The sequence below is a fragment of the Streptomyces sp. CAI-85 genome (assembly GCF_013363615.1).
GTDB classification, from domain to species: Bacteria; Actinomycetota; Actinomycetes; order Streptomycetales; family Streptomycetaceae; genus Streptomyces; species Streptomyces antibioticus_B.
On the sequence record NZ_JAANNX010000016.1, the window covers coordinates 1 to 112,575 of the forward strand.

The following is a 112,575-nucleotide window of genomic DNA, read 5'->3' on the forward strand; positions in this document are numbered from 1 at the left end:
GGTGAGGGTGCGGTAGGTCTGGACGGCTTCGGTGATGGAGGTGAGTGCTGCGTCGCGGTCCCCGGTGTTGCTCTGGCGGTTGGAGAGGTTGTTGAGGGCTCCGGCGAGGTCGGGGAGGAAGGCTGCGGGGTTGGTCTGGGCGAGGGTGCGGTAGGTCTGGACGGCTTCGGTGATGGAGGTGAGTGCTGCGTCGCGGTCCCCGGTGTTGCTCTGGCGGTTGGAGAGGTTGTTGAGGGCTCCGGCGAGGTCGGGGAGGAAGGCTGCGGGGTTGGTCTGGGCGAGGGTGCGGTAGGTCTGGACGGCTTCGGTGATGGAGGTGAGTGCTGCGTCGTGGTCCCCGGTGTTGCTCTGGTGGTTGGAGAGGTTGTTGAGGGCTCCGGCGAGGTCGGGGAGGAAGGCTGCGGGGTTGGTCTGGGCGAGGGTGCGGTAGGTCTGGACGGCTTCGGTGATGGAGGTGAGTGCTGCGTCGCGGTCCCCGGTGTCGCTCCGGCGGACGGAGAGGTTGTTGAGCCACGAGGCCCGAGCGGCTCGTGTTTCCTCGGACATGTCGTCGGCGTCGTCGGGCCCAGAGAGTCTGGTGGCGATCAGCGCGAGGTCGCGCAGGGTGCTGTGTCCGACCGGTAACGTCGCCGCCAGCTCGGCCAGTGGCAGTGGCGTTCCCTCGGCTTCGGCGTACCGCTCCAGAGCCTTGGCGAAGACGCCGCCCTGGGTCGCGGCCACCGAGAGTGCCGGCTTCCACAGGCCGGGGGCGGCGTCCAAGGCGGCCTGGGCGATGTCCGCCATGGTGGATTCGTCGCTCGATGACGCGAACCGTGAGACGCCCACACACGCGTTCAGCTGCTCGTTTTCGTCTGCTCCCCTCAGGCACTCGCGGAGCAATGCGCGATCCGTGTTGAACACGCTGGACGCGAGATGGGTGCCGAGCGGGTCCGGCCGGACCGCCAGGGTGCCGTCTTCGGGAGCGGCGGGCAGGAGGTCCGCGAGCAGGGCGGCGATCTCATCGCGGCGCGTGCCGTCAGTGGCCAGTTCTTTGATGGCCTTGAGGGCGTGGTCGAGCCGTTCCTCCTGTGGCGCCAAGAGGCTGAGGCAGGCTCCTGCCTCGCGCAACATCCGTCTCGTTCGCTTCGACGGCATGCCGATACGGGACTTGTACGCCCGCACCCAGTAGCCCAGTTCGTGGTCGAGGATCTTCTCGTACAGATCTTTCTCCGACGTTGGTGTTCCGTCGGTGGCGTCCGCGCGGGCGGCGAGCCAGGCCAGCATGACCAGATCCAGGGTGGTCCACCTGCCGGAGGCGGGGTCGGGAGGGGGACTGCTGCCCATGGCGACGAGTTCCGACGCGCCGAAGGAACGCACTGCCGCCCGGTAGACGCCTGTCTGGCGGGGGTGACGAGCGGCCAGAGCACTGTCGTGCAGAGCGTAGGGATGGCCGTCCTCCCTGAGCGCCACCGCGATCTCCTCCTCCCACCAGCCGCTGACTGTTCGTGCGGTCAACAGCAGACAGGTGGGTGCTTCGCGCTCCCGCAGGGTGCGCAGGAGATTGATGACGTCCCCGGACTTGCGGTCCTCGGTGTAGTCGACGACGACCAGCAGCGGGGAGGCGACGTTGCTCAGCCAGGCCCGGTCCTGGGGGTCGGGGTCGCGGACGAGAAAACCGGTATACCAGCCGGTGGCGGAAAGACGGTGGGCGAGTTCTGCCGCCAGGCGTGTCTTTCCCGCTCCTCCGACACCGTGCAGCAGGGCGATCCGAGTGCGCGGCCTCAGGGGATCAGGGGCCTGGAACCAGTCCTGGAGGAAGTCGAGTTCGTCCCTGGGATGGAAGCGGATGGCGTCATACCGGGCCCACAGGTACGTGAGCGGGCCGCTGCCGGTGTCACCGTCCTCCTCCACCGGCACCGGCACCGGTAGATAGGGCGGTGCGAGGACGTCGGTCGTGGGCCGGTAGGGGAGGGGATGCGGCTCACATTGCTCGTAGCCGAGACCGATGTCGATCGTCGCCCTCCAACGGTCCTCGGCGGCTTCCCGTAGGAGCGCGGCGCCGTAGGCGACCGACTGAGCCCAGGACTGCTGTTCCCGGCGTCGGGGGTCGGCCGCATCGCTACGGGAGGCGACGCCGGTGATGTCGAGGGCGAGGAATGTGCCGGGAGAGTCCTCGGTCTCGGCCAGCTGGTCGACGAAGTCCGTTGGTAGTGTGCGCCAGTCGGGATCCTGTTCGTCCTCGCGGTAGTCCCGGTGAGCGTGGTTCGACCAGTTGCCGGCAAGCCAGATCGCGACAAGCGCGTGTGCCGGATCACCTGGTCCGGCACCGGCCAGGACGATGAGCAGTGGATGCAGCCCGGCGTCCAGGCACGCGCCGGCGAAGGTGACCGCGAGGTCCAGGCAGGTGCCGTGCCGCGGTCGGTGGAGCACCTGGTCCGGCGGCCGGACGGTCTGGCGGCCGGGATCACTGGTGGTCGGCTCGTCGGCGTACTGGATACCCAGGGTGGCGAAGGCGTCGTACAAGGCGCGTGCGCGAGCCGCGGGGGGACCGTCCCCGGGGGCGGGCATCAAGGTGCCGAGGAGGTCGGCCGGTGTGCCGGATGTACGTTTGCCCGGACGCTCGCACTGGACGTACTCGATCAGGGCCCCGGGATCATTGCTCGCCCACCGGCGCCACGACGTACTCACGCGCCCGCTCCCTCGAACTCCGCGTCCACCACACCCAGTACGTCCCCGGCCGAAAGGCGGTCCACCGCCGGCACACCGGTGGCCGCGATCTCCACCGAGTACGTTCCCGCGCCCGGCGGCAACAGTTCCGCCTGCCACCGGTCGTCACCGGACCTGGTGCACGGCAGCCACGGCGTGGTGCCCTTCTGCTGCCCGTCTCGTGCTCGGAGTCGGCTACGCACCTGCGTCCGTTCGTCCGCCTGCGCGCCGTGAAGGGTCACACCGACCGTGACCGGGTCGCCGGACAGGGCGGTGTCGTCCAGGTCGAGCCCGAGCCAGGGGCGGTCGGGCTTGTCGCCGCGTACGGAATCGAGCGGTTCACCGGCGTACTCCGCCAGTATGTCGACCACCACCGACGAGGAGCCGAGCGCCATATGGCGCTCCGGTACTCCCCTGCGTATGCGTATGTCCTGCTGTTCGATGGGGATGGCCGAGATCGCGGGGACCGTGCCGTCGCCGAGCCAGTCGGGGTTGGGCAGCCAGCCCGGTGCGTTCTTCGACACCGACAGGCCGGTGGACGAGAGCAGGGCCTGCTGGAGGGTGGCGTGGCCCCGGCCGAACACGGCGGTGACCTCGGGGAGGTCGGGGCCGGCGAGCAGCCCGGTCCAAGCCGACTCGATGTCTTGGTGGACGCCGAAGGCGGCCTTCGCCTGCCGGACGAACGATTCGCCGACAGCAGCACCCGTTCCGGTCCCTTCCTCCAACTCGTAAGGCCTGAGTGGTTGTGCGCCGTCGGGCCGTGCCACCGCCGGATAACGGGGCAGGAGTTCGTAGGCCGACGGCCACTGACGCAGCACTTCGGTGAGTCCGGCCAGCCGTTTGGGGCCCACCTTCAGCCCGTTCGCCAAGACGTCCAGCGCCTTGGGGGCGCCGCGGTGCGGGGTGCCGAGGGTGATCAGCGCCGCGCATTCGGCCGCGCCACCCAGGGGGCCCAGCCAGTAGCGGGCCACCAGGCCGCCCATGGAGTGCGCGACCACGATCACGCGCCGCCGACGGGCTCCGGAGCGCTCGCCGTTCAGACGCGCAGCGACATCGGCGGCGAGGCGCTCGGCCGCGTGCCGGATGCTGTGCCGGAAGTCGTACGGGAAGAGGACCAGGTCAGCACGGTTGTCCGGGGTGTGCCCAGGTCGCGAGACATCCACCTGTACGTCGTCGAAACGGTTGCGGATCTTACGTATCAGGCCGTCATAGCCCGGGACGACGAAGGGGCCGATGAGGCTGATGTCCGGCATCAGACCGACCGGAACCAGGTCCGGATGCACATCCAGACCCAGCCTGTGCGGTCGAGTGGCCGCGGCGACGAACCGCCGTCGGTGCTCGTCCCAGTGGGCAGCCCCCTCGGGCGTCTCCAGGACACTGCCGCCGATTCCGGGCACCACGACGACGAGATGTTTGAGCGAAGCCACCGGCTGTTCCCCCGTTCACACTCGTCACCCAGTGTCGGATCGGGGTGACGGACAATCAGAGGTACGAAGATAGCGCCGAATCACACACGTTCGGCAGGGTTTCCTCACGTAGGTAGCAGGTCCGGAGATCGATCATGCGTACGGGCTGGCCGGTCGTGCGGGCGATCGTCTCGAAGTCGCGGTCGTGGTGGAGCAATGTCAGCCCCGCCTCTTCCGCGGCTGCTGCCACCAGAAGGTCGACGGGGCCCGCGCTGCGGTGTTCGCCCTTGGCGGTGAGCAACTCCTGGACGACGCGTGCGCGTCGGAAGACGCCGTCGGGCATGGGGCACCAGGTGTAGTGAGCGTCGAGCGCGCGCTTCACGCGTTCCCGGTCCGCCGCCGAGCGCGCGGAGGAGAGGACTTCCAGTTCGGTGATGTCGCACAGGGCGACGAGTCCCGCGCCGATCCTGTCGTCCCACTCGGCCGTGGTCCGGCCGAGGAGGACGCGGGCGAGGGCGGAGGTGTCGATCAGGTAGTCGGCGACGGTCACTCGCCGTCTCCCGCGTCGCGGACGTCGCCCGGCTCGCCGACCGGGCGGTACTTGCCCTTGTCGAGAAGCAGGCTGATGTCCAGGGCGCCTTCGGCGGTCAGTTCGCGTGCCTGTTCCAGGGCGCGCAGCCGCCGGTAGCGGGCGGTGACCTCCCGCAGGGCGGTGTTGATGGTGTCGCGCTTGGTCGTGGTGCCGAGCTCCTTGGCGGCGGCCTCCAGGGCCTCGTCGTCGAGATCGATCACGGTGCGGCTCATCGCGCCCCCTTATATACAGAGTCTTATATCAAGATACATGGCTCCGTATGTATCGGGCGCGAAGGCCGTCACGCGGCGTTCGTGCAGATGATTTCGTCACGCGGTGTGTAGTGCGTGTGGAACGGTTCCCGCTTTACTTCCTTGCCGTTCTGGTGGAAGACGCGGTCCACCTCGACGTCGAAGCCCTCCAGGGGGGTTTGCGGGACGCAGGCCGGGGTGTTGTTCACCTTGTGGGCCGGCTGGTGGATGTTCGTGCGGGGGCCCGTCACCGAGGTGATCGCGTCGTACTTCTTCGTGCCGAGGAAGTTGATCGTCACCGAGTGGTCCGTCGACTCGGCCTGGATGTAGAGGGTGTGGCCCGTGTCGTTGGTGAAGCGGAGGTCGAGGCTGCCCCAGGCGACCGTCGCCTCGCGGCCCTCGGGGTAGCGCTCGATGTAGAAGGAGTGGGCGCCGTGTTCGACGGGCTTGACGCCGGCGAAGAACATCGCGTTGTAGACGGTCGTGGCGACCGCGGAGACGCCGCCGCCCGGGGCCTTCGTGAACTGGTCGTCGAGGATCATGATGCCCTCGACGAAACCGTTGCTCTCCGTGCGCTGGCCGACCGTGCGGTTGAAGCTCCAGGTCTCGCCCGGGGCGACGACGGAGCCGTTGATGAGTTCGACGGCCCGGCCGATGTTCTTCGTGCGGTACGGGGCCGGCTCGAAGTTGACCGTGAAGGAGGAGAGCTTTTCCTTCACGCCCAGGCGGGCGGCGTTCGCGCCGGTCAGTTTCGGCTCGGTGCGGATCGCCGCGACCTCGCCGGTGCGGGCCGCCGTGCCCGTCTTGGTGAGCAGGGGGAGGACCGCCTTGCCCAGCGCCTTGTCGGTGACGCGGATGCCGGTGCGGCCCTTGTCCGTCACCACGGCGCGGTCGCCGTTCAGGGCGAATGTGGCGTTCGCGGGTGTCGTCGTGACGCCGGCCAGGGCGCGCTGTACCGCGGGGGCCGCGTACAGGCCCTTGGCGTCCAGGTGCGGGGTCAGGCTGCCGGACGCGTCCGGGCGCAGGGTCAGGTGCGCGGCCAGGTCGGCGGGGGCGATCGTGACGCGTCTGCCCTCCGTGGTGAGGGTGACGGGAGCGGAGACCGCCGGTTCCGCGATGTCGCGTACCGCCCGGCGTACCTCCTGCGCGTTCACCTTCGGCTCGGTCTCGTGGACCGGGAGGGCCGTCACCGCGTTCGCCGTGTCGCGCAGGAACGCGCTCCGGAGCGTGTCCACCGCCGCGTCCACGTCCAGGGCCGCCCCGCGCTGCGGCGTGACCTGCCGGACCTTGGTGCCGGAGAAGGAGACGGCGCCGTCCCGGACCTTCTGGTCGAGGGTCTTCGCGAGCTTGCCGAGGGTCGCGCGCGCCTTGTCCTCGTCCACGTCCACGACCGGCTCGACGGACCCGCCGCCGCCCGAGCTGAACAGGCCGCCGATCACGCTGACCGGGTCGGACGCCGTACGTGACGCACGGTCCACGGTCCGCTCGGCGTCGTAGCCGATCCCCGCCTGCCGCGCGTCGACGGTTCCGCTGCGGTCGCCGACCGTCACGGACAGTTCCCGCGGGGCCGCCGCCGTCAGGCGGGCGTCCAGCTTGTGGACGGCCTCAGCGCGGCTGAGGCCCCCGATGTCGATGCCGCGCACCGTCGTGCCCGCCTCGATGTCACCGCCCGTGAGCAGCAGCCCGGCCAGATACACACCTCCGACGCCGACGGTCAGCGCACCGCCCACGAGGGCGAGGGGCGGCACGGAGGCTATTCGGGGGCGGGGGCGCATGGATCTCCTGGAACGGACGGAACGGACGGAACGGACGGAACGGATGGGGCTACGGATGAGCAGCGGCCCAATGTACCCATTCGTCGATATAGGTGCATATGTCATGTGACACCTTGTGGGTCGGGTCACACCGGTCAGAAGCGCAGCGGCACCACCGACGGCAGCTCCGGGTACACATGGCGCCACTGGCCCGTCACGCAGTCCACGACCTTCGTCTCGTCCTCGGCGGAGGCCGCGAAGTCGGCGAGGTTGCGTTCCCTGGTCGTCACGTGCCCGCCCTGGCGTTGCACGCACGCGCTGACCGCCGCCCTCAGGGGGCGGTCCATGACCTGGGTGTGGGCCTCCACGAAGGCCGGTTCGACCATGGAGAGGTGCGCGAGGTTGCAGCGCTGGACGGCCTCGTTGTACGTGGCCGGGTCGCCGCTGGGCGTGATGTCGTAGATCAGCGTGAGATTGTCCGCGGGGCTGCGCACCGGGTCGCCGACCGGGTATCCGGCGTCCCGTACGCAGGAGACGAACCGGTTCACCGCCGTACGGTATTCCGCGGCCGTGACCTTTCCGTCGCCCAGGGCCCATTCCTGGCCGGGGAGCGGTATGTCGCCGGAGTGCTCCCGGCCGCCGTCGCCGGCCGGGGCACAGCCCACGGCGACGGCGGCCAGGATCCCCGCGACGGCGATCGTCGCTCGGCGCACGGGTCAGGACCTGGTGACGTTGCAGGAGTCGCAGCCCCAGTGCAGGCCGTAGCGGTCGGCCACCGGGTTGGTCGTGTCGGTGGCGTAGGCGCGGCTGCTGGTGCCGTACACACGGGGCGTCCAGTAGCCGTTGTTGCGCTCCAGGGCGGAGCTCAGCCGGCCGGCGCAGTCGCCCGACGCCTTCACGGTCAGCGCCCAGTTGTAGCTTCCGGTCCAGCCGCTGGAGACCCGGTTGGTGCCACAACTGCGCGACACCTCACGGTTGTTGCCCAGGGCGTGGGCGTCGGTCGCGGCGATCACCGGCGCGACGACCATCATCGCCGTCACGGCGGCCGCCGCGGCGGACCTCCGCGGGGAGAAGGAGAATCTGCCTGCCATCGTCCTCACGCTTCCTTCCAGGAAAGGGAGTTGTGCGGTCGGAGGGAACGCTACGGACGCCGTCGGCGCGGGCGTATCTATTGCGTGTTCAGGCAAAGGCCGAGCAACCGGGCCTGAGACGTGCCCTGTTCACGCGCCGTGCACCAGATCCGTCCCCAGGCGGGTGCGGGTGTGCAGGACGGACGCGCCCAGCCGCTCCGTCGCCACCAGGCCCGCCCGGCGCAGCGCGGCCGCGTGCCGGCTGGCCGTCGACGCGGAGACACACAGCCTGCCCGCCAGCGCGGTGGTGCTGTGGCCCGTGTCCAGGAAGCGCAGCGCGGCCGCGCGGGTCGGGCCGATCAGCTCCTCCAGACCCTGTCCGGAGCCCCGTTCGGCCGACGGCGTCCGTGGGATCCACAGTGCGGTGCGGGCGACCGGATAGATCAGCACCGGGGGCAGCTCGGGGTCGGCGAAGCCGATCGGATGGTTGTGGCAGAAGAAGCTGGGGACCAGGTGGAGGCCGCGCCCGGCGAGCCGGACGTTCCGGGCCACCGGATAGCTGACCTCCAGCACGGGAGGGCGCCAACGCAGGCCGGGGCAGAGGTCGTTGAGCATGGCCTCGCTGCCCTGCTCCAGGAGCACCGCGGCCCGGCGCGCCATGTCACGGCGGGCCCAGACGAGCGGACCGGGGGTGTACGGGGCGAGCGCGACGGCGTGATAGCGGCGCAGGGCCGCGCCGAGCCGGTGCAGCGCGGGAGGCCGCCCGGCACCGATGCCGTCGAGTCGCCCCGACGGACAGGACCGCGCCTCCAGCAACCGGTCGATCTCGGCGCGCAGCCGGCATCTGGCCGTGGAGAGTACGACGTCGATCCCGGCCTCCAGGGCCGTGGTGTGTCCTGGCGGGGTCAGGAAGTCGGGAAAGTAGGAGCTGATGGGCGCGATCGCGGTGAGCAGCCGGACGTCCGGGCCGAGCCCGGCGTCGGCCAGCGCCCGGCAGGCGGTGCGCCGCCACGGCGCGAAGAACGGGTCAGGACTGGCGAGTTGATGCAGACTCAGGACGGTCTCCCACATGACGTCCGGCTGTGCGGCCAGCCGTAAACGGCCGAGATCTGCACTGCTGAAGTGGATGCGAAGCACGGGTCCCCCTCCGGTCGCACGGCAGAGCTGAAGACTCCCCGACTCCATGAGAAGCGAGCGGAGTAAACGTCCCCTAGGCGATTCCTTGCCGTCGTCGGACGGGTCCCGCTGCATAGGGTGGGCTCATGTCCACCACAACACCCGGTCAGACACCGTCCGTTGACACCGAGGAGCTGCTCGCCGACCCCTACGCGGTGTACGCGCGGCTCCGGGAGGCGGGGCCCGTCCACCGCTTCACCGGGACGGACGGTCTGCCCGCCTGGCTGGTCACCCGCTACGACGACGTGCGCCACGCCCTCGCCGATCCGCGGCTCTCCCTCGACAAGAGCCGTGCGAAACCCGGCGGTTACCGCGGACTCGCGCTGCCCCCGGCGCTCGACGCCAACCTGCTGAACATGGACCCGCCGGACCACACCCGCATCCGCCGTCTGGTGGTGAAGGCGTTCACCCCGCGCCGCATCGCCGCACTGCGCGAACCCGTCCGCAGGACCGCGCACACGCTCCTCGACGCCGTCGAACCGCTGGGCCGCGCCGACCTGATCGCCGCGTACGCCGCCCCGCTGCCGATCATCGTGATCTGCGACCTGCTGGGTGTGGCCGAGGCCGACCGGCCGGACTTCCGGACCTGGACCGACGCCATCGTGATCCCCGACCCCGCCCGGCCGGAGCGGGCCAAGGACGCCGTCCGCGCACTGATCGGCTTCCTCGCCCGTCTCCTCGCCGCCAAGCGGGCCGACCCCGCCGACGATCTGCTCTCCGACCTGGTCGCCGTACGCGACGACGAAGACCGGCTCAGCGAAGACGAGTTGATGTCGCTGGCCTTCCTCATCCTGTTCGCCGGGTACGAGAACACCGTCCATCTGATCGCGAACGCCACCCTCGCCCTGCTCACCCACCCCGAGCAGCTCGCCGAGGTCCGCGCCGAACCCGGGCGGCTCGGCGACGCGGTGTGGGAACTCGCCCGCTACGACGGTCCCGTGCCGCTCGCCATCCGGCGCTTCCCCGTCGAGGACGTCACCATCGGCGGGGTCACCGTCCCGGCGGGGGAGACCGTGCTGCTGTCCCTGGCCGCCGCGCACCGGGACCCGCGCCGGTTCGCCGACCCCGACACGCTCGACCTCGGCCGTGACGTCACCGGCCATCTCGCGCTCGGGCACGGCATCCACTACTGCCTCGGCGCGCCGCTCGCCCGGCTGGAGGCCGAGACCGCGCTGTCCGTCCTCCTGGAACGCTTCCCCCGGCTGGCGCTCGACGGCTCACCGGACGAGGTGGAGTGGCGGCCTTCGATGCGGTCGCGGGGGCTGCGGGCGCTGCCGGTGCGGTTCTAGCACCCCCTCTCGCACCCCCTCACACCCCCGCCCCGACCTCCTCCCTCTCCGCCCGCGCCAGCGCCCTGTTCCGCCGTACCGACGACACGAACGACGCCGCGATCAGCAGCACGCCGATCAGCCCGGTGACGATCTCGTTCACCTCGTACCGGACGGTGACCAGCAGGATCCCCGCCAGCGCGCCGATCGCGTAGTGGGCGCCGTGCTCCAGGTAGACGTAGTCGTCCAGGGTGCCCTGGCGGACCAGGTGGACGGTGAGCGAGCGCACGTACATCGCGCCGATGCCGAGCCCGAGGGCCATCCAGAAGATGTGGTTGGTGACGGCGAACGCGCCGATCACGCCGTCGAAGGAGAAGGAGGCGTCCAGGACCTCCAGATAGAGGAAGAGGAAGAACGCGGCCTTCCCGGCGAGGGCGACGGCGGACACGGGCCGGTCTCCCACCGGCCGGTCGCCGGACGACGACTCCTCGTCCTCCAGCCGGCTCTCGAAATAGCCCGAGAGGCCGCCGACCACGAGATACGTCACCAGCCCGGCCACCCCGGCGAGCAGCACGGTCGCCGACTTGTCGGTGTGCCCCGTGCTGATGTGCGCGTGCGTCGCGAAGGCCGTCGCGGTGATCAGCAGCGCGCCCAGCGCGACACAGACGGACAGCATGTCGACCTTGCCGAGCCTGGCCAGCGGGCGTTCCAGCCGGGCCAGCCACTTGACGTCCCGGTCCTCCAGGACGAAGTCCAGGAAGATCATCAGCAGGAACATGCCGCCGAAGGCCGCGATCGCCGGGTGGGCGTCGGTGACCAGGGCCTCGTAGCGCGCCGGTTCGTCGAGGGCGAGCCGGACCGCCTCCACCGGGCCGACCTCGGCGCTGACCGCCACGATCAGCACCGGGAAGACCAGCCGCATCCCGAAGACGGCGACCAGGATGCCCACGGTGAGGAAGATCTTCTGCCAGAAGGCGTTCATCTTCCTCAGGACCCCGGCGTTGACCACCGCGTTGTCGAAGGACAGCGATATCTCCAGCACGGAGAGGATCAGGACGATCCCGAACGCCTCCCAGCCCCACTGCCAGGCCGCGAAGGCGAGCCCGAGCGCCGTGACGGCGAACGACCAGCCGAACGTCTTGAGGATCACGCGTCCACCGCCGCCTTCACCGCGAGGACCGGGCAGTCGGCGCCCAGCAGGATCCGCTGGGCCGTCGAGCCCAGGAGCAGCTTGCCGACCGGACTGCGCCGCCGCAGCCCGATCACCACCAGGGACACACCGGGGCCCTCGGCGAGGTGCAGGATCTCCTTGGCCGGGTCGCCGCCGCCGAGCACCTGCCGCAGGTCGAAGTCGATGCCGAGCGCGCCCAGGTCGGCGCGGACATGGTCCAGATCCGGTTCCTGCGCGAACCCGGGATCCACCGTCGCGTCCGCCCGCGAGGTGTTCACCACCAGCAGTCCCTCCCCGCGCCGCCGCGCCTCGTCGATCCCCGCGCGCAGGGCGGCCTCCCCCTCGGGCGAGGGGACGTATCCCACCAGGACGGTCATGCGTGCACTCACTTTCGAGAGGTTCGGGAAGCTCGAGAGGTTCGAGATATGAGGGACAGGGGGCGGCCAGAGGCGAACCGCCGCAGCAGCGGCCAGACCAGCACCAGGCCGATCACCGTGTAGACCGTGTACGACACCGGCCCGCCCACCAGCCCCGACAGTTCGCCGCCGGAGAGTTGGAGGGAGCGCCGGCCCTGGAGTTCGGCGCGCGGGCCGAGGATCACGCCGATGATCAGCGGCAGCACGGGCAGTCCGAAGCGGCGCATCGCGAAGCCGAGGAGTCCGAGGATCAGCAGCAGGAACAGGTCCAGGGGCTGGGCGTTGACGGCGTAGGCGCCCATCGACGCGAAGAACAGGATGCCCGCGTAGAGGTAGGGGCGCGGGATCCGCAGCAGTCCGGCCCAGGCGGGCGCGAGCGGCAGGTTGAGCAGGAGCAGCAGCAGATTGCCGACGAACAGGCTGGCGATCAGCACCCACACCAGGCTCGCCTCGCGCTCGAACAGCAGGGGGCCGGGCTGGATGCCGTACGACTGGAAGGCGGCGAGCATCACGGCGGCGGTGGCGTTGGTGGGCAGGCCGATGGCCAGCATGGGGACCAATGTGCCCGCCGCGGAGGCGTTGTTGGCGGCCTCCGGTCCGGCGACGCCCTCGATGGCGCCCTTGCCGAACTCCTCCGGGTGCCGGCTGAGCCGTTTCTCCGTGGCGTAGGACAGGAAGGTGGGGATCTCGGCGCCGCCGGCCGGCAGCGCGCCGAAGGGGAAGCCGTACGCGGTGCCGCGCAGCCAGGGTTTCCAGGACCGTTTCCAGTCGTCGCGGCCCATCCACGGCCGGCCGACCGGGACGATCTCGGCGGGTCTGCGGCGCAGATGCGCGGCCACCCACAGCGCCTCGCCGACGGCGAAGATGCCGACGGCGACCACCACCACGTCGATGCCGTCGGCGAGTTGGGGGATGCCGAGGGTCAGCCGCTGCTGTCCGGACACCGCGTCGATGCCGACCAGGCCGATGGTCAGGCCGAGGAGGAGCGAGGCCAGGCCGCGCAGCCGGGAGGCGCCGAGGACGGAGGTGACCGCGACGAACGACAGCAGCATCAGGGCGAAGTAGTCGGGGGCGCCGAGGGAGACCGCGAAGTCGACCACGAACGGGGTGACCAGGACCAGCAGCAGGGTGCCGATGGTGCCCGCCACGAACGAGCCGATCGCGGCGGTGGCCAGGGCCTGCGCGGCCCGGCCCGCCTTCGCCATCTTGTTGCCCTCGACGGCCGTCACCACCGACGACGACTCGCCGGGCGTGTTCAGCAGGATGGAGGTGGTCGAGCCGCCGTACATGCCGCCGTAGAAGATGCCGGCGAACATGATGAACGCCTGGACCGGTTCCATGCCGTAGGTGACGGGCAGCAGCAGGGCGACGGTCATCGCCGGGCCGATGCCGGGCAGGACGCCGACGGCGGTGCCGATGACGACGCCGATCAGGGCGAGCAGCAGGTTCATCGGGGCGAGGACGTCCGCGAAGCCCTGCATGAGGTTGTCGAGATTGTCGAGGGTGTTCATCACTCGTCCGTCACAGGATTCCTTGCAGGACACCGGCCGGGAGGTTCACACCGAGGCCGATGGCGAAGGCGTAGAACGTGCCGAGGGACAGTGCCGCCGCGATCGCCAGATTGCGCAGGTGGTGCCGGTTGCCGAGGGCGAAGGCGCTGCCCCAGAAGAGCAGGGCGCCGCTGATCACCCAGCCGAGCCGTTCGATCAGCACCGCGTTCACCACGAACGCGCCGGTCAGCAGGGCGACCGTGCGCCAGTCGCCGCCCTGGGTCAGGTCGACGTCCTCGCCGGACTCCGGCTCGCCGCGGCCGCCGCGCGCCACGTCGACGGCGTACAGGACGGCGACGATCACCAGCGCGACGCCGAGGGCCAGCGGGACCGCGCGCGGGCCGACCGGGTCGGTGCCGCTGGTGAGGTGCGGGATGCCGAGGCCGTCCACGACCACCGCCGTGCCCAGCAGGGCGAGCAAGGCGCACACGCCGTACTGCGCGCGGTCCCCGCCCCGGGGCGGATGAGTCCGGCTGCGGGTCGGCTCGTCCGTGTCGGTGCTCATGCCAGGCCGAGCTCGGTGAGCAGGCTGGCGACGGACTTGTCCTGGTTCTTCAGATAGACGCCGAAGTCGTCACCGGTGACGAAGGCGTCGGTCCAGCCGCGCTTGGTCAGCTCCGTGCGCCACTGCTTCGAGTCGTGCATCCGCGTGACGCTGTCGACCCACGTCTTCTTCTCGGCCTCGCTGATGCCCGGAGGGGCCACGATCCCGCGCCAGTTGGTGAACACCAGGTCGATCCCGGAGTCCTTGAGGGTGGGGGCCTCGGCGACCGCGTCGATCGGCTCCTCGCTGGTCACCGCGAGGATCCTGACCTGCCCTGCCTCGATCTGGTCGAGGAACTCGCCGAACCCGCTGGCCCCGAAGGCGATCTTGTTGCCGAGGACGGCCGGCAGCAGCTCGCCGCCGCCGTCGTAGGAGACGTAGTTGACGTCCCTGGGCTTGATGCCGACCGCCCGCGCGAGCTGCATCGGCAGCAGGTGGTCGGGGCCGCCGGGCGAGGAACCGCCGCCCACGGCAACCGACTTGGGGTCGTTCTTCCACGCGGTGACCAGATCGCCGATCGTCTTGTACGGCGAGTCCTTCGCGACGACGATCGCCCCGGCCTCCTCGATCAGCTTGGCGATCGGGGTGGTGTGCGTCAGCTTGGCCGACGACTTCGAGGTGTACGCCGCCCCGACGACACCCAGGCCCATCTGCATGGCCAGCTTGCCGTTGCCGTCCTCGTTCACCAGCCGCTGGAGCCCGACCGTGCCGCCGGCGCCGGGCAGGTTGTACACCTGCATCCCGGTCGCCACGTCGGCGTCCTGCATCACCTGCGCGACGGTGCGGGCGGTGACGTCGTAGCCGCTGCCCGGGGTGTTGGGCACCATCAGCCGCAGCCCGCCGACGGGCTTGCCGCTCCCGTCCGCGCTCCCGGAGTCCTTGTCCGCGGTGGCCCCGCAGGCACTGACGGCGAGCAGCGACACCGTGACGAGGACCGGGGCGAGGACGCGGGCGGGAAGACGGGGGGAGCGGGGGGAACGGTCGGCGGCAGCAGGGGCGGGAGCGGAGAGAAACGCGGCTCTGCGAGATCTCATGGCTCATCTCTTTCGCTTGGGCGGGTCCGGCGCCATGATTGTGCGATCCCTCGGACACCCCGTCTGCCTTGTGTGACCATTGAAGGTTGAGTTCATTGTGGTCGTGACCGCCCGCCGCCCCACGCTCGCCGGTGAGCTGCTGGTCCTCCAGCTCGCCATCGTGGTGGTCGTGCTCGTCGCGGTCGCCGCGGTGTCGCTGGCGCAGTCCAAGGCGACCTTCGACCGGGTCGAGGGCCGCCGGGTCACCGCCCTCGCCGAGGAACTGGCCGGAAACCCCCTGCTGCGCAGCCAGCTCGTCAGCCCCGCGCCCGCCGAGACCCTGGCGCCGCTGCTCCAGACCCGGCGCACCCAGTCGAACGTCTCCTCCGTCACCGTCGCCGACGCGTCCGGCGAGATCGTCGCCGCCACCGACCCCACCCTGATCGGCACCCCGCTGCCGGTCGCCGGCCCCGAACCTGCCCAAGCACGCGGCTGGTCGGGGGAGTTGGAGGTGGACGGGGTGCGTGAACTGGTGGCCCAGGTGCCGGTGCTCGGCGACGACCGGGACCGTCTCGGCGACCATCTCGGCACGGTCATGATCGGCCGGGTCTCCCCGACCGCCTGGCAGCGGCTGAGCGGCGCCTCCTCCTATCTGCTCGCCTACCTCGGCATCGCGAGCGTCCTCGGAGTGGCCGGATCCTGGCTGCTGGCCCGGCGGATCAAACGCCAGACCCTCGGCCTGGAACCGCGCGAGATCGCCGGCCTCGCCGAACACCGCGAGGCCATGCTGTTCGGCCTCGCCGAGGGCGTCGTCGCGCTCGATCCGCAGCTACGGCTCACCCTGGTCAACGAGGTCGGCCGCGACCTCCTCGACCTGCCCGCGGACTGCGTCGGCAGCAGCCTGGCCGACCTGGGCATCGAGGGCCGCCTCCATGACGTCCTGGCGGGCGGCACGGCAGGGGAGCGGCGGGACGAGGTGGTGCTGCGCCGGGGCCGGGTGCTGGTGATGAACCGGATGGACGTCACCAAGGACGGCCGCCGTCTCGGCTCGGTCACCACCCTCCGCGACCGCACCGAACTCGCCCAGTTGGAGCGCGAGTTGGGGTCCTTCCGGAGCAGCACCGAACTGCTGCGGGCGCAGGCCCACGAGTTCTCCAACCAGTTGCACACCATCTCCGGGCTGATCCAGATCGGCGAGCACGACGAGGTCGTACGGTACGTCCGCGCCCTGCGCCGGCACCGGGACTCGCTCGACCTGACCCTCACCAGCCGGGTCCGGGACCGGGCCGTCGCCGCGCTGCTGATGGCGAAGTCCGCACTCGCCGCCGAACGCAAGGTGCGGCTGCGGATCTCCGAACGCACCGCCCTCGACAAGCTGGACCCGGCCGACTCGGCGGACGTGGCGACCGTGCTCGGCAACCTCGTCGACAACGCCCTCGACGCCGCCGCCACGCCGGCCGGTGACCAGGACGACGACGCCTGGGTGGAGGTCGAACTGCGCCAGGACACCTCCAGCGTGGAGATCGTCGTCCGCGACTCGGGCCCCGGCATCGCCCCCGAACTCGCGCAGGAGGTGTTCCTGCACGGCTTCACCACCAAGGCCGCGCGCGGCGGCGACCGGGGGATCGGCCTGGCGCTCACCCGGCTGGTGTGCACCCGCCGGGGCGGCGAGGTGTCGGTGTCCAACACACAGGAAGGCGCGATGTTCGTCGCCTGGATGTCCGTGGGCCGGACGGCCGGCCCCCAGCCGGAGGGAGTCCGATGATCGACGTGCTCGTGGTGGAGGACGACTTCATGGTGGCGCGGATCCACCGCGGATTCGTGGACGGCGTCGACGGTTTCCGGGTGGTCGGCACCGCCGACTGCGGCGAACAGGCGCTCACCGCCGCCGCCGAACTCCAGCCCGACCTGGTCCTCCTCGACCTCTACCTGCCGGACATGTTCGGCCTGGACGTCGTCCCCCGGCTGCGCACCGCAGGACACGACTGCGACGTCATGGTGATCAGCGCCGCCCGGGAGGCGGAGGCGGTCCGCGCCGCCGTCCGCCAGGGCGTCGTCGACTATCTGCTGAAACCCTTCGACGCCGAGGACCTCAGGGAACGGCTGGCGCGCTACCGCTCCCGGCGCGGCGACCTGGCCGCCGGGACGGTCCGCGGACAGGCCGACGTCGACCGGGCGCTCGGCCGGGTCGCGGCACCGGTGGCGGCGCCCACGCTCCCCAAGGGCATGAGCGTCGAGACGTCCGAACTCGTCGAACGCGCCCTGCGCGCGGCCGACGGCACCCTGTCCGCGGCCGAGTGCGCCACCCGGGTCGGCGTCTCCCGGGTGAGCGCCCGCCGCTATCTGGAACACCTCACCGTCACCGGCCGCGCGGAGGTCACCCTGCGGTACGGACAGGCGGGCCGGCCGGAGCGGCGCTACCACTGGCGGGTGCCGTAGGGGTGGACTCGGGGCGGCGTCGGCGGTCCCCGGCGTGCGGAGGGGCGCGGGCACCGCAGACTGGCCGTCGGCGTTTCCACCGATCAAGCAGACCGCCCGGAGGGCTGACCGCATGCACTATCTGATCCTGGGCCTCGTGAGCCTGTACGCCGGGCTGCGGGTGCTCGCGCTACGGCGCCGGATGCTCTCCGCGGTCACGGCCGGCGGGCCCGCCCCGAAGCCGATCCTGCGCCCGCCGGTGCTCGCCGCGATCGCCGCGGTCGTCGTCGTGGGCGGCGCCTTCCTGGTGGCCGGCGGGGCGCTCACGCTCGCCCAGGGAGGCTGAGCGCGGCGCCCGGGACCGCATGGCCCGCCCGGCATATTCACTGACGTGGGCATGTCTCGGGGGTGAGGTGGGTAAGGGACCGTCGGGAGGGGCGTCCTCCCGAACCGAGGCTCCGACGACGAGTCCCGATGCACCCAGGAGGGCGTCATGAACCGACAGACCCGCGTGCGTGTCATCCGCCGGCCGGCCACCCCTCGCGACATGCCGATCGACCGGCGCACCCCTTCGGGACGCCTGCTGCCGTACTGAGCCGCCGGCTGCGGGCTACCGCGCCAACGCCCCTAGCACGGACTCCAGTTGGCGCAGCGGCTCCGCCCCCACGATCCGCAGGACGACCGTGTCCGCGCCGGACGCCGCCAGGTCGGCGACGCGGTCCGCGGCCTGGGCCGGAGTGCCGGAGACGGTGAAGACCTCCTCCGGGGGCCGGCCCAGCCAGGCACCGTGACCCTCGACGTGCGGGCGCAGCGTCCGGGACACCTCGGCCGGGTCGTCCCCGGCGTGGGCGAAGGCGAACACCGTCAGGGAGTGCCCGGGGCCCGCGCCGCCCTTGGCGGTCAGCGCCCGGATCTCCGTCAGGTCCCGCGGACCGTGCCCCTCGGCGACCAGCGTGCCGTCGGCGACCCGCCCGGACAGTTCCAGCGACCGGGGGCGCACCACACCGGCGACGACGGGCGGGACTTCGGCGGGCGGATGCACCAACCGGACCCCGTCCAGGCGGACTTCACGCCCGGCAAGCTCCACCCGCTCGCCGCGCAGCAGCGACCGTACCGACGTGATCGTCTCCTCCAGGAGCGCCAGCGGGGAGCGGGGCGCGACGCCGACCTGGGCCATCCACTCCCGCACCCCGTGCCCGATGCCCGCCACCAGCCGGCCCGGGAACACCCGTGCGAGGGTGGCCAGTTCCATCGCCAGCAGCGCCGGGCTGCGCAGCGGGGCGGGCGCGATCCCGAGCCCCACCCGCAGCCGTTCCGTCGCGCCCAGGGCCACGGCCGCCGCCGACACCCCGCCGTTCCAGCCGAGGTCCTCCACCACCCACAGGTCGTCCACCCCGAGCGCCTCGGCCGCCCGCGCGAACGCGGGCAGCCCGGCCGGGTCCCGGTCGCGGTCGTACATCACGCCGATCCGTACGTTCGTCATACGGCGGAACCTAGCGGAACCGGCGGAACCTGTGCGGTCGCGTGGCGGGTCAGGTCGCCAGGGGGTCCAGGGCGAGGGCGGCGATCCGGCCCTCCAGCATGGCGCCCAGGCCCTGGGCGGCGCAGATGTCGGGGCGTTCGGCGATGTGCACCGGCATGCCGGTGGCCTGGCGGAGCATGTGGTCGAAGCCGGGCAGCAGCGCGGAGCCGCCGACCATCATGATGCCCCGGTCCGCGAGGTCGGCGACCAGGTCCGGCGGGCAGTCCCGCAGCACCCGGCCGATCCCGTCGAGGACCGCCGTCAGCGGGGTCTCGATGGCGTCCCGCACGGCCGCCGTGTCGACCTTGACCGAACGGGCCAGGCCCGTCGCCACGTCCCGGCCGTGGATCTCCGTGATCTGGGGGCCGTAGGGGCTCAGGCCGTTGCCGGACAGGGCGAGCTGGAGCGGCCGTACGGACTGGCTGGGGAGCATCAGCTCGTGCTCGTGCCGCAGGTGCTGCACGATCGCGTGGTCCACCGCCTCGCCGCCGACCGGGACGCGCTCGGCGGTCACGATCGAGCCCAGGGAGAGCACGGCGACCTGCGTCGCGGCCGCCCCGCACACCATGATCATGGTGGCTTCGGGCCGTTCCACGGGCAGTCCGCAGCCGACGGCGGCGGCGATCAGCGTGTCGACGAGTTCCACGCGCCGGGCGCCCAGGCCGACCAGCGTCTCGATCGCCGCGCGCTGCGCGAGCGGGTCGGCGTCGTGCGGGGTGCAGGCGGCGCCCCGCAGGAACGGCTTGCGGCGCAACTGGCGGCGGACCTTGTCGCCGAGCAGATGCCGCAGCATGCGCTGCGCCATGTCGATGTCGACGACCGTGCCGCCGGAGACCGGGCGCATCACCCGGATGTAGTGCGGGGTGCGGCCCGTCATCCGCTCCGCGAACTCGCCGACGGCGATCAGCGCGCCGGTGCGGGTGTTCACGGCGGCGACGGACGGCTGGTCCACGACCAGCCCGGCCCCCTTCACATACACCCGGGTCCGCGCCGCACCGAGGTCGACGGCGAAGTGGCAGCGGCGTAGCTGCTCCAGACTGGCGGTCATGGCAGGTCCTCCCGAGAGCGCAGACCGTGGGGGCCGCCGGGCGGGCGGGCCTCGTGTGCGTGGGGCCGCCTTGCGAGCGGCCTCCCTCGCATCGTGCGCGGGCGCGGTGCGGGCCGCCTTTTCAGGTGGGCCGGGCGGGGCGCGGCCGAACGGGGGTTCCTCCCACCGGGCCACCCGTCACAGGGCCGCCCGTGCTGCGCAGGCCACCCCTCACAGGGCCCGGGCCGCCTCCAACACAGGGGTGAGGGAGGGCACCGTCAGCTCGCAGCCCGCCTCGCGCAGCCGTTGCTCGATCGTGGGGTTGCGGGCCAGGCCCACGAACCGCAGGCCCACCTGCTGGGCGGCGGTCAGCTCGGCGACCGTGGAGCCGATCAGCACGGCGGTGCGGGCGGCCCCGCCCCCCGGCGGCAGCGCCCGCCGCAGACAGTCGGGGTGCGGCATCAGCCGGGTCAGGTCGGCGGCGCGGCCGTGCACCCCGGCCCGCAGCGGCATCAGGATCCCCTCCAGATACCGGTGGACGGCCGGTGCGCAGACGTCCGTGACGACACCGACCCGCCGTCCCGAGTGGTGCAGGGCGCGGACCAGCGCGGCGGAGCGGTGCGTGACCGGCGCGTCCGGTACGGCGAGCAGCTCCAGCTCGTCCAGCCGGTCCCGCAGCAGCGGGCCGAGCCGGTCGTGCGCGAAGGCCCGCAGCACGTCCAGCGGATGCACGAACAGCTCCCGCGCCGCACGCCGGTCGCCCGCCGCACGCCCGGCCAGGGCGTCCTCGGGGTTGCGGTGCTCGACCACGAGCGCCATCAGGTCCCGGGCCGCGTCCCGGGCGGCCGCCGCCGGGAACAGCCTGGTCAACGGCCCGTCGAAGCCGAGCAGTACGGTCTCGGCGTCGGCCAGCAGCTCCGACAGCGGGACGGCGGCGGGGCCGGGCCCCGGCCCGGGGACCTCGGGCGGCGGGGCGTGTTCCGGGGCGAGGGTGGCCGTGCAGATCACCTCGACGCCCGGCACCGGCCAGCGGCCGAGCTGGGAGTTCAGGGCCCGTTGCGCACCGGCGGGACGGCGCGGGGAGTGGTGCCGGGTGATCCGCGGACCGGACGCCGCCAGATGGTCCAGCAGCCGCGCCCGTACGTCGGTGACCTCGGCCCGTACGAACGCCACCGGGTCGGTGACCCGCCAGGTCAGCGCCACGGCCGCGGTGAACGTGCCCTTGCCCGAACTGGGCAGCGGCAGATGGTGCAGCGTGTGCCGGGGGGTGAGGTCGACCTCGTAGTAGCTGGCGGGGCGGCGCGGGCCCCCGCCGTACGGCGCCGCCGGGTCGAGGAGCGCCGGCGGGACACCCGGCCGGGTGTGCACGACCGCCGTCCGGCCGGGCGCGGGGACGCCGAGCTGCCGCAGATCACGGGTGATGAGCGGGCCCCGGACCAGGTCACGGGGCTCCTCGGCCGGGGGCAGCGGGCAGTACCAGGCGACGGGCGGGGCGTCCGGGCCGTCGCCGTACACGGGATGGAAGCGGTGCGGCCCGGCGGCGGCGGAACTCCCGGCGAACTCCTCGAAGAGGGCGGGCGGGACGGTGAGGACGACGGGGGCGGGGTGGTCCGGCGGGGCGGCGCCGGTCGTCTCCCCGTCCCGGAACGTCACCCGCAGCCGAGGGGGGTCGGCCAGCTCGGCGAGCGGGCCGGGCAGCCAGCGCAGGGCCGCCGCGAGGAGCGGGAGGAGGTAGGCGTCGGGCGCGAACTCGACGGCGTACCCGTCCGGGCGGACCCGCATCTCGTACTGCTGCGCCGTCAGGGCACCCCGGGTGAGCACCTCGTGCACGGCGTATTCGAGGGTGATCCGGGACTCGGGGCGGGCGGTGAGGCCGTCGGTGGTCTCGATGAGGAGGGTGGGGGCCGCCGCGGGCGGGTGGTCGGCGGCGTGCCGCGCCTGGAGCCGGTCCCGGAGGTCCCGCAGCCGGGTGCGGGTCGCCTCGGCGGCGGGTCCGGGGACGCCGTCCAGGGGGTCGCCGTGGAAGAGGGCGAGGGCGTCGGCGGGGTCGGCCTCCTCGCAGGTGACGGCGTCGACGTCGATGCCGGGGGCGTGCAGGGCGTGGCCGTCGGACGGGGAGGCCAGGGTGCCGGGGCCGAGCAGCTCGGCCAGCTCCCTTGCCAGCAGGTCGACGCGGGCGGAGGACCCGGCCCCCGGCTTCTCCCAGAGGCCGTTGGCCAGTTGGGCGTAGGACATACGGCGGCCGGGGCGCTGGACCAGCATGCACAGCAGCGCCTGGGCCTCCGGGGAGGGGAGGGGCAGGGGCTGGTCGTCGCGTGTGATGCGCAGGGGGCCGAGCATGCGGATCACCAGGGGGCCGTGGTCGAGGCCCGTCAGCTCCGAGGTGCGTACGTCGCCGCGGTGGACCAGGGCACGCCGGGTCTCCGCGGGGACCCCGGGCAGGGTCCCGGCCAGCCGGTTCAGCAGACGGCGCAGGGCGTCCCGGTCGGCCTCGGGGGTCAGGTGCTCGGGCTTCTCGCCCAGGGCGAACCGGCTGAGGACGACGGTGCCGTCCGGGCGCAGCAGCAGGCCGTCACGGTCCTCCTGGCCGCGCACCAGCCCGTGCCGGTGCAGGGCGCGCAACCCGGCGTCGACACCGTCGGCCAGCCGGACGAACACCCCCACGGACACGCCCGGCCCGCTCCCGCCGAGCAGTTCGGTCAGGGTCACCCCGTGCACGAACTCCGCCACCAGGTAAGGGGTTTCGTTCTCGACGCCGTGGTCCAGGATCCGCACCACGTGCGGATCGTCGATGCCGGCCAGGGTCTCCGCCTCGCGCAGGAAACGCTCCTGCGGTGCCGGTTGGGCCGGGTACCGGTGGACGACCACTTGCTGACCGGTACGCACGTCCACCGCCCACCACATCCGCTGCCCCGGCCCCCGCCGCCCCAGCAGCCGGTACCGTCCCGCCACCAGCCCCGCGTCCGGTGCCGGTGTGCCGCCCAGGCGGCGGACCGTCTCCTCGCTCACCGTCGCGAACGCCGGGCCGGAGTGCGCGGTGCCCGTGCCGCCGCCGGGGGTCGCGCGGAACTCGCCCGCCGTCAGACCCGCGCGGGCGTCGATCAAGTGGCCCATGCGGTCAAGGAGTTCACGGGTGCGGCCGCGTGCCGTGCGGGGCAGGGTGCGCAGCAGGAGGTCGCGGACGCCGGGGCGGAAGTCGTAGGAGCCGGGCGGGCCCGGGACCGCCGTGAGCATGCCGCTCAGGATGACCTCGGCGAGATGCTGCGGACGCGGATCGCGTTCCACGGCCCGCTGCACGAGCCGCATCACCGGCACCGACGGCACGGCCAGCGCCAGATGCCCGGCGAGCCGGAACGCCTCCGGGGACGCCGTCGCCCGGAACCGCAGGACGAGGTCCTGGGCCGGCGGTACGACGGACGCCTCGGGCGGCACCGGCGCGGGCGTCACCGGCAGCCAGGCCGCCGCGCCCGGCACCTGACCGCCGCCCGGACTCGCCACCAGGGACGCCCAGTTGGCGAGCCACGGCGCCCCCGGCTCCAGGACGGGCAGCGGGACCGCGCCCCGGGGCGGCGGTGCCGTGTCGGTGTCGTAGGGGGTGAACGCCAGGGCGGACAGCGGGGCCGCCGCGCCGGGGGACAGCAGCAGGCCCGGTTCCGCGGGCAACGCCGTGGTGTCCCACAGATGTTCGGGCAGCGGCTGGACGACGGCCAGCGGCATCCGGGACGCCCAGTGCCGCAGGGTGCGGTACCAGCGGGCGCCCGCCGGGCCCGCGTGCCACTGCGGGCCCGTGCAGTCGCTGACGACGAGGGTGACGGTACGGCCGTCTCCCGGGTCGGGGACGTGCCGGGCGAGGCCGTCGGGGGTCGCGGTGTGCAGGGTGACCGTGCGGAAGACGCCCGACTGGGCCAGCACGGTGTGCAGTTCGCGCACCAGGGGCCGCCAGACCGGCATGGTCGGGCCGGTGTCGTGCACCAGGCTGAGCCGCAGCCAGCGGTCCCGGGCGGGGCGGAACACCGGTAGCCAGACGTCCGGGTGGGCGTCGAGGCGGGCGATGCGGTCGGCGGTGGCCCGGTCGTCCAGCAGCCGGGTGCGCGGCGCGGGCACCGTGCGCTTGAGGGGGCGCAGGGCCCGCTGGAGGGCGAGCGGGCGGGGGAGCATCGGGGGTGCGGGCGCGAGGAGGGGGGAGGGGGAGCCCTGGTCGCCGCCCGTCCCCTGCGCCGTTCCGGGATGTCCGGTGGGCGGGGTGGGGAGGTGGAGGGGGACGCGGTCGCCGGGGGTGGGGTCGGCGGCGGGGTCGGCGGGCGTCGGCGTCGGGTTCCGGGGTGCCGGGGGCGGGGTCGGGGCAGGGGCCGCCGGTAATGCCTCCGCCGTCGCCGCCGCACGGGTCTGCGGAGGGACCGCCGCCCCGGTGTCCAACCGCCCCGCCAGCCACAGCAGTTCGGCCAGTTCGCGGGCCGTCGGCGCGGTGTCCGTCGCGGCGGTCAGGAGTGCCGTCAGCCGTTCGAGGGCGGCGCTGTCGCCGTCCCGTCTCCCCTCCGTCGTCATCAGAAGCCGTCGCCGTCCGCCGTCGCGCTGAGGTACGGCATGAGCTGCTCGGCCAGCGCGTCGCGCGAGTCCGCGTCGAGGCCGGCCACACCGGTGAGGTAGAGGGCGTTGAGGAGCTGGTCGGTGGCGAGTTCGCCGTCGGCGGCACGGGCCAGGAAGCGGTTGATCAGGTGCTCCGCCTCGCCCGCCGGGGTGTCGAGGTGGGCGCGCACGATGTCGGTGAGCTGCTCGCGGTCCGGGCGGCGCAGCTTCAGCCGGACGCAGCGGCGCAGGAAGGCGGGCGGGAACTCGCGCTCGCCGTTGCTGGTGAGGACGACGAACGGGAAGGCGCGGCAGCGGACCCGGCCCCGGGTGACGGTGACCGGGGCGTCGGTGCCGTCGGCGAGCACCTCGGCGGTGGTGCCGTCGGCCGAGTGGCGGGCGGCGCGCATCAGTTCGGGGATCTCGTACTGGCCCTCCTCCAGCACGTTCAGCAGGTCGTTGGGCAGGTCGAGGTCGCTCTTGTCGATCTCGTCGACGAGGAGGACGCGCGGGCGTTCGTAGGGGAGCAGGGCGGTGCCGAGCGGGCCGAGGTGCAGATGGTCCTCGACGCCGTCGCCGCCCCGTACGCCCGCGCCGCCCCTGCCCGCGCCCGTGCCGGGGGCCGCCGCGCCGGTCCGGGCGCTCTGCCGGGCCGCGTAGAGCCGGGACAGCGGGTCGTACTGGTAGAGCCCGTCGGCCAGGGCGGAGCGGCTGGTGATGTTCCAGCGCAGGACCGGGCCGAGCCGCAGCTCGCGGGCGACCGCGTAGGCGAGGGAGGACTTGCCGGTGCCGGGCGGGCCGGTGACCAGCAGCGGGCGGCGCAGCACCAGCGCCGCGTTGACCAACTGCACGCTCTCCGGGGTCGCCACATAGGTCCGGGCGCGGTGGACGCGGTCGGGGGAGACGGCGGCCTCGTCGTCGGTGTCCCCGGGCGGCGGCAGCACGGGCTCGCCGTCGAACGCCCGCCAGGGCGGCGGCGGGGGCAGTCGGTCGATGCCGTCGTGGGGCTCGCTGTCGCTGTTGCCGGTGTAGACGGACCAGTCGGGCATGGTTCTCCGGGGTCGGGGGCGGTCGTGTGCGGGGCGGAGCGGGCGGATCAGGTCACCGGCGAGCGGGGCAGGGCGCCGTCGCGGCCGTGGGGGTCGGTGAAGACGCGCGGGTCGTCCCACAGGAGCTGGATGTCCCGCGCCCAGTGGCCCTCCTCCGCGTCGGCCTCCTCGCGCAACGCCAGGACGGCGCGCGGGAGTTCGGCGGGCGGGACACCGGACACGCAGGCGTCCAGCTCGTCCAGGAACGACTTGCCCGCACAGCCGTCCCCGCCCGCGCACGCCTCCTCGGCACCGGCGGCGCAGCCGCCCCGGGACCAGACGACCAGCGGCGCGGGCGCGGTGAGCGTGGTGTCGAAGTGCGGCCGGGTGCGCGGCGCGGCCGGGGCGGTGGCGAACCCCGCGAGACACGCCTCGGCCCGCCGCAGCCGCATCCGCAGCCGGGGCGGTTCCTCGGCGCTGCCGCACTCGACGCGCAGGATCCGGGCGCCCGGCACCGCGTCCAGTTGCCGCCAGGCGCGGGTCAGTTGATGCCGTGCACCGGCCCGGCGCCGCGCCTGGTCGGTGACGACGAGCGGGTAGACCGAGCCGAGCGGTGTGTCATCGTCGGGCGCGCTGGCCCAGCGGTCGACGGGCAGGTCGATCCAGTCGCGGGGCAGCGCGAAGGCGATCAACTCGTCGGATCCCGGCGTCAGATAGCGGAAGGCGGCCTCGATCCGGTCCTGGACGTAGGCGCGCAGCCGGGAGCGGGGCACGGTGTCGGAGCCGACCGGATGGCGGCGGCCGCCGCTGTACGCCGACACCTCGACGCGGACCTGTTCGTCGCCCGCGCCGCTGTGCTGGAGGTCGACGAGGATCGGCGACCAGTCCGGTGCCCCCGCGGGCTCCTCGGCCGGGCCCGGCCCCTCGGCGGCCGCCCGGACCAGCTCCTCCAGCCGGTCCGCGAACCTCGCGACGGTGGCCGCCGCGTCCGCCCCGTCGATCTCGCAGAGCACGAACAGCGCCGCCGACCACAGCGAGTCGAAGCCCTCCTCGGGCGCGGGCGGGTCCAGCGGCGCGGCGGCGGCGCCGTAGAGCCGTACGGGGTCGCAGTCCAGGCCGGCGCGGACCGCGCGTTCGACCAGGCCGCGCAGCCGGGCGCGGTCGGCCGAGCGGTGGTCGGAGGTGGGTACCAGGCCCTCCAGACCGGGCCAGTGCCGGGCCATGACCTCGGTCGGCATCATCCGCCCGTCGGCCACCCCGGGGTCACCGGCCGCCGCCGTCACCATGCCGACCACCTCGCCGGTGTCGACCAGGGTCACGGCGGCGCCGCTGAACCCCGGCGCGAGGGTGCGGCCGCCGGGCTGCCACGCCTCCAACTGGATCCACTCGCGGTTGAGCAACTGCGTGGCGGTGATGCGGTATTCGGCGAGCGTGCCCTCGTCGAAGCCGACCGGGAAGCCGTACACCAGGAGTTTGCGGGGCCGGTCGTGCCGGTCGGTGTGCGCCGCGTCGACGGGCGCGAGCGCGGCCGGGGCGATCGGCAGGTCGTGGTCCAGCTCCAGGACGGCGAGGTCGCCCGGGTCGGTGACCCCGCCGCGCCAGCCGCCGTCGGCGACCACCCGGGCGGGCACGGCGGCGCAGTCCGGGCGCTCGGGGAAGGTGACCGTCAGCGCGCCGGGCGGGCCCTCGCTCACCACATGGGCGCAGGTCAGCACCTTGCGCGGGGTCACCAGGAAGCCGGCTCCGACGACCCGTCCCGCGGACTCGATCCGGGCGTGCCACTCGGCGCTCCTCATGACGCGACGACGGCGTCCGGCCCCTGATCGGCGGGTGGCGCGGCCGGGCCGCCGGGCGGCGACCAGGTCAGCCGTACGACGAGGTGCCCCTCGGCCGTTCCCTTGGCGATGACCGCGCCCGTCTCCGCCGTGAGCTTCACCCCGAACTCGATCTCCACGCCGTCGGGCCGCAGCGAGCCGTCGCGGAACACCCGCAGCGCGGACTCGGCGGCCGTGCGCACACCTTCGAGGGCGCCCTCGAAGGTGCGGGTCGCCCGGACCGTGCCGTCGCGGGAGACCAGCCGGGAGCCGGGACGGCCCTCCGGGGCCGCCTCCACGGACACCACGGCCCCGCTGTCGGTCGTGAACTCCACCAGTCCTTCCACCGTTCCCCCGTCGTCCTCTCCGTGCGGTGCCGCGACTCACCGTGCACCGGTCCTGCGGCTCTGTGCATCCCCATTGTTACGGGGTCCGCCCGTCCCGTGTCCTGATCAGCCCCAGTTCGGCCACGTCCTGTGGCCGGATCCGCAGTTGACCGGCGGTCTCCGGCACCCGCGCCGGGGGGCGTTTGAGGATGGCGGTGGCGAGTTCGGGGGCGATGACGGAGAAGTAGCTGTCCGGCACCGCCCAGGTGCGGCCGGGCGCGGCGAGCGCCAGTGCGCCCCCGGAGCCGCCCTCGCCGATCACCAGGGTGGTCAGCGGGGTCCGGGCGGTGGCGACCGCGCCGAACAGCTCCGCGATGGCCGCGCCCGCCCCCTGCCGTTCGGCCGCCGCGTCGTTGGCGGCGCCCGGGGTGTCCACCAGGGTCAGCACCGGGATGCCCAGCCGGTCCGCGAGCCGGATCAGCCGGGTGGCCGTGCGGTATCCGGCGGGCCGGGTCGCGGCCCCGGTCTGCGCGGCGAACGCGACGGTACGGCCCCGGTGTTCGCCGAATCCGCACAGCATCCCGTCGGGGTCGGTGCCCCCGCACCGGTCCCCGGAGATCGCCAGCCGGTACGTGAAGTAGGCGTCCAGATACCGCGCGGCCCGCGGCCGGTCGGCCGCCCGAGCCCGCCGCACGGCGTCCCAGCCGGAGGCGGGGAGGCCCGCGACCGTCCCCAACGCCTCGGGAACGGGCGCGGGTTCGGGCGACGACGCGTCCGTCCCGCCCGTGAGCAGGCGCAGCCACCCGCCGAGCGTGCGGCGCAGCTCCCCCGGCGGTACGACCGCGTCCGCCGAGCCCGCCGCGACCTGGGCCTCGGCGGTGTACGCGGCCGGGTCGGCGTCCGGTGGGCGGACCCGGGAGCCGGCGAAGCCGACCTGGGCGCCGGGGAGGGCGAGGACGATGTCGGCGCCGGCGCCGAGGGTGGCCCAGCCGCCGCCGGTCGTCGGGTCCCGCAGGACCGCGATCTGGGGCAGCCCCGCCTCCCGGGTGAGCGCCGACTGCCGGGCCACCCGCTGGAGTTGGGTGAGCGCGACCATGCCCTCCTGCATCCGGCTGCCGCCCGTCGCCACCAACGGAACGACCGGCAGCCGGTGTTCACGGGCGTGCGTGAAGGCCGCCTCCAGCCGGTCGCCGGTACGCTCGCCCAGCGAGCCGCCGAGATAGCCGAACTCGAAGGCGATCAGGACGGCCCGGGTGCCCTCGACGGCCGCGGTGCCGCAGACCACGGACTCCGACTCGCCGGTGCGCTCGGCGGCACGGGCGCGGGAGGCGTCGTAACCGGGCCAGCGGAGGGGGCCGTCGGAGGCGGAGTCCCTGTGCGGATACGGGAGTTCGGTGAACGTGCCGGTGTCGGCGACCAGGGTCAGGATCTCGCGGGCGCTCGCGCGGCCGGTCATGAGGGCAGCGCCCGCTTCATGATCTTCCCCATGTCGTTGCGGGGCAGCGCGTCGAGATGGCGGACCACACGGGGGCGCTTGTGCGGGGCGAGCCGTCGGGCGACATGGTCCGCCAACTCGGCCGTACCGGGCGGTGCTTGCGGATCCACCGGTACCACCCACGCCACGATCCGCTCCCCGAGGTCGTCGTCGGGCTCCCCGGTGACGGCGGCCTCGCGCACCCCCGGATGCTCCAGCAGGGCGTTCTCGATCTCCCCGGCCCCGATCTTGTAACCGCCGCTCTTGATGAGGTCGGTGGCCTTGCGGCCGACGATCCGCACCTGGCCGTCCGGGTCGCGCACCGCCACGTCCCCGGTGCGGAACCAGCCGTCGGCGGTGAACGCGGCGGCGGTCGCGTCGGGCCGGTTGAGGTACTCGGTGAACAGGTTCGGGCCGCGCACCTGGATCTCCCCGACGCTCTCCCCGTCGAGCGCGGTGACGAGCGAGCCGTCCTCCTCCACCAGCCGCAGCTCCACACCCGGCAGCGGCACGCCGACCGTGCCCGGACGGGCCTCGCCGTCGGCGCGCGCGGCGGTGTTCATCAGGGTCTCCGTCATGCCGTACCGCTCGATCACCCGCCGCCCCGTGGCCGCCGCGATCCGCTCGTGGTCGTGGACGGGCAGCGCGGCCGAGCCGGACACCAGCAGCCGCGCCCCGGCGAGCGCCTTCACCAGTTCCGGTTCCTCCGGGAGCGCCTCGGCGATCCGGTGGTACATCGTCGGCACCCCGAACAGCATGGTCGCGCCCGAGTTCAGCTCGCGGGCGACGCCCTCGGTGGAGAACCGCCCGAGGTGCCGTGCCGACCCGCCCCGGCGCAGCGGGCCGAGGATACCCAGCACCAGCCCGTGCACATGGAACAGGGGCAGCCCGTGCACGAGGACGTCGTCGCCGGTCCACCGCCAGGCGTCGGCGAGCGCGTCCAGGGTGGTGGCGACGGCCCGGCGCGGGATGACGGCGCCCTTGGGCGGGCCCGTGGTGCCGGAGGTGTAGACGACGAGGGCGGGGGCCTCGTCGTCCACGGGAGCCGGGCCGGGTGCCCCGGATCCGCGCCCATCAGCATCGACGTCGATCCGCTCCAACCCGCCCAGCGCCTCCGGCAGTTCGTCCCCCGGCGCCGCCAGCACCAGCGCCGGGGCACTGTCGGACAGGATGTGCGCGAGTTCCTTCTCGCCCGACTTCGGGTTGAGCGGTACGGCCGCCGCCCCCGCGTGCAGGGCGCCCACCACCGCGACGGCGGTCTCCAGCGAGGGCGTCGCCCACACCGCGACCCGCCCCGCTCCCCGGTCCCGCAGCCGCGCCCCGAGGGCCCCGGCCGCCGCCGCGAGCCGGGCGTACGTCACGGAACGCGGGCCGAACCGCAGCGCGACCCGGTCGGACGGATCATCGGCCAGGGCCGGGAAGAGAGAGGACACGTGGGTACTCCTGAGAGTCGGTCGACGGCGACGTGGGCCTTCCTACCCTGCCTCCTCCCCGCTCACCGCCTCGACCACGTCCGCCACGACACAGCTCACATTGTCCGGACCGCCGGCCTCGTTCGCCGCGTCGATCAGGGCGGTGACCGCGGTGGCGGGGTCGGGGGCGGCGGCGAGCAGGGCGCGGAGGGTGTCCTCGGGGAGGGTCTGCGACAGCCCGTCGGAGCAGAGCAGATAGCGGTCGCCGAGCCTGGCCTCGTGCAGCCGCAGATCGTAGGACCTGCCCGCGCCGCCCGCGCTGCCCGCGCCGCCCGTGCCCGCCTCCGGGGCCCCGGTGAGCGCCTTGAGCAGCAGGGTCCGCTGCGGATGGGTCTCGGCCTCCTCCGGGGTCAGCCGCCCCTCGTCGACGAGCGACTGGACGAGCGTGTGGTCGTGGGTGACCCGGAACAGCGCGCCGTCGCGCAGCAGGTACGCCCGGGTGTCGCCGATGTGCACGAGCGCGAGCTGCGATCCGGTCCACAGCAGGGCGGTGAGCGTGGTGCCGACCTCGTCGGAGCCGTCCGCGACGTCCCGTACGGCGTCCGTCGCCGCGCGGACCGCGTCCTCCAGCAGGTTGAGCACGCCGCCGGCCGGGGGCGCCTCGGTGTCGAGGAACCGCAGGGCCTCGACGGCGGCGCTGCTCGCGGGCCCGCCCGCCGGGCCGAACCCGTCGGCGACGGCGAGCAGCCGGCCGCCCGCGTAGGCGGTGTCCTGGTTGACGGGCCGGACCCGGCCCCGGTCGGAGTGGGCGCTGTGGCGGAGTGTGAGCATGGTGGTGGGTTCCCTTTCCGTGGTGCCGGACAGTTGGTCGACCAGGAACAGGGCCAGATCCCGCCGGGCCGCCGTCTCCGCCTCCACCCGTGCCCAGTAGGCGCGGATCTCGCGGGCGGCGTCGGCCGGGTCGGTGAGCGCGCAGACCTCACGGATGCGGGCCAGGGGCATCCCGAGCCGCCGCAGCCACGCCACCAGCCGAGCCTGTTCGAGCTGCTCGACCGCGTAGTGGCGGTAGCCGGTGTCCGGGTCCACCCGGGCGGGGCGCAGCAGGTCCAGTTCGTCGTAGAGGCGCAGGGCCTTCGGGGACAGCCGGGCGGCGCGGGCGAAGGCGCCGATCGTGAGCATCCGCATGGGTACCCCGTTCCTTTCTCGTTTCCGGGACCGATGCTGCGGCTTCACCGAAGGGGAAGGTCAAGCGACCGGAGCGGGGGCCGGTGCCGGGGCCGCGACCGGGGTGGGCCGGGGCCGGTAGTGGCGCCCCTTGTTAGCCTGCCGGTGATCGGACAGTCGTACGAACTGGAGCCCGCCGTGCCCCGCATCGCTCTCGTCACCTGCCGGCCGGGACCCGAGGTGGCCGCCGACCGCGATCTGCCGGTGCTGGAGGCGGCGCTGCGTGCGGCGGGGGCGGACGCGCGGGCCGTGGCGTGGGACGAGCCGGGCACCGACTGGGCCGCCTTCGATCTCGCGGTGATCCGTTCGACCTGGGACTACAGTTGGCGGGCCGCCGAGTTCCTGGCCTGGGCGCGGGAGACCGCCGCGGTGACCCGGCTGGCCAATCCGGCCGAGGTGGTGGCGTGGAACGCCGACAAGCGGTACCTCGGCGAGCTGGCGGCGGCCGGGGTGCCGACCGTGCCGACGGCCTATCTGGCGCCGGGGGAGGCCGTGGCGCTGCCCGAGGGCCGGGAGTTCGTGGTCAAGCCGACGTCCGGCGCGGGCGCGCGCTTCGCCGCTCGCTACACGCCGGACGAGCACGGCACCGCCGTACGGCAGCTCGCGCGCATGCACGCGGAGGGCTTCACGGCGATGGTGCAGCCCTATGTGAAGGGCATCGACAGCGGCGGGGAGCGGGCGCTCCAGTTCTTCGGGGGCCGGCTTCTGCACGCCAGCCGCAAGGGGCCGGTGCTCGCCCCCGGCACGCCGTACGACGCGCGCAAGGTGGCCCACCCGGACCTCACCCGCCATCGCCCGACGGCCGATGAACTGGACGTCGCGGAGGGGGCGTTGGCGACCGCCCTCGCCGCCGTCCCGGTCGCCGCGCAGGAGTTGCTGTACGCGCGCGTGGACCTGGTGGACGACGAGGACGGCCGCCCGCAGGTGATGGAACTGGAACTGGTCGAACCGAACCTGTTCCTGTTCCTTCACCCGGAGTCGGTGGCCGGGGTGGTCGAGGGGATCCTCGCCACCGCCTGAGCTGGAGTCAGTACCCCCCGCCGTACGGCCCGTGCCCGTGCCCGTGCCCGTGCCCGTACGGCGATTCGTCCCGCGACCCGTCGTTCACCGAGACCCGCTGGAGCAGGCCCCAGGTGAACTCGGCCGTCGCCTCCCGCTGTTCGCCGTTGCCGTCCGGGGCGGTGAAGGCGAGGCCCCAGCGGGTGGGGGCGGTGCCCTCCAGGGGGCGGGCGGGGGCGAAGGCGCGGGCGACCTCGTCCACCGTGCAGGACCAGGGGGTGAGGTCGTCGAGGGTGTGCAGGTCGGGGGCCTTGGCGCCGGGGGCGCGCACCAGCCACTCGTTGGCCACGGACCGGTTGCCGGTGACCAGCACCTCGAAGCGCAGGTCGGGCCAGAGCGGGAGCGGCCAGAGCCACGCCTCGCAGTCGAGGTCGCCGATCCGGCGGGGGGTGCGGGACTCGGGTTCGCCGAGGACCGAGTGGTAGCGGGGCAGGGCGCCCCGGGCGTGCGGTGAGTGGATCATGGCCTGCCAGCGCTTGCTGGCCTCGCGTGCCTGTGCGAGGGTGACGCCGAGTCGATGACGTGCGTCCTCGACCAGGTCGTGGTTGTGATCGGCCATCCGGCGCAGCATGACCAGTTGGAAGTCGAGCGCCGTGAACGAGCCGGTGAGGCGTTTCTGGGTCGGCATGCGTCCCATCCTGGCGTACCGCGCGTTTCCCGACCATTGCCCGGTGCGGGCCGATGTGACTAGCCTGTGTTCGTCATGCCGATCGCCTGTTGATATTTCGAACACAGGCCGACGAACAGGGAGGGGGCCGGTCGTGGGACGTCTTGTGCCAGCCGTGACCCGGGCTCTCGACATTCTCGAGCTCTTCCTCGACGGGGACGGGACGCTCTCCGCCCCCGACATAGTGCGCCGACTGCAACTTCCGCGCACCACCGTGCACGAGCTGGTCACCACGCTCGCCGCCCGCTCCTACATCGTCCCGCTGCCCGGGCAGCCCGGACGCTACCGTCTCGGCGTCCGCCCGTACCAGCTCGGCAGCCGGTACGCGGAGCAGCTCGACCTCGCCGCCGAGGGTCAGCATGTCGCCCGCAGTGTCGCCGAGACGTGTGACGAGACGGTCCACGTGGCGATCCTGGAGGGCACCGACGTCATCTACATCGCCAAGGTCGACTCCACGCACGCGGTGCGGATGGTGTCGGCCGCCGGGCGCCGGCTGCCGGCCCACTGCACCTCCGTCGGCAAGATGCTGCTCGCCTCCCTCCCCGAGCCGGAGCTGGCCGCGCGCATCCCCGACGACGCCGAGCTGGTCCGGATGACGCCGAACAGCATCACCGAACCGGCCGTGCTGCGCGAGGCGTTGGCGGAGATCCGGGAGCGCGGGATCGCCGTCGAGAGCCGGGAGTCCAACCCGGACGTGAGCTGTGTCGCCGCGCCGGTCCGGGACCGCACCGGGCAGGTCGTGGCCGCGCTGTCCATCTCGGTGCCCATGATCCGCTGGAGCGAGGCGCGCCGGGCCGAGCTGGAGCAGCTCGCGGCCAAGGGCGCGGCGGAGCTGTCCGAGCTGCTGGGGCACCGGAGCGTGGCGTGACGACGACGTCCTTCGAGGTGGCGGTCCGGGCCGAGGCGACGCTCGGCGAGGGGCCGACCTGGGACGCGGCGGCCGGGCGGCTGCTGTGGATCGACATCCTCGGCTCCCGTGTGCACGGCTACGACCCGGCGACCGGGCGGCGCACGGTCCGGGTGACCGGCCAGCACGTGGGCGCGGTCAAGCCCCGCGCGGGCGGCGGCCTGGTGCTGAACCTGCGGGACGGCGTGGGGCTCCTCGACCCGGACGACACCTTCCGCTGGCTGCACCGCGAGCCGGTCCCGGGGCGCCGCGCGAACGACGCCGCCGTGGCCCCCGACGGCACGCTGTGGGCCGGCACCATGCGCTACGACGAGGCCCCCGGGGGCGGCACGCTGACCCGCTACGGCGCGGACGGCCCCGTCGAGACCGTCCTCGACGACGTGACGGTCAGCAACGGCACGGGCTGGAGCCCGGACGGCACGCGCATGTACTACATCGACTCGCCCACCCGCCGCGTCGACGTGTTCGACGTCGACCCCGCGGACGGCCGGGTGTCGCACCGCCGCCCCTTCGCCGAGATCGAGGAGGGCGCGGGCTTCCCCGACGGCCTCACGGTCGACGCGGACGGCTGCGTCTGGGTCGCCCTCTGGGACGGCGCGGCGATCCGCCGCCACACCCCGGACGGCACGCTCGACCGCACGATCCCCCTGCCCACCCCCCGCATCACGGCCTGCACCTTCGGCGGCCCCACCCTGACCGACCTGTACGTCACGACAGCCCGAGTGGGCCTCGACTCCCCCCACCCCCTGGCGGGTTCCCTCCTGGTGATCCCGAACGCGGGCCGGGGCCTGCCTCAAGCACCCTTCGCAGGCTGACGGCCCACCCGGCCCGGTGGGCCGTTCAAGTGGCCGGTGCCGACGCTCAGGTGGCGACGCGTGCGTCCTCGTCCGGCGCCGCCGCCACCCGGGCCTGGACCCTACGGACGTCCTCGCCGCGCCGCAGTTCCCGGGAGACCGCCCCGATCTCCCGCAGCAGGTTCGTGGTGTCCGGGTCGGTGCTGCGGCGGGGGGTGCCGCGGGTGTCCACGGCGGCCAGGATGGTCACCGCCGCGGCCAGGGCCTTCGCCCGGGGGGCCGGGAAGCCGAGGCCGACGGCCGCCTCGTAGGAGCGTCGGCGCAGGTCCTCGTCGATGAAGCGGGCCAGGGACAGCAGGGTGTCCCGGATGAACGTCTCCCGCCGGATCAGCCGGAGTTCGGCGCTGGCGCGCAGCACGAACGGCACGCCGCGCCCGCTGACCGACCGCATCAGCAGATACAGCGGCCGCAGCTCGTACAGCGCCAGCCGGACCCGGCAGCGGTCGTGCAGATACTGGCCGGCGTGCGGCAGGATGAAGCCCACCGCCACCAGGATCGCCGCCAGACAGGCCAGCGGCGGCGCGACGGCCGTGCTCAGCCAGTCGAGGTCCCGGTCGTTCCAGCGGGCCACCAGCGCCGTCAGCTTGGCCGCGTCGAAGGCCAACTGGAGCGCGTAGCCCACCCCGAGGAACTTCAGCCCCCAGCGCAGCCAGGCGTCGAGCCCGTCGGTGCGGATCCAGTTCCAGATCAGGTAGTTGGTGATCAGGCTGGAGTTGGTGTGCGCGAGCAGATACAGCAGGATCAGCTCGCGCATGTACGGCGTGTTGGCGTAGTACGTGTCGATGTCCCGCAGCCGCTCCACGGGCACGTCCGCGAGGGCGAACAGCACCCACAGCGCCGCGATCACCCCGGAGTACCCGATGATCACCCAGCGCATCGCGCGCCGGGTGCGGGCCGAGCGGTCGGACAGACCGTTGCGCCAGGTGATGATCAGCAGCAGACAGGCCCCGCCGAACGCGGTCAGCAGCGAATACACCCACGGCGCCGAGATGTTGGGCACCCCGGTGAGCCGGTTGACCCCGGCGATCGTCGACGGCGCCACGAACACGAACACCGCCAGCGCGAGCAGCAGCAGGCCGCCCACCGCCCGCAGCATCGGGTCCTTCCACAGCCGGATGATGCTCGGCAGCTTGATGGCCAGCGCGGCGGCCAGGATCCCGGCGGGGATCCACCAGAACGACGGATAGAACTCGTTGACGAACCCCGCCGGGCTCAGCGCGAGTCCCGTCATCGCCGCGCCCCGCCCCCGCGTCCCCGGTACCCCAGGGACCGCTGCACGGGCGCCAGCGGCTCGTCCGCGCCCGCACCCGGAAGACGGCCGCCGGGACCGCCCGCCGCGCCGGTCAGCAGCGGCCGGAACGCGGCCGCCAGCCGGTGCCCGAACTCGTCGGCCTCCGCCTCGTCCCGCTCCCGGGAGCCGTCACGCGCGGCCACCGCGAGGGCCGCCTGCGGCCAGCCCGGCCGGTCGGACAGCGCGTCGGCGGCCGCCGAGCCCACCGAGTGGTGATGGGCGTGCCCGGCGTGCAGATGCCACAACTCATGTCCCAGTATGACCAGTTGCTGCACGGCCTCGGCCCGCTCCTCCACGATCACCAGATCGAAGTCATGGAACTCCAGCCACAGCCCGGTGACCTCGATCTCGTCGGGGAACCGCTCGAAACGCAGTTCCACCCGACGCCCGCCGCGCCGCGCGCTCATCTCGTCGCACAGTGCCACGCACAACTCCCTTACCCCGGTGGGCGGGTGAGGCCGTGCGCGCAGGGCCGTGATCAGCTCCGAGGCGAGGTCGCGCATGCCGGAGACGGCACGACGGCGGAGCAGGGCCGAGGCGACCCGGGCCGCCTTCCTCCGCGCGCCCGCGATGTCCATCGCACCCCCTCACCTTCCCGCGTCGCTGCGAGCTGCCGTTCGAGACTACGCGGGCGGACGTGTCCGCGTCACGCGAAGCCCGGACCCCGAGGGCCCGTCGCCCTCTTGACGCGCGCCACGACGGATCCTACGGTCACGTTCGAAGTCGCGAGCGCCATCCGAAATACCGAACAGCGAACACCGAGCAACGAGCAACGAACACCGGGAACCAGGCAGATGCGGGAGACGCCCATGCGAACCGCCCGGCTCACCCTCGACCCCGCCTTCACCGTCGGCCGGGTCAGCCCCCGTCTCTACGGCTCCTTCGTCGAGCACCTCGGCCGCTGCGTCCACACCGGCATCCATGAACCCGGCCACCCCGCCGCGGACGCCGACGGCCTGCGCACCGACGTCCTCGACCTGGTCCGCGAACTCGGTGTCACCACGATCCGCTACCCGGGCGGCAACTTCGTCTCCGGTTACCGGTGGGAGGACTCCGTCGGCCCCAAGGACGAGCGCCCCCGCCGCCTCGACCTCGCCTGGCACTCGACGGAGACCAACCGCTTCGGCCTCTCCGAGTACATCGCCTTCCTGCGCAAGCTCGGCCCGGCGGCCGAACCCATGCTCGCCGTCAACCTCGGCACCCGAGGCGTCGCCGAGGCCCTCGCCCTCCAGGAGTACGCCAACCACCCCGCCGGCACCGCCCTGTCCGACCTGCGGATCGCGCACGGCGACAAGGAACCCTTCGGGATCGGACTCTGGTGCCTGGGCAACGAGATGGACGGCCCCTGGCAGACCGGCCACAAGACCGCCGCCGAGTACGGCCGCCTCGCCGCCGAGACGGCCCGCGCGATGCGCCAGATGGACCCGTCCGTCGAACTCGTCGCCTGCGGCAGCTCCAACCAGGCCATGCCGACCTTCGCCGCCTGGGAGGCCACGGTCCTCGCCGAGACCTACGACCTCGTCGACCACGTCTCCCTGCACGCCTACTACGAGCCGCACGACGGCGACCTCGACTCCTTCCTCGCCTCGGCCGTCGACATGGAGTCCTTCATCGAGAACGTCGTCGCCACCTGCGACCACGTGGGCGCCCGCCTCAAGTCGAAGAAGCGGATCAGCCTCTCCTTCGACGAGTGGAACGTCTGGTACATGTCCCGCCGGCAGCAGCAGGAACGCGCCGCCGACCCCGCCGACTGGCCGGAGGCCCCGCGCCTCCTGGAGGACAACTACAGCGTCCTGGACGCCGTCGTGTTCGGCTCGCTCCTCATCGCCCTGCTGCGCCACGCCGACCGCGTCACGGTCGCCTGCCTCGCCCAGCTCGTCAACGTCATCGCGCCGATCATGACCGAGCCCGGCGGCCCGGCCTGGCGGCAGACCACGTTCCACCCCTTCGCCCAGGCGTCCCGGTACGGCCGCGGCGAGGTCCTCGACGTCCGGGTGGACTCCCCGACGTACACGACCGCGAAGTACGGCGAGACGGACCTCCTGCACGCCACCGCCGTCCGCGCCGACGACGGCTCGGTCACCGTCTTCGCCGTGAACCGCGACCGCACCGCACCGCTGCCGCTGGAGGTGACCCTGAACGGCCTCGGCCCGACCGAGGTGGTCGAGCACAGCGCCCTCGCCGACGCCGACCCGGACGCCCGCAACACGCTCGCCGAGCCCGACCGGGTCGTCCCGCACCGGGTGACCGGCACCACCCTGGCCGGCGGACGGCTCACCGCGACCCTCGAACCCCTCTCCTGGAACGTCATCCGGCTGGCCCGACCCGCGACCTGACCCGCCCCTGACCCACAATGGGCGCATGAGGATCTCGGCACGGGCGGACTACGCGGTACGGGCGGTACTGGAGCTTGCCGTACGGCACTCCGACGACGCCCCGGTCAAGGCGGAGACGATCGCCGCCGCGCAGGACATCCCGCACAAGTTCCTGGAGGGCATCCTCGGCGACCTCCGGCGCGGCGGGGTCGTCGAGAGCCGGCGCGGCGGAGGCGGCGGCTACCGCCTCGCCCGCGACGCCGCCTCCATCACCGTCGCGGACGTGATCAGAGCGGTGGACGGCCCCATCGTCTCCGTCCGCGGCGAACGCCCCACCGGCCTGACCTACACCGGCTCCGCACAGCCCCTCCTCCCCCTGTGGATCGCGCTGCGCGCCAACGTCCGCCGGATCCTGGAGGGCGTCACCATCGCCGACATAGCGGCCGACGCGCTGCCCGCCCATGTGACCGCGCTCGCGGCGGAACCGGCCGCCTGGGAGAACCCGTGAGGTTGCACGCGTGACGCTGTGAACGGGCCGGGGTGAATGGCCGGGGATCGTCCTGCCCCGGCAACAGGCCGGTTCCTACGATGCGTTCGCCAAGGTTCTTCACAGCAACTTCACAGTTGGGAGAGACCCCCCATGGCAAGTGGCCTGCTCCTCGGCGGCGCCGTCGTCGCACTCGTCACCGCCGCGCTTCCGGCGAACAGCTCGCCGGTGTTCAGCGACCCGCCCCCGGACAAGATCGTCATCGACGTCGCCACGGTGAACGGCTCCGGCTGTCGCCCCGGTACGGCCGCCGTGGCCGTGTCGGAGGACAACACCGCCTTCACCGTGACCTACAGCGAGTACCTGGCCCAGGTCGGCGGCAACTCCGACCCCACGGCCTTCAGAAAGAACTGCCAGCTCAGCCTGGTCGTGCACGTCCCGTCGGGCTTCACGTACGCCATCGCCCAGGCGGACTACCGGGGCTTCGCCTCGCTCCAGGCCGGCTCCAGCGCGGTGCAGCGGGCCTCGTACTACTTCCAGGGCTCGTCGCAGACGGTGTTCAAGAACCACAACTTCACCGGCGCGTACAACGACAACTGGCAGGCGACGGACACCACGGACTGGGCGAACCTCGTCTACGCGCCGTGCGGTGTGCAGCGCAACTTCAACATCAACACCGAGATCCGGGTGAACGCGGGCACGTCGTCGCCGAGCAAGGTCAGCTTCATGACGATGGACTCGACCGACGGCGACATCAGCACGGTGTACCACATGGCGTGGAAGGAGTGCCCGCGCAAGTGAACGGCGGGGCCGTCCGTCTCCCGGCGGGGCGACGGACGGCCCGTACGGTCACTGCGCCGCGTGCGTGACGAAGTCCGCCCAGGCGGTGGGGGAGAGGGTGAGCTGAGGGCCGGACTTGTCCTTGGAGTCACGGACGTGGATGTGAGCGGGCAGTGCGGCGACCTCGACGCAGTCGTCTCCAGAGCCGCTGCTGTAACTCGACTTGTACCAGTCGAGCGCAACCTCCACACAGTCGCCGGAACCACTGCTGCTGTAGCTGGACTTGTACCAGTTGAGTGCCACCTCGACGCAGTCTCCGTCGCCGCTGCTGCTGTAGCTGCTCTTGAACCAGGCCAGTTCGGAGCTGTTCATAGGTCTCCTCGCATCCGTTGCAACAGGCCCACGGAGTCCTCGCTTGAGAGAGCCTGTGAACGCATACTTACATACCGCGCTTGCAGCACACTGATGGCTTTCGCGTCGGAGATGAGCTGCCCGCTTCCCGAGGCTTCCAAGTAGGCGAACCACTTGTGCTGAGGGGTCTCCAACAGCCGCATCGGTCCGTGCAGTCCGGAGTGTGACCACTTCACCAGCGGCATGATCTGGATGGCGATGTTGCGCAGCCTCCCCACCTCCAGGAGGTGGTCGATGGCCTCGCGCGTGACCCCCGGCCCGCCGGTCTGACGTAACAGCACGCTTTCCTCGATGACGAAGCTGAAGGCGGTGTTCGGCCGCTCCCGCAGCAACTTCTGGCGCTCGGCGCGCGCTGCCCAGGCGGTCTCGATCTCCTCGTCGGTCAGCGGCGGCAGTTCGTCGATGAAAAGCTGACGCGCGTACGCCTCCGTCTGCAACAGTCCCGGGACCATCCGGCACTCGTAGTTGTACATCGTGATCGCGGTCTGCTCCAGCCTCGCCCACCGTTGGAACCAGTCCGCCAGACCCGCCTGCCGCTCCACGAACCCGGCGGCCCGCCGCAACGCCCCCGTGTTGCCCAGGACCAGTTCCGCCGCCTCCACGAACTCCTCGTCCGGCATCCGGCGGCCCAACTCGACCGACGCCACCGTGTGTTTGGAGAAGCCCACGACGTCGCCGAGTTCCTCCCTGCTCAGCCCGTGATGTTCCCGCAGGCCCTGGACCACCGCCCCGAACGTCCGCAGACTGTCCGACGACTCCGGCTCACCGCTGACCGCCATGGTCACCTCCCGCCCCCCATGGTCACGACCCGTGACCGCCGGTGTCCAGTACGTCACCGTGTACGCTCGCGCAGCGTACGCGGCGGAGACCTGGTGAACGCCCCTTGACACCCGCCACATTGGCCGCATGACCGCACGATCCACCCCCCAACCCGCCGTCACCGTACGTGTGTTCTCCCAGCGCCTGAGCGCCACCCCGAGAGGGGCCAGGCTGGCCCGGCGGCTCGCGCTGACACAGCTAGACGCCTGGGGCATCCCGCACGGCACGGTCGTCTCGGACACGGTCGCCCTGCTCGTGGCGGAGCTGGCGGCGAACGCCGTGACCCATGGCCGGGTTCCCGGACGGGACTTCGAGCTGAGGCTGTCCCTCGTGCCGGGCAGTGTCCGGATCGAGGTGACGGACACGCACACCGGTGAGCGCCCGCCGGGACCCGGTGCCGTACGGCCGCCCGCGCCGCTGGCCGAGAACGGGCGGGGGATGGTCCTCGTGGACGCGCTGGCGGCCCGCTGGGAGGTGCTGGACCGGCAGCCGCCGCCGGGCAAGACGGTCCGCGCCGAGGTCGACGTACCGAACTGGCTGGCGCTGGTGAAGGCCACGCCGCTGTGGCCGCTCGGCCGAAGCGCCAGGCGGTAATTGCCTGTTCGGCGGGGCCTCGGGGTGTCTATGCTCCCCGGATGACCTTGGAATGGGAACAGGTAATCGTCCACTCGACGGACCCGGCGGCGCTGGGGCAGTGGTGGGCGGAGGCGCTCGGCTGGGTCGTCGTCCACACCTCCGACGACGAGTTCGAGATCCGCCCGGCGGCGGACCGGACGCCGGGCCTGGACTTCGTCCGGATCGACGAGGTCAAGAAGTCCAAGAGCCGGCTGCACCTCGACTTCCGGCCGGACGACCAGGAGGCGGAGGTGGCCCGGCTGCTGGCGCACGGGGCCCGGCGCGTCGACATCGGCCAGGGCGACCAGTCGTGGGTCGTCCTGGCCGATCCCGAGGGCAACGAGTTCTGCATCCTCGGCAGTCGACGGAAGTAGCGCCCGGTCAGCCGGTCTGGCCCATGCCCGCGGCGTTCGGCCAGCTCTGGGCCTGGGCCTGGGCGTTGGGCCAGCCGGTGGCCGCCGCCGGGGCGAGGCCGTTGGTGCCGCGGACCTGGGCGGCGGTGAGGCCGCCGCGGGCCGGGACACCGGGCGGTGTGGGGCCGGGCGCCGGAGCGGGGGCGGGGGCGGGCGGCATGGGGGCCATCGCCGGGGCCATCGCGGCCGGGCTCATGGCCGGTGCCATCGCGGGCGCCATGGCCGCCGGGGTCATCGCCGCCGCCGGTGCCATCGGCATCGGCATCGGGGCCGGGGCGGGGATCGGCGCCGGGGCGGGGGCCGGGGCCGGCATGGACTGCGGGAAGACCTGCGCCGCGGCGGGCAGCGGCATCCCGGCACCGTCGGACGGCGCCGGCATGGCGGCCGGGGCGGGGGCCGCGGCCTGGGCCTGCGCCTGTGCCTGGGCGGCCGCCATGGCGACGGCCTGGGAGGCGAGGTCGAGACCGGCCCCGTTGGTGGCCTCCACCAGCCGGTCCACGGCCGCCGTGCCCGAGCTGTAGCTGGTCCCGGTGCCCAGCTCGGGCACGGCGGCTCCCCTCCTGGTCCCGTAGAGCACCTGTTCCAGGCCGGACACCAGGCGACGCACGTCGACCTGGGGGCGCACCACGAGCCGCAGGAAGCGGCTGGAGGAACCGATCTTGTTGCCGCACTCGCGGACCAGGATCCGGTGCTCGGTGAGCAGCCGGTCGCGGACCACGGTCCCCTCGGCGCCGACGGGCAGCCGCACGAAGAGGAAGTTCCCCTGCGAGGGGTAGACGGTCAGGCCGGGCAGCGCGGAGAGCTGGCTGGCCATCTCCAGACGGTCCCGGCGCACCTGCATCAGGCTCTGCGCGTACTCGGGGCCGTGGTCCTTCAGCATGAACACCACGTGCTCGGCGAAGGAGTTGAGGTTCCACTTGGGCAGCATCGAGCGGACCCGCCCGGCCAGCGAGGGGTTCGCCACCAGATAGCCGAAGCGGATGCCGTGCAGGCCGAAGTTCTTGCCGAGGCTGCGCAGGACGACGACGTTCGGGCGGAGCATGGCCTCCTGGACCACGCTCGGCTCCTGCTCGGCGTCGGCGAACTCCAGGAACGACTCGTCGATGACGATCAGGTCCAGGTCCGCCATGGCGTCCATGAACTGCACCAGCGCGTGCTTGTGCAGGAAGCCGCCGTCGGGGTTGTTGGGGTTGCAGATGACCGCGACCCGCGTGCCCCGGGTGCGGATGAACTCGGCGTACTGGGCGAGGTCGAGGGCGAAGCCGCTGGACTCCTGGAGCGGGAACATGTCGACCCGCTTGCCGGTCTCCATGGGCTGGTCGGTCCAGCGGCCGAAGGTGGGGACGGGGACGGCGAGGGACTCACGGACCAGCAGATGGTCGATCCAGGTGATCAGCTCGGTGGAGCCGTTGCCCATCGCCACGGCCTGCGGCGGGAGTTGGAGCAGATTGCACAGCTCGGAGGTGATGGTGTCGGCGCTGCTCGGGTAGTACGTGATGATGTCGCGGAACCGGACCGACATCTCGTCGAACATCGCCGGGGTGGGGAAGTAGGGGTTGCAGGGGATGCAGAAGTCCACCGGGCCGGTTCCCTCGCCGCCTTCTCGTGTCAGCGCCGCCATCGACGGGCTGTGCGCCGCCGTGCTGCGGAACAACGAGGTGACGTTGTCGGCCATGGAACCTCCGTATGGGGCGGGCCCGGTGGGGACGTCCGGGCCCGTCGTCTTGGGGTGGCCCGCGCGGGGGAGCGCGGGCCACTTCTAGATACGGAGGGGTGCCTCACCCCGTTCAAGGGGTGTGAAAGAAATGTGTGCTCATCCCCGGGTGCCGAAGGTGTGAACCGTCGTCGTCCGGTATGTCTGACCTGGCCGAAGGGTGGTCGACGGGAAGGACGGCTGGTTCGGCGAGTCCGGGAAGTGCTGGGTCTCCAGGCACAGTCCGTCGCCCTGGCGGTAGGTGTGTCCGCCGGGGCCGACGAGGGTGCCGTCGAGGAAGTTGCCGGAGTAGAACTGGAGCCCCGGCTCGGTGGTGGCGATGCTCAGGGCGCGGCCCGAGGACGGGTCGCGCAGGGTGGCCACCGGGACCGGCTGGGCGGTGATCCCCTTGTCGAGGACCCAGTTGTGGTCGAAGCCCTTGCCGTACAGCAGTTGCGGGTGGGCGGTGCGGATGTCCCGGCCGACCGCCTTGGCCCGCCGGAAGTCGAAGGGGGTGCCCGCGACCCTCGCCAGCTCGCCGGTGGGGATCAGCCCCGAGTCGACGGGGGTGAAGCGGGCGGCGGCGACGGAGAGTTCGTGGTCGTGGATGGAACCGCTGCCCTCGCCGGCCAGGTTCCAGTAGACATGGCTGGTGAGGTTGACGACCGTGGTCTTCGTGGTCGTCGCCGCGTAGTCGATCCGCCAGTCGCCGTGCCGGGTGAGGGTGTAGGTCACCTTCACCTTGAGGGTGCCCGGGTAGCCCATCTCGCCGTCGACGCTCGTGTAGTACAGGTACAGGCCGACGTCGGAGCCCTTCACGAACGGCTCCACGTCCCAGACCCGCTTGTCGAAGCCCTGGGCGCCGCCGTGCAGGCTGTTCACCCCGTCGTTCACGTTGACCTGGTACGCGGTGCCGTCGAGGGTGAACCGCCCGGCGCCGATGCGGTTGCCGTAACGGCCGATCAGCGCGCCGAAGTACGGGGTCTTCGCGACGTACTCCTCCAGCGTGGCGAAGCCGAGGGAGACGTTGCGGTACCGGCCGTGGCGGTCCGGGATCTCCAGGGACTGCACGACGCCGCCCCAGGAGAGGACCTTCAGCCGGGTGCCGCCGTTGGCGAGCGACCACACGTGGACCTTGGTGCCGTCGGCGAGCGTGCCGAAGAGCCTGCGCGACGGGGCCCGGCCGGCGTTGCCGGTGGCGGCCTCGGCGGTGGAGCCCAGGGTGGTCGCGGCGAGACCTGCCGCCGCCGCTCCCGCGATGACCGTGCGTCTGTTCAGTTCCATGTGCGGCTCCCTCTGTGAAGAGTCAGGCCCCGCCTTGCGGGCGGGGCCTGAAGTCGACTTACGAACCGGACTTGCGCTTGTTCCACACGTCGAAGCCGACCGCGGCCAGCAGGGCCAGGCCCTTGATGACCTGTTGCCAGTCGGTGCCGACGCTGAGGAGGTTCATGCCGTTGTTCAGCACACCGAGGACCAGACCGCCGATGATCGCGCCGAGGACGGTTCCCACACCGCCGCTCATGGACGCGCCACCGATGAACGCCGAGGCGATCGCCTCCAGTTCGAAGCTCAGTCCCGCCTTCGGCGAGGCCGCGTTCAGACGGGCGGCGACGACCAGACCCGCCAGGGCCGCGAGCACGCCCATGTTGAGGAAGACGAGGAAGGTGACCTTCTTGTCCTTGACGCCGGACAGCTTGGCCGCCGGAAGATTGCCGCCGATCGCGTAGATGTGCCGGCCGAAGACGGCGTTGCGCATCACATAGCCGTAGCCGACCACCAGCACGCCCAGGATCAGCAGCACGATCGGCGCGCCCTTGTAGCTGGCGAGCAGCAGGGTCACGGTGAGCATCGCGGCGACGATCGCGACGAGCTTCAGCAGGAAGAGGTTGCGCGGCACCACGTCCAGCGCGAACTCCTGCTGCCGCCTGCGGTCGCGGACCTCCTGGAGGACGACGAAGACCACCAGGACGAGCCCGAGCAGCAGCGTGATGTTGTGGTAGTTCGTCTCCGGGCCCGCCTCCGGCAGGAAGCCGTTGCCCATCTTCTGGAGGCCGTCCGGGAACGGGCCGAGGGTCTGGCCCTCCAGCAGGATCTCCGTCAGACCGCGGAAGAGCAGCATGCCCGCGAGGGTGACGATGAACGACGGTATGCCGAGATAGGCGATCAGGAAGCCCTGCACCGAGCCGGCCACCGCGCCCACCAGCAGACACAGCAGCAGCGCGAGCGGCCACGGGATGTCGTGCTGGACCGTGAGCACCGCCGCGAAGGAGCCCACGAACGCCGTCAGCGACCCCACCGACAGATCGATGTGCCCGGCGATGATCACCAGCATCATGCCGATCGCGAGGATCAGGATGTAGCTGTTCTGGAGCACCAGGTTGGAGACGTTGCGCGGCAGCAGCAGGTCGCCGCCGGTCCACACCTGGAACAGGACCACGATCAGGCCGAGGGCGATCAGCATGCCGTACTGGCGCATGTTGCGGCGCAGGCCGTCCAGGACGAGCCGGAGCAGGTTGCCGGCGGCCGGTCCGCCGCTCTTGCCGGGCGGCGCGGCCGCCGGGCTCTTGTCCGTCACATCGGTGCTCATCGCGTTACCTCTTTGTCCTTCGTCATCTGACGCATCAGCACTTCCTGCGTGGCCTCGGCGCGCGGGAACTCGCCCGTGAGCCGTCCGGCGGCCATGGTGTAGATGCGGTCGCACATGCCGAGCAGTTCGGGCAGCTCGGAGGAGATGAAGACGACCGCCTTGCCCTGGGCGGCCAGCCGGTCGATGACCGTGTAGATCTCGAACTTGGCGCCGACGTCGATACCGCGCGTGGGCTCGTCCAGGATCAGCACATCGGGACCCGCGAAGATCCACTTGCTGAGGACGACCTTCTGCTGGTTGCCGCCGGACAGCTTGCCCACCGGCTCGAAGACGGTCGGCGCCTTGATGTTCATCGACGTGCGGTAGCCCTCGGAGACCTGCCGCTCCTGGTGCTCGTCCACGATCCCGCGCCGGGCCACCTTGCCCAGGGCGGTCAGGGAGATGTTGCGGTTGATGGTGTCGATGAGATTGAGGCCGTAGTGCTTGCGGTCCTCGGTGACGTACGCGATGCCGTGCCCGACGGCCTCCGCGACCGTCTTCGTACGGATCTCCCGGCCGTCCTTGAGGACGGTCCCGGCCGCGTGCCGGCCGTAGGTCCGCCCGAACACGCTCATCGCGAGTTCGGTGCGGCCGGCGCCCATCAGCCCGGCGATGCCGACGATCTCCCCGCGCCGGACATGCACCGACACGTCGTCCACGACCTTGCGCTGCTGGTCGAGCGGATGGTGCACGGTCCAGCCGCGGATCTCCAGCGCGGGGGCCGTGCCCTCCTCGGTCTCGTGCGGGGTGCGCTCGGGGAAGCGGTGGTCGAGGTCGCGGCCCACCATGCCGCTGATGATCCGGTCCTCGGTGGTCTCCGGTGCCTTCACGTCGAGCGTCTCGATCGACCGGCCGTCCCGCAGGATCGTCACCGAGTCGGCGACCTTGCGGATCTCGTTGAGCTTGTGGGAGATGATGATCGAGGTGATGCCCTGCTTCTTCAACTCCAGGATGAGATGCAGGAGTTTGTCGCTGTCCTCGTCGTTCAGGGCCGCCGTCGGCTCGTCCAGGATGAGGAGCTTCACCTTCTTCGACAGCGCCTTGGCGATCTCCACGAGCTGCTGCTTGCCCACGCCGATGTCGGCGACGCGGGTCTCCGGGTGGTCGTCCAGACCCACCCGGCGCAGCAGTTCGGTGGCGTGCCGCAGGGTCTCGCGCCAGTTGATGAACCCGCCCCTGGCGTGTTCGTTGCCGAGGAAGATGTTCTCCGCCAGCGACAGGAACGGCGACAGCGCCAGCTCCTGATGGATGATCACAATGCCGCGCTGCTCGCTCGCCCGGATGTCCTTGAAGGCGCAGACCTCGCCCTCGAAGAGGATCTCGCCTTCGTAACTGCCGTGCGGATGGACGCCGGAGAGCACCTTCATCAAGGTGGACTTTCCGGCGCCGTTCTCACCGCAGATGGCGTGGACCTCGCCCTGACGCACGGTCAGCGTGACGTCCGACAGCGCCTTGACGCCGGGAAAGGTCTTGACGATCGAGCGCATTTCCAGGACGGGTCCCGCCATGGTCGTGCCTTCCAATCCGTAGGGAACGAGGCTTACTTCAGCTCGTCCGCGGTGTAGTAGCCGCCGTCGACCAGGACCTTCTGGTAGTTGGTCCTGTCGACGCTCACGGGCTCCAGCAGATAGGCGGGCACGACCTTCGAGCCGTTGTCGTAGGTCTTGGTGTCGTTGGTCTCCGGCTTCTTGCCGTCCAGGGCCGCGGCGACCATGTTCGAGGCGACCTTGGCCAGTTCGCGGGTGTCCTTGTAGACGGTCATCGTCTGCTCGTCCGCGATGATCGACTTCACCGAGGCCAGCTCGGCGTCCTGGCCGGTGAGCACCGGCAGCGGCTTGCTCTTGGAGCCGTAGTCGTCCGACTTCAGGGCGGACAGGATGCCGATGGAGATGCCGTCGTACGGCGAGAGGACCGCGTCGACGCGCTTGCTGGAGTACGACTTGGTGAGGATGTCGTCCATGCGCTTCTGCGCGGTGGCGCCGTCCCAGCGCAGGGTCGTCACCTGGGTGAGGCCGGTCTGCCCGGACTGCACGACGAGCTTCTTGCTGTCGATGTACGGCTGGAGCACGCTCATCGCGCCGTTGAAGAAGTACTTGGTGTTGTTGTCGTCGTTGGAGCCGGCGAACAGCTCGATGTTGAAGGGGCCCTTGCCGTCCGCCAGGCCCAGCTTCTCGACGATGTAGTTGGCCTGGAGCTCGCCGACCTTGGTGTTGTCGAAGGAGGCGTAGTAGTCGACGTTCTCCGTGCCGAGGATGAGACGGTCGTAGGCGATGACCGGGATGTCGGCGTCGGCGGCCTGCTGGAGCACGTTGTTGAGCGACTTGTTGTCGATGGCGGCGACGATCAGCGCCTTGACGCCCTGGGTGATCAGGTTCTCGATCTGCGCGACCTGCTGGTCGGGGTCGTCCTCGCCGAAGACCAGCTTGGTCTTGTAGCCCTTGGACTTCAGGTCCTTCACGACGTTGTCGCCGTCGGCGATCCAGCGCTCGGAGGACTTGGTCGGCATCGCGATGCCGATGGTCCCTCCCTCGTTGCTGCCCTTGTTCTCCTCGCTGCCGCCCTCGCCGCTCTGGCCGCAGGCGGACAGGGTCAGGGCGAGGGAGGCGGCGGTGGCGATCGCGGCGAGTGCGGCTCTGCGGTTACGCATGATCATCATCCTTGATGTGCGAGGGGACGGCCGGAGAAGAGTTGTGTGGGATTCTGCGCGCCTGTGTCGGCTTCTGTGAAGCCAGGTGTCCAGAACGTTATGACCCGATGTCGAATCTGTTCAGTTCGCCGGGCAGACGTGAACCGAGCGGTGCCATACCGCCGTTCGCGCCATGACGCGCGAGCAGATCGAGGGCGAGCCGGCCGCGCCGCACCCGCTCCCGGGCGGTCGTCAGCGCCAGCTCCCGGAGGTGATGTCCGTAGGGATAGAGGCCGGGGGCCTTGGAGAGGCCGAACTTGAGATACAGCGGTGCGCCGCGCCGGATCAGCTCGGCGACCTCGTACATCCGGACGTACCCGCCGAGATCGTCGGGGGCCTCGATGTACATGTCCATGGGGGCGCCGGACGCCCGGCGGATCTCGGTGACATGAGCCAGCGTCAGATCGCTGGGCACGTTGACCGAATCGGCGCCGAGCCGCTCGTACACCGCGTACGAGGCCGGGTTCACGGGCCCGATGAGCGCGGACACCTTGAGCGTCGTGTCGGCGGGGATGATGCCGGCGTGCCGCGCCCGGTGCAGCGTCCACAGCACGCCCTCGTCGGCGACGAGCAGGCACTTGACGCCCAACTCCGTTGCGCGTACGGCGTCTTCGACACACCCGGCGACCGCGTCGTGCCCCCGGGCGCGCAGTCCGCCGCCCCGTGAGTCGGTCCGGGTGGAGCCGCCGATGTCCCAGGTGCCGCGCGGGCCGGTGAACAGGCACAGCTCGATGTCCCGTTCGGCGGTCGCCTCGACCATCTCCGTGATCTCGGCGTCGGTCAGCATCCACACCCCGCTGCCCTGGCTGATCCGGTGGATCGGCACGTCCAGCCGCGACGCCTCCTTGAGGATCACGGCCAGCGCCTCGGGCCCCTCGCAGGACGGGACCTCGGTACGCCAGCTCCCACCGCCCGGAAAGGAATGGGCGGAGGCGTCGGCGGGATCGAGAGCGGGCGCCCCCAGGCCGAGCGAGGTGAGGGCCTGCTCTCCGGGCCTGCGGGCTGCCGTGGCGGAAGCGTCGGTCGTCACAGGGCTGTCCTTCGCGATCGATACGTTCGGTATTTCGGACGTGGTTCGGATCTGGGGGTGTGGCTTGAGCTGTGCGGGTCACTCCGCCGGGGGCGGGGCTGGGGTGCGGCGGTCGGGGCGGGGCTTCGGCGGTTCGGGGTGTGTGGGCTTTCGGCGGGGCGGGCGGGGCGGGGCTTGGCTTGGGGTGCGGGCGTCGGCTGGGCGGAGTGTGGGGCGCGGGGCTCGGGCTGTGCGGGGCGCGGGGGTGAAGTGCGGGGGCTTGGGCTGCGCGGAGTGCAGGCCGTGCGCGGCTTGGCGGGCGGGGCTCGGTTCGTGCCGGGCCGGGGTGTCGGCGGCTCGGGGTGTGAGGGGGCTCCGTTCACGCGGGGCTGGGGTCGTGCGCCGCTCGGGGTGTGCGGGCCTCGGGCCGGGGTGCGCGTCTTGGGCTGGGCGTGTGCGGGGTGCGGTTCGTGTCGGGTTGGGGTTGTGGGCGGCTCGGGCTGGACGGCTGGGCGGCTGGGCGTGAGCCAGGCGGTTGTGTCGGGCTGCGGGCTGCGGGCTGCGGGGCGGCGATTCGGCGGGACGGGGCTCGGAGCGTGTGCGTTCGGGGCGTATACGAGGCTCGGGGTGAGATGTACGCCGGTACGGGGGCCGTCAGGAGCCTCCGTGCCGGCGTACGTTCGGGGGCTACGGGCGGAGCAGGATCTTGCCGACCTTCGGGTCGCCGGAGCCCATCAGGTCGATGGCCGTCGCGAAATCGGACAGGGGCAGCTCGTGCGTCACCAGGGGGAGCGGGTCCAGCAGCCCGGCCCCGAACACCCGCACCGTGTGCGACCAGGCGTCCGGCGGCGCGCCGAAGACGGTGTGCACCTCCACCTGCCGTACCACCAGGTCCGTCGGGTCGAGCCCGTCCGCCCCCGGCGCCGGGATCCCGGTCAGCACCAGCCGGCCCCCGCGCCGCAGCAGACCGGCGGCGGTGCGCGCGGCGGACGCCGAACCCGCCGTCTCGATCACCACGTCGAAGCCGTCGGGCAGCTCCTGGTCCCGGGTACGGAAATCGGTCGCCCCGAACTGCCGGGCCAGCGCCTCCCGGTCACCCCGCGTGCCCACCACCAGCAGCTCGGCGGGGGAGCCGGCCCGCAGGAACTGCACCGCGAACATCCCCAGCGTGCCGGTGCCGACCACCGCCACCCGCTCACCCGGCAGCGCCCGCGCCTTGACCGCCGCGGCCGCGATGCACGCCGCCGGCTCCAGCAGCGCGGCCGCGGTCAAGTCGGCCGTATCGGGCAGCACATGCAGCAGCCGGGCCGGCAGGGTGAGCGTGGCGGCCATCGCCCCCGGCTGGGTGAAGCCCGTCTCCTCGTACCCGTGCGCGCACAGCGTGGTCTCGCCCGCGTGACACCGGTCGCAGACCTGGCAGTTGCGGAACCCCTCGCCGACGACCTTGCGTCCGGCCAGCGAGTCGGGCACCCCGGCACCGACCGCCGCCACCGTCCCGGACCACTCATGGCCCGGGGTCAGCGGGTAACGGACGTACCCCTCGGGCCGGTTGCCCTGGTACACCTCGCGGTCGCTGCCGCAGATGCCGACCGCGTGCACCCGCACCAGCGCCTCGCCGGGACCGGGCTCGCGGGGCGTGTGCGCGACCAGCCGGTGCGTGCCCGGCGCCTCGACGACGACGGCCGTACTCACCGCGTGCCCTTCGGCTTGCGCTGCTCCCAGCCCTCGGCCCACAGGTCGAACCGGGCCTGCTGCTGCGGGAATTCGGCGGCCGCGTCCACGTCCAGCTCGACGCCGAGACCGGGCGCGTCGGAGAGGTGGAAGTAGCCGTCGATCACCTCGGGCGCACCCTTGACGACCTTCTTGATCTCCGCGTCGGCGAAATCGTTGAAGTGCTCAAGGATCTTGAAGTTGGGGGAGGTGAAGCCGACTTGGAGGGAGGCGGCGGTGAGTACAGGCCCGCCCACGTTGTGCGGAGCGACGAGCACGTAGTGCGCCTCGGCGGTCGCGGCGAGCTTACGGGTCTCCCAGATGCCGCCGATATGGCCGACGTCCGGCTGGATGATGTCGACGGCCTGGCTCTCGAACAGCTCGCGGAACTCGATGCGATCGTGAATGCGCTCACCCGTGGCGACCGGGATGTCCACCTTGGCGGCCACCTTCTCCAGCGCCTTGAGGTTCTCCGGCGGGCAGGGCTCCTCCAGCCAGGCCGGCTCGAACGGCGCCAGCTCCCGGGCCAGCCGGACGGCGGTGGCGGGGGAGAAGCGGCCGTGCATCTCCAGCATCAGCTCGGCGTCCGGGCCGATCGCGTCCCGGACGGCCTCGATGAGGGAGACGGCGTACCGGGTGCCCGCGTGGTCCAGCTCGAAGTGGCCGGTGCCGAAGGGGTCGATCTTCAGCGCCTTGTATCCGCGCGCCACGACCTCCTGGGCGGCCTTGTGGTACGCCTCGGGGGTCCGCTCGGTCGTGTACCAGCCGTTGGCGTACGCCTTGACCTTGTCCGTCACCCTGCCGCCGAGCAACTGCCACACCGGTACGCCGAGGGCCTTGCCCTTGATGTCCCAGCAGGCCATTTCGACGACCGCGATGCCGGACATCACGATCTCGCCGGCGCGGCCGTAGTCGCCGTACTTCATCCGCCGGGTGAGGTCCTCGACGGCGAACGGGTCGGAGCCGAGGATGTGGTTGGCCTCGGCCTCCTTGAGGTATCCGATCAGGGCGTCGGTGTGGCCCAGCATCCGGGTCTCGCCGACCCCCGTGAGGCCCTCGTCGGTGTGCACCAGGACGTAGGTCAGATTGCGCCATGGCGTTCCGACCACGTGCGTGCTGATTCCGGTGATGCGCACGGAAGTTACCCTTCGGCTGTTCGAGATTTCGTCACTCGTTCGAAATGTTGGCGTGACAGTAAGGACGGGGTGAGCGGGGTGTCAATGGGCTGGACGGATAACGGTTTCGACAGTTTCGCTCAGGTGTTTCGGGTTTAGATCATCTGTTCCTACACAACCTTCACAGCCGCCTCTAGGAACGTGACCTTCCGGGAACCTACTCTTCCCGGGTCATGGACTACTGCCTCCCGTGCCGACGGCACCTCAACGGCGCCCTCGCCTGCCCGGGGTGCGGCGCGCCCGCGCCACAACCGGACACGTACGCACAGCAACCGCTTGCGCGGGAGCGGCGCGTGGAGGCGGGGGGCGGGGGCGACTCGGGTGTCCCGGAGGGCTCGGGTGGCTCGAAGGACTCGGGCGACGCGGGTGACGCGGAGGGCGCGGACAGCTCGGGTGACTCGGGTGACTCTGGTGAGGGACCTCAGGGACGGGCGGCGGCCCGCCGTCGCGGCGGCAAGCGCGCCGTCGGCCCCGCCGGTGCGGACGCGGGTGCGGAGACGAGCCGTCGCGATCGCAAGGCGGCGGCCCACCGCAGGCGTCGCAGGCGCACCGTGCTGATCACCGCCGGTTTCGTCCTGGCGGCGGGCGGGCTGAGCCTCGCCGAGCTGGGCATCGACGCGCCGGGCTTCTCCTCGCCGAACCCCGCGGTGGCCGGCGGTGAGTCGTCGGAGGTGGAGGACTCGACCCCGGAGCCGAGCACGACGGCGCTGCCGCTGGACGACCGGGAGGACACGGCCACGTCCTCGCCGTCCCCGGACGCGTCGGCCTCCCCGTCGGAGTCGGAGTCCCCGAAGGCGGAGGACGAGGAGAGCGAGTCCCCGGCCCCGGACCCCCAGTCGGCCTCGGCCCCCGCCGTGACCCCGGCCCCCTCCGCCCCGGCGGACCCGGCCTCCACCCCGCCGGCCGACCCGCCCCCGTCCTCCCAGCCCCCGAAGCCGTCACCTTCGGAAACCTGCAACCGCTTCCTGTGGTGGTGCACGTAGACATGGCGATGCTCGCCCTCATCGGAGTCCTGGCCCTCGTGATCGCCGGCTGCGCCTGCGTCTGGTGGACCTCCCGCGCCGACGACGCCCCGCGCTGGGCCCGCGCGGTCTCGGCCGCGACCCTGGCCCTGGCGGACCTGCTCTCGACACCGTCCCGCAGATCCCGCCGCGGCGGCTCGGACGACGACTGACGGGCCCGCGTCGCGGCGGCTCAGGCGATGACCGACGGGCCCGCGCCTCGTAGGTTCAGGCGACGACTGACGGACCCGCGCCTCGGAGGCTCGGGCGGCGACCGACGGGCCCGCGCCTCGGCGGCTCGGGCGACGGCCGACGGGTCCCGCCCCGCGCGGCGCCCGGCGCCCGGCGGGAATCAGTGCCCGCCCGCCCTACTCCGCCGCCGCCCCCAACATCCTCTCCAGTAGCCCCCGCAGCACCCGCCGCTCCTCCTCCGCCAGCCCCGCCAGGGGTTCGCGGGCGAAGCGGAGGGAGGTGCGGAGGGACTTGGCGACCCGGCGGCCCTCCTCCGTCGTCGCGGCCAGCTTGACGCGGCGGTCGGCCGGGTCGGGGCGGCGTTCGACCAGACCGCGGGACTCCAGGCGGTCGACGATTCCGGTGACGTTGGACGGCTCGCACTTCAGCTTGCGGGCGAGCTTGCGCATGGGGAGCGGCTCCAGCGAGAGCAGGCTCAGCAGGCGGGCCTGCGCGCCGGTGAGCGCGTGGTCCGCGGCCGCCTCCTCGTAGTCCGCGTAGAAACGGGCCACGACCTCGCCGATCAGCTCGACGACCTCCAGGGTCAGGGGGTCCGGGGGCGGGGTCCGGGGTGTGAGGGCGGTCATGGTCAGAGGGTACCCCGTTTACTTGACATGCTGAAATATTCAGGCGCATGGTTGTTTCAGGTAGTGAAACATTCTGTGTCCGTCTCGAAAGGCGCCCCCCATGACCGACTCCACCGGCTCCGCCCTCCCCGTCACCGGCCGCGAATGGCGTCTGCTCAGCCGTCCCGTCGGCTGGCCGAAGGCCGAGGACTTCGAGCTGGCGGAGGCCCCGGTCCGGCAGCCCGGCCCCGGTGAGGTGCTGGTCCGCAACGCGTACGTCTCCGTCGACCCGTACATGCGCGGCCGTATGAGCGCCGCGAAGTCGTACGTCGCCCCCTTCGAGCTGGGCAAGGCCATGCAGGGCGGTGCCGTGGGCGAGGTGATCGCCTCCGCCGCCGAGGGCGTCGCGGTCGGCGATCACGTGCTGCACTTCGGTGGCTGGCGCGAGTACGCCACCTTCGACGCCCGCCAGGCCGTCAAGGTCGACCCCGCCGCCGCGCCGCTCTCCGCCTACCTCGGCGTCCTCGGCATGACCGGCCTCACCGCCTACGCCGGTCTGCTGCGCACCGCCGCCTTCAAGGAGGGCGACGCGGTCTTCGTGTCCGGCGCGGCGGGCGCGGTCGGCAGCCAGGTCGGCCAGATCGCCCGCCTCAAGGGCGCGTCGCGGGTCATCGGCTCGGCGGGCTCCGACGACAAGGTCAAGCTGCTCGTGGAGGAGTACGGCTTCGACGCGGCGTTCAACTACAAGAACGGCCCGGTCGCCGAGCAGCTCCGCGCGGCCGCCCCGGACGGCGTCGACGTGTACTTCGACAACGTCGGCGGCGACCACCTGGAGGCCGCGATCGGCTCCCTCAACGAGGGCGGCCGGATCGCCGTCTGCGGCATGATCTCCGTCTACAACAACACCGAGGCCACCCCCGGCCCGAAGAACCTCGCCCGCCTGATCCAGACCCGCGGCCGCATCGAGGGCTTCCTCGTCAACGACCACCAGGACCTCCAGCCGGAGTTCGTCCGAGAGGTCGGCGCCTGGCTCCGCGCGGGCGAACTGAAGCACCGCGAGACGGTGGTCGAGGGCATCGAGAACAACCTGGAAGCCTTCCTCGGCGTCCTGCGAGGCGACAACACGGGCAAGATGATCGTCAAGCTCTGACGCCAGCCTCCTGCCGCCGCGGCCCCCGACCGGATCCCCCGGCCGGGGGCCGCGCCCGCATCGCCCCCCCCGGGCCCGGGCCACGCGGCGCCCTCCCCGCGCCGGATGGCTCGGCGCCCCCGGGCGGGACCTTCGGCTACGCCTCCAGGCGCGGTCACCCGGTTGCGCCCCCTGGGCCCGGTCACCTGGCGACGCCCCCGACCGCATCGCTCGGCGGCACCTCCGGGCTAGGTCACCCGGCGGTGATCCGAGCCGGGTCACCCAGGGGCGCCCTCGGGGCGAATCGCTCGGCGCTGCTCGCCCCGGGGCCGGATCGCTGGACGACGCCTCCCGCCCTCTCACCCGGCGGTGCCTCCTGGCGGGAGCTCCTGGAGGCACCACCCCCAGGTGGAATCACTCGACGGTGCCCCGGGGCCGGATCACCTGGCGGCGCCCGCCGGGCTGGGTCTCGCGGCGGCGCCCCGGAGCGGGATCGTTCGGCGGCCCCCAGGCCGGATCACGTGGCGGTGCCCCCGACCGCATCACTCGACGGCGCCCCCCGGGCCACGCGGCGCCCGCAGGGCCGGATAGCTCGGCGCCCCCGGGCGGGACCGTTCGGCTGCCCCCCCCCGGGTCCGGCCACCTGGCGGTGCCCCTCCCGGGCCGCGTCGACCGGCGGTGCCCCCGGGCCGTACCACGCGGCCCCGGGCCGTACCACGCGGCGTCCGCCGGGCCGAGATGCCCAGCCGCCCCCGGCGTGATCACCCCGCCGCGAGCGCCGCCCGGTGTACCGCCGCCGCCAGACGCCCGTTCTCCGGTGCCGCGCCGCCCGGGAAGGCGAAGCGGCGGCGGGTGTAGCCGTACGCCAGGCCGCTGCGCGGGTCCGCGAACGCCTGGGAGCCGGCTGCGCCGCTGTGGCCGAAGGTGCCGGTGCCGAGGAACGGGTGCCAGGTGTCCGCCGTCGCCTGGAAGCCCAGGCCGTACGACTTGTGGGCCCGTGCCACCAGGTCGTAGCCGACGGAGTGGACCTGGCCGAACTCCGCCGCCGTGTCCTCCTTCAGCAGCGGTGCCTTGCCGCCGACCTCGCTGATCGCCGCCGCGTACAGGCCGGCCAGGCCGCGTGCCGAGGCGACGCCGCCCACCGAGGCCGGGCCCCGGCTCCGCACCAGCGGATCGTTCGGCAGGAGTTCCAGGTCGGTCGGCTCGGCGGCGTGCCGGTTGAAGGCGATCGAGGCCAGGGTGTGCGGCCCGCCCGGCAGGGAGTCGAGGAGCGCCCGCTGCTCGGCCGTCGGCGCCATCGGCTGCGCGCTGCGGAACCGCGGCTCGTGCGCCGACGGCAGCCCCAGGAAGAAGTCCAGCCCGTACGGCGCGCGCACCCGCTCCGCGTACACCTCCTGGAGCGTGCGGCCCGTCGCCCGCCGCACCACCTCACCCGTGAGCGCGCCGATGACCAGGGCGTGGTAGCCGAAGGCCGTACCGGGACGCCAGAACGGCCGCTGGTCGGCGAGGCGTTCGGCGATCTGACGGTCGTCCGCCAGCTCCCGCGGCGAGAAGCCGGTGTCCGTGCCGACCACCCCCGCCCGGTGCGCCAGCAGATCGCGCAGGGTGAGCTGCCCCTTGCCCTCGGAGGCGAACTCCGGCCAGTAGTAGGTGACTTTGCGGTCCAGCTCCAGCGTGCCGTCCTGCACCAGCAGCGCCACCACCAGATGGGCCGCGCCCTTGGTCGACGAGAACACCCCGTACAGGGCATCGGGTCCCGCCCCGCCGGCCCACAGGTCGACGACCCGTCTGCCGTGCACGTACGCCGTCAACTGCCCCTCGTAGTCCGGCAGTTCCCCGGCGACGAACGAGGCGAACTCCTCCCGTACCGCCTCGAAGCCGTCGGCCACGGTGCCGTGGATCTCCTGCGTGTCCGCCATCCCAGTCATCCGCTCTCCTCAGCCGGCCTTCCACAGACCGGTACGGCGAGGTGTACCCGTTCGACTCAACTGTGACAGCGGGGTGTCGGTGTCACCGATACCCCGGACGGCCTAGAGGCCCTTGTCCCGGCCTCGGGCTAGAGTTCGGCCATGCGAGATCTTGGGGTGGGGTTCCGGTACCTCCTGAAGGGCCAGCGCTGGGTGGCCCGGCACGGCAAGCAGTACGGATTCGGGCTGCTTCCCGGCCTGATCACACTCGTCCTCTACATCGCCGCGCTCGTCGCGCTCGCGGTGTGGGGCGCGGACTTCGTCGGCTGGGCGACGCCCTTCGCCGACGACTGGTCCAGCCCCTGGCAGGGCCTGTTCCGAGGCTTCCTCACCGCCGTGCTGTTCGCCCTCGGCCTGCTGCTGTCCGTCCTCACCTTCACCGCCGTCACCCTGCTGATCGGCCAGCCCTTCTACGAGAGCCTCTCGGAGAAGGTCGACCGGGACGTGTCCCCCGACGGCACCGCACCGCAGTCCACCCTGCCCCTCTGGCAGGAACTGTGGATCTCCGCCCGCGACAGCCTGCGCATCCTGGCCCGCGCCCTGGTCTGGGGCCTGCTGCTGTTCGCCTGCGGATTCATCCCGCTCGTCGGACAGACGGTCGTCCCCGTGATCGGGTTCTTCGTCACCGGCTTCTTCCTCACCGAGGAACTGACCTCCGTCGCCCTCCAGCGCCGCGGCGTCGACCTGCGCGCCCGCCTCGCCCTGCTGCGCACCCGCAAGACCCTGGTGTGGGGCTTCGGCACCCCGCTGGCCGTGTCCTTCCTGGTGCCCTTCGTCGCCGTGTTCCTGATGCCGGGCGCGGTCGCCGGCGCCACCCTCATGGCCCGCGAACTGCGCGGCGAGGAGATCCAGGAGGACGGCGAGAACGACGGGGACGACGACGCGAACGGCGGGAACGGCGGCGGCGACTCCGAGGAGATCACCGCGTGACCGAGATCCTCGCCGTCGCCGTCATCACCGTCCTGGCCGTCGTCGCCCCCGGCGCCGACTTCGCGATGATCGTCCGCAACAGCTACCTCTTCGGCCGCCGCACCGGACTGCTCGCCGCCACCGGCGTCGCCGCCGGCGTCCTCGTGCACGTCACCTACACCATGCTCGGCGTGGGCCTGCTGATCGCGTCGTCCACCGTCCTGTTCACGGTCATCAAGGTCATCGGCGCGGCCTACCTGATCTACATCGGCGTCCGCACCTTCCGCACCAAGGGCGACGTCGAGATCGACCTCACCGCCGGCACCGAAATCACGCCGTTCGCCGCGCTGCGCGCCGGGTTCCTCACCAACGTCCTCAACCCGAAGACCACGCTCTTCGTCGTCTCCACGTTCTCCCAGGTCGTCAGCCCCGGCACACCCGTCGCCCAGCAGATGGGCTACGGCCTGTTCATGGCGCTGGCGCATCTGCTCTGGTTCGGCGTCGTCGCCGTGTTCTTCTCGCAGGAGCGGATGCGCACCCTGATGCTGCGCGCCCAGAAGGTCCTCAACAAGGTGATCGGCACGGTCCTCGCCGGCCTCGGCATCAGCCTCGCCTTCGCACCCGCCCACTGAGGACCCCGCCCACTGAGCACCCCGCCCTCTCGCTTCGGGCTACTCCCCGGCCGCCACCGCCAGGATCGCCCGCACCTGCGCCACGATGTCCAGCCGGTTCCGGACGAACTCCGGATCGGTCACCTCCGTCGTGTTGCCGGCGCCGAACTGGAGCACCGGCGTGTGCACATGCCCGCCCGGCAGCCGCCCGTGCAGCCCGAGCCGGTCGCGCAGCAGCGTCGCCCGGTAGGCGATCTCGTTGGAGAGATAGTCGCCGCCGCCCCCGGCCCGCGCGACCGACCCCGCGGTGGGCCCGTCCGGCCGTACGACGGCCGTGGTGCCGCCCGCCGGTATCTCGGTCACGCTCGTGTTGTCGTAGACCGGGAACCGCCCGGTGGCGGCCGCCGTGATCGCCGCGTACGGCAGGGTCGTCGTCGTCCACTGCGGCTGCCCGGCGGGGTCGGCGACCGGGATCGTACCGGTGTCGCCGACGTTCTCGTTGTCCGCGAAACCGCCGCGCCAGGCGCCGTTGGTGCGCTCCACGTCGAAGCGGCCGACCCGGCCCTGGCTCACGGTCGCGAACAGATCGACGCGCGGCAGATACGGCCGCAGGGTGCGCTCCACCGTGCCCTCCGCGAAGTCCCGCCAGCGCACCGGGAACACCACCGCCTCCACCCGCGCGGGACCGTCCGCCGTCTCGATCACCGTGCCGTCGAGGGCGAGCGCACTGGCCCCGGACGGGTTGGAGATCCGGATGTCCCGGTCCAGGGTGAACGGGTCGAAGCCGGTCACCAGGACCCGCTTGAGCCCCTCGGTGCGCGGATACCCGATGCCGGTCTGCCCGCGCGAGGTGCGCTCCAGGGAGTCGAGCAGCGCGCCGCGCTGGGCCTCACCGAGCCCGAACTCCGGCTCCCAGGTGCGCACTTCACGGCTCAGACCGAGCCGGGCCCAGTACAGCGGCCGGTCGTCGTCCCGGCTCAGGTCGCCGCCCGCCGGACCGCGGCCCTGCGCCCGGTCCACGGCCCGCCGCCACAGCGCGGTGCCCTCGCGGACGACGATCCGGCGGGCCTGCGCGTAGGAGCGCGCGTCCGCCAGCAGCCGGGCCAGCCGCGGGGCGAGCGCGTCGAACCCGGAGCGGGCCAGGATCTCCTGGGGGACGGCCCGGTCCAGCCGCAGTTCCTCGACGGTGGGGGCGGGTGCGGCCGGGGCCGCGGTCGCGGTGGCGGGGGCGGAGAGACCGGCCAGCAGGGCCAGTCCGAGGAGACCGACACGAACGCGTAGTGCGTGCACAGGAGTTCAGGTCCTTCCGTCGCTGTGGGGGAAGCGTGGTGCGGGACCGGGGAAGTATCCCGTGACGGAAGGGGCCGGCGCCATGGCGCGCGTTTCCGCCGGACGGGACCGGCCCGCCGATGCACGATGGAACGACCGCGCGCCCGCACTCGACGAGGAGGCCCCCATGGCAGCAGCAGGACCCGAGTCGGCGACCCGGACCGGACCCGGCACGACGACCGGCACCGTGTCCGACGCTGTGCCCGACGCCGCGACCGAGCACGCCGTCGAGGCCGCTCTCGCCCGGCTCGACCTGGACGCCAAGGCCCGGCTCCTGGCCGGGCAGGACACCTGGTCGCTGCCCACGCTGCCGGAGATCGGCCTCGCCTCCCTCGTCATGTCCGACGGCCCGATCGGCGTCCGAGGGGTGCGCTGGACCTCCGACGACCCCTCGATCGCCCTGCCCTCACCGACCGCCCTCGCCGCCACCTGGGACCCGGCCCTCGCCCGCCGCGCCGGTGCGCTGCTCGCCCAGGAGGCCCGCCGCAAGGGCGTCCACGTGCTGCTCGCCCCCACCGTCAACCTGCACCGCTCCCCGCTCGGCGGCCGCCACTTCGAGGCGTACAGCGAGGACCCGTACCTCACCGGCCGGATCGGCACCGGCTATGTGACGGGTGTCCAGGAGGGCGGCGTCGGCATCACCGTCAAGCACTTCGTCGCCAACGACGCCGAGACCGAGCGCTTCACGGTCGACAACCTGATCGGCGAACGCGCCCTGCACGAGCTGTACCTGGCCCCCTTCGAAGCCATCGTCAAGGACGCGCGCCCCTGGGGCGTCATGACCGCCTACAACTCGGTCAACGGCACCACCATGACCGAGCACCACCACCTCGTGAACGAGGTGCTGCGCGACACCTGGGGCTTCGACGGCGTCAACGTCTCCGACTGGTCGGCCGCCCGCGACACCGTCCGCGCCCTGCGCGGCGGCCTCGACCTCGCGATGCCCGGCCCGCGGACCGTCTACGGCCCCGCCCTCGCCGAGGCCGTGCGCGACGGCCGCCTCGACGAGTCCGAGGTCGACACCGCCGTACGCCGCGTCCTGCGCCTGGCGGCCCGCGTCGGTGCCCTGGCCGGCGCCGGACCCGCCGTCACCGACCCGCCCGCCGGCATCGACGGCGAGGCGCTCGCCCGTGAACTGGCCCGCCGTTCCTTCGTCCTGGTCCGCAACGAGCGCGCGGCCCTGCCGCTGCGGCCCGGCACCACCGTCGCCCTGATCGGCGCCGCCGCCCGCGACGCCCGGATCCTCGGCGGCGGCTCCGCCGTGGTCTTCCCGGCCCGGACGGTCTCCCCGCTCGACGGCCTGACCGCCGCCCTGCCCGAGGGCGCCCTGACCTACGCCGTCGGCGCCGACCCCGACGAGGAACTCGCCGTCGCCGACCGGGGGTTCGCGCTGCGCGCGGTCTGCCGGGCCGCCGACGGCACCCTGCTCGGCACCGGCTCCGCGCCCAACGGCCACATCCAGTGGATGGGCGCCGACCTCCCCGAGGGCGTCACCCACGACCGGCTGCGCACCGTCGAACTCACCGGCACCTTCACCCCGCGCGAGAGCGGCGTCCACACCTTCGGCACCCGGGGCCTGGGCGCCTTCCGGCTCGCCGTCGGCGGCACCGTGCGCTTCGAGGGCGTCGAACGCCCCGAGAAGAAGGACCCGTTCGCCGCCTTCTTCGGCGGCCCGGTGGAACGCGCCCGCGTCGAACTGACCGCGGGCGAACCGGTCGACGTCTCCCTGACGTACGTCGTCGAACTCCCCGCGGACGGGCCGCTGAAGATCGTCACCTTCACCCTCTGCCACCAGGAACCCCGGCGCGACCCCGACGAGTTGATCGCCGAGGCGGTCGAGGCCGCCCGCGCCGCCGACACCGCCGTGGTCGTCGTCGCCACCACCGAACGCGTCGAGTCCGAGGGCCACGACCGCACCGACCTGAGGCTGCCCGGCCGTCAGGACGACCTGGTCCGCGCCGTCGCCGCCGCCAACCCCCGCACCGTCGTGGTCGTCAACTCCGGCGCCCCGGTCGAACTGCCCTGGCGCGAGGACGTCGCCGCCGTGCTGCTCACCTGGTTCCCCGGCCAGGAGGGCGGCGCCGCCCTCGCCGACGTCCTCACCGGCGCCGAGGAGCCCGGCGGGCGGCTCCCCACCACCTGGGGCTCCCTCGCCGACGCCCCGGTCACCCGGGTCGCCCCGGACGACGGCCGGCTCCCGTACGACGAGGGCGTCCTCATCGGCCACCGCGCCTGGGAGCGGGCCGGCCGCACCCCGTCCTACCCCTTCGGTCACGGCCTCGGCTACACCGACTGGGCCTACGAATCCGCCGAGGCGACCGGGACGACGGCGGAGGGGACGACGGTGAGGGTGCGGGTCCGCAACACCGGCACCCGCCCCGGCCGCGAGGTCGTGCAGGTCTACCTCGCACCCACCGAGCCCCACGCCGAGCCCGACGCCGGCCACCCGGACCAGCCGCACCGCCCGGCCCGCTGGCTCGCCGGTTTCGCCGCCGTCGAGGCCGGGCCGGGGGAGACCGCCGAGGTCACCCTCGATCTGCCCCGGCGCGCCTTCGAGATCTGGGACGAGACCGCTCACCGGTGGTTCTTTGTGAAGGGTTCGTACGAAATCCAGGTGGGACGCTCGATCGCGGACCGCAGGATCGGCGTGGCGGTTACCGTCTGACAGCGGGCCCCAGACGCCCCCTCGAGCAGCCCCGGTCCGGGACCCTGACCCCTGGACCGGGGCTTACTACACCCACCCGGCAGCAGACCGCCCTAGCGCACCCCGAACCCGTACACCGTCTCCGAGCGGTACACCTCGCCCGGCCGCAGCTCGGTGCTCGGGAACTCCGGACGGTTCGGGGAGTCCGGGAAGTGCTGGGTCTCCAGCGCGATCCCCTCCCCGGGCAGGAACGGTTCGCCCAGGTGGTCCGCCGAGTACACCTGGATGCCGGGCTCGGTCGTCGCCACCGTCAGCACCCGCCCGGACCCCGGGTCGTACAGCTCGGCCACCTCCACCGGAGCGGCGGTGACGCCCTTGTCGAGCACGAAGTTGTGGTCGTAGCCGGGCCCCAGCTTGCGCGGGCTCCGGAAGTCGAAGCGGGTGTCCGCGACCTCGGCCAGCTCCCCGGTCGGGACGAGATCCGCGTCCACCGGCGTGTACCGGGCGGCCGCGAGCCGCAGTTCATGACCCCAGGCGTTCCCGGCGCCGGCCAGGTTGAAGTAGCTGTGGTTGGTCAGGTTCACCAGGGTCGGTTCGTCGGTCACCGCCTCGTACGCGAGACGCAGCGCGCCCGACGCGTCCAGCGTGTAGGTCGCCGTGACCTCGAGCCGCCCCGGGAAGCCCTCCTCGCCGTGCGGGCTGACCCGGCTCAGCCGCAGCCCGTGCTCGACCGGCGTCACGTCCCACACCCGCTTGTCGAAGCCGCGGGGGCCGCCGTGCAGGGAGTTGGGCGCGTTGTTGGGCTCCAGCGCGTACGTCACCCCGTCCAGCGGGAAACGGGCGTGCGCGATCCGGTTCGCGTACCGTCCGATCAGCGCGCCGAGAAAGGGCTCCGGGTGCGTGACATAGCCGTCCAGGTCCGCGAACCCCACCACCACGTCCGCCGTCCGCCCGTCCCGGTCCGGGACCTCCACGGACTGCACGATCCCGCCGTACGACAGCACCCGCACCCGGGTGCCCGCCCGCTCCAGCGTCCAGCGGTGCACCGCGGTGCCGTCGGAAAGTGTTCCGAAGTGTTCGCTCATGAGCGGAACATTAAGTCACGGCCCGGCGGACGCCCCAGTCACGGCACCTTCGCGACCACCTTCCGGTAGGCGATCTCGGCCAGCCGCGCCTGTCCGTCGGTGCTCGGATGGAACCAGTCCCAGTGGCTCAACTGATCCGTGCCGAACCGGAAGTCGTACACCGCGCCGCCGTCGAACCGGCACCGCTCGTCCTTCGCGCAGACCTCCTCCAGCACCGCGTTGTAGTCCTCCACGCGCCGCAGCACGGTGTCGCGGCGCTCGGTCGCCGCCGAGTCCAGCGCGTCCGCGTCGCCCAGCATCGACGGGCAGATCCCGAGCTTCCACACCTGCTTGCCCAGCACACTGGTGCGCCCCTGCGCCCACAGCCGCTTCAGGTTCGGCACGCTCGCCACGTACACCTGCGCCTTCGGCACCTCGCGGCGCAGCGCGCGCAGCGCGTCCTGGAAGTCGGCGCGGAACTCGGCGACCGGCGTCATCGCCGCGGTGGACGCCCGGCACGCGTCGTTCGCCCCCGCCATCACCGTCACGAGCTGCGGCTTTCTGGCCGCGGCCCGGGTCATCTGGGCCGGCAGGTCCGCCATCCGTGAGCCGGTCACCGCGTAGTTCCAACTGTGTGTGGCCGCCTTCGCCGTACCCAGCAGCCGGACCGCCAGGCTGTTCACCTCGGTGCTGGCCCCGGTCGCCCAGGACACCTCCGGGCAGTCCTGGAGGACCGAACAGGCGTCGAAACCACGCGTGATGGAGTCGCCCACCGCCGCCATCGACGACGGACTGGAGTCCCACAGCGGGGTCGGCGACGGCGACGGACTCACCCGCCCCGCCCGGTCCCCGGACGGCGCGTCGCCCCCGCCGCCCAGCGCGTCACAGCCGGCCAGCCCCAGCACGGCGGCCGTGGTGACGGCCAGCCCCGCGCGCGCCCGCCGGTATCGCATCCGCATCCCCTGATGATCCCCTCGTTCTCGGTACGACGCCCCCTCATGACAACGTCCGGGAGTTCCCGCACCGCCGCCCGACGAGGACCCGGCGCGGTCCCGGCCGGGGCCCGGCCCGGACCGCGGCCCGGGGAACACGGCCGACAAGATGGCCCACAAGAGGGAACGCGCGACCCCGCTCCAGGCGTCCTGCCGGGTGAATGGCGGCGGTTTCGGGGCACCGGGACCGACGGTACGTCACACTCCTTGCACCGCCGCACGGTAGCCTCGCCATCAACGCGGCTGCCTGCCACCGCCGCCACACCAGCCAGCAAGACTGTCCCGCTCTGCCCGGAGGTCCCGGTGACGACACGTGGAGTTCTGTACGTGCACTCCGCGCCGCGCGCGCTGTGCCCGCACGTCGAGTGGGCCGTCGCCGGGGTGCTCGGCACACGCGTCAGCCTCGACTGGATCCGGCAGCCCGCCGCGCCGGGCACCTGGCGCTCGGAGTTCTCCTGGCAGGGCGAGGTGGGCACCGCCTCCAAACTCGCCTCCGCGCTGCGCGGTTGGCATCTGCTGCGCTTCGAGGTCACCGCCGAGCCCTGCGCCACCGCCGAGGGCGAGCGCTATAGCTGCACCCCCGACCTCGGCATCTACCACGCCGTCACCGGCATCCACGGCGACATCCTGATCCCCGAGGACCGGCTGCGCGCCGCCCTGCTGCGCAGCCAGCGCGGGGAGACGGACCTGGAGGCCGAGCTGGCCAAGCTCCTCGGCAAGCCCTGGGACGACGAACTGGAGCCCTTCCGCTACGCCGGCGAGGGCGCCCCGGTGCGCTGGCTGCACCAGGTGGTCTGAGCACCCGCGCGACATGAAGGGGCCCCACCTCGGAAGGTGGGGCCCCTTCACACGCGTACGCGCGTCTCTCAGACCGTGCGGAACGCCAGCACCACGTTGTGCCCGCCGAAGCCGAACGAGTCGTTCAGCGCGGCGATACGGCCCTCCACGGGCAGCTTGCGCGCCTCGCCGCGGACGATGTCGACGTTCGCCTCGGGGTCGAGGTTCTCGACGTTGATGGTCGGCGGGGCCACCCGGTGGTACAGCGCCAGGACCGTCGCCACGGACTCGACACCGCCGGCGCCGCCCAGGAGGTGACCGGTCATCGACTTGGTCGCGGAGACCGCGAAGTGGTCCGCCTCGTCCCCGAAGACCTTCCGCAGCGCCTTCAGCTCGGCGATGTCACCGGCCGGGGTGGAGGTGGCGTGCGCGTTCACGTGCACGATCTCCGCCGGGTCCAGGTCGGTGTTGTCCAGCAGGTTCTGGAGGGCGTGCGAGATGCCGCGGCCCTCCGGCTCCGGCTGCACGATGTCGTGCGCGTCGGCGGAGATGCCCTGGCCGACCGCCTCGGCGTACACGCGGGCCCCGCGCTTCGCCGCGTGCTCGGCGGACTCCAGGACGACCACACCGGCGCCCTCGCCCATCACGAAACCGTCGCGGGCGACGTCGTAGGGGCGCGAGGCGGCCTGCGGGTTCTCGTTGTTCTTGGACATCGCCATCATGTTGCCGAACGCGGCGATCGGCAGCGGGTGGATGGCGGCCTCCGTACCACCGGCGACGACGACGTCGGCGCGGCCGGTACGGATCATCTCGATGGCGTAGCCGATGGCCTCCGCGCCCGACGCGCACGCCGAGACCGGCGTGTGCACGCCCGCGCGGGCGCCCACGAGCAGACCCACGTTGGCGGACGGGCTGTTCGGCATCAGCATCGGCACGGTGTGCGGGGAGACCCGGCGGACGCCCTTCTCCTTCAGCACGTCGTACTGGTCGAGAAGGGTGGTGACACCGCCGATGCCGGAGGCGATCACGGCGCCGAGCCGGTCGGGGTCGGCGGCCGGGTCCTCACCGGCCCGGCCCTCGAAGCCGGCGTCCTTCCACGCCTCCTGGGCCGCGATCAGCGCGAACTGCGCCGAGCGGTCCAGCTTGCGGGCCTGCGGCCGCGGAATGACCTCGGTCGGCTCCACGGCGACCGGGGCCGCGATACGGACGGCCTGGTCGGCCGCCCAGTCCTGCTCCAGGAGCTTCACACCGGACCTGCCGGCGATCAGCCCCTCCCAGGTAGAGGCTGCGTCGCCACCCAGCGGTGTGGTTGCGCCGATACCGGTGACGACCACGGTGCGATTGGTCGGGCTCACGGATTCTTTCTCCAACGTGACGAGGATTCAGCGGCGCCACCGCCGGGTGGCGGGGCAGTCCGGCCCAGGGGACCGGGGTGGATCAGCCCTGGTTCTTGAGGATGTACTCGGTCGCGTCGCCGACCGTCTTGAGGTTCTTGACGTCCTCGTCCGGGATCTTGACGTCGAAGCGCTCTTCGGCGGCGACGACGACCTCGACCATGGACAGCGAGTCGACGTCCAGGTCGTCGGTGAAGGACTTGTCCAACTGGACGTCCTCAACCGGGATGCCGGCGATCTCGTTGACGATGTCGGCGAGACCGGCGACGATCTCTTCCTGAGTGGCGGCCATGGTGGCGCTCCTTCTTTGGTATCCAGAGGGTGTGGCTGTGGTGCTTCATCCCGCCCCGGATCGCATGATCCGGCACGGAGTGCCTAGGGGAGGGTAACGACAGTGGCGGCGTAGACGAGACCCGCCCCGAATCCGATGACGAGCGCCGTGTCGCCGCTCTTCGCCTCGCCGGTCGCCAGGAGCCGCTCCATCGCGAGCGGGATCGAGGCGGCCGAGGTGTTTCCGGTGGTGCGCACGTCCCGGGCGACCGTGACGGACTCCGGCAGCTTGAGGGTCTTCACCATCGAGTCGATGATCCGCTCGTTGGCCTGGTGCGGAATGAAGACGTCCAGGTCGGCGGCGGAGATCCCGGCGGCGTCCAGCGCCTCCTTGGCGACCTTCGCCATCTCGAACACGGCCCAGCGGAAGACCGCCTGGCCCTCCTGCGTGATCGCGGGGAACCGCTCGACGGTGCCGTCGCGGTAGTCCGTCCACGGCACGGTCTGCTTGATGGTCTCCGACTTGTCGCCCTCGGAGCCCCACACCGTCGGGCCGATCGCCGGCTCGGTGGACGGGCCGACCACGACCGCGCCCGCGCCGTCACCGAACAGGAAGGCCGTCGCACGGTCCTCCAGATCGGTCAGCTCGGACAGCCGCTCCACGCCGATCACCAGGACGTACTCCGCCGAACCCTCGACGATCATGCCCTTGGCGAGGGTGAGGCCGTAGCCGAAGCCCGCGCAGCCGGCCGAGATGTCGAAGGCGGCGGCCTTGGCGGTGCCCAGCTTGTCGGCGATCTCCGTCGCCACGGCCGGGGTCTGCTTGAAGTGCGAGACGGTCGAGACGACCACGGCGCCGATCTGCTCGGCGGCGATCCCGGCGTCGGCGATCGCCTTGCCGGACGCCTCCACCGACATGGCGGCCACGGTCTCCTCGGCGTTCGCCCAGTGCCGGGTCTCGATGCCGGAGCGCGAGCGGATCCACTCGTCGGAGGAGTCGATCGTCTCCAGGATGACCTCGTTGGGCACCACCCGGACGGGCCGGTACCCGCCGACGCCGAGGATCCGCGCGTACGGGGCGCCCTTGCTGGGCTTGATCTTCGCCATCAGGGCTCCTCAGGCGACGCCGTGCTCGGCGATGAGCTCGCGAGCGGCGTCGAGGTCGTCGGGGGTCTTCAGCGCCAGCGTTCTGACGCCGGGCAGGGCACGCTTGGCGAGGCCCACGAGGGTGCCGCCGGGGGAGACCTCGACGATCGCGGTCGCGCCCAGCTCCTTGAAGGTCTCCATGCACAGGTCCCAGCGGACCGGGTTGGCGACCTGGCCGACCAGCCGGTCCAGGATCTCGGCGCCGGCGGCGACGGTGCCGCCGTCCTTGTTGGAGACGTAGGCGACCTTCGGGTCGGCGGCCGTGACGTCCGCGGCGGCCTTGGCGAGGGTCTCCACCGCGGGGGCCATGTGGTGCGTGTGGAACGCGCCGGCCACCTTCAGCGGGACGACCTTGCGGACCCCCTCGGGCTTGTCCTCGTTCAGCGCGGCGAGCTGCTCCAGCGTGCCGGCGGCGACGATCTGGCCCGCGCCGTTGATGTTCGCCGGGGTCAGGCCCAGCTTCTCCAGATGCGCGACGGACACCTCGGGGTCCCCGCCGAGCAGCGCGGACATACCGGTGGCGGTCACCGCGGCGGCGTCGGCCATGGCCAGACCCCGCCTGCGGACGAGGGCCAGCGCGGCGGTGTCGTCGAGGACGCCCGCGAGGACGGCGGCGGTGAACTCACCGACGCTGTGTCCGGCGACGGCGCCGGGCGACACGTCGCCGAGCGCGGCGGCGGACAGGATGCCGGCGGCCACCAGCAGCGGCTGGGCCACCGCGGTGTCGCGGATCTCGTCCGCGTCGGCCTGGGTGCCGTAGTGGGCGAGGTCCAGGCCGATGGCGTCCGACCACGCGGCGACGCGGTCCGCGGCACCGGGCAGTTCGAGCCAGGGAGTCAGGAAGCCGGGCGTCTGGGCGCCCTGGCCGGGAGCGACGAGTACGAGCACTCTCACACTCTCTCTTGGGGACGGGCAAAGCCGCCCGTGGGGACAGGGACGAAGAACGGCAGGGGGTTTTGTGGACCCCCGACAAAAGCCTAGGTCTGGGGTTCGCCATCCATCAGGCGCCCCAGGATCAGCGCGATCCGCAGCGTGAACGCGGAGCGTACATCCGAAGGCGACCAACCGGTGACGTCAGTCACACGTCGAAGCCGGTAGCGCACGGTGTTGGGATGGACGAACAGCATCCGCGCCGCGCCCTCCAGACTGCTCGCCTGTTCGAGATAGACCGAGAGCGTCTCAAGGAGCGCCGACCCGGCCTCCTCCAGCGGTCTGTAGATCTCCTCCACCAACTGCTCGCGCGCGCTGGGATCACCGGCGATCGCGCGCTCCGGGAGGAGATCGTCCGCCAGTACCGGACGGGGTGCGTCCTGCCAGGCGGAACACGCCTTGAGCCCCGCCGCGGCGGCCTGTGCGGACCGGGTCGCGGCGAGCAGATCGGGTACGACGGGCCCGGCGACCACCGGTCCCGCGGCGAACGGCCCGATCAGCGACTTGGCGACGGCCAGCGGATTGTCGCTGCCGCCGGCGATCACCACGAGCCGCGATCCGAGCACCCCGGTGAGCACCTGGAGCTTGGCGTGCCGCGAGGCCCGCCGGATCGCCTCGACGGTCAGCTCGGAGTCCCCGTCGGGGGCGGTGCCGAGGACCACGCACACATGCTCCGGCGCGTTCCAGCCGAGCGCCGCGGCCCGGCTCACCGCGCCCTCGTCGGCCTCCCCGCTGAGCACCGCGTTGACCACGAGGGACTCCAGCCGGGCGTCCCAGGCGCCGCGTGCCTCGGCGGCCTGGGCGTACACCTGGGCGGTCGCGAAGGCGATCTCCCGGGCGTAGACCAGCAGCGCCTCCCGCAGGACGCTCTCGTCGCCCGGGGCCGCGACCTCGTCGATCGCGGACTCCATGACCTCGATGGTGGTGCGCACCATCTCCACGGTCTGGCGCAGGGTGATGGCCCGGGTCAGCTCGCGCGGGGCGGTGCCGAACACATCGGTGGAGATCGCCTGCGGCGCGTCGGGGTGCCGGAACCACTCGGTGAACGCGGCGATGCCCGCCTGGGCGACCAGCCCGATCCAGGAACGGTTCTCCGGGGGCATCGCCCGGTACCAGGGCAGGGTCTCGTCCATCCGCGCGATGGCCTGGGCGGCCAGACTTCCGGAGGACTTCACCAGCCGCTTCATGGTCGCGGGGTGCGGGTGCGCGGCGTGTGCCGCCGGGTCGGGGTGAGTGGCTTCGGGTTCGGGCACGGTGACAAGACTGCCTTATCGGGACGCGAACGTGCGCCGGAGGGTCGTGGGGCCGCGGGACGGGGCGGGCCCCGGCGGGACTACGGTGGGTCCGTGATGGACGTACGCCGCGCCGACGCGCGCTACCCCGGAGGGGACCCGGCGGCCGGCATCGAGACCCGGCACGCGTTCTCCTTCGGCCCCCACTACGACCCGGACAACCTGCGCTTCGGGGCGCTGATCGCCTGCAACGAGGAGCGCCTCGCCCCCGGCGCCGGCTTCGACGAGCATCCGCACAGCCACACCGAGATCGTGACCTGGGTGGTGGAGGGCGAGCTGACCCACCGCGACTCGCGCGGACACGCGACGACCGTGCGGCCCGGGGACGTCCAGCGGCTCGGCGCGGCGTCAGGGGTCCGGCACGTCGAGCGCAACGACGGCCCCGTCCCGCTGACCTTCGTACAGATGTGGCTGGCCCCGCTCGATCCCGGCGGCGACCCGTCGTACGAGATCGTCCGCGGGATCGCCGACGCCACGCCGTACGCCGTCCCCGAGGCCGGCGCGATGCTGCACGTGCGGCGGCTCGCGGCGGGCGAGCGCACGGCGGTGCCGGACGCGCCGTACGTCTACGTCCACGTGGTGCGCGGCACGGCACGTCTTGACGGCGTGGAACTGGGCCCCGGCGACGCGGCCCGGATCACCGACGCGAAGGACCTCACGGCGGCCGGGGTGAGCGCGAGCGAGCTGCTGGTCTGGGAGATGGCCTAGCGCAGCTCGGCCAGGACCGCGTCCGTGAACGGCGGCCACGCCTCGACCGCCCAGGGGCCGAAGGCCCGGTCCGTCAGCGCGACGGTCGCCAGCCCCGCGTCCGGGTCGATCCACAGGAACGTACCGGACTGCCCGAAGTGACCGAAGGTGCGCGGTGAGGAGCCGGCGCCGGTCCAGTGCGGGGACTTGCCGTCGCGGATCTCGAAGCCGAGACCCCAGTCGTTGGGGTTCTGGTGGCCGTAGCCCGGCAGGACGCCCTTGGTGCCCGGGTACTGCACGGTCATCGCCTGCGCCACCGTGCGCGGGTCGAGCAGCCGGGGCGCCTGCACCTCGGCGGCGAACCGCAGCAGGTCCTCGACCGTCGACACCGCGTCCTTCGCCGGGGACCCCTCCAGCGAGGTGTCCGCCATGCCCAGCGGCTCCAGCACGGCCTGCCGCAGATACTCGGCGAACGGGATGTCGGTGGCCTTGGCGAGATGGTCGCCGAGCTGCTCGAACCCGGCGTTGGAGTACAGCCGCCGGTCGCCGGGCGGGGCCGTCACCCGGTGCTCGTCGAAGGCCAGCCCCGAGGTGTGCGCGAGCAGATGACGGACCGTCGACCCGGGCGGCCCGGCCGGCTCGTCCAGCTCGACGGCGCCCTCCTCGTAGGCGACGAGCACGGCGTACGCGGCGAGCGGCTTGGTGACCGAGGCCAGCGGGAAGCGCCGCCCGACCGGGCCGTGGGTGCCCAGGACGGTGCCGTCCGCGCGCACCACGCCCGCGGCGGCGGTGGGAACCGGCCAGGTGGCGATGGACGCCAGGCTTGTCAGGGAGGACATGCCGTCGAGCCTAAGGGGCCGGGAACGTCAGCCGCATCGAGGGGTCCGGCTTGCGCACGAAGCCGAGGGACGCGTAGAGCGGCTCGGCCGCGGCGGAGGCGTTCAGGTCGACCTGCGGGACCCCGCGCTCCCGGAACCACCCGAGCAGCGACTCCATGCACGCGCGCGCGTACCCGCGGCGCCGGGTCTCCGGGTCGGTGGCGACGCTGAAGACGTGCCCGACCCGCCCCTCGGGGTTGCCGGCCCGCCCGATCCGGTACTCGACCGTCCCGGCCACCAGCGCGGCCAGCGCCCCCGGCCGCAGCGGATGGTCCACCACGAACACGCCGAAGTCCCCGTCGGGCTCGGCGAGCCGGGCCGCCAGCACGGGCAGCGAGTCCGCGTGCCAGTCCACGGCACCCGGGCCGGGAACCAGCGAGTCGATCATCACCTGACGCAGCCGCAGCACCTCGGCGGCGTCCTCGGGCCGGGCCCGGCGTACGGCAGTCATGTCCGGCACGGTAATCGCCGTGATCAGGCCGCGTCCCACGGTTTTCTCACCGGTCCGCTTGCTTCGAGCGCACTCCAAGGCCATAGCGTGGAGGGCATGACGGTGTTGCAGACCACGCCCGTGACCACCGAACAGACCCCCGCCGACGTGTGCGCCGCGCCCGCACCCCGGCACCCCCGCCCGAACGGCCAGGACAGCTACACGATCAGCGAGGTCGTCGCGTTCACCGGCCTGACCGCCCACACCCTGCGCTGGTACGAGCGGATCGGGCTGATGTCCCACATCGACCGCTCGCACACCGGCCAGCGCCGCTACAGCAATCGCGACCTCGACTGGCTCGACCTCGTCGGCAAGCTGCGGCTCACCGGCATGCCGGTCGCCGACATGGTGCGGTACGCCGAGCTGGTGCGCGAGGGCGACGGCACGTACGCGGAGCGGCACGCGCTGCTGGAGGCGACCCGCCGGGACGTCCGGGCCAGGATCGCCGAACTCCAGGACACGCTCGCCGTGCTCGACCGCAAGATCATGTTCTACTCGGACGCCTCGCGCGCCACGGCCTACGAGGCCGAAGCCCTCACAGCCCCGGCCCACGAAGCGGAAAGGACCGCCCGATGAGCGCCACGACCCTCCCCACCGCCCGCCTGGGAACGCACGGCCCCGAGGTCGGCGTACAGGGCCTGGGCTGCATGGGCATGAGCTTCGCCTACGGCCCCGTCGACGCCGACGCCTCCCGGGCCACCCTGGAACGCGCCCTGGACCTGGGCGTCACCCTGTACGACACCGCCGACGCGTACGGCGCCGGCGACAACGAACGCTTCCTCTCCCCGTTCTTCCGGGCGCACCGCGAGGAGGTCGTCGTCGCGACCAAGTTCGCCCTGGCGATCCCGCCGGACGACCCGACCCGGCGGATCATCCGCAACGACGCGCCCTACATCCGCCAGGCCGTCGAGGCGAGCCTGAGCCGGCTCGGCATCGAGGCGATCGACCTCTACTACATGCACCGGCGCGCCCCCGAGGTCCCGATCGAGGAGACCGTCGCCGTGATGGCCGACCTGGTCCGCGAGGGCAAGGTGAAACATCTGGGCCTGAGCGAGGTGACGGCGTCCGAGCTGCGCGCCGCGCACGCGGTCCATCCGATCGCCGCCGTGCAGTCGGAGTGGTCGCTGTTCTCCCGGGACATCGAGGCCCGGGTGGTGCCGGCGGCCCGCGAGCTGGGCGTCACGCTCGTCCCGTACTCCCCGCTCGGCCGGGGCTTCCTCACCGGCGCGTTCGCCAGCGCGGAGACGCTCACGGCGGACGACTTCCGCCGTCAGCAGCCCCGGTTCACCGGGGAGAACGCCGCCGTGAACGCGGCCCTGCTGGAGCCGGTCCGCGCGGTGGCGAAGGCCCATGACGCGACGCCGGGCCAGATCGCGCTGGCCTGGGTCCACGCGCAGGCCCGGGTGCACGGCCTCCCGGTGGTCCCGATCCCGGGCACCCGCAAGCCGGCCCGGGTCGAGGAGAACACCGCCGCGGTGGCGATCGAGCTGACCGCGGAGGAGCTGGCGGCCCTGGAGCCCATCGCGGGGCAGGTGGCGGGCGACCGGTACGCGGACATGACGTTCACCTCGGCGGGCCGCGAGTAGCCGGGCCGCGCGCGGCTACAGCTCGGAGAGCAGCTCGGCCTTCTTCGCGGCGAACTCCTCGTCGGTGACCAGACCGGCCTGGTGCAGCTCCCCGAGGTGCCGGATGCGTTCGGCGATGTCCGCGGGGTCACGGCGGGGGCCCGGGGGCGCGGCGGTGACCGCGGCCGCGGGCCCGCGCGTGCGCACGGCCGCGAGGACGGCGGCGGCGAACGGCAGCGACTCGTGCACCGAGCCGTACCCCAGCCCGAAGACGACCGTCGCCGGGTCCTGGTCGGCCTGGGCGGGCGCGTCCTCGCCGCGCAGCAGCCGCAGGTGCCCCTCGAACACCTCGGGGGAGCGCCACTCCACGCCGTTCAGCTCGGAGACGTCGAAACTCTGGTCGCCGGCCTTCCACTTGGCGGAGGAGGCGCCGGTCCAGAACCACCGGTAGCGCACGGTCCGCCCGTCGAAGGACGCCTTGCCGTCGTACGCCTTGAAGGACAGGGGCGCCTCCGGGGCCGCCACCAGGAAGCGTTCCGCCGGGCCGGGGTCGGGTTTCAGCCGGGCGCGCAGTTCGTCGGCGTAGTACTCGGCGAGCACCTCCCGCTCGGCGGGCAGCACCAGCCGGTAGGGGTCGCACCCCTCCTTGAGCTGTCCCGCCGCCGCCTCCACGAGGGGATCGGCGCCGGGCCGCGGCTCGGCGCGCAGGACGACCGTCCCCCGCCGGCCGGGATCGAGCGTCACCCCGGCCAGGGCCGCCAGCGGAATCCTTCGCTCCCCCAGCGCGGCCAGCAGCTTGGGCGTGCGCAGACCCCGTTCGTAGCGGATGAGGACGGAGTCGGAATCGAACTCCCAGGCGGCATGCAATCCGGCCAGTACGTCACCCATGCGGCTCATCGTATGCGGGACACGCATCTACGTCCCCTCCCTGCGCGCGCCGCAATTCCTGCGTCTCTACGCGCGTCCGGCCGTCGTCGTGTCGGACAAACCCACCCGGCAGGAGTCCTCCTGCCCGGTCTTGCCCGCGCACCGCACCGAGCGGTACGCGCCAGTGCCGATGTCGGCGAGGTTGCGCAGACTGTCCGTGCCCGGCACGAAGTAGCCGCCGTGGCCCTTCGCGTCCCGGGAGGACAGCAGCCGGGCGCCGAACGCCCCGGCCATCGGGTCCTCGCCGTGCCCGAGGCCGCCCAGCTCCAGATGGGGCACGTCCTGCACCCAGTCGTCGGCGTCCCGCATCGCCCAGACGCGGGCGTCGGTGCCGAGCTGGGACGCCTTCTCCACCCGCATGCCGGGGCTGCCGGCCACGGCTATGTCGGTCACCCGCTCCGGCATCCCGCGCGCGGCGACCCCGCACACCACCGAGCCGTAGCTGTGGCAGAACATCGACACCCGCGAGGTGCCGGGCAGCGCGTGCAGCAGCGCGTTCAGCCGGACGGCGCCGCTCTCGGCGCGCATCGCGGTGGCCGAGTCGATGCCGAGGCCGTCGGGGGAGGTGTAGTCCGCCCAGGCGATCACGGCGGTCCGGGTGCCGGGGCTCGACGCGCGCTCGGCGTCGTAGAGGGCCTGCGCCATGCCGGCGGGGGCCGACCAGCGGCGGTCGGTGCGCTGGAAGGTGAGCAGATCGGTGTCGACGCCGGGGACGATCACGGAGATCCGCTCGGCCCGGTCGAGATCGCCGAGGACCTCGGCGACCCGGCCCGAGCCGTCCGGGTCGAAGGCCAGGATCTGGCGGCCGGCGTCGCGCAGCGCCTGGTAGCGGTCCAGCCGGCGGCCGGCCTCGCGCTGTCCGCCGGGCGACAGTCGCTCGTCGTGGGTGCGGGCGGCCTCGACCCGGATCTGCTGCCCGAGGGCGATCCGGTTGGCCCGGTAGCGCAGCTCGACGGGCGCGCCGTTCATGTTGCCGACCGCGAGCGCGTAGTCGTGCGCGAGGGCGGTCTGCTGGTGGTCGGTCAGCGAGGCGAAGAACTCGGCGAGCCGGGCGGGCGCGGCCTTCGGGTCGGGCAGCGCGTGACCGCCTGCGCGGCCGTCCTTCCACGCGGACAGGGAGGCCTGGAGAGCGGTGGGCTCCCGGTCCTGCCGCAGGGCGGTCCAGCCGGTGGTCGCCAGCATCACGAACACCACGGCCAGGGCGAGCAGTGCGCGCCAGACGCCGAGTTGGGGGGAGGTGTCGAAGGAAGTCACTGGGAGGACACACTAGGAGAACGGGAGTGTCTCGGGTTAATAAAGTGATCGGTATCACGTTTCAAAGCGAGTGGCACCGGTCATACATGCCTTTACGGCCTCATGCCGTCACACCGTACGCCAGTCGCCCAGCAGCGCGGGACCCACCTGGTCCAGGTAGCGGGACGTGAGCGCGTGGATCCCCGCGAGGCTGAACTCCTCCTCCAGCAGCCACTGGCGCTCGGTCACCCGCATCACCGCGCTGAAGACCGCCACCGCCAGCCGGGGCCGCGGATCGGTGTCCGGGTCCAGCCCCTCGCGCTCGGCGATCACCCCCGCGATCGTCTCCTCGGTCTCGGCCGCGCGCCGCAGATGCGCGGCCAGCAGCACCGGCGTCGACTCGATCACCCGGTACATCCGCAGATACAGCTCCACCGGGACGACGGACTCGACGGCCTCGCCGATGGAGTGCCAGCCGGTCAGCACCGCCCGGCGCAGCGCCTCCATGGGCGGCTCGTGGGGCGGGCGGGAGCGGACCGCGTCGACGAAGTGCGCCACGGTCAGCTCCTCCAGGGCGAGCGCGGCCTCCTCCTTGCCGGCGAAGTAGCGGAAGAAGGTGCGCTGCGAGACGTCGACGGCGGCGGCGATCTCGTCCACGGTGGTGTGCTCGTAGCCCTGGGAGACGAACAGTTCCACGGCGGCCCGCAGCAGTGCGTCCCGGGTGCGCTGTTTCTTGCGCTCGCGCAGCCCCGGCGGGGGCGGTGCCGTGTTCATGAACCGACCCGTCTCTCTGTACCGAATCTCTCTGTACCGAATGTCGTGACAGTTACCGACTAGTGAACTCGTTTGTCAATTGTCAGTCGCTGTCATTAGCCTCTGGGCATGACTAGTCAGACCACCATCGACACCCCCGGGCCGGGAGGCAAGGCGCCGGGCACCCCGCCGGGCCCGGCGCCCGTCACGGGGCTGCGGGGCCATCCGTGGCTCACCCTCATCACCGTCGCCGTCGGGGTCATGATGGTGGCCCTCGACGGCACCATCGTGGCCATCGCCAACCCGGCCATCGGCAAGGACCTGGGCGCGAGCCTGTCCCAGCTCCAGTGGATCACCAACGCCTACTTCCTCGCCCTCGCGGTCTCCCTGATCACCGCGGGCAAGCTCGGTGACCGCTTCGGCCACCGGCAGACCTTCCTGATAGGCGTGGCCGGCTTCGCCGCCGCCTCCGGCGCCATCGGGCTCAGCGACAGCATCGCGCTGGTCGTCACCTTCCGGGTCTTCCAGGGCCTGTTCGGCGCGCTGCTGATGCCGGCCGCGCTCGGCCTGCTGCGGGCCACCTTCCCGGCCGAGAAGCTCAACATGGCCATCGGCATCTGGGGCATGGTCATCGGCGCCTCCACCGCGGGTGGCCCGATCCTCGGCGGTGTCCTGGTCGAGCACGTCAACTGGCAGTCGGTGTTCTTCATCAACGTGCCGGTCGGTGTCCTCGCGCTGGTGCTGGGCGCCCTGATCCTGCGCGACCACCGCGCGGAGAACGCGCCGCGCTCCTTCGACCTGCTCGGCATCGCCCTGCTCTCGGCCGCGATGTTCTGCCTGGTCTGGGCCCTGATCAAGGCCCCGGCCTGGGGCTGGGGCGACGGCAAGACCTGGGCGTTCATCCTCGGGTCGGTGCTCCTCTTCGCGGGCTTCGCGGTGTGGGAGACCAAGGTCAAGGAGCCGCTGATCCCGCTCGGCCTGTTCCGGTCCGTGCCGCTGTCGGCCGGTGTGGTCCTCATGGTCCTGATGGCGATCGCCTTCATGGGCGGCCTGTTCTTCGTGACGTTCTACCTCCAGAACGTGCACGGCATGAGCCCGATCGACGCCGGTCTGCATCTGCTGCCGCTCACCGGCATGATGATCGTCGGCTCGCCGCTGGCGGGCTTCGCGATCACCAAGCTCGGCCCGCGCGTCCCGCTGGCCGGCGGTATGGCGGCCACCGCGATCGCCATGTACGGCATGTCCACGCTGGAGACGGACACCGGCAGCGGACTGATGTCCCTCTGGTTCGCCCTGCTGGGCTTCGGCCTCGCCCCGGTCATGGTCGGCGCCACCGAGGTCATCGTCGGCAACGCGCCGCTCGAACTGTCCGGTGTGGCCGGTGGTCTCCAGCAGGCGGCCATGCAGATCGGCGGCAGCCTCGGTACGGCCGTGCTGGGTGCCGTGATGGCCTCCAAGGTGGACGGCGACCTGCCCTCCAACTGGACCTCCGCCGGGCTGCCCCCGCTCACCGAGGCCCAGCTCGACCAGGCGTCCGAGGCGGTCCAGGTCGGTGTGGCACCGGTGGCCGAGGGCACCCCGGCCGAGATCGCCGCGAAGATCACCGACGTCGCGCACGACACCTTCATCTCCGGCATGAGCCTGGCGTCGCTGGTCGCGGCCGGGGTCGCGCTGGTCGCGGTCTTCGTCGCCTTCCTCACCAAGCGCGGTGCGAACGCGGACGCGGGCGCGGGCGTGGGCCACATCTGACCCGCTCCCGCTCGTCTTCTCCTCGGGGCGAGGGATCCTGACGCGTCGTCAAGGAATTTCCCCTATCAGGGTGACAACGCTAAAGGTCCCTCGCCTCCGGCACACGCCCCAGGTCACAGTTGGTCAAGCCCTCCGCAAGGCAGGGCCGCCCGGGCCGCGGCGCGCTGCCGGAGGGGGACAGCGCGCCGCAACAGGGCCCGGGGCGGGGGCACATCGGGCATGAACCGCGCACACGGGGTACCCGGTCGACGACACATTCCCGGAGAAAAACAGGGAGTCGACGATGGCCGGCTTTGGACACGGCACGCGCAGGTACCCCCGCTCACGTGGCCGGACGGGGTCACGGACCGGGCCGGATAGCGCGACGCTCGGAATCGTCGGACTCGTCTGTGCCGTCGCGGGATTCTTCACCCTGGGCATCGTCCTGGGCCCGGTCGCGATCGTCTGCGGCTGGCTCTCCATGGGACGCGCCTGGTCGTCCCGGTCCGTTCCGCCGCTCGTCGCCGTCGTCCTGGGTGCCATCGACACCCTGCTGGCGATCATCTGGCTGGCGGGGGCGGCGGGACCGGGCACCGGCTGGCTCTGAGCCGGGCGGCCCGGCAGTGAACGGCCACCCCGCCGGCTCACCCGGCGCGCACCTGTTCGTGAACGGGCGGGGGTGGCGGAACCCTGAGGTTCCGCCACCCCCGCCCGTCACGGTGTGCCCGGCGCCCGGTCAGGCGTCGCCGCCCGCCGCCCCCGGGTCCGCCGCCGCCACGTCCAGCAACTGGTACCGGTCGATCGCCTGCTTCAGCAGCGACCGGTCGACCTTGCCCTCCCTGGCCAGCTCGGTCAGCACGGCCACCACCACCGACTGCGCGTCGATGTGGAAGAACCGCCGCGCCGCACCCCGGGTGTCGGCGAAGCCGAATCCGTCCGCGCCCAGCGACTGGTAGGTCCCCGGCACCCATCGGGCGATCTGGTCCGGCACCGACCGCATCCAGTCCGACACCGCCACGAACGGCCCCTCGGCCCCGGTCAGTTTGCGCGTCACGTACGGCACCCGCTGCTCCTCCTCCGGGTGCAGCAGATTGTGCCGCTCGACCTCGACGGCCTCGCGCCGCAGCTCGTTCCAGGAGGTCGCGGACCAGACGTCGGCGCGGACGTTCCACTCCTCGGCGAGGATCCGCTGCGCCTCGATCGCCCAGGGGACGGCCACCCCGGACGCCATGATCTGCGCCGGGATCGACCCCGAGGTGCCCCGGCCGATGCGGTGGACGCCCTTGAGGATGCCCTCGACGTCCACGTCCTCCGGCTCGGCCGGGTGCTGGATCGGCTCGTTGTAGACGGTGAGGTAGTAGAAGACGTCCTCGCTGTCCGGGCCGTACATCCGGCGCAGACCGTCCTGCACGATGTGCGCGATCTCGTACCCGTACGCCGGGTCGTAGGCCACACAGCCCGGGTTGGTCGAGGCGAGGAGCTGCGAGTGGCCGTCCGCGTGCTGGAGCCCCTCACCGGTCAGGGTCGTACGCCCCGCGGTCGCGCCCAGAACGAACCCGCGCGCCAACTGGTCGGCCATCTGCCAGAACTGGTCACCGGTGCGCTGGAAACCGAACATCGAGTAGAAGACATAGACCGGGATCAGCGGCTGGCCGTGCGTGGCGTACGCGGAACCCGCCGCGATCAGGGACGCCGTGCAGCCGGCCTCGCTGATCCCGTCGTGCAGCATCTGGCCGGTCGGCGACTCCTTGTAGGCGAGCAGCAGATCCCGGTCCACGGCCTCGTACTGCTGGCCGAGCGGGTTGTAGATCTTCGCACTCGGGAAGAACGAGTCCATGCCGAAGGTGCGGTACTCGTCCGGCGCGATCAGCACGAACCGCTTGCCCAGCTCCTTGTCCCGCATGAGGTCCTTGAGCAGCCGGACAAAGGCCATGGTCGTCGCGATGGACTGCTGGCCCGAGCCCTTCTTCACGCTCGCGTACACCTTGTCGTCCGGCAGCGCGAGCGGCTGGGCGCGCACGACGCGGGTCGGGACGTAACCGCCCAGGCCCTTGCGCCGGTCGTGCATGTACTGGATCTCCTCCGAGTCCCGCCCCGGGTGGTAGTACGGCGGCAGGCCGGACTCCAGCTCGCGGTCGGAGATCGGCAGGTGCAGCCGGTCCCGGAAGCCCTTGAGGTCGGCGACCGTCAGCTTCTTCATCTGGTGCGTGGCGTTGCGGCCCTCGAAGTTGGGGCCCAGCGTCCAGCCCTTGATGGTCTTCGCGAGGATGACCGTCGGCTGGCCGGTGTGCTCCACGGCCGCCTTGAACGCCGCGTAGATCTTCTTGTGGTCGTGCCCGCCGCGCCCCAGGTGCAGGATCTGGTCGTCGGTCATCCCGGACACCATCGCGCGCAGCCGCTGGTCGTCACCGAAGAAGTGGTCGCGGATGTACGCGCCGGACTCGGTGGCGTACGTCTGGAACTGGCCGTCCGGCGTGGTGTTCATCCGGTTGACCAGGATGCCGTCACGGTCCTGCGCGAGCAGCGGGTCCCAGCTCCGGTCCCAGATCAGCTTGATCACGTTCCAGCCGGCGCCCCGGAAGACCGACTCCAGCTCCTGGATGACCTTGCCGTTGCCGCGCACCGGGCCGTCGAGCCGCTGGAGGTTGCAGTTGACGACGAAGGTCAGGTTGTCCAGGCCCTCCCGGGCGGCGATCGTGAGCTGGCCGAGCGACTCCGGCTCGTCCATCTCGCCGTCCCCGAGGAACGCCCACACGTGCGACTTCGACGTGTCGGCGATCCCGCGCGCGTGCATGTAGCGGTTCATCCGCGCCTGGTAGATCGCGCCGATCGGCCCGAGGCCCATCGACACGGTCGGGAACTCCCAGAAGTCCGGCATCAGCCGCGGATGCGGATACGAGGACAGCCCGTACGGCGCCTTCGACTTCTCCTGGCGGAACGCGTCCAGGTTCTGCTCGCTCAGCCGGTCCAGCAGGAACGCGCGCGCGTAGATGCCCGGCGAGGCGTGCCCCTGGAAGAAGACCTGGTCGCCGCCGTCGCCCTCGTCCTTGCCGCGGAAGAAGTGGTTGAAGCCCACGTCGTAGAGGGAGGCGGAGGACGCGAAGGTGGCGATGTGGCCGCCGACGCCGATGCCGGGCCGCTGGGCCCTGGACACCATCACGGCCGCGTTCCAGCGGGTCGCGTTCAGGATCCGGCGCTCGATGTCCTCGTTGCCGGGGAAGAAGGGCTCGGCCCGGGTGGGGATGGTGTTGACATAGTCCGAGCTGCGCATCTCGGGCACGGCCACGCGCTTCTCGCGGGCCCGCTCGATCAGGCGCAGCATGAGGTAGCGGGCCCGCTCACGGCCGCGGTCGTCGATCGCGGCGTCGAGGGAGTCGAGCCACTCCTGGGTCTCCTCGGGATCGAAGTCAGGAACCTGACTCGGAAGGCCGCCAATGATGATCGGGTTGCGATCGGATCCGGAAGCCACGCTGGTCCTTACCTGTCAGAGGGCTGGGTGAGGCGGGGTGGGGCGCGTGCGGGGCCGTACCCGCACCGCCCCCATCGTGTACCTCGGGCGCTCAAACGTCATCTCTACCCAGAGGTAACCGGTACCTGTTCGAAACTCGTACCCTTGGATGGTTCCCAAATACACAAACAGGGCAGATAGGTGTGGTGTATGTCACCTTGAGTGTCGATGGCATGCCTGGAGTTGCGTCGACACGGCCAGGATCGTCACCGTTTCGGCGGTCCGAACCGCCGGGTACTTGCGCGATCCGCCCCGCCCGTGTGGACTACGGCCAATGCTTCGCGCACGCGCGTGGCTGAGTTATTCCCGAAACATGATCAGGAGGCAACCCGTGAGCGCGACCGCGGACCACGCGGAGGAGCGGACGAGCCCTGCCGTCAGGCTGGGGTTCCAGCCCGAGCAGGTGGTCCAGGAGATCGGCTACGACGACGACGTCGATCAGGAGCTCCGCGAGTCCATCGAGGAAGTCATCGGCAGCGAGCTGGTGGACGAGGAGTACGACGACGTGGCCGACGCCGTCGTGCTCTGGTTCCGCGACGATGACGGCGACCTGACGGATGCGCTGGTGGACGCCACCACGTACATCGAAGAAGGCGGCTCGATCCTCCTCCTCACGCCGAAGACCGGCCGGGACGGATACGTGGAACCGAGTGACATCTCGGAAGCCGCGACCACCGCCGGTCTGTCGGCGAGCAAGAGCGTCAGTGTGGGCAAGGACTGGAGCGGCAGCCGGCTGGTGACGCCCAAGGCCGCCAAGTCCAAGAAGTGACGTGAGCGCACCGGTGTGCGGGCCGGGCCGTCGTGCCCGGCCCGCACACCGGTTCCCCGCGGCTCGCTGCGTAGGGTGGTCGCACCGGTCCAGCCGGTCTCACCCAGACAGCTCCACCGAAGGGACATCTCCGCGATGGCGATCCAGGTCGGCGACAAGGCCCCCGACTTCGAGCTCAAGGACAACCACGGCCGCACCGTGCGCCTCTCCGACTTCCGGGGCGACAAGAACGTCGTGCTGCTCTTCTACCCCTTCGCCTTCACCGGCGTGTGCACCGGAGAGCTGTGCGAGGTCCGCGACAACCTGCCGAAGTTCGCCGACCGCGACACCCAGGTGCTCGCCGTCTCCAACGACTCCATCCACACCCTGCGCGTCTTCGCCGAGCAGGAGAGCCTGGAGTATCCGCTGCTCAGCGACTTCTGGCCGCACGGCGAGGTCTCGCGCGCCTACGACGTCTTCGCCGAGGACAAGGGCTGCGCGGTGCGCGGCACCTTCGTCATCGACAAGGAGGGCGTGGTCCGCTGGACCGTCGTCAACGCCCTGCCGGACGCCCGCGACCTCGCTGACTACGTCACGGCACTCGACGCGCTCTGACCCCCGGGCTCGCCGACACCCTGCGAATCTTCCCCTCCGGGGCCTGCGAGGGTCGGGAACCCGTCACTAGGATCGACTCGTTGATCCGATATCCGACGCACGACGGGGCTTCCCGCCCCCGAAGACCAATGGAGGACTCGTGGGAGTCAGCCTCAGCAAGGGCGGCAACGTATCGCTGACCAAGGAGGCCCCGGGCCTGACCGCGGTCATCGTCGGTCTGGGGTGGGACGTCCGCACCACGACCGGCACCGACTTCGACCTGGACGCGAGCGCGCTGCTGCTGAACAACGCCGGCAAGGTCGGCAGTGACGCCAACTTCGTCTTCTTCAACAACCTCAAGAGCCCCGACGGCTCCGTGGAGCACACCGGTGACAACACCACCGGTGAGGGCGAGGGCGACGACGAGGCGATCAAGGTCAACCTGGCGGCCGTCCCGGCCGACATCGAGAAGATCGTCTTCCCGGTGTCGATCTACGACGCGGAGAACCGCCAGCAGTCCTTCGGCCAGGTGCGCAACGCGTTCATCCGCGTGGTGAACCAGGCCGGCGGCGCCGAGATCGCCCGCTACGACCTCAGCGAGGACGCCTCGACCGAGACCGCCATGGTCTTCGGCGAGCTGTACCGGCACGGCGCGGAGTGGAAGTTCCGCGCCATCGGCCAGGGCTACGCCTCCGGCCTGCGCGGCATCGCCCAGGACTTCGGCGTCAACGTCTGACACGCCCCGCGCTCCGTCACCCGGCGCCGTCCCGTTTGGGCACGGCGCCGGGTGCGCAGACAACGAGAAGACGTCGTGCGACGCGGGGCGCAGGCAATCGGGAAGTACCGTCTCGGGGAGGGACCAGCATCATGGGCGTCACGCTCGCCAAGGGAGGCAACGTCTCCCTGTCCAAGGCCGCTCCGAACCTCACACAGGTGATGGTCGGACTCGGCTGGGACGCGCGCTCCACCACCGGAGCCCCCTTCGACCTCGACGCCAGCGCGCTGCTCTGCACCGGCGGCCGGGTCCTCGGCGACGAGTGGTTCGTCTTCTACAACCAGCTCAAGAGCCCGGACGGCTCGGTCGAGCACACCGGCGACAACCTGACCGGTGAGGGGGACGGCGACGACGAGTCGCTGATCGTCGACCTGCCCCGGGTGCCCGCCCAGTGCGACAAGATCGTCTTCCCGGTCTCGATCCACATGGCCGACGAGCGGGGGCAGACCTTCGGCCAGGTCTCCAACGCCTTCATCCGTGTCGTCAACCAGGCCGACGGCCAGGAACTCGCGCGCTACGACCTGAGCGAGGACGCCAGCACCGAAACCGCGATGATCTTCGGTGAGCTCTACCGCTACCAGGGCGAATGGAAGTTCCGGGCGGTGGGACAGGGGTACGCGTCCGGTCTTCGCGGCATCGCTCTAGACTTCGGAGTCAATGTTTCGTAAAGCCGGGTACGGCACGGGGGATTCCGGCTCTCGGACTTCGGTCCGGGGGGACCCCGAACACAGGATTGGGTAGCCAGTGGTTCTGAAAACCTTCGGCTGGTCGTTCGCGGTCACCGCGCTCGGCCTGGTCGCAGCGGTCTTCTACGGGGGGTGGACGGCCTTTGGCATCGTGGCGATCCTCTCCGTCCTCGAGATCTCGCTGTCCTTCGACAACGCGGTGGTCAACGCCGGAATCCTGAAGAAGATGAATGCCTTCTGGCAGAAGATCTTCCTCACCATCGGTGTCCTCATCGCGGTCTTCGGCATGCGACTGGTCTTCCCGGTCGTGATCGTCGCGATCAGCGCCAAGGTCGGACCGATCGACGCGGTCGACCTCGCGCTCAACGACAAGGACCACTACCAGGAACTCGTGACCGACGCACATCCGTCGATCGCCGCCTTCGGTGGCATGTTCCTGCTGATGATCTTCCTCGACTTCATCTTCGAGGACCGTGACATCAAGTGGCTCGCCTGGCTGGAGCGCCCGCTGGCCAAGCTCGGCAAGGTCGACATGCTGTCGGTCTGCGTCGCCCTGATCGTCCTGATGATCACCTCGATGACCTTCGCGACCCACGCCCACCAGCACGGCGGCGCACACGTCGACAAGGCGCAGACGGTCCTGCTCTCCGGTATCGCCGGTCTGATCACCTACATGATCGTCGGCGGACTCTCCGGCTACTTCGAGGACCGCCTCGAAGAAGCGGAGGAGCGCGAGCACGAGGAGGAGGAAGCCGCCGAGCGGGCCGGCAAGCCCAAGTCCGCGGTCCTCCTGGCCGGCAAGGCCGCGTTCTTCATGTTCCTCTACCTGGAAGTGCTGGACGCCTCCTTCTCCTTCGACGGCGTGATCGGCGCCTTCGCCATCACCAACGACATCGTCCTGATGGCGCTGGGCCTCGGCATCGGCGCGATGTACGTCCGTTCGCTCACCGTCTACCTGGTCCGCCAGGGCACCCTCGACGACTACGTCTACCTGGAGCACGGCGCGCACTACGCGATCGGCGCCCTCGCCGTGATCCTCATGGTCACCATCCAGTACCAGATCAACGAGGTCATCACCGGCCTCGTCGGCGTGGTCCTGATCGGCTGGTCCTTCTGGTCCTCCGTCCGCCGCAACCGCGCGCTGGCGGCGGCCGAGGGAAAAGACCTGAGCTCGGACGAGAAGACTGAGGTCTCGTCCGGGGTGTGATCACCTTCCGGGTGAGGAACGCTCTGAGCGGGGCGGCCGTCGAGGAGATGTCCTCCACGGCCGCCCCGTCGGTTCACCAGTGGCGTCGAGGTGGGGGCGGGAATGGGTTTCTTCGACGGGCTCTTGGGCAGCCGCACGACCGACTTCGACTCGGGCAACGCGGCCACCAACGCCATCGAGCTGACCAAACGGCATCATCAGGTCTCGCTCACCAAACAGGGCGCGGCCACCGGCAACCTCCGGGTCAATCTGACCTGGCGGATGCGGACCTCCGACATCGGCGGACCGCAGCGCGAGAGCCTGCTGCGCCACCCCTTCAAGGCCCTGCGGCCCCCCGAGGTCCTCGGACACAGCCAGAGCATGGTCAACGTCGACCTCGACCTCGGCTGTCTGTACGAGCTGGCCGACGGCACCAAGGGCGTCGTCCAGCCCCTGGGCGGCCTCCTCGGCGACGTGAACGCGCCCCCGTACGTCAAGCTCAGCGGCGACGACCGCTTCGGCTCGGCGTCCGGGGAGACGATGTACGTCAACCTCGACCACCGCGACGACATCAAACGGCTGCTGGTGTTCGTCTACATCTACGACCAGACCCCGGCCTTCGACCGCACCCACGCGATCGTGACGCTCTTCCCCAGCAACGGCCCGCGCATCGAGATAGGTCTCGACGAACGGCACCCCCAGGCGCGCTCCTGCGCGGTGGTGATGATCGAGAACGTCAAGGGGGAACTGATCGTCCGCCGCGAGGTCCGCTTCGTCTACGGCTTCCAGGGCGAGCTGGACCGGCTGTACGGGTGGGGACTCCAGTGGGGGCGCGGCTACAAGTCCAAGGTGGAGAAGTAGCCCCTCCCGCCCCGCACCGCGGGCCCTCCCGCCCTCAGCCGCCCTCAGCGTCCGATGAACTGCGGCCCCTGGGGCGGCATCCGGAACGGCCCGTCCGGATAGCCGTAACCGTGCGTCGGCAGGTTCGGCGGATAGCCGTACGCCGGCTGCTGAGCCGGTACCGCCGACGCGGACACCGACGCCGGCTGCTCCGGCGGCAGCGGCTGCGACAGGCTCGGCGCCGACGGCACGGGGGCGGGCGCGGGATCCGCGGCCGCCGCCTCCTCCGACTCGTCCACCGAGATGCCGAAGTCCGTCGCCAGCCCCTTGAGACCGTTGGAGTAGCCCTCGCCGAGCGCCCGGAACTTCCACTGGTCGCCCCGGCGGTACAGCTCGCCGCAGATCAGCGCGGTCTCCTCGCCGGTCTCCGGGCGGATGTCGAAGGTCGCCAGCGGGGCGCCCTCGGCGGCCGCGTCGTACAGCAGGATGGTGAGGGAGCGCACCCGGTCGAAGGTGACGCCGTCCGCCGAGGCGACCACCAGGATCCGGCCGACATCGGGCTCGACACCGGTCAGCTCCGTCTGGACGGTGTCGGTGAGACCCTCGGCGACCCGCTTCTTGCCGAGCCGCCAGACCTTCCCCGAAGGATGCCGGGGCTGGTTGTAGAACACGAAGTCCTCGTCGGAGCGCACACGGCCGTCCGGGCCGAGGAGCAGCGCCGAGGCGTCGACGTCCGGGACCCCCTGCCCGGGTGTCCAGCGCAGCACGGCACGCACCGTGGCGGCCTTGAGCGGGACGTTGGACCCCTTCAGCATCGCGTGCGTCATGCGGTCATCCTGCCCTCTCGGTCCTGATCACGACAACGCGGGGTGAGGCACTCCGCACAGGCGAGTTACCTGATATTCATGCCTGCGGGGAACCCCGGACATGGACTTCTACGTACTATTACCGGCCACCTCATACTCAATCCACAGTCTTACCGGGCATCACGGGGGAGATTTATGCGTCATTTCGGGCACCTCACCCCTGAGGTGCGGCAGCGACTGTTCCACCGCGAGCCCTGCGAGTTCGACACGGACTCCCCGGCCCGGCTGCTCGCCGCCGCCCTGGGCGCCACCCTCTACAGCCCCGCCACCCGGCCCCGGCTCGCCGACGACATCGTCAAGCAGACCGGGCGCGGCGTGGTCTCCATGGTGCTGTGCCTGGAGGACTCCATCGGCGACGAGGACGTGGCGGCGGGCGAGGAGAACCTCGTCCGGCAGTTCGCCGACCTCGCGGGCCGCCCCGGCCTGGAGCGGCCCCTGCTGTTCATCCGGGTGCGCACCCCCGAGCAGATCCCCGACCTGGTCGCCCGCCTCGACCCGCACACCCGGCTGCTCAGCGGCTTCGTCTTCCCGAAGTTCACCGAGGAGCGCGGCATCCCGTTCCTGGAGGCCCTGGCGGCCGCCGAGAGCGCGAGCGGCCGCCGGCTGTTCGGCATGCCCGTCCTGGAGACGCCCGAGCTGATGTACCGCGAGTCCCGGGTGGAGTCCCTGGAGGGCATCGCCCGCGCCGTCGACAAGTACCGCCACCGGGTCCTCGCGCTGCGCCTCGGCGTCACCGACTTCTGCTCCTCCTACGGCCTGCGCCGGGCCCCCGACATGACGGCCTACGACGTCCAGATCGTCGCCTCCGTGATCGCCGACGTGGTGAACATGCTGGGCCGCGCCGACGGCACCGGGTTCACGGTCACCGGCCCGGTCTGGGAGTACTTCCGGGTCCCGGAGCGCATGTTCAAGCCGCTTCTGCGCAACAGCCCCTTCCTTGAGGGGCAGGCCGTGGAGCTGCGCGAGAGACTGATCGAGCACGCGATGGACGGGCTGCTGCGCGAGATCTCCCTCGACCACGCCAACGGCCTGCTGGGCAAGACCTGCATCCACCCCTCGCACGTCCCGGCCGTGCACGCGCTGTCCGTCGTCAGTCACGAGGAGTACAGCGACGCGGCGGACATCCTGCGGCCGGAACGCGGCGGTGGGGGTGTCCTCAGGTCGCAGTACACGAACAAGATGAACGAGGTGAAGCCGCACCGCGCATGGGCCGAGCGGACCATGCTCCGGGCGGAGGTCTTCGGCGTGGCCAACGAGGACGTCAGCTTCGTCGACCTGCTCGCGGCCGGCATCCCGGCTGAACCCACCTCACGATCTAGGGACGCATGAGTAACGCAGTGAACAACGGGGTCTGGTCCGGCACCTGGGTGGCCGAGCGGCTCGGGGTCGAGCTGGTCGGCGACGACACGCTGACGGGCATGCTGGGGCTGGCCCTGCGCCGCAACCCCAAGCGGGCCCATCTGCTGGTCTCGCACGTCCTCGGCAAGCACGTACCGCAGTCCCCGTCCGTGGTCCACGGCCACGGCCTCGCGCTGGGGCAGCGGGTGCGCGCGCTGCTCGGCGCCGAGGCGGCCGGCGCGGTCGTCCTCGGCTACGCGGAGACGGCCACCGGCCTCGGCCACAGCGTCGCGGACGGCCTGGGCGGCGCGCCCTATCTGCACTCCACCCGGCGGCCGGTCGCGGGCGTCGCGACGGCCGGCGGCTTCGAGGAGTCGCACTCCCACGCCACCTCCCATCTGCTGCTGCCGGAGGACCCGGCACTGCTGGTCGGGGACGGCCCGCTGGTCCTCGTCGACGACGAGTTCTCCACAGGGAACACGGTGCTGAACACCGTGCGCGATCTGCACGCCCGGTATCCGCGGCGGCGGTACGTGGTGGTCGCCCTCGTGGACATGCGCTCGGCGGCGGACGCGGGACGGCTGGAGGACTTCGCGCGGGAGATCGGGGCGAGGGTCGATCTGGTGGCGGCGGCGTCGGGGACGGTGCGGCTGCCGGACGGGGTCCTGGAGAAGGGCCAGGCGTTGGTGGCGGCCCACGAGGCGTCCGCGGAGGGCCTTGCGGACAGCTCCCCAGGGGCGCGGGGAACTGTGCGACCGGCCCCCACCGGGCCGCACCCGGACGAGAACCCGTCGCACCCCGTGCGCGTCGATCTGGGCTGGCCGCAGGGTCTGCCGGACGGCGGCCGGCACGGGTTCACGCAGGCGCACCGCGAACGCCTGGACGCCGCCCTGCCAGGGATGGGCGCCCGGCTCGCCGAGGCGATACCCGAGGGCGCCTCGCGCGTCCTCGTCCTCGGCTTCGAGGAGCTGATGTACGCCCCGCTGCGGCTCGCCCGCGAGCTGGAGCGTCTGGTTCCCGCCGAGGTCCGCTACTCCACCACCACCCGCTCGCCCGTCCTCGCGGTCGACGACCCCGGGTACGCGATCCGCAGCCGGATCGTCTTCCCGGCGCACGACGACCCGGCCGACGGCCCCGGCGAGCGCTACGCCTACAACGTGGCCGGCGCGGGCTTCGACGCCGTCGTCGCCGTCGTGGACTCCGTCGCCGACACCGCCGCGCTGCACGCCCCCGACGGCCTGCTCGCGACGCTCGCCGCGCACACCCCGCACGTGGTCCTCGCGGTCGTACCGTCGTACGTGCCCGCGCCGCTGTATGTACCCGACCTGCCGGAAGAGAGCCCCATGCTGCCCGAGCCCCTCCGCGGCCCCGCCTTCTCCTCGTATCCGCCCGAGGAGGTCGGCTGGCTGCTCCAGGACCTCTCGGACGTCACCCTGGAGGCGCCGACCGAGGAGCGGGAGGAGGCCATCCAGAGCGGCGGCGCGCACTACGCCGAGTCGCTGCCGGTGGAGTACCAGCCGAGCGAGCAGTACCAGCGGCTGTTCCACGCCGCCCTGGAGACCTCCGCGGCCCGCCTCGCGCAGGCCGTCGGTGTCGTCACCGAGACCGTGATCGCCGAGCGCTCGCCGCGGCCGGTGCTGGTCTCCCTCGCCCGCGCCGGCACCCCGGTCGGTGTGCTGATGCGCCGCTGGGCCCGGTACCGGCACGGCCTCGACCTGCCGCACTACGCCGTGTCGATCGTGCGCGGCCGGGGCATCGACGCCAACGCGCTGCGCTGGCTGGCCGCCCACCACGACCCGCGGGACGTGGTGTTCGTGGACGGCTGGACCGGCAAGGGCGCCATCACCCGTGAACTGGCCGTGGCGATCGAGGAGTTCGAGGCGGCAGGGGGCGCGGCCGGCTTCGACCCGGAGATCGCGGTGCTCGCCGACCCGGGCTCCTGCGTGCGCACGTACGGCACCCGCGAGGACTTCCTGATCCCCTCCGCCTGCCTCAACTCCACCGTCTCCGGCCTCATCTCGCGGACCGTGCTGCGGGCCGACCTGGTCGGTCCCGACGACTTCCACGGCGCGAAGTTCTACCGCGAACTGGCCGGCGCGGACGTCTCGGTGGCGTTCCTGGACGCGGTGGCCGCCCGCTTCGACGAGGTCGCCGACGCGGTGGCCGGCGCGGTCAAGGAACTCCTCGCCGCCGACCGCACCCCCACCTGGGAGGGCTGGGCGGCCGTCGAGCGCATCAGCGAGGAGTACGGCATCCACGACGTGAACCTCGTCAAGCCCGGCGTCGGCGAGACCACCCGGGTGCTGCTGCGCCGGGTGCCCTGGAAGATCCTGGCGCGGGCCGGCGCGGGCGCCGACCTGGACCATGTCCGCCTGCTCGCCGAACAGCGCGGGGTACCGGTCGAGGAGGTCGGCGAACTGCCGTACACCTGCGTCGGGTTGATCCACCCGCAGTACACGCGCGGGGCGACCGGTGCCGACGGCCGGGCGGTGTCGGTCTGATGCCGGTGATGGTGGCGAGCGACCTCGACCGTACGCTCATCTACTCGTCGGCCGCGCTGGCGCTGACGATGCCGGACGCGCGGGCGCCCCGGCTGCTCTGTGTGGAGGTGCACGAGAGCCGTCCGCTGTCGTTCATGACGGAGACGGCGGCCGGGCTGCTGACCGACCTCGGGGACACGGCCGTGTTCGTGCCGACGACCACCCGGACCCGCAAGCAGTATCTGCGGATCAACCTCCCCGGCCCGGCCCCGAAGTACGCGATCTGCGCGAACGGCGGGCACATCCTGGTCGACGGCGTCTCCGACCCGGCGTGGCACGCGGCCGTGACCGCGCGGCTGGCCGAGGAGTGCGCGCCGCTGGAGGAGGTCGGGGAGCATCTGGAGCGGACCGCCGACCCGTTGTGGGTGCGCAAGCACCGGATCGCCGAGGACTTCTTCGTCTATCTCGTGGTGGAGCGCGAGCTGCTGCCCGAGGAGTGGGTGAAGGAGCTGGCGGCCTGGGCGGAGAACTGCGGCTGGACGGTCTCCCTCCAGGGCCGCAAGATCTACGCCGTCCCGAAGCCGCTCACCAAGAGCGCGGCCGTGCGCGAGGTGGCGCGCCGCACCGGCGCGGAACTGACGCTGGCCGCCGGTGACTCGCTGCTCGACGCCGATCTGCTGCTCGCGGCCGACCGCGGCTGGCGGCCGGGCCACGGCGAGCTGGCCGACACCGAGTTCACGGCCCCCGGCCTCACCGCCCTGCCGGAGCGGGGCGTGCTGGCCGGGGAGCGCATCCTGCGGGAGTTCCTCAGGGTGTCGAGGGCGCCCCGGTAGGGTCCGTCCGGTTTCAGGAGCAGCAGCCTCCGCCGCAGCAGCCGCCTCCGCCCCCGCCGCCCCCACCGGGCGCGGGGGCGGACGTCGTACCGCCCACGGCGACGGCTGAGAGGAGTTTCACAGTGTCGCCGTGACCTGCCGGGCAGTCGGCGGGCGCGGCGGATTCCGCCATCGGGCGGCTCAGTTCGAATGTGTCACCGCAGGTCCGGCAGCGGTACTCGTAGCGAGGCATGGCCACAGGCTAATCCCCGCAGGCCGGACGAGGCGCCCTTCGTTTCGGCTGTGTTCACTTCTGTCGATTTCTTATGTGGAGAATTTGCGAAGCGCGCTGGTAATTTGTGGGTGCCTCGATGAGCCGCGAGGTCGGGGGGATTCAGGGTTTGCAGCCGCGTCCACGGCAACCATGTCAGACCTTCGTACGTCTGTACGTCTGCCTGTGCGAGCATTTCGATGTGCGGAGGGAGACGCGACGTGACACAGAGGGGGCGGGGGGAGGAGCCCCAGGAGCCCGACGCCACCATGCAGCTGAAGGTCCCTGCCTCTTTCCGGGCGGACGAGACCATGCAACTGCGGGTGTCGGATATTCCAGACATACCCGAGAACACGTCATCCGACAACACAGGTACATCGGATAAAGCGGATAGGGCGGATAAGGCGGGAAGGGCGGAAAAGCCCGGCCGTTCCGGAAACCCGCGCAAGGCGCCCCGTCCCTCCCTCCTGGCCCGGCTCTCCGCCGCCCTCGGCCCCCGGTTCGCCCCGCTCGTCGCGGTCCTGGCCCCCTACGCGGCCCGTCTCGCTCCCTACGCCCGCAAGCTCCGCCCGCTCTACCCGCGCCCCGGCCGGGCCGGCTGGCGGCGCTGGATACCCTCCTGGCGGCAGGTCGTGGGGGGCTTCTTCGCGTCCATAGGTCTCAGCGCGATGTTCCTGGTCGTCGCCTACGCGGCCACCGACGTGCCGGACAACCTCAACACGTACGCCACCCAGCAGGACAACGTGTACTTCTGGGCCGACGGTTCACCCATGGCCCGTACCGGCTGGGTGCAGCGGCAGGCGATGCCGCTGGAGGACATCCCCGAGGACGTCCGCTGGGCCGTCCTCGCGGCCGAGAACGCCAGCTTCTACAGCGACCCCGGCATCTCCTTCAAGGGCGTCAGCCGCGCCCTGTTCCGCACCCTCGGCCAGGGCGACACCCAGGGCGGCTCCACCATCACCCAGCAGTACGTCAAGAACGTCTACCTGAGCCAGGACCAGACGATCCGGCGCAAGTTCACCGAGGCGATGATCTCCCTCAAGCTCGACAACCAGATGAGCAAGGACGACATCCTCGAGGGCTACCTCAACACGAGCTGGTTCGGCCGCGGCACCTACGGCATCCAGCGCGCCGCCCAGGCGTACTACGGCAAGGACGTCAGCGAACTCAACGCCAGCGAGGCCGCGTTCCTCGCCGCGCTCCTCAAGGGCGCGGGCCTGTACGACCCGACGCTCACCTCCGCCAACCGGGCCCGGGCCGTGGAGCGCTGGTCCTGGACCCTGGACCGGATGGTCGAGATCGGCAAGCTGTCCAAGGCCGAGCGGGCGACCTACAAGAAGTTCCCCGAGCCGCTGAAGACCAACCCGCTCTACGACACCGGTGAGCAGAGCGACTACCTGGTCGAACTCGCCGCCCAGTACGCCAAGAAGAGCGCCGGGATCTCCGACAAGGACTTCGACCTCGGCGGCTACCAGATCTACACGACGTTCGACAAGAACCGGCAGGACCAGCTCACCGAGTCGGTCACCAAGGCCCGCGCGAAGGTCCTCGAGGACGAGCCCAAGAAGGCCAAGACGGCCCACTACGGGGCCGCGTCGGTGGACGCCGACGGACGGATCCTGGCCGTCTACGGCGGCCCCGACCACCGTAAGCAGGGCTACAACGAGTCCAACGCCACCACCGTCCCGGCCGGCACCGCCTTCACGCCGTTCGTGTACGCGGCCGCGCTGGAGAACGGCGTCCACAAGACCCGCGACGGGGAGACCACCCCGGTCACCGGGGAGTCGCTCTACAACGGCGACAACAAGGTGCCCGTGACCACCCCGGAGGGCCCCTACTGGGACCGCAGCGGCCGCAAGGTCGCCGCCGAGAACGACGGCGGGCGCGACTACGGGCAGATCTCCCTGCGGCGGGCCATGGAGCTGTCGGTGAACACGCCGTTCATGCAGCTCGGCATGGACACCGGTCTGGACGTGGTGCGCAGGACCGCGGAGGACTCCGGCTTCCTGCCCTCCAGCATCGGCGCCCAGGTGCCCGCCCTGTCGCTGGGCAGTTCCACGCCGAGCGCCATCCGGATGGCGAGCGGCTACTCCACCTTCGCGGCCGACGGCCGGCACACCGAGCCGTACTCCGTCCGCAAGATCACCAAGAACGGTTCGCGGGTCGCCCTGGACACCCCCGCCGCCCGGCGGGCGGTCGGCGAGGACGTGGCCCGGGAGGTCAGCGCCGCCCTGGCCGGCAACTTCCGCAACGCCCACCCCTCCGACGTCCCCCCGGCCCGGGGCACGGAAGGCGGACAGGCGGGGGCCGGCGCCGCGGAGGTGGCCGGAAAGGCGGGGACCACCGCGACCGACACGGCAGCCTGGTACGTGGGCACCGCCAAGGACGTGTCCACGGCGGTCGTGCTGTACCGCATCGACCTCGGCAAGAGTCTTGAACCGCTACCCCTGGAGGGCATCGCCGGACCGACCGACGACAGCGTCCCGTACGGCATCTGGTCAGGTGCCATGAGCCCGCTCGACTGACCGACGAGCAGGCCCTGTGTCCCCAACTTCCGGAGAATGAGCTGCACATGAAGTCACCGTCGGGCCGCCGACGCAAGGCACCGGAACCGCGCCGCCCCGCGACCACGCACCCGGGGTTCCTGACCCTGGCCGCGCTGCTCGTCGTCGCGTCCCTCGTGGGCGGCTATCTGGTGCTCAACCGGACGGCCAACACCGCGCCGACCGCGTCCTCGGGGGAGAGCAAGAGGGACGCGGCGAAGTCCAAGGAGCCGAAGTGGGACGGCAAGACCCATGTCCTGGGGGACGGCTCCACCTCGTACACGGGGCCGCAGACGGGCCAGTTGAAGGCGGTGCCGCTCAAGCCCGGTGAGAAGCCTCCGCAGTTCGTGGTCTTCTCCTGGGACGGCGCGCTGATGGGCGACGACGGACTGTTCGAGCACTACCGGGACATGGCCAAGCAGTACAACGCGCACATGACCTTCTTCCTCACCGGCATCTACCTGCTGCCCAAGAGCAAGAAGGACCTCTACGACCCGCCCCAGCACGACCAGGGCAGCGCGGCGATCAGCTTCCCCACCGACGACCACATCCGCACCACACTGGAGCAGCTCGGCGAGGCGTGGAAGGAGGGCAACGAGATCGGCACCCACTTCAACGGCCACTTCTGCGGCGCCAAGGGCGGCGGGGACTGGAGCGTCGAGGAGTGGAAGAGCGAGATCGACCAGTTCTTCGAGTTCGCGGAGAAGTGGAAGACCAACACCGGCTACACGGACATGGATCCGCTGCCCTTCGACTTCAAGAAGGAGGTCACCGGCGGCCGTGCCCCCTGCCTGGAGGGCCAGGCGAACCTGCTGAAGGCCGCCAAGAGCTACGGCTGGCGCTACGACGCCTCCTCCGCCGGCGACTTCCAGATCTGGCCGACGAAGAAGGACGGCATCTGGGACTTCCCGCTCCAGGGGCTCCCGTACGGCGACATCCAGGCGCTGTCCATGGACTTCAACTTCCTCTACAACCAGACCGGCGGCGAGACCGAGGGCGATCCGGCCAAACGCCCGCAGTGGCAGCAGCAGACCATCGACGCCTACATGGCCGGCTTCAACCGGGTGTACTACGGCAGCCGGGCGCCGATGTTCATCGGCAACCACTTCGAGGACTGGAACGGCGGCATCTACATGAAGGCCGTCGACCACGTCATCGAGAACGTGTGCACCAAGAAGGACGTCAAGTGCGTGTCCTTCAAGGAGTTGGCCGACTGGATGGACGTCCAGACGCCCGCCACCCTGGAGCGGCTGCGCAGCCTGGATCCGGCCCAGTCGCCGGACTGGTCGACCGTCGTGAAGTGACACGTGGTGACCTGAAGTGACGTGCGGTGGAGGGGTGGTTGGCGTAACCAAACCTCAACCGCATCCCCCTTCACAGGAGCTGCACACGGCGTGCGAAGATGCCGTACTCCGGCAACCCACCGCCGGGGCAAGAGGGGAAACATCAGTGAAGTCAAGGAAATTGCGGCCGACACGCCGCAGAGCCACGATAATCGGCGCGGCCGCGACCTCGGTCGTCGCCGGAGTCGCGCTGCTGCCCAACTGGATGGCGGGCGCCACGGTCGTCGACGACCCCACGGTGGACGCCAAGACCAAGGCCACCTTCCAGCGCCTCGCGGACGCGGTCTTCACCGACCGCACCGACGCCCTGGTGGCCGGCAAGCAGGGCGACCGGTCCAAGCCGCTGACCGACGGCTTCTCGGGCAAGGTCCGGCTGTCGACGGGCACCGCCCGCGGTGAGGACGCCGCGCTGTCGGCCCTCGGCAAGCGCAAGGACAAGCTCGCGAAGGCCGGCGAGAAGTACAGCAAGGCCGCCACCACGGTCACCCTGAACGCCACGCGCGTCACGGGCCGCACCGCCAAGGCCGCGGTCACCGAGACCACGACCCTGACCTACGCCCAGGCGTCGGCCGGCGAGCCGAAGACCACCGGCTTCCAGTCGAACCACGAGCTGACGTTCAAGGCCGACCGCCGCGGCAACTGGCAGCTCACGGACATCCGCGACACCGACCAGGGCGGCCTCGCGGTGAACACCGTCGAGGAGCCGGCCACGGTCACGGTGGCCACCACGACCGCCGCCAACACCACGCCGAGCGCGGCGCGCGCGGCGACCACGCGCAACCCGGTCGCCGTCCCCAAGACCGGCACCACGTACGACTACAAGGCGATGGCGGCCTACGCCGAGAAGTACTGGAACGTCTACAACAAGGACTACCCGGACTTCAACGGCCAGGGCGCGGGCGGCGACTGCACGAACTTCGTCAGCCAGTCCCTGAAGGCGGGCGGCTGGAAGCACGCCCCCGGGTACGTCTACGACTACACCAAGTGGTTCGGCAACGCCGAGATCCAGTCCCACTCGTTCATCGGCGTCAACGAGTGGTCCTGGTTCGCCCAGAACTCCAAGCGGACCACGGCGCTCGCCAACGTGTACCAGCTCGAGATCGGCGACGTCCTCCAGATGGACTTCGACCGCGACGGGTCCAAGGACCACACGATGATCGTCACCGCCAAGAGCGGCGGCGTGCCGTACGTGACGTACCACTCGAACAACACCCTGCGCCGCTCGGTGGCGAGCCTCGTGGCCTCGTACCCGAACGCGTACTACTACGCCTACCGCACCTGATCAGGCCCAGGCCGGCTCAGGACGGGTAGTTCTCCCGCCGCTCACGCTGACGGTCGTGTTCCTCGGCCAGTTCGGGGTGGCGGGCCCGCCAGTACGGGTTGTCGTGCGGCAGGGCCGATCCGACCCTGCCGTACATCCCGAACACCATCAGCAGAATGCCGATGACGAAACTGAGCATGCAGTTCTGGATCTGGAAGGCCAGGAAGTTGTAGTCGGTCTCTATCAGCGCCATGTTCACGAAGCCGCTGAGGATGAACAGGATGCCGAGCGTCATGTTCAGCGTGGAGGCGAAGTTCCCGCCGATCACCATGCCGACGAACAGCAGCAGTCCGACGGCGATCGACAGCCAGCTCAGGGCGCCGTTGGTGTTGAGGCCCCAGACCTCGTCACCGCCGGTGTCGAAGAAGCCGATCTTGTCGATGACGCCGAAGATCCCGAAGACGAGCAGGGCCAGGCCCATCAGCCCGGCGCCGATCCGGTAGACCCTGTTCAGGCGGTGGTCGACGGGCAGATGATCGTCGATCCTGATCCGCCGCTTGTGTTCGGAGCGCACTGCGTGGGCCGCCATCTCCGCCTCCCGAGGGGTGAGACATGCCGGCGGGGGCCGTACCACCCAATATCCGCTCCCCGGGGGCGGGCAGCAACGCGGTGACGGGACCGGCGGCCGGTCAGCCGGCCGTGCCCCGCTCCTCCCGGATCCGGGCGACGACGTCCGCGACCGCCCGCCGCACGCCCTCCGTCTCGGTCAGGAAGTGCCAGTAGTCGGGGTGCCGGCCCTCCAGCGTGGCGACCGCCCGCTCCAGCCGCGCCACCGCCTCGTCCAGCGGGCGCGCGTCCCGCGGATCCGGGGTGGTGCGGCCGGCCATCGCCAGCCGCTGGGCGTCCCGGATCGCGAACCGGGTCCGCTCGATCTCCTGCCCCGGGTCCTTCTGCACGGCGTTCAGCCGGGCCAGCCGGTCACCGGCGGCCGAGACCGCCTCGTCGGTGGTGTTCAGCAGCGCGCGGGCCGTGGACAGCAGCGCGGTGGCGTCCGGCCAGCGCTGCGCGTCCCGCGCGGCCTGCGCCTCGGTGAGCTTGCGCTCGGCCTGTGCCACATGCTCCACGGCGTCGTCCGGGACCTGCTGGAGGTCCTGCCAGCAGGCGGCCGTGAACCGTCGCCGCAGCTCGCTCAGGATCGGCTCCACCTGCCCGGAGCGGGTCGTCAGCGCCTGCGCGCGGGTCCGCAGCGACACCAGCCGGCGGTCGATCTCGGCGGCCCGCTCCGGCAGCCGCTCCGCCTCCGCCCGGATCGCCCCGGCCTGCCGCGCCACCCGCTCGGCCCGCTCCAGCGTCTGCGGTACGCCGTGCTGCCCCGCGCCCTGGTTCAGCAGGGTCAGCTCGGGCGCCAGCGCCGCCAGCCGCGCCGCCAGATCGTCCGCCCGCAGCCCCGTGGCCCGTACGGCGTCCAGTGCGCCGGAGGCGGCCGACAGGGCCTGCCGGGCCCGCTCCACGGCGGGCGCCAGCCGGGCGAGCTGGGTCTCGGCCTTGCCGAGCAGCGGACCCAGCCCGTCGGTGAAACGGTCCAGCTCCTGCTTGACCCGGCCCAGCTCGTCCTTGGCGCGGGTCAGTTCGGTGCGGGCCCGGGCGGCGGTGGCGGCCTCCAGGTCGTCCCGGTCGAGGTCGTGGGCGTCGACGGCCTGGATGTACTGGTGGCTGACCTCGTCGATCCGCCGGCCGAGCGCCTCGAAGTCCGCGACGGCGCGGCGGGCGGCGGGGGAGTCGTCGACCGCGGTGATCGTCTCGATCGAGATCCGCAGGTCCCGCTGGGCGGTGTCCAGCTCGTAGAAGGCGGCCGCTGCGGCGTCCTTGGCCGCCTGCGCCTCGGCCCGCTGGCTCTCCGCCCGCCCGCCGAACCAGCGCCGGGTACCGCCCCCGGCGAACGCGGCGGACAGCGCCGGCGCGAGCAGGACCGCGGGCAGCGCGACGAGCGTCAGAGTGTCCTGGAGGCTCTTGAGCATGCCGGATCGGGCGCGCGGCCTCGACGGCGAGTTCGGCTGCGCTGGTGTCGCCGTCACATCCCTCTCCCGTACGTCCGCCCTGCCCGGATGTCATTCTCCCACCCGTTAGGGACGAACACACGACCGCGTCAGTTCGCCGTTCGGCCGGTGACTTCGCCCCCACCGCCCCGAAACGTGTTTGCCGGACACCGCCCCACGCCATGTAGGCTGTCGACTCGTTCACGGGTGCGTAGCTCAGGGGTAGAGCGCCTGCCTTACAAGCAGGATGTCGGCGGTTCGAAACCGTCCGCGCCCACCAGTGACCTCTGACCTGCATAGACAGACCAGATGGACCACGTGAAGCGGCTTGGCTCCGGTATCAGACCCGGTTAGGCAAGCCGCTTCGCCATGTGGAACTTGCCTAGCCCAGGACACGCAGGAGCTACCCCGTGTCGGCACAGGCCCGGAAGAGTCCTCTCAGGGCGTCTCACGGAACCACCAGGACCACCACGCTCCGATCCATCCCCCGCCAGCCAGACCGGTCAGACATCCGGCAGGCCACGGCTCAGGACTATGCAACCCACCTCAGAGCCAGCAACAACAAGCACGGTCGGCCATACACGGAGAAGACGGTTCGGTCTTACGTGGAAGCTGTCAGGGCCCTGGACCAGTGGATGAGCCGAGAGGGCGTGGAGGGAGACTTTCTCTCCGTCGGAACAGACACGCTGAACCTGTTCTTCCGGGCCTACTTCCAGGCTCACAGTCAGGGCGGAACGAACAGCACGCAGAGGAACCTTCGCCCGTTCTTCATGTGGCTGGAGGAGGAGCACGACCACACCAATCCGTACCGAGACAAGAAGTTCCAGCGGTACGCGCCTCCCTCAGCCGGTAGGCCCAAGACCCTGAGCCAGGAGTTCATTCGGGATCTGCTCAGGACCACAGGCAACGGCAGTCCGAAGGTTCGGGAGTTCGAGAAGGTCAGGGACCACGCAATCATCAGGGCCCTCACGGAGGGGTTGAGGTCTGAGGAGTTGCTGTCTCTCCGTCTGGATTCCCTCGACCTGGAACAGGGCTTGGCTCAGGTGGTTCCCCTCAAGGATGCGAGAGCCACGGGAGAGGGCAGGATCATCCCGCTTCAGCCCAAGACTGTGGTTGCTCTGAGCCGGTACATCAGGGCCAGGGAGGCTCACAAGATGGCCGACCTGGATTGGTTGTGGCTGGGCACTCGGAACCGTGGGCACCTCACGTACTCCGGTCTCTATCGGATGGTGAACCGCAGGGCCAAGGAAGCCGGGTATGAGGGCTGTCATCCGCATCAGTTCAGGCACACGGCAACAGATGACCTGCTCTCCGCTGGGGTATCGGGAGAGGACGTCATGACTATCCAGGGGTGGAAGGATCCCACCATGCTCCGTCGCTATGCCTCAGACATGGCTGTGAGCAGGGCTGTGAAGGTGGCTAAGAAGCTGGGGGATAGGTACTAGCCCTCTCCGGTGGGGATGCTCCTGACGTCCGCTCCACGGGAGCTAAGAGGCAATGAGAGGGGTCGTGCTCCGTAGGGAGTGCGGCCCCTTCTCCATGTCCAGGATGAGTGCCCGTGGGTGCCCGCTGCAAAGATGCGGGGAAGTGCCCACATAAAGTAAAATGGACATGTAGCCAAGTCATGCCCTTGAGGGAGTGGCAGGCTGCATCTCCGTTACTGACAGGGTTGGCTCCGTGGGGGTCAGCCCTTGAGGTGGTAGGAGAACCTTTTCTCCCTCCGTTGGTTGGTTCAGTAGTTGAGGCTCGATGGTCTATGTGACTGTCGGGCCTCTTCTATTTCACCCAAGCCAGACCGACACCCCCGCCTGTGGAACTTGCATTGGGATACGTGTATCCACCGGCAGTCCGACATTCCAAGCACAACCAAGACCAGGAGGTCTAGCTATGCGCAAGTACTACACCAAGACCGTCAAGGGAGTTCGCTGCATCCGTTGCCGTGACCACTTCCCGAGCATCAAGGATCTGACCAAGCACTACGCATCGGACGGAAAGTGCCTAACGGTTCTACTGCCAGAGAATATCGAGGGAGCGGCGTAAGGCTCTCTGCGACTCCCTCTCGGGGCCGCAGACACCTATCTGAACAACTACATAACACCGGACACGCAAGCCTCTGTATCGCGAGTGCAGGGGCTTCCTTGATGCCGGGGAGCATTACTGGGTGGCCAGGCTGGAAGGGGTCGCAATCCAAGCGGCCTGGCCCACCATCGCAAGGACGTACCACCAATGACTATCAACAATCCTAACAAGGGGATGCAGTGTGTAGCACTTGACGAGAATGGCGTTCAGTGCGGAGAACCGGGGCGGCCAAGCCAAATGGCAGGGCTGAGGATCGTCACCTGTGGAGAGCACTACCGGGAAGCGTTCTGCGCCAGGGAGGCGGTAGCGGAGAGCACCTATTACCTCCTGGAAAGGGCAGGCGTCATTGCCAAGCACACTCCAGGGTGGACCTACATTGTCAGGCTGAATGACGGGACGGTGAAGATTGGAACGGTGACCAGCGAAAGTGAAAGGAACCTAGCCCGCAGGCTGCGTCGAGTGGGCAAGGCGTACAACGAGGGAATCCCCGTGGAAGTGCTGGCCCTGCTCAAGGGAGGGCGGAGCATGGAACTGAAGGCACACGGGATGTGGCGACCTCTCCGAGTCACGAACAAGAACGGCGAGAGGTTCAATGAGACCCCCGAGCTAATGGCCTGGATTGCAGAGCAGGGCATTGATCCATCAGGAAAGGCTGTGGTGGAGGCTCACGAGGAATGGCGGGCAGAGCAGCTAAGGCGACCTCAGCCAGTGGACCTGTTCGCTGATTGTGATTGGTAGGAGATGAAACATGATTCGGATCGCAGGAAATGAGGCTAAGCCGATTCTGGCTGAGCTGCTGAGGAAGGCTGAGGCTGGAGAAGAAATCCACCTGACTAAGTACGGCAAGACTCAAGCTGTGCTTGTTGGGGTGGAGCAGTACGAGCGATACAGGCGGAACATCTTCTCCAAGGACTAAGCATTACCGGCATCACTAGCGCTGGATGCCGGAACAGGAGACACGCCAACCCTGGCCAGAGTGGTCGGGGTTTCTTTATGCCCAGAGGAGGGTCGCGAATGAACGAGTACAAGGATTGTCGATTCGAGGGGTGCGCTAGGCCGGAGAGGCGAGGCGGGTACTGCCATGGCCACGGGAACCAGATTCGGCGAGGAATGGAGCTTCGCCCACTGAGGGCCTACACGACTAGCACCCCGATTTACTGCAAGTTCGAGGAGTGCAATCGAGGCCACCACAGCCACGGATATTGCGAGCAGCACAGCAGGGCTCACAAGACAGGGCGGGAGCTAACCCCGATCAAGCAGTACAGGCCGCGCAAGAACAAGATTGGAGAGTGAGCATGGCAGCAAAGGATCACGTGGAAGTGCTACGACTACTGCGTCAGGCAAGTGACCAGCCCGCACGCATAGTCAAGAAGGTGGAGATCCAGGCCAGCAAGGATGGGGCGTATTCAGTTCCGTTCCTCGGGGTGGATCGGGGATTCTCCCCGAGGGATGTGGCTGCACTCCTGGTCCATTTCTCCAGTACCCCATGGGAGCTGTACAAGCTGGTTTCCGTAGTGATGGAGCTTGACGAGACTGGAGAGGTGCGAGAGCCGGTAACGGCAGACCTCATCGAATGGCATGAGGGGGAGGCAGTAGATGTGTGATGCCAAGGGATGTGAGAGGTCTGTGTATCACCATGGCTATTGGCTCTGCTATCGACACTGGGCCATGGTGAAGAACGGTCTCAACGTGCCGAGGAAGTGAATTACCTAGAGCCAGCCGGCTCGGGGTTAGCGATTCACGATAGAACCCTAGCGAGAGCAAGCACAGAAGTAAGTCGAGGGGCCAGCCATCTTGGGATGGCGTGGCCCCTTCTTCATGACCAACAACGAACGGAGATGGAAATACATGAGCAGCAACTACGAAGAGCTGTACACCGGAGACCTGAGTAAGATTGCCGAGCAGTTCACACTAGGTACGTGGGAAGGTACGGCCAAGGCCGCTAAGGAGTGGCCCAAGGGGATCCCTGGCCAGGCATCCATTGTCGCGCTGATGACCAACGGAACCCCCTTCAAGGCGAAGGGCACGGGATTCCTCACCCGCTACGCCGACCGCATCAAGGAACACAGTCGACTACTGGCTAAGCGGGGGCAGCCTCTTGCCGCAGAGAACATGCCTCCAGTCGGGCAGGCGTACCTCTGGTATCAGGACGTCGTTCAGTGCGTGCCCCTCAGCGGAATGCTGGTAGCCAAGCAGATAGCCCGACTGGCTGGGGATGATTCCCAGGTGACTATCCCTTGGCGTTCTCTGGCCGATGCAGTGGGCAGGAAGAACCGGGCGGGGAATCTTCGGTCCTACACAGAGCGGGGAGTGCAGGCCCTAGTCGAAAGTGGCTGGCTTCGAGTGGAGACGATCGGAGAGAAGCGGGGAGCCAAGACCACGTTCTATCTCCAGGTGGGCGACTTCACCGACCGGACATGGATGCATGACGAGGACTTCTACGAGGACGAACCCACGATCTGACTTATGGCCCTAAGTAAGAGGCATCCAGGGTTCAACTCAACGGGCCTCCGACTTATGGCCCTAAGAGTGTGTGGCCGGGTTGGCTGTGACCCCCGAGAACTTATGGCCCTAAGTAAGGGGTCACTCGGTCAGGGGCTGGGATCGTCTCCGGTTCCGACTTATGGCCCTAAGAGCAGTAACCCGGCTCGACCAGATCACCACAACTTATGGCCCTAAGAATAGGGGGTGCCCCGTCAGTCACTGGTTAAGCGGGAGGTGACTGGAGAGGCTTCTTCGGGTGATGAGGTCGCTTGGCCCCGATAGGGGTCAACGGCCGGTCATTAGAAAGATCTAGTCGGAGTGACGAGACAGACTGGTTAAACCGAGGCACCTCAGACGCCGGGCGGCTCAGTTATGAACGGGGCATGGCATCTAAGGATGCCAGCCCCTTGTGACTGGAGGATGAGCAGGAATTGTTCATGAGCCTTGATTCTCCCGAGACATCAGACGAGAAGTGACACAGGGGGTCTGGTGGTGAAGCCCTAGCGGAACCACCAGCAGGACAACCCCGGTTTGGCTCATGCAACTCAAGCGCCGTGCGGCTTAAAGACACGGTCGCTATCGCTCCGGGAACCCGCTAAGGCGGAACCCTGCGCTAGCGCTCCCTTGATTGGAGGAAGAGTGACCAGGGTTTCATTCCCTCATCATCCCTCCGTTAGAGCGAAGCGGGAGGGGGTTCAATCCCCCGAGAGCGTAGCGATGTCTTTGAGCCGCACGGCGTTTGAGTTGCAGGAGATCTAGCTAGGTCTGACGTTCATCGTTCGGACTCCGTTGCTCCTCATCCGGTGATCGCTCCTGTGCGTCGCTCTCCGGCGTATCACCATTCCCCGCTCAAGCCAGCTAGGTAATGATTGACCAGTGTAGCTAGCTGAATCCATGTTCCATCCGTGGAAGGTCAGACCCTCATTCTCCGATCCTGGGTTAAACAACCCCGGGTCGATATCCGACAAAGGGTCCTGCCGACTCATGGAGGCAGGACACACCGAAAGGAAGTACTAACCATGATTGGCCGCACCTGTCCTTGGAAGTTGAGCAACTGATCTATCTGTTCTGCACCACCCAAGGATGACCGGCACCGAGTAGGTCTCTGTGATTTCCATTCCTCCATCCAGTACATGGCTCAGCTAGCAACACAGGGCCGACTACTGACGGAGCTAGACATTGCCGACCACAGTCCAGGTTTCACCTACGTTGCCGAGAACGGAGAAGGGAACTACCGACTAGGCCACGCCGGAACCTGGGAACTTCTCATGCCCAAGCTGAGGAAGATGTTCGGGAACGGAGACCTCGTCAAGGTGGTGGCTCTCATTGACGGAGGGAAGAGCAGGTACCTCACCCTCGTGGCGGAGTTCTCTCCGTTCTTGATTGAGGGCAGGAATAGCACCTACGGACCGGAGATAGATGTTACTGGGCTTCCGCTCTCCGATCGTTACTCCGGCCTTCCTCGGAACATGACTGGCCTGCCTGATCTATTCGTCTGGTGAGTTCGAGCCGGCTGACCCCTTCCGTGAGAGTCCGTTACTCATCTGGCGTTACCTAGCGCAGGTCGCAATCTTGCGACTGCGCGTTACTCGACACAGCAACCGACGCCTGCGTTACTCGTGGAGCGTTACTCGACCGAGGAGATTCGATGTACGACGTCACTAACGAACTGCGTTCCATCCGGCGTACCCGTAAGACCGTCAATGCGATGGTGTGGGCCATCGTTACCGGGGCAGTGTTCTATAGCCTCATGACTACGACACCGTTAGTCGCTGCACACTCGGAGTGGGAATGGTCTGGCTGGGCTCTAGGAGTCCTTACCGATGCCGCATTCATTCTCTCCATCAGCGCAGACGCAACCCTGTCCAGACACGGAATCAAGGGTGGACGGTGGCCAACGGTATTCCGTTGGTCCACCGGTCTAGCTTCCCTCTTCCTCAACACTTGGAGTTCGGTAGACACCGGTGATTGGGTGGGTGTTGCTATCCACTCCGTTTCTCCGGCAATTCTGATCTGTGCCGCTGAGGTGTCACCCATCTACCGACGCATGTTCCGAGACCTGGAGCTAACGCTTACGGAGCAAGTAACGGTGAAGGTGGTAACGCAGTCACTAACGCCCAAGAAGGGTCAGCCGGCTCGCGTTACTAACGGACAGCAGAAGTCTGAGAAGAACAAGGCCGCCATCCGTCAGGCATTCCTGGATGGGCTAACGCCAACGGAGGCAGCAAAGAGTATCGGAGTAACGAGGGGCTACGTCTCGCAGTGTTACAAGGAGATCAGGGCAGAGCTGAAGCTAACGGCCTGACAGTATGGCTATACTTCCTCCACCCGATCGGGGATGACGAGAGTGGGGGGAATGAAGGCTCGGGCACTTGCCTTGATAATGCTGGTGGGTGTTACCGCTATGGCGTGCACACCCAACCAGGAGGACGAAGCTCTGAACGATGCCAGACAGGTATGCATTGACCTAGGTTTCGACAAGGAAGAGTCAAATGACTCTTCGGACGACGACGGGTCAATGACTTCAGGAGAGCTGACCGAATACGCTGACGACCTGGATGAAGAAGTCAATCAAGCAGCCCGAGCAGCCCGACTGGACCAGCGCTGGGACAGGTTGTCGAATGCGGCTACAGATGGTCAGGAGTGGTTCAGGCAACTGGGTATTGCTCAGGATGAGACCCGCTCCGTAGGCGAACGCAACATTGCCCAAGAGCGGGCCGACCAACTAGACGGTGACGAGATAGTCAATGTGATGCGTCAAGAGTGCCGCAAGGCGCTTGCTCAGTGACGCCAGCAGGCAGAGGGCCGAGGGAAGTCCTCGGCCCTTTTGCTTGAGTATGTCGCAGTCAATGGCTACGAGTCTCTAGCTTCTTTCTGTGCGGCCTTGTACTCCTGCCACAGCTCTTCCGCCCTCTCGCACCGCCATCCCACCTCCTTGCAGTCCGCACACCCGACCGAGTGGGTTACGAACGCTCCGTAGGTGTTCTGGACCTTGTCCGTGAGTCGGGCAACCCGAGCCGGAACCATGGCCCTCAGCCTTCCGCTTGTCTCGTCCGTCATGCCTCGCATCGTGTCTCCCCACATGGGACGAACTTGGATCTGCGCAAGGACAGTTGGGAGGTCTGGGCACTACCCTCAAAGAAGGCCCAAACGTCCCTGGGAGAGCCCTTGAACACTGCCCTACGATCAGCTATGGAGTCAGCCGGCCTCTCGCCCAGACAGCTAGCCCTGAGAGTCGGAGTCTCCGGGAAGACGGTGGAGCGGTGGATCAGTAATGACGATCTGATCCCACATGCCAGGAACCGTGAAGACGCCTGTAGAGCACTGGGAGTGGATGAGGAAATGCTCTGGCCGAAGGTAGTGAAGGAACGGATCAAGACAGGCGGAGACAGAGAGATCCTGCACAGCTATCCATACCGATCTGCCTGCCCTTCCAATGTCTGGGGGGAGCTGACAGAGCAAGCCACGTCAGAACTCTTCTTTGCTGGGTACACGAACTACTTCTTGTGGACTCAAGTACCGGACTTCCCTGGAATCTTGCGCCGCAAGAAGCAGGAGGGATGCCGCATAAGGTTCCTGATCGGAGACCCGAACGGAGAAGTGACTCGGCAGCGGGAAACCATCGAGGATGTAGCGCTTACTGTTTCCACCCGCATTCGCATCACTCTGGAGGAACTGGAGAAGCTGGGGAACCTTGAAGGGATTGAGGCTCGATTCTCTGCACCACAGGATGCCGTGAATCATGTCTCTCTGTCCGTGTTCCGGTTCGACAGTGAAGCGCTGGTCACGCCCCATCTGGCCAGGCTGGTTGGGCATGACTCACCCCTCCTGCATCTGCGCCGTATCGGGGATGGAGGGATGTTCTCCCGGTTTGCCGAGCATGCAGAGGAGCTGTGGGAGAGGGCTGTTCCTATCCAGTCGGAGGAAAGTAGGGCTTAGCCGGGGATAGTGCAGCACTAGCACGGCGTAACTGCCACTTGCTCTGCGTTATGGGGATGTAAGTGCGGACTGTGGACTAACCATCTGCTCATCCTCCGGTAACCCCTACCCCGTCTAGGTGTGTGACGTATAGCACACCTATTTATGGTGGAAATTTTAGGGGACTCACCTCCACCTCCACGGCCCAGTTTAATAACCCCCGGGTTGTCCTGTTTCGTCCCCCGACTTTTGAACTTGTTCGAGAATCCCTTGACCTGCGGGGATGCTGGACCACTCGGAACGGGGAATGGGGAAGGAAGGGCGAGGGTCGGGGGTCTCTCTCTTGTATTGATAAGGGTGCTGGATATCTCCATAAGGGCAGGCCGATAACGGGGCCGGAGGAAAGGCAGGACAGTCCCCCTCCACTCCGTTCGGCCATGCCGTCAGTGTCTCCCCAGGCTGTACCCCTGCCTGTCCGCGTGTGGGGCTGTGGGGACAGGGCTGGGAGGAGACCAGGAGGAGCAGAGAGGGGCTGAGGTGGGCGTGGAGAGGCTTGCCTGTGGTGCTCTCCGGCCCAGAGGGCACGCACCACCGGCCCCAGGGAGAGGGGAAGCAACTTGACTAGCTGGCCTTACGCAACCTGCCTGGCTAGGCATGAGGGGTTGTCAGGGATGCATCTCCCCTGGTTACAGTGGGGCCCTAGTCAAGCTGCCTTACAAGCAGGATGTCGGCGGTTCGAAACCGTCCGCGCCCACACAGGCCGGAGGGCCCTCACCGAGTCGGTGAGGGCCCTCCGGCCTGTTTTCAGGGGGTGTTGGGGCGACCGGCGTCGGTGCCGTCCTCGCCGGGCGGGGTCTCGTGGGCGTGTTTCAGGCGGGTGCGGGCCTCCACGCGGTCGGCGACGGCGACCTCCGACCAGAAGCGGTGGCCGCTGACGAAGACCGCCAGTTCGTGTTCGCGGCGGCGGAGTTTCTCCACCTCGGCCTGTTCGTCGGCCGTCCAGCCGGGGGAGGCGGGGCGCTCGATCTTGCGCCAGCCGCTGTCGTCGCTGAAGCCGTCCAGGGGCTCGACCGACCAGGGCAGCCGCCTCAGGAGGGCCGACAGCTCGGCCCGGACCTGATGCAGCTCCTCCTGACCGGCGCGCAGGTCGCTCGGAAAGTCATAGGTCGTCGCCACGCGCTAATGCTACGCCTGTTCGATTTTGGGAGGCGAGTCTCTTTGGGGTGTTCGTGTGAACGTACGTTCGAATGACGGGAGCGGGTGAGGGCCGGTTGTCAGACCCCCGCTCTACCGTGGGGGCATGGAACTGAACGGTGGGCGGCGGGTGCTGTTGGTGCCGTGGGCGGGCGGGGATCTCTGGCTGCTGCGGCGCTGCAACACCCCGGAGATGACCGACCAGCTCGGCGGTCCGGAGTCGGAGGAGCAGCTCCTCTCCCGGCACAGACGCTACTGCGAGCTGGCCACCGGGCGGATGTACCGGGTCGTGCTCGACGGCGGTGACGGCGACGGCGAGACCGTCGGGTCCATCGGGTACTGGGAGCACGACTGGCAGGGCGGCACCGTGTGGGAGACGGGCTGGGCCGTCCTGCCCGAGTTCCAGGGCCGGGGCCTCGCCGTGTCGGCGGCCCGCGCCCTCGTCGGCGTCGTCCGCGAGGCGGGCGGTCACCCGACCCTGCACGCCTTCCCCAAGGTGGACCACAGCGCGTCCAACGGGGTGTGCCGCAAGGCCGGGTTCACGCTCCGCGGGCAGGCCGACTTCGAGTACCCGAAGGGCAACCCGATCAGATCCAACGACTGGTACGTCGACCTGCGCGCCGGCCTCAGAGGCTAGCCGCCGCGACCTCCTCCACCAGCCGCGCCGCCACCGGCACCGGTACCCCGTGCCGCTCCGCCGCGCGCAGCAACGCCCCGCCGATCGCGTCGAGTTCGAGCGGCAGCCCGGCCTCGGCGTCCCGCAGCATCGAGGACTTCGCGGTGGGCTCGAAGGCGTCGTAGAGGGCGAGCGTCCGCGCCGGGTCGGCGGGTGCGCCGCAGGCCCGGCTCACCGCGGCGGTCTCCTCGACCAGCGCGGTCAGCTCCTCCCGGTACCGGCCGCGGATCTCGCCGACGGGGGCGCGGTGGCGGGTGGTGAGCAGGGCGAAGGGGGCGAGGAAGGCCAGCTTCCCCCACAGGACGGCCGTCTCGTCGGGGTGCGTCCGCACGGCCGGGTCGACGGCGGCCAGGGTGCGGGCGAGCGCGTCCAGCCGGTCGGCGGGCACCCGGTCCCCGGCGAGGTCGATGCTCGTGAACCGGCTGCCGTGCTCGATCACCCCGGGCGCGACCCGGGTCGACTCGACGCGGACGACGGCCGGCGCGACCCGGTCCGGGCGGTGGTGGGCGCGCAGCCGCGCCGGATGCTCGACGCCGTTGAGGAACGGCACGAGCAGGGTGTCGTCGCCCAGCGCCGAGGCCGGGATCCGGGTCAGGGCCTCGTCCAGCGCGGTGTGCTTGACGGTGATCAGCACCGCGTCGACCGGCGTCCGCAGGACCGTGTCCGCGTCCACCCGGGCCGTGAAGTCGCCGAACTGCCCGCTGCGCACGCCGATCCCGCGCTCGCGCAGGACCGCGGCCGTGTCCTCACCGGCCAGGCAGACCACCTGGTGGCCGGCCCGGGACAGCAGCGCGGCGAGCAGTCCGCCCACGCCACCGGGGCCCAGGACGGCGACGGTGCGTATGTCGTTCCCCATGGGGTTGTCGATCCTCTCGTCGGTCGGCCCCGCGGGTCGCGGTGGCCGCCTCGGAAACGATCATGGCACGGAGGCGGTGCGGAGGGGCAGACTTGGGGACATGTGCCGCAGCATCAAGACGCTCCGCCCGCCCGCGCTGGCCGAGGAGGCGACGCAGGACGAGATCCGGGCCGCCGCCCTCCAGTACGTCCGCAAGGTCTCCGGCTTCCGGGCACCCGCCGCCCACAACCAGGAGGTCTTCGACCAGGCCGTCGAACGCATCGCGCAGGCCACGGCGGAACTCCTGGACGGCCTGGAGGTACGGGGAGCCGCCCGCCGGGCGTGAACCGTGGATCCCGTCGTCGCCCGGCCCTGTGACCGCGTGA

105 protein-coding genes and 1 tRNA gene are annotated in these 112,575 nt (G+C 70.9%); 48 read left to right on the forward strand and 58 right to left on the reverse strand.

The window, feature by feature from the left end:
• From G6W55_RS39420 to G6W55_RS39425, 8 genes are all read right to left on the reverse strand, one after another.
• The coding region (locus tag G6W55_RS39420; protein WP_175522119.1) for an ATP-binding protein at positions 1–2,667 on the reverse strand (2,667 nt) is incomplete at its 3' end.
• Positions 2,664–4,112: a triacylglycerol lipase gene (locus G6W55_RS19435; protein WP_175522120.1), complete on the reverse strand. Its 1,449-nt coding sequence runs from the start codon at positions 4,110–4,112 to the stop codon at positions 2,664–2,666. The genes G6W55_RS39420 and G6W55_RS19435, both read right to left, overlap by 4 nt.
• Positions 4,113–4,167: 55 nt before the next feature.
• Positions 4,168–4,641, reverse strand: coding sequence for a PIN domain nuclease (locus G6W55_RS19440; protein ID WP_175522121.1), 474 nt, complete (start codon positions 4,639–4,641; stop codon positions 4,168–4,170).
• On the reverse strand, positions 4,638–4,895 hold the full coding sequence (locus tag G6W55_RS19445; RefSeq protein WP_175522122.1) for a type II toxin-antitoxin system VapB family antitoxin: 258 nt from the start codon (positions 4,893–4,895) through the stop codon (positions 4,638–4,640). Before G6W55_RS19445 ends, G6W55_RS19440 begins: the two co-directional genes overlap by 4 nt.
• Positions 4,896–4,963: 68 nt before the next feature.
• Complete coding sequence (locus tag G6W55_RS19450) at positions 4,964–6,688, reverse strand: VanW family protein (RefSeq protein ID WP_175522123.1); 1,725 nt, start codon at positions 6,686–6,688, stop codon at positions 4,964–4,966.
• Between the two features lie 134 nt (positions 6,689–6,822).
• On the reverse strand, positions 6,823–7,380 hold the full coding sequence (locus G6W55_RS19455) for a hypothetical protein (RefSeq protein WP_175522124.1): 558 nt from the start codon (positions 7,378–7,380) through the stop codon (positions 6,823–6,825).
• 3 nt (positions 7,381–7,383) lie between these two features.
• A complete protein-coding gene (locus G6W55_RS19460) occupies positions 7,384–7,758 on the reverse strand; it encodes a hypothetical protein (RefSeq protein ID WP_030796224.1) in 375 nt (124 codons plus the stop codon).
• Between the two features lie 129 nt (positions 7,759–7,887).
• Complete coding sequence (locus G6W55_RS39425) at positions 7,888–8,874, reverse strand: helix-turn-helix transcriptional regulator (RefSeq protein ID WP_175522125.1); 987 nt, start codon at positions 8,872–8,874, stop codon at positions 7,888–7,890.
• Positions 8,875–8,999: 125 nt separating this feature from the next.
• Between G6W55_RS39425 and G6W55_RS19470 the strand changes: the two genes are divergently transcribed.
• Positions 9,000–10,202: a cytochrome P450 gene (locus tag G6W55_RS19470; RefSeq protein WP_175522126.1), complete on the forward strand. Its 1,203-nt coding sequence runs from the start codon at positions 9,000–9,002 to the stop codon at positions 10,200–10,202.
• Positions 10,203–10,221: 19 nt separating this feature from the next.
• Here G6W55_RS19470 and G6W55_RS19475 read toward each other — a convergent pair whose 3' ends face one another.
• Genes G6W55_RS19475 through G6W55_RS19495 form a run of 5 tightly spaced genes read right to left on the reverse strand, consistent with a single transcriptional unit; the run spans position 10,222 to position 14,896 of the window.
• Complete coding sequence (locus G6W55_RS19475; RefSeq protein WP_175522127.1) at positions 10,222–11,331, reverse strand: DUF475 domain-containing protein; 1,110 nt, start codon at positions 11,329–11,331, stop codon at positions 10,222–10,224.
• Positions 11,328–11,729: a universal stress protein gene (locus G6W55_RS19480; protein ID WP_175522128.1), complete on the reverse strand. Its 402-nt coding sequence runs from the start codon at positions 11,727–11,729 to the stop codon at positions 11,328–11,330. The genes G6W55_RS19475 and G6W55_RS19480 overlap by 4 nt, the downstream gene beginning before the upstream one ends.
• Before the next feature lie 8 nt (positions 11,730–11,737).
• Entirely contained in the window at positions 11,738–13,279 is a 1,542-nt protein-coding gene (locus G6W55_RS19485) for a tripartite tricarboxylate transporter permease (RefSeq protein WP_254876340.1), read from the reverse strand.
• A gap of 10 nt (positions 13,280–13,289) precedes the next feature.
• Positions 13,290–13,823 (reverse strand): tripartite tricarboxylate transporter TctB family protein, encoded by a 534-nt coding sequence (locus tag G6W55_RS19490; RefSeq protein WP_175522129.1) that lies wholly within the window; start codon positions 13,821–13,823, stop codon positions 13,290–13,292.
• Positions 13,820–14,896, reverse strand: coding sequence for a tripartite tricarboxylate transporter substrate binding protein (locus tag G6W55_RS19495; protein WP_175522130.1), 1,077 nt, complete (start codon positions 14,894–14,896; stop codon positions 13,820–13,822). The genes G6W55_RS19490 and G6W55_RS19495 overlap by 4 nt, the downstream gene beginning before the upstream one ends.
• 97 nt (positions 14,897–14,993) lie before the next feature.
• Between G6W55_RS19495 and G6W55_RS19500 the strand changes: the two genes are divergently transcribed.
• From G6W55_RS19500 to G6W55_RS19510, 3 genes are all read left to right on the forward strand, one after another.
• Complete coding sequence (locus tag G6W55_RS19500; RefSeq protein WP_175522131.1) at positions 14,994–16,640, forward strand: ATP-binding protein; 1,647 nt, start codon at positions 14,994–14,996, stop codon at positions 16,638–16,640.
• Positions 16,637–17,314: a response regulator gene (locus G6W55_RS19505; RefSeq protein WP_030796208.1), complete on the forward strand. Its 678-nt coding sequence runs from the start codon at positions 16,637–16,639 to the stop codon at positions 17,312–17,314. Before G6W55_RS19500 ends, G6W55_RS19505 begins: the two co-directional genes overlap by 4 nt.
• Before the next feature lie 112 nt (positions 17,315–17,426).
• A complete protein-coding gene (locus G6W55_RS19510; protein WP_175522132.1) occupies positions 17,427–17,639 on the forward strand; it encodes a hypothetical protein in 213 nt (70 codons plus the stop codon).
• A 264-nt stretch (positions 17,640–17,903) separates the two neighbouring features.
• Here the strand turns inward: G6W55_RS19510 and G6W55_RS19515 are convergent, their stop codons facing one another.
• The 9 genes from G6W55_RS19515 to G6W55_RS19555 form a co-directional block, all read right to left on the reverse strand.
• Positions 17,904–18,776: an LLM class flavin-dependent oxidoreductase gene (locus tag G6W55_RS19515; RefSeq protein WP_175522133.1), complete on the reverse strand. Its 873-nt coding sequence runs from the start codon at positions 18,774–18,776 to the stop codon at positions 17,904–17,906.
• A gap of 49 nt (positions 18,777–18,825) precedes the next feature.
• Positions 18,826–19,863 carry a rod shape-determining protein gene (locus G6W55_RS19520; RefSeq protein ID WP_030796202.1) on the reverse strand — a complete coding sequence of 346 codons (1,038 nt, stop codon included), beginning with the start codon at positions 19,861–19,863 and terminating at the stop codon, positions 18,826–18,828.
• Positions 19,864–20,073: 210 nt separating this feature from the next.
• Positions 20,074–24,387, reverse strand: a complete 4,314-nt coding sequence (locus tag G6W55_RS19525) for an SAV_2336 N-terminal domain-related protein (protein WP_175522134.1) — start codon at positions 24,385–24,387, stop codon at positions 20,074–20,076.
• Entirely contained in the window at positions 24,387–25,457 is a 1,071-nt protein-coding gene (locus G6W55_RS19530) for a MoxR family ATPase (protein WP_175522135.1), read from the reverse strand. The genes G6W55_RS19525 and G6W55_RS19530 overlap by 1 nt, the downstream gene beginning before the upstream one ends.
• Positions 25,458–25,504: 47 nt before the next feature.
• Entirely contained in the window at positions 25,505–27,232 is a 1,728-nt protein-coding gene (locus G6W55_RS19535; RefSeq protein WP_175522136.1) for a trypsin-like peptidase domain-containing protein, read from the reverse strand.
• Complete coding sequence (locus tag G6W55_RS19540; protein WP_175522137.1) at positions 27,229–27,597, reverse strand: CU044_2847 family protein; 369 nt, start codon at positions 27,595–27,597, stop codon at positions 27,229–27,231. Before G6W55_RS19540 ends, G6W55_RS19535 begins: the two co-directional genes overlap by 4 nt.
• Before the next feature lie 76 nt (positions 27,598–27,673).
• Positions 27,674–29,032, reverse strand: a complete 1,359-nt coding sequence (locus G6W55_RS19545) for a carboxyl transferase domain-containing protein (protein WP_175522138.1) — start codon at positions 29,030–29,032, stop codon at positions 27,674–27,676.
• Positions 29,029–30,483, reverse strand: a complete 1,455-nt coding sequence (locus G6W55_RS19550) for an acyl-CoA synthetase (RefSeq protein ID WP_175522139.1) — start codon at positions 30,481–30,483, stop codon at positions 29,029–29,031. Before G6W55_RS19550 ends, G6W55_RS19545 begins: the two co-directional genes overlap by 4 nt.
• 42 nt (positions 30,484–30,525) lie before the next feature.
• Positions 30,526–31,647, reverse strand: a complete 1,122-nt coding sequence (locus G6W55_RS19555; protein ID WP_175522140.1) for a MerR family transcriptional regulator — start codon at positions 31,645–31,647, stop codon at positions 30,526–30,528.
• 177 nt (positions 31,648–31,824) lie between these two features.
• Here G6W55_RS19555 and G6W55_RS19560 point away from each other — a divergent pair, with 177 nt between their 5' ends.
• On the forward strand, positions 31,825–32,706 hold the full coding sequence (locus G6W55_RS19560; protein WP_175522224.1) for a RimK family alpha-L-glutamate ligase: 882 nt from the start codon (positions 31,825–31,827) through the stop codon (positions 32,704–32,706).
• 7 nt (positions 32,707–32,713) lie between these two features.
• On the opposite strand, the gene G6W55_RS19565 is transcribed toward G6W55_RS19560, so the two are convergent.
• Positions 32,714–33,373, reverse strand: coding sequence for a hypothetical protein (locus tag G6W55_RS19565; protein WP_254876342.1), 660 nt, complete (start codon positions 33,371–33,373; stop codon positions 32,714–32,716).
• A gap of 133 nt (positions 33,374–33,506) precedes the next feature.
• Here G6W55_RS19565 and G6W55_RS19570 point away from each other — a divergent pair, with 133 nt between their 5' ends.
• Positions 33,507–34,280 carry an IclR family transcriptional regulator gene (locus G6W55_RS19570; protein ID WP_175522141.1) on the forward strand — a complete coding sequence of 258 codons (774 nt, stop codon included), beginning with the start codon at positions 33,507–33,509 and terminating at the stop codon, positions 34,278–34,280.
• The gene (locus tag G6W55_RS19575; RefSeq protein WP_175522142.1) at positions 34,277–35,134 is read left to right on the forward strand and encodes an SMP-30/gluconolactonase/LRE family protein; all 858 of its coding nucleotides are present in this window, start codon (positions 34,277–34,279) and stop codon (positions 35,132–35,134) included. The genes G6W55_RS19570 and G6W55_RS19575 overlap by 4 nt, the downstream gene beginning before the upstream one ends.
• 46 nt (positions 35,135–35,180) lie before the next feature.
• Here the strand turns inward: G6W55_RS19575 and G6W55_RS19580 are convergent, their stop codons facing one another.
• Positions 35,181–36,404, reverse strand: coding sequence for a DUF6545 domain-containing protein (locus G6W55_RS19580; RefSeq protein ID WP_175522143.1), 1,224 nt, complete (start codon positions 36,402–36,404; stop codon positions 35,181–35,183).
• The gene (locus tag G6W55_RS19585) at positions 36,401–37,042 is read right to left on the reverse strand and encodes a toxin-antitoxin system, toxin component family protein (RefSeq protein ID WP_175522144.1); all 642 of its coding nucleotides are present in this window, start codon (positions 37,040–37,042) and stop codon (positions 36,401–36,403) included. Before G6W55_RS19585 ends, G6W55_RS19580 begins: the two co-directional genes overlap by 4 nt.
• Before the next feature lie 231 nt (positions 37,043–37,273).
• On the opposite strand from G6W55_RS19585, the gene G6W55_RS19590 reads away from it, so the two are divergent.
• The 3 genes from G6W55_RS19590 to G6W55_RS19600 all read left to right on the forward strand — a co-directional run bounded on the left by G6W55_RS19590 (position 37,274) and on the right by G6W55_RS19600 (position 40,067).
• Positions 37,274–38,800 carry an alpha-N-arabinofuranosidase gene (locus tag G6W55_RS19590; RefSeq protein ID WP_175522145.1) on the forward strand — a complete coding sequence of 509 codons (1,527 nt, stop codon included), beginning with the start codon at positions 37,274–37,276 and terminating at the stop codon, positions 38,798–38,800.
• 25 nt (positions 38,801–38,825) lie between these two features.
• The gene (locus G6W55_RS19595) at positions 38,826–39,287 is read left to right on the forward strand and encodes an Rrf2 family transcriptional regulator (RefSeq protein WP_030796162.1); all 462 of its coding nucleotides are present in this window, start codon (positions 38,826–38,828) and stop codon (positions 39,285–39,287) included.
• Positions 39,288–39,419: 132 nt separating this feature from the next.
• A complete protein-coding gene (locus G6W55_RS19600; protein WP_030796160.1) occupies positions 39,420–40,067 on the forward strand; it encodes a DUF4360 domain-containing protein in 648 nt (215 codons plus the stop codon).
• Positions 40,068–40,115: 48 nt separating this feature from the next.
• Here the strand turns inward: G6W55_RS19600 and G6W55_RS19605 are convergent, their stop codons facing one another.
• Complete coding sequence (locus tag G6W55_RS19605) at positions 40,116–40,418, reverse strand: DUF397 domain-containing protein (protein WP_175522146.1); 303 nt, start codon at positions 40,416–40,418, stop codon at positions 40,116–40,118.
• The gene (locus G6W55_RS19610; protein WP_175522147.1) at positions 40,415–41,236 is read right to left on the reverse strand and encodes a helix-turn-helix transcriptional regulator; all 822 of its coding nucleotides are present in this window, start codon (positions 41,234–41,236) and stop codon (positions 40,415–40,417) included. Before G6W55_RS19610 ends, G6W55_RS19605 begins: the two co-directional genes overlap by 4 nt.
• 127 nt (positions 41,237–41,363) lie before the next feature.
• Here G6W55_RS19610 and G6W55_RS19615 point away from each other — a divergent pair, with 127 nt between their 5' ends.
• Positions 41,364–41,870, forward strand: a complete 507-nt coding sequence (locus tag G6W55_RS19615; protein WP_175522148.1) for an ATP-binding protein — start codon at positions 41,364–41,366, stop codon at positions 41,868–41,870.
• A gap of 41 nt (positions 41,871–41,911) precedes the next feature.
• Positions 41,912–42,265, forward strand: a complete 354-nt coding sequence (locus tag G6W55_RS19620) for a VOC family protein (protein ID WP_175522149.1) — start codon at positions 41,912–41,914, stop codon at positions 42,263–42,265.
• Positions 42,266–42,272: 7 nt separating this feature from the next.
• Here the strand turns inward: G6W55_RS19620 and G6W55_RS19625 are convergent, their stop codons facing one another.
• The 8 genes from G6W55_RS19625 to G6W55_RS19660 all read right to left on the reverse strand — a co-directional run bounded on the left by G6W55_RS19625 (position 42,273) and on the right by G6W55_RS19660 (position 53,164).
• Complete coding sequence (locus G6W55_RS19625) at positions 42,273–43,979, reverse strand: histidinol-phosphate transaminase (protein ID WP_175522150.1); 1,707 nt, start codon at positions 43,977–43,979, stop codon at positions 42,273–42,275.
• Between the two features lie 138 nt (positions 43,980–44,117).
• A complete protein-coding gene (locus G6W55_RS19630) occupies positions 44,118–45,281 on the reverse strand; it encodes an aldose epimerase family protein (RefSeq protein WP_175522151.1) in 1,164 nt (387 codons plus the stop codon).
• Between the two features lie 58 nt (positions 45,282–45,339).
• The gene (gene mmsB / locus G6W55_RS19635; protein ID WP_175522152.1) at positions 45,340–46,584 is read right to left on the reverse strand and encodes a multiple monosaccharide ABC transporter permease; all 1,245 of its coding nucleotides are present in this window, start codon (positions 46,582–46,584) and stop codon (positions 45,340–45,342) included.
• Entirely contained in the window at positions 46,581–48,131 is a 1,551-nt protein-coding gene (gene mmsA / locus G6W55_RS19640) for a multiple monosaccharide ABC transporter ATP-binding protein (protein WP_175522153.1), read from the reverse strand. Before mmsA ends, mmsB begins: the two co-directional genes overlap by 4 nt.
• Before the next feature lie 32 nt (positions 48,132–48,163).
• On the reverse strand, positions 48,164–49,270 hold the full coding sequence (gene chvE, locus G6W55_RS19645; RefSeq protein ID WP_175522154.1) for a multiple monosaccharide ABC transporter substrate-binding protein: 1,107 nt from the start codon (positions 49,268–49,270) through the stop codon (positions 48,164–48,166).
• Between the two features lie 97 nt (positions 49,271–49,367).
• The gene (locus G6W55_RS19650; protein ID WP_175522155.1) at positions 49,368–50,339 is read right to left on the reverse strand and encodes a hypothetical protein; all 972 of its coding nucleotides are present in this window, start codon (positions 50,337–50,339) and stop codon (positions 49,368–49,370) included.
• A gap of 666 nt (positions 50,340–51,005) precedes the next feature.
• Complete coding sequence (locus G6W55_RS19655) at positions 51,006–52,010, reverse strand: alcohol dehydrogenase catalytic domain-containing protein (RefSeq protein WP_175522156.1); 1,005 nt, start codon at positions 52,008–52,010, stop codon at positions 51,006–51,008.
• Positions 52,007–53,164 carry a mandelate racemase/muconate lactonizing enzyme family protein gene (locus G6W55_RS19660; protein ID WP_175522157.1) on the reverse strand — a complete coding sequence of 386 codons (1,158 nt, stop codon included), beginning with the start codon at positions 53,162–53,164 and terminating at the stop codon, positions 52,007–52,009. Before G6W55_RS19660 ends, G6W55_RS19655 begins: the two co-directional genes overlap by 4 nt.
• 332 nt (positions 53,165–53,496) lie before the next feature.
• Here G6W55_RS19660 and G6W55_RS19665 point away from each other — a divergent pair, with 332 nt between their 5' ends.
• Together G6W55_RS19665 and G6W55_RS19670 are read left to right on the forward strand one after the other, a co-directional pair.
• The gene (locus tag G6W55_RS19665; protein ID WP_309243760.1) at positions 53,497–54,186 is read left to right on the forward strand and encodes a hypothetical protein; all 690 of its coding nucleotides are present in this window, start codon (positions 53,497–53,499) and stop codon (positions 54,184–54,186) included.
• Positions 54,187–54,188: 2 nt separating this feature from the next.
• The gene (locus tag G6W55_RS19670; protein ID WP_078633362.1) at positions 54,189–54,377 is read left to right on the forward strand and encodes a hypothetical protein; all 189 of its coding nucleotides are present in this window, start codon (positions 54,189–54,191) and stop codon (positions 54,375–54,377) included.
• A gap of 195 nt (positions 54,378–54,572) precedes the next feature.
• Here the strand turns inward: G6W55_RS19670 and G6W55_RS19675 are convergent, their stop codons facing one another.
• Positions 54,573–55,022 carry a MarR family winged helix-turn-helix transcriptional regulator gene (locus G6W55_RS19675; RefSeq protein ID WP_078633361.1) on the reverse strand — a complete coding sequence of 150 codons (450 nt, stop codon included), beginning with the start codon at positions 55,020–55,022 and terminating at the stop codon, positions 54,573–54,575.
• A gap of 100 nt (positions 55,023–55,122) precedes the next feature.
• Between G6W55_RS19675 and G6W55_RS19680 the strand changes: the two genes are divergently transcribed.
• Positions 55,123–56,151, forward strand: coding sequence for an NADP-dependent oxidoreductase (locus G6W55_RS19680; RefSeq protein ID WP_175522159.1), 1,029 nt, complete (start codon positions 55,123–55,125; stop codon positions 56,149–56,151).
• A 740-nt stretch (positions 56,152–56,891) separates the two neighbouring features.
• Here G6W55_RS19680 and G6W55_RS19685 read toward each other — a convergent pair.
• Entirely contained in the window at positions 56,892–58,058 is a 1,167-nt protein-coding gene (locus G6W55_RS19685) for a serine hydrolase domain-containing protein (RefSeq protein WP_254876343.1), read from the reverse strand.
• A gap of 141 nt (positions 58,059–58,199) precedes the next feature.
• On the opposite strand from G6W55_RS19685, the gene G6W55_RS19690 reads away from it, so the two are divergent.
• Positions 58,200–59,027, forward strand: a complete 828-nt coding sequence (locus tag G6W55_RS19690; protein WP_078633358.1) for an EI24 domain-containing protein — start codon at positions 58,200–58,202, stop codon at positions 59,025–59,027.
• Positions 59,024–59,638 carry a LysE family transporter gene (locus G6W55_RS19695; protein ID WP_175522160.1) on the forward strand — a complete coding sequence of 205 codons (615 nt, stop codon included), beginning with the start codon at positions 59,024–59,026 and terminating at the stop codon, positions 59,636–59,638. The genes G6W55_RS19690 and G6W55_RS19695 overlap by 4 nt, the downstream gene beginning before the upstream one ends.
• A 39-nt stretch (positions 59,639–59,677) precedes the next feature.
• Here the strand turns inward: G6W55_RS19695 and G6W55_RS19700 are convergent, their stop codons facing one another.
• Positions 59,678–60,907, reverse strand: coding sequence for a pyroglutamyl peptidase (locus tag G6W55_RS19700; protein ID WP_175522161.1), 1,230 nt, complete (start codon positions 60,905–60,907; stop codon positions 59,678–59,680).
• Positions 60,908–61,073: 166 nt separating this feature from the next.
• Between G6W55_RS19700 and G6W55_RS19705 the strand changes: the two genes are divergently transcribed.
• Entirely contained in the window at positions 61,074–63,611 is a 2,538-nt protein-coding gene (locus tag G6W55_RS19705) for a glycoside hydrolase family 3 protein (protein ID WP_175522162.1), read from the forward strand.
• A 92-nt stretch (positions 63,612–63,703) separates the two neighbouring features.
• Here G6W55_RS19705 and G6W55_RS19710 read toward each other — a convergent pair whose 3' ends face one another.
• Entirely contained in the window at positions 63,704–64,675 is a 972-nt protein-coding gene (locus G6W55_RS19710) for an aldose epimerase family protein (RefSeq protein ID WP_175522163.1), read from the reverse strand.
• A gap of 38 nt (positions 64,676–64,713) precedes the next feature.
• Complete coding sequence (locus G6W55_RS19715; RefSeq protein ID WP_175522164.1) at positions 64,714–65,613, reverse strand: SGNH/GDSL hydrolase family protein; 900 nt, start codon at positions 65,611–65,613, stop codon at positions 64,714–64,716.
• Between the two features lie 336 nt (positions 65,614–65,949).
• Between G6W55_RS19715 and G6W55_RS19720 the strand changes: the two genes are divergently transcribed.
• Entirely contained in the window at positions 65,950–66,444 is a 495-nt protein-coding gene (locus G6W55_RS19720) for a DUF3145 domain-containing protein (protein WP_030796767.1), read from the forward strand.
• 68 nt (positions 66,445–66,512) lie between these two features.
• Here G6W55_RS19720 and fabF read toward each other — a convergent pair whose 3' ends face one another.
• The 5 genes from fabF to fasR all read right to left on the reverse strand — a co-directional run bounded on the left by fabF (position 66,513) and on the right by fasR (position 71,416).
• Positions 66,513–67,778 carry a beta-ketoacyl-ACP synthase II gene (gene fabF, locus G6W55_RS19725; RefSeq protein WP_175522165.1) on the reverse strand — a complete coding sequence of 422 codons (1,266 nt, stop codon included), beginning with the start codon at positions 67,776–67,778 and terminating at the stop codon, positions 66,513–66,515.
• Between the two features lie 82 nt (positions 67,779–67,860).
• The gene (locus tag G6W55_RS19730) at positions 67,861–68,109 is read right to left on the reverse strand and encodes an acyl carrier protein (protein WP_030796760.1); all 249 of its coding nucleotides are present in this window, start codon (positions 68,107–68,109) and stop codon (positions 67,861–67,863) included.
• Positions 68,110–68,192: 83 nt separating this feature from the next.
• On the reverse strand, positions 68,193–69,194 hold the full coding sequence (locus G6W55_RS19735) for a ketoacyl-ACP synthase III (protein ID WP_030796758.1): 1,002 nt from the start codon (positions 69,192–69,194) through the stop codon (positions 68,193–68,195).
• A gap of 9 nt (positions 69,195–69,203) precedes the next feature.
• Positions 69,204–70,121, reverse strand: a complete 918-nt coding sequence (locus G6W55_RS19740; protein WP_175522166.1) for an ACP S-malonyltransferase — start codon at positions 70,119–70,121, stop codon at positions 69,204–69,206.
• Positions 70,122–70,210: 89 nt separating this feature from the next.
• Positions 70,211–71,416 carry a fatty acid biosynthesis transcriptional regulator FasR gene (fasR, locus tag G6W55_RS19745; protein ID WP_030796755.1) on the reverse strand — a complete coding sequence of 402 codons (1,206 nt, stop codon included), beginning with the start codon at positions 71,414–71,416 and terminating at the stop codon, positions 70,211–70,213.
• Positions 71,417–71,512: 96 nt separating this feature from the next.
• Between fasR and G6W55_RS19750 the strand changes: the two genes are divergently transcribed.
• Entirely contained in the window at positions 71,513–72,163 is a 651-nt protein-coding gene (locus G6W55_RS19750; protein ID WP_175522226.1) for a pirin family protein, read from the forward strand.
• Here the strand turns inward: G6W55_RS19750 and G6W55_RS19755 are convergent.
• Positions 72,160–72,981 carry a serine hydrolase gene (locus G6W55_RS19755; protein ID WP_175522167.1) on the reverse strand — a complete coding sequence of 274 codons (822 nt, stop codon included), beginning with the start codon at positions 72,979–72,981 and terminating at the stop codon, positions 72,160–72,162. The two genes, G6W55_RS19750 and G6W55_RS19755, sit on opposite strands and share 4 nt — an antisense overlap.
• 10 nt (positions 72,982–72,991) lie before the next feature.
• A complete protein-coding gene (locus G6W55_RS19760; protein WP_175522168.1) occupies positions 72,992–73,471 on the reverse strand; it encodes a GNAT family N-acetyltransferase in 480 nt (159 codons plus the stop codon).
• A 96-nt stretch (positions 73,472–73,567) separates the two neighbouring features.
• Here G6W55_RS19760 and G6W55_RS19765 point away from each other — a divergent pair, with 96 nt between their 5' ends.
• Both G6W55_RS19765 and G6W55_RS19770 read left to right on the forward strand, forming a co-directional pair.
• On the forward strand, positions 73,568–74,086 hold the full coding sequence (locus tag G6W55_RS19765; RefSeq protein ID WP_175522169.1) for a MerR family transcriptional regulator: 519 nt from the start codon (positions 73,568–73,570) through the stop codon (positions 74,084–74,086).
• The gene (locus tag G6W55_RS19770; RefSeq protein WP_175522170.1) at positions 74,083–75,096 is read left to right on the forward strand and encodes an aldo/keto reductase; all 1,014 of its coding nucleotides are present in this window, start codon (positions 74,083–74,085) and stop codon (positions 75,094–75,096) included. Before G6W55_RS19765 ends, G6W55_RS19770 begins: the two co-directional genes overlap by 4 nt.
• A 15-nt stretch (positions 75,097–75,111) precedes the next feature.
• On the opposite strand, the gene G6W55_RS19775 is transcribed toward G6W55_RS19770, so the two are convergent.
• The 3 genes from G6W55_RS19775 to G6W55_RS19785 all read right to left on the reverse strand — a co-directional run bounded on the left by G6W55_RS19775 (position 75,112) and on the right by G6W55_RS19785 (position 78,009).
• Positions 75,112–75,972, reverse strand: coding sequence for a DUF4429 domain-containing protein (locus G6W55_RS19775; RefSeq protein WP_085214230.1), 861 nt, complete (start codon positions 75,970–75,972; stop codon positions 75,112–75,114).
• Between the two features lie 57 nt (positions 75,973–76,029).
• Positions 76,030–77,256, reverse strand: a complete 1,227-nt coding sequence (locus G6W55_RS19780) for an alpha/beta hydrolase (protein WP_175522171.1) — start codon at positions 77,254–77,256, stop codon at positions 76,030–76,032.
• A 108-nt stretch (positions 77,257–77,364) separates the two neighbouring features.
• The gene (locus G6W55_RS19785; RefSeq protein ID WP_175522172.1) at positions 77,365–78,009 is read right to left on the reverse strand and encodes a TetR family transcriptional regulator; all 645 of its coding nucleotides are present in this window, start codon (positions 78,007–78,009) and stop codon (positions 77,365–77,367) included.
• Positions 78,010–78,117: 108 nt separating this feature from the next.
• Between G6W55_RS19785 and G6W55_RS19790 the strand changes: the two genes are divergently transcribed.
• Positions 78,118–79,737: an MFS transporter gene (locus G6W55_RS19790; RefSeq protein ID WP_175522173.1), complete on the forward strand. Its 1,620-nt coding sequence runs from the start codon at positions 78,118–78,120 to the stop codon at positions 79,735–79,737.
• A 283-nt stretch (positions 79,738–80,020) separates the two neighbouring features.
• The gene (locus G6W55_RS19795) at positions 80,021–80,323 is read left to right on the forward strand and encodes a small hydrophobic protein (RefSeq protein WP_175522174.1); all 303 of its coding nucleotides are present in this window, start codon (positions 80,021–80,023) and stop codon (positions 80,321–80,323) included.
• Between the two features lie 129 nt (positions 80,324–80,452).
• Here the strand turns inward: G6W55_RS19795 and aceE are convergent, their stop codons facing one another.
• The gene (gene aceE, locus G6W55_RS19800; protein WP_175522175.1) at positions 80,453–83,185 is read right to left on the reverse strand and encodes a pyruvate dehydrogenase (acetyl-transferring), homodimeric type; all 2,733 of its coding nucleotides are present in this window, start codon (positions 83,183–83,185) and stop codon (positions 80,453–80,455) included.
• A 370-nt stretch (positions 83,186–83,555) separates the two neighbouring features.
• Here aceE and G6W55_RS19805 point away from each other — a divergent pair, with 370 nt between their 5' ends.
• From G6W55_RS19805 to G6W55_RS19830, 6 genes are all read left to right on the forward strand, one after another.
• Complete coding sequence (locus G6W55_RS19805) at positions 83,556–83,993, forward strand: DUF3052 domain-containing protein (protein WP_030796727.1); 438 nt, start codon at positions 83,556–83,558, stop codon at positions 83,991–83,993.
• 135 nt (positions 83,994–84,128) lie between these two features.
• Positions 84,129–84,587 carry a peroxiredoxin gene (locus G6W55_RS19810; protein ID WP_175522176.1) on the forward strand — a complete coding sequence of 153 codons (459 nt, stop codon included), beginning with the start codon at positions 84,129–84,131 and terminating at the stop codon, positions 84,585–84,587.
• A gap of 139 nt (positions 84,588–84,726) precedes the next feature.
• Positions 84,727–85,302 (forward strand): calcium homeostasis/redox stress adaptation protein, encoded by a 576-nt coding sequence (locus tag G6W55_RS19815; RefSeq protein ID WP_030796722.1) that lies wholly within the window; start codon positions 84,727–84,729, stop codon positions 85,300–85,302.
• A 131-nt stretch (positions 85,303–85,433) separates the two neighbouring features.
• Complete coding sequence (locus tag G6W55_RS19820; protein ID WP_030796719.1) at positions 85,434–86,009, forward strand: TerD family protein; 576 nt, start codon at positions 85,434–85,436, stop codon at positions 86,007–86,009.
• 76 nt (positions 86,010–86,085) lie between these two features.
• Positions 86,086–87,234, forward strand: coding sequence for a DUF475 domain-containing protein (locus G6W55_RS19825; protein WP_175522177.1), 1,149 nt, complete (start codon positions 86,086–86,088; stop codon positions 87,232–87,234).
• A 102-nt stretch (positions 87,235–87,336) separates the two neighbouring features.
• Positions 87,337–88,074: a Tellurium resistance gene (locus G6W55_RS19830; protein ID WP_085214246.1), complete on the forward strand. Its 738-nt coding sequence runs from the start codon at positions 87,337–87,339 to the stop codon at positions 88,072–88,074.
• A gap of 44 nt (positions 88,075–88,118) precedes the next feature.
• Here G6W55_RS19830 and G6W55_RS19835 read toward each other — a convergent pair whose 3' ends face one another.
• A complete protein-coding gene (locus G6W55_RS19835; RefSeq protein WP_175522178.1) occupies positions 88,119–88,880 on the reverse strand; it encodes a TerD family protein in 762 nt (253 codons plus the stop codon).
• Between the two features lie 174 nt (positions 88,881–89,054).
• Between G6W55_RS19835 and G6W55_RS19840 the strand changes: the two genes are divergently transcribed.
• From G6W55_RS19840 to G6W55_RS19850, 3 genes are read left to right on the forward strand one after another with little or no spacing between them, the layout of a single operon-like run.
• Positions 89,055–90,248 (forward strand): HpcH/HpaI aldolase/citrate lyase family protein, encoded by a 1,194-nt coding sequence (locus G6W55_RS19840; RefSeq protein ID WP_175522179.1) that lies wholly within the window; start codon positions 89,055–89,057, stop codon positions 90,246–90,248.
• The gene (locus G6W55_RS19845) at positions 90,245–92,758 is read left to right on the forward strand and encodes a phosphoribosyltransferase (RefSeq protein ID WP_175522180.1); all 2,514 of its coding nucleotides are present in this window, start codon (positions 90,245–90,247) and stop codon (positions 92,756–92,758) included. Before G6W55_RS19840 ends, G6W55_RS19845 begins: the two co-directional genes overlap by 4 nt.
• Positions 92,758–93,570, forward strand: coding sequence for an HAD family hydrolase (locus tag G6W55_RS19850; protein WP_175522181.1), 813 nt, complete (start codon positions 92,758–92,760; stop codon positions 93,568–93,570). Before G6W55_RS19845 ends, G6W55_RS19850 begins: the two co-directional genes overlap by 1 nt.
• Before the next feature lie 13 nt (positions 93,571–93,583).
• On the opposite strand, the gene G6W55_RS19855 is transcribed toward G6W55_RS19850, so the two are convergent.
• Positions 93,584–93,802 carry a zinc ribbon domain-containing protein gene (locus tag G6W55_RS19855; protein WP_030796703.1) on the reverse strand — a complete coding sequence of 73 codons (219 nt, stop codon included), beginning with the start codon at positions 93,800–93,802 and terminating at the stop codon, positions 93,584–93,586.
• Positions 93,803–94,089: 287 nt separating this feature from the next.
• On the opposite strand from G6W55_RS19855, the gene G6W55_RS19860 reads away from it, so the two are divergent.
• The 3 genes from G6W55_RS19860 (at position 94,090) to G6W55_RS19870 (ending at position 98,988) form a co-directional block, all read left to right on the forward strand.
• Positions 94,090–96,345 carry a transglycosylase domain-containing protein gene (locus tag G6W55_RS19860; RefSeq protein WP_175522182.1) on the forward strand — a complete coding sequence of 752 codons (2,256 nt, stop codon included), beginning with the start codon at positions 94,090–94,092 and terminating at the stop codon, positions 96,343–96,345.
• A 47-nt stretch (positions 96,346–96,392) separates the two neighbouring features.
• On the forward strand, positions 96,393–97,667 hold the full coding sequence (locus G6W55_RS19865; RefSeq protein WP_175522183.1) for a hypothetical protein: 1,275 nt from the start codon (positions 96,393–96,395) through the stop codon (positions 97,665–97,667).
• A 145-nt stretch (positions 97,668–97,812) separates the two neighbouring features.
• Positions 97,813–98,988, forward strand: coding sequence for an amidase domain-containing protein (locus G6W55_RS19870; RefSeq protein ID WP_175522184.1), 1,176 nt, complete (start codon positions 97,813–97,815; stop codon positions 98,986–98,988).
• A gap of 16 nt (positions 98,989–99,004) precedes the next feature.
• On the opposite strand, the gene G6W55_RS19875 is transcribed toward G6W55_RS19870, so the two are convergent.
• Together G6W55_RS19875 and G6W55_RS19880 are read right to left on the reverse strand one after the other, a co-directional pair.
• Positions 99,005–99,556, reverse strand: a complete 552-nt coding sequence (locus G6W55_RS19875) for a DUF4383 domain-containing protein (protein ID WP_175522185.1) — start codon at positions 99,554–99,556, stop codon at positions 99,005–99,007.
• A gap of 100 nt (positions 99,557–99,656) precedes the next feature.
• Entirely contained in the window at positions 99,657–101,042 is a 1,386-nt protein-coding gene (locus tag G6W55_RS19880) for a hypothetical protein (RefSeq protein ID WP_175522186.1), read from the reverse strand.
• A gap of 166 nt (positions 101,043–101,208) precedes the next feature.
• Here G6W55_RS19880 and G6W55_RS19885 point away from each other — a divergent pair.
• The 9 genes from G6W55_RS19885 (at position 101,209) to G6W55_RS19925 (ending at position 108,354) form a co-directional block, all read left to right on the forward strand.
• Positions 101,209–101,283 (forward strand) — tRNA-Val (locus tag G6W55_RS19885).
• 130 nt (positions 101,284–101,413) lie between these two features.
• Positions 101,414–102,448: a tyrosine-type recombinase/integrase gene (locus tag G6W55_RS19890; protein ID WP_175522187.1), complete on the forward strand. Its 1,035-nt coding sequence runs from the start codon at positions 101,414–101,416 to the stop codon at positions 102,446–102,448.
• Positions 102,449–103,229: 781 nt separating this feature from the next.
• Positions 103,230–103,820, forward strand: coding sequence for a hypothetical protein (locus G6W55_RS19895; RefSeq protein WP_175522188.1), 591 nt, complete (start codon positions 103,230–103,232; stop codon positions 103,818–103,820).
• Positions 103,821–103,830: 10 nt separating this feature from the next.
• Positions 103,831–103,998 carry a type II toxin-antitoxin system Phd/YefM family antitoxin gene (locus G6W55_RS19900; protein WP_175522189.1) on the forward strand — a complete coding sequence of 56 codons (168 nt, stop codon included), beginning with the start codon at positions 103,831–103,833 and terminating at the stop codon, positions 103,996–103,998.
• Between the two features lie 373 nt (positions 103,999–104,371).
• Complete coding sequence (locus G6W55_RS19905) at positions 104,372–104,686, forward strand: hypothetical protein (RefSeq protein ID WP_175522190.1); 315 nt, start codon at positions 104,372–104,374, stop codon at positions 104,684–104,686.
• 244 nt (positions 104,687–104,930) lie between these two features.
• Complete coding sequence (locus G6W55_RS19910) at positions 104,931–105,545, forward strand: hypothetical protein (protein ID WP_175522191.1); 615 nt, start codon at positions 104,931–104,933, stop codon at positions 105,543–105,545.
• 1,154 nt (positions 105,546–106,699) lie between these two features.
• On the forward strand, positions 106,700–107,068 hold the full coding sequence (locus tag G6W55_RS19915; protein ID WP_175522192.1) for a hypothetical protein: 369 nt from the start codon (positions 106,700–106,702) through the stop codon (positions 107,066–107,068).
• Positions 107,069–107,214: 146 nt separating this feature from the next.
• Positions 107,215–107,871 (forward strand): hypothetical protein, encoded by a 657-nt coding sequence (locus tag G6W55_RS19920; RefSeq protein WP_175522193.1) that lies wholly within the window; start codon positions 107,215–107,217, stop codon positions 107,869–107,871.
• Between the two features lie 51 nt (positions 107,872–107,922).
• Positions 107,923–108,354 carry a hypothetical protein gene (locus G6W55_RS19925; RefSeq protein WP_175522194.1) on the forward strand — a complete coding sequence of 144 codons (432 nt, stop codon included), beginning with the start codon at positions 107,923–107,925 and terminating at the stop codon, positions 108,352–108,354.
• A 65-nt stretch (positions 108,355–108,419) separates the two neighbouring features.
• Here the strand turns inward: G6W55_RS19925 and G6W55_RS19930 are convergent, their stop codons facing one another.
• Positions 108,420–108,626 carry a hypothetical protein gene (locus G6W55_RS19930; protein ID WP_175522195.1) on the reverse strand — a complete coding sequence of 69 codons (207 nt, stop codon included), beginning with the start codon at positions 108,624–108,626 and terminating at the stop codon, positions 108,420–108,422.
• A gap of 132 nt (positions 108,627–108,758) precedes the next feature.
• On the opposite strand from G6W55_RS19930, the gene G6W55_RS19935 reads away from it, so the two are divergent.
• Positions 108,759–109,505, forward strand: a complete 747-nt coding sequence (locus G6W55_RS19935) for a helix-turn-helix transcriptional regulator (RefSeq protein WP_175522196.1) — start codon at positions 108,759–108,761, stop codon at positions 109,503–109,505.
• A 783-nt stretch (positions 109,506–110,288) separates the two neighbouring features.
• On the opposite strand, the gene G6W55_RS19940 is transcribed toward G6W55_RS19935, so the two are convergent.
• Positions 110,289–110,660, reverse strand: coding sequence for a hypothetical protein (locus G6W55_RS19940; RefSeq protein ID WP_175522197.1), 372 nt, complete (start codon positions 110,658–110,660; stop codon positions 110,289–110,291).
• Between the two features lie 124 nt (positions 110,661–110,784).
• Between G6W55_RS19940 and G6W55_RS19945 the strand changes: the two genes are divergently transcribed.
• The gene (locus tag G6W55_RS19945; RefSeq protein ID WP_175522198.1) at positions 110,785–111,315 is read left to right on the forward strand and encodes a GNAT family N-acetyltransferase; all 531 of its coding nucleotides are present in this window, start codon (positions 110,785–110,787) and stop codon (positions 111,313–111,315) included.
• Here G6W55_RS19945 and G6W55_RS19950 read toward each other — a convergent pair.
• Complete coding sequence (locus G6W55_RS19950; RefSeq protein WP_175522199.1) at positions 111,305–112,210, reverse strand: ketopantoate reductase family protein; 906 nt, start codon at positions 112,208–112,210, stop codon at positions 111,305–111,307. The genes G6W55_RS19945 and G6W55_RS19950 overlap by 11 nt on opposite strands.
• Positions 112,211–112,310: 100 nt before the next feature.
• Here G6W55_RS19950 and G6W55_RS19955 point away from each other — a divergent pair, with 100 nt between their 5' ends.
• Positions 112,311–112,535: a DUF2277 domain-containing protein gene (locus G6W55_RS19955; RefSeq protein ID WP_175522200.1), complete on the forward strand. Its 225-nt coding sequence runs from the start codon at positions 112,311–112,313 to the stop codon at positions 112,533–112,535.
• Positions 112,536–112,575: the final 40 nt, after the last annotated feature.

What these genes read in the sequence shown, in the direction of transcription:
- G6W55_RS19910 (WP_175522191.1), top strand. Translation starts at nt 104,931, where the DNA reads ATGAGCAGCAACTACGAAGAGCTGTACACCGGAGACCTGAGTAAGATT.
- G6W55_RS19730 (WP_030796760.1), bottom strand. Translation starts at nt 68,109, where the DNA reads ATGGCCGCCACTCAGGAAGAGATCGTCGCCGGTCTCGCCGACATCGTC.
- G6W55_RS19790 (WP_175522173.1), top strand. Translation starts at nt 78,118, where the DNA reads ATGACTAGTCAGACCACCATCGACACCCCCGGGCCGGGAGGCAAGGCG.
- G6W55_RS19955 (WP_175522200.1), top strand. Translation starts at nt 112,311, where the DNA reads ATGTGCCGCAGCATCAAGACGCTCCGCCCGCCCGCGCTGGCCGAGGAG.
- mmsB (WP_175522152.1), bottom strand. Translation starts at nt 46,584, where the DNA reads ATGAGCACCGATGTGACGGACAAGAGCCCGGCGGCCGCGCCGCCCGGC.
- G6W55_RS19605 (WP_175522146.1), bottom strand. Translation starts at nt 40,418, where the DNA reads ATGAACAGCTCCGAACTGGCCTGGTTCAAGAGCAGCTACAGCAGCAGC.
- G6W55_RS19850 (WP_175522181.1), top strand. Translation starts at nt 92,758, where the DNA reads ATGCCGGTGATGGTGGCGAGCGACCTCGACCGTACGCTCATCTACTCG.
- G6W55_RS19525 (WP_175522134.1), bottom strand. Translation starts at nt 24,387, where the DNA reads ATGACGACGGAGGGGAGACGGGACGGCGACAGCGCCGCCCTCGAACGG.
- G6W55_RS19535 (WP_175522136.1), bottom strand. Translation starts at nt 27,232, where the DNA reads ATGAGGAGCGCCGAGTGGCACGCCCGGATCGAGTCCGCGGGACGGGTC.
- G6W55_RS19935 (WP_175522196.1), top strand. Translation starts at nt 108,759, where the DNA reads ATGGAGTCAGCCGGCCTCTCGCCCAGACAGCTAGCCCTGAGAGTCGGA.
- G6W55_RS19510 (WP_175522132.1), top strand. Translation starts at nt 17,427, where the DNA reads ATGCACTATCTGATCCTGGGCCTCGTGAGCCTGTACGCCGGGCTGCGG.
- G6W55_RS19755 (WP_175522167.1), bottom strand. Translation starts at nt 72,981, where the DNA reads ATGTCCTCCCTGACAAGCCTGGCGTCCATCGCCACCTGGCCGGTTCCC.
- G6W55_RS19630 (WP_175522151.1), bottom strand. Translation starts at nt 45,281, where the DNA reads ATGGAACTGAACAGACGCACGGTCATCGCGGGAGCGGCGGCGGCAGGT.
- G6W55_RS19715 (WP_175522164.1), bottom strand. Translation starts at nt 65,613, where the DNA reads ATGCGGATGCGATACCGGCGGGCGCGCGCGGGGCTGGCCGTCACCACG.
- G6W55_RS19895 (WP_175522188.1), top strand. Translation starts at nt 103,230, where the DNA reads ATGACTATCAACAATCCTAACAAGGGGATGCAGTGTGTAGCACTTGAC.
- G6W55_RS19835 (WP_175522178.1), bottom strand. Translation starts at nt 88,880, where the DNA reads ATGACGCACGCGATGCTGAAGGGGTCCAACGTCCCGCTCAAGGCCGCC.
- G6W55_RS19950 (WP_175522199.1), bottom strand. Translation starts at nt 112,210, where the DNA reads ATGGGGAACGACATACGCACCGTCGCCGTCCTGGGCCCCGGTGGCGTG.
- G6W55_RS19490 (WP_175522129.1), bottom strand. Translation starts at nt 13,823, where the DNA reads ATGAGCACCGACACGGACGAGCCGACCCGCAGCCGGACTCATCCGCCC.
- G6W55_RS19875 (WP_175522185.1), bottom strand. Translation starts at nt 99,556, where the DNA reads ATGGCGGCCCACGCAGTGCGCTCCGAACACAAGCGGCGGATCAGGATC.
- G6W55_RS19830 (WP_085214246.1), top strand. Translation starts at nt 87,337, where the DNA reads ATGGGTTTCTTCGACGGGCTCTTGGGCAGCCGCACGACCGACTTCGAC.
- G6W55_RS19920 (WP_175522193.1), top strand. Translation starts at nt 107,215, where the DNA reads ATGTACGACGTCACTAACGAACTGCGTTCCATCCGGCGTACCCGTAAG.
- G6W55_RS19485 (WP_254876340.1), bottom strand. Translation starts at nt 13,279, where the DNA reads ATGAACACCCTCGACAATCTCGACAACCTCATGCAGGGCTTCGCGGAC.
- G6W55_RS19580 (WP_175522143.1), bottom strand. Translation starts at nt 36,404, where the DNA reads ATGACGGGACTCGCGCTGAGCCCGGCGGGGTTCGTCAACGAGTTCTAT.
- G6W55_RS19470 (WP_175522126.1), top strand. Translation starts at nt 9,000, where the DNA reads ATGTCCACCACAACACCCGGTCAGACACCGTCCGTTGACACCGAGGAG.
- mmsA (WP_175522153.1), bottom strand. Translation starts at nt 48,131, where the DNA reads ATGGCGGGACCCGTCCTGGAAATGCGCTCGATCGTCAAGACCTTTCCC.
- G6W55_RS19810 (WP_175522176.1), top strand. Translation starts at nt 84,129, where the DNA reads ATGGCGATCCAGGTCGGCGACAAGGCCCCCGACTTCGAGCTCAAGGAC.
- G6W55_RS19845 (WP_175522180.1), top strand. Translation starts at nt 90,245, where the DNA reads ATGAGTAACGCAGTGAACAACGGGGTCTGGTCCGGCACCTGGGTGGCC.
- G6W55_RS19710 (WP_175522163.1), bottom strand. Translation starts at nt 64,675, where the DNA reads ATGAGCGAACACTTCGGAACACTTTCCGACGGCACCGCGGTGCACCGC.
- G6W55_RS19945 (WP_175522198.1), top strand. Translation starts at nt 110,785, where the DNA reads ATGGAACTGAACGGTGGGCGGCGGGTGCTGTTGGTGCCGTGGGCGGGC.
- G6W55_RS19690 (WP_078633358.1), top strand. Translation starts at nt 58,200, where the DNA reads ATGCGAGATCTTGGGGTGGGGTTCCGGTACCTCCTGAAGGGCCAGCGC.
- G6W55_RS19620 (WP_175522149.1), top strand. Translation starts at nt 41,912, where the DNA reads ATGACCTTGGAATGGGAACAGGTAATCGTCCACTCGACGGACCCGGCG.
- G6W55_RS19680 (WP_175522159.1), top strand. Translation starts at nt 55,123, where the DNA reads ATGACCGACTCCACCGGCTCCGCCCTCCCCGTCACCGGCCGCGAATGG.
- G6W55_RS19770 (WP_175522170.1), top strand. Translation starts at nt 74,083, where the DNA reads ATGAGCGCCACGACCCTCCCCACCGCCCGCCTGGGAACGCACGGCCCC.
- G6W55_RS19925 (WP_175522194.1), top strand. Translation starts at nt 107,923, where the DNA reads ATGAAGGCTCGGGCACTTGCCTTGATAATGCTGGTGGGTGTTACCGCT.
- G6W55_RS19675 (WP_078633361.1), bottom strand. Translation starts at nt 55,022, where the DNA reads ATGACCGCCCTCACACCCCGGACCCCGCCCCCGGACCCCCTGACCCTG.
- chvE (WP_175522154.1), bottom strand. Translation starts at nt 49,270, where the DNA reads ATGCGTAACCGCAGAGCCGCACTCGCCGCGATCGCCACCGCCGCCTCC.
- G6W55_RS19785 (WP_175522172.1), bottom strand. Translation starts at nt 78,009, where the DNA reads ATGAACACGGCACCGCCCCCGCCGGGGCTGCGCGAGCGCAAGAAACAG.
- G6W55_RS19610 (WP_175522147.1), bottom strand. Translation starts at nt 41,236, where the DNA reads ATGGCGGTCAGCGGTGAGCCGGAGTCGTCGGACAGTCTGCGGACGTTC.
- G6W55_RS19460 (WP_030796224.1), bottom strand. Translation starts at nt 7,758, where the DNA reads ATGGCAGGCAGATTCTCCTTCTCCCCGCGGAGGTCCGCCGCGGCGGCC.
- G6W55_RS19520 (WP_030796202.1), bottom strand. Translation starts at nt 19,863, where the DNA reads ATGACCGCCAGTCTGGAGCAGCTACGCCGCTGCCACTTCGCCGTCGAC.
- G6W55_RS19840 (WP_175522179.1), top strand. Translation starts at nt 89,055, where the DNA reads ATGCGTCATTTCGGGCACCTCACCCCTGAGGTGCGGCAGCGACTGTTC.
- G6W55_RS19685 (WP_254876343.1), bottom strand. Translation starts at nt 58,058, where the DNA reads ATGACTGGGATGGCGGACACGCAGGAGATCCACGGCACCGTGGCCGAC.
- G6W55_RS19915 (WP_175522192.1), top strand. Translation starts at nt 106,700, where the DNA reads ATGGCTCAGCTAGCAACACAGGGCCGACTACTGACGGAGCTAGACATT.
- G6W55_RS19705 (WP_175522162.1), top strand. Translation starts at nt 61,074, where the DNA reads ATGGCAGCAGCAGGACCCGAGTCGGCGACCCGGACCGGACCCGGCACG.
- G6W55_RS19855 (WP_030796703.1), bottom strand. Translation starts at nt 93,802, where the DNA reads ATGCCTCGCTACGAGTACCGCTGCCGGACCTGCGGTGACACATTCGAA.
- G6W55_RS19450 (WP_175522123.1), bottom strand. Translation starts at nt 6,688, where the DNA reads ATGCGCCCCCGCCCCCGAATAGCCTCCGTGCCGCCCCTCGCCCTCGTG.
- G6W55_RS19750 (WP_175522226.1), top strand. Translation starts at nt 71,513, where the DNA reads ATGGACGTACGCCGCGCCGACGCGCGCTACCCCGGAGGGGACCCGGCG.
- G6W55_RS19445 (WP_175522122.1), bottom strand. Translation starts at nt 4,895, where the DNA reads ATGAGCCGCACCGTGATCGATCTCGACGACGAGGCCCTGGAGGCCGCC.
- G6W55_RS19900 (WP_175522189.1), top strand. Translation starts at nt 103,831, where the DNA reads ATGATTCGGATCGCAGGAAATGAGGCTAAGCCGATTCTGGCTGAGCTG.
- G6W55_RS19590 (WP_175522145.1), top strand. Translation starts at nt 37,274, where the DNA reads ATGCGAACCGCCCGGCTCACCCTCGACCCCGCCTTCACCGTCGGCCGG.
- G6W55_RS19555 (WP_175522140.1), bottom strand. Translation starts at nt 31,647, where the DNA reads ATGCGGATGCTCACGATCGGCGCCTTCGCCCGCGCCGCCCGGCTGTCC.
- G6W55_RS19760 (WP_175522168.1), bottom strand. Translation starts at nt 73,471, where the DNA reads ATGACTGCCGTACGCCGGGCCCGGCCCGAGGACGCCGCCGAGGTGCTG.
- G6W55_RS19625 (WP_175522150.1), bottom strand. Translation starts at nt 43,979, where the DNA reads ATGGCCGACAACGTCACCTCGTTGTTCCGCAGCACGGCGGCGCACAGC.
- G6W55_RS19565 (WP_254876342.1), bottom strand. Translation starts at nt 33,373, where the DNA reads ATGCCGACCCAGAAACGCCTCACCGGCTCGTTCACGGCGCTCGACTTC.
- G6W55_RS19600 (WP_030796160.1), top strand. Translation starts at nt 39,420, where the DNA reads ATGGCAAGTGGCCTGCTCCTCGGCGGCGCCGTCGTCGCACTCGTCACC.
- G6W55_RS19505 (WP_030796208.1), top strand. Translation starts at nt 16,637, where the DNA reads ATGATCGACGTGCTCGTGGTGGAGGACGACTTCATGGTGGCGCGGATC.
- G6W55_RS19775 (WP_085214230.1), bottom strand. Translation starts at nt 75,972, where the DNA reads ATGAGCCGCATGGGTGACGTACTGGCCGGATTGCATGCCGCCTGGGAG.
- G6W55_RS19545 (WP_175522138.1), bottom strand. Translation starts at nt 29,032, where the DNA reads ATGACCGGCCGCGCGAGCGCCCGCGAGATCCTGACCCTGGTCGCCGAC.
- G6W55_RS19515 (WP_175522133.1), bottom strand. Translation starts at nt 18,776, where the DNA reads ATGACGAACGTACGGATCGGCGTGATGTACGACCGCGACCGGGACCCG.
- G6W55_RS19765 (WP_175522169.1), top strand. Translation starts at nt 73,568, where the DNA reads ATGACGGTGTTGCAGACCACGCCCGTGACCACCGAACAGACCCCCGCC.
- G6W55_RS19585 (WP_175522144.1), bottom strand. Translation starts at nt 37,042, where the DNA reads ATGGACATCGCGGGCGCGCGGAGGAAGGCGGCCCGGGTCGCCTCGGCC.
- G6W55_RS19820 (WP_030796719.1), top strand. Translation starts at nt 85,434, where the DNA reads ATGGGCGTCACGCTCGCCAAGGGAGGCAACGTCTCCCTGTCCAAGGCC.
- G6W55_RS19495 (WP_175522130.1), bottom strand. Translation starts at nt 14,896, where the DNA reads ATGAGATCTCGCAGAGCCGCGTTTCTCTCCGCTCCCGCCCCTGCTGCC.
- G6W55_RS19530 (WP_175522135.1), bottom strand. Translation starts at nt 25,457, where the DNA reads ATGCCCGACTGGTCCGTCTACACCGGCAACAGCGACAGCGAGCCCCAC.
- G6W55_RS19860 (WP_175522182.1), top strand. Translation starts at nt 94,090, where the DNA reads ATGCAGCTGAAGGTCCCTGCCTCTTTCCGGGCGGACGAGACCATGCAA.
- G6W55_RS19930 (WP_175522195.1), bottom strand. Translation starts at nt 108,626, where the DNA reads ATGACGGACGAGACAAGCGGAAGGCTGAGGGCCATGGTTCCGGCTCGG.
- G6W55_RS19595 (WP_030796162.1), top strand. Translation starts at nt 38,826, where the DNA reads ATGAGGATCTCGGCACGGGCGGACTACGCGGTACGGGCGGTACTGGAG.
- G6W55_RS19865 (WP_175522183.1), top strand. Translation starts at nt 96,393, where the DNA reads ATGAAGTCACCGTCGGGCCGCCGACGCAAGGCACCGGAACCGCGCCGC.
- G6W55_RS19480 (WP_175522128.1), bottom strand. Translation starts at nt 11,729, where the DNA reads ATGACCGTCCTGGTGGGATACGTCCCCTCGCCCGAGGGGGAGGCCGCC.
- G6W55_RS19670 (WP_078633362.1), top strand. Translation starts at nt 54,189, where the DNA reads ATGGCGATGCTCGCCCTCATCGGAGTCCTGGCCCTCGTGATCGCCGGC.
- G6W55_RS19735 (WP_030796758.1), bottom strand. Translation starts at nt 69,194, where the DNA reads ATGGCGAAGATCAAGCCCAGCAAGGGCGCCCCGTACGCGCGGATCCTC.
- G6W55_RS19795 (WP_175522174.1), top strand. Translation starts at nt 80,021, where the DNA reads ATGGCCGGCTTTGGACACGGCACGCGCAGGTACCCCCGCTCACGTGGC.
- G6W55_RS19615 (WP_175522148.1), top strand. Translation starts at nt 41,364, where the DNA reads ATGACCGCACGATCCACCCCCCAACCCGCCGTCACCGTACGTGTGTTC.